The 115,343-nt window shown below is 37.4% G+C and carries 109 protein-coding genes, 2 tRNA genes, 2 pseudogenes, 1 riboswitch and 3 other annotated features (2 of these 117 running past the window's edge); of the genes and pseudogenes, 18 read left to right on the plus strand and 95 right to left on the minus strand.

Annotated elements, in window-relative coordinates:
- The 14 genes from rpoB to OCV53_RS01215 form a co-directional block, all read right to left on the minus strand.
- Positions 1-1,890, minus strand: the start of a protein-coding gene (rpoB, locus tag OCV53_RS01150) for a DNA-directed RNA polymerase subunit beta (protein WP_055196326.1). It extends 1,908 nt beyond the left edge of the window; 1,890 of the gene's 3,798 nt are visible here — the first part of the coding sequence; it begins with the start codon at positions 1,888-1,890; the stop codon falls past the left edge of the window.
- Positions 1,891-2,129: 239 nt separating this feature from the next.
- Positions 2,130-2,215: transfer RNA gene (locus tag OCV53_RS01155), tRNA-Leu, on the minus strand.
- 4 nt (positions 2,216-2,219) lie between these two features.
- Positions 2,220-2,301: transfer RNA gene (locus tag OCV53_RS01160), tRNA-Tyr, on the minus strand.
- A gap of 79 nt (positions 2,302-2,380) precedes the next feature.
- The gene (ftsH, locus tag OCV53_RS01165) at positions 2,381-4,228 is read right to left on the minus strand and encodes an ATP-dependent zinc metalloprotease FtsH (RefSeq protein WP_022374589.1); all 1,848 of its coding nucleotides are present in this window, start codon (positions 4,226-4,228) and stop codon (positions 2,381-2,383) included.
- A gap of 15 nt (positions 4,229-4,243) precedes the next feature.
- Complete coding sequence (hpt, locus tag OCV53_RS01170) at positions 4,244-4,765, minus strand: hypoxanthine phosphoribosyltransferase (protein WP_022374588.1); 522 nt, start codon at positions 4,763-4,765, stop codon at positions 4,244-4,246.
- On the minus strand, positions 4,710-6,131 hold the full coding sequence (tilS, locus tag OCV53_RS01175; RefSeq protein WP_022374587.1) for a tRNA lysidine(34) synthetase TilS: 1,422 nt from the start codon (positions 6,129-6,131) through the stop codon (positions 4,710-4,712). Before tilS ends, hpt begins: the two co-directional genes overlap by 56 nt.
- Complete coding sequence (locus tag OCV53_RS01180) at positions 6,128-7,534, minus strand: SpoIIE family protein phosphatase (protein ID WP_022374586.1); 1,407 nt, start codon at positions 7,532-7,534, stop codon at positions 6,128-6,130. The genes tilS and OCV53_RS01180 overlap by 4 nt, the downstream gene beginning before the upstream one ends.
- A gap of 129 nt (positions 7,535-7,663) precedes the next feature.
- Positions 7,664-8,656 (minus strand): helix-turn-helix transcriptional regulator, encoded by a 993-nt coding sequence (locus tag OCV53_RS01185; protein ID WP_022374585.1) that lies wholly within the window; start codon positions 8,654-8,656, stop codon positions 7,664-7,666.
- 88 nt (positions 8,657-8,744) lie between these two features.
- Positions 8,745-9,155, minus strand: coding sequence for an HIRAN domain-containing protein (locus OCV53_RS01190; protein WP_022374584.1), 411 nt, complete (start codon positions 9,153-9,155; stop codon positions 8,745-8,747).
- Between the two features lie 94 nt (positions 9,156-9,249).
- Positions 9,250-9,915, minus strand: coding sequence for a 3'-5' exonuclease (locus OCV53_RS01195; protein WP_022374583.1), 666 nt, complete (start codon positions 9,913-9,915; stop codon positions 9,250-9,252).
- 125 nt (positions 9,916-10,040) lie between these two features.
- Complete coding sequence (locus OCV53_RS01200) at positions 10,041-10,256, minus strand: hypothetical protein (RefSeq protein WP_022374582.1); 216 nt, start codon at positions 10,254-10,256, stop codon at positions 10,041-10,043.
- A 244-nt stretch (positions 10,257-10,500) separates the two neighbouring features.
- Positions 10,501-11,904 (minus strand): alanine/glycine:cation symporter family protein, encoded by a 1,404-nt coding sequence (locus tag OCV53_RS01205; protein ID WP_055196327.1) that lies wholly within the window; start codon positions 11,902-11,904, stop codon positions 10,501-10,503.
- A 305-nt stretch (positions 11,905-12,209) separates the two neighbouring features.
- Positions 12,210-13,571, minus strand: coding sequence for an MATE family efflux transporter (locus tag OCV53_RS01210; protein ID WP_172674536.1), 1,362 nt, complete (start codon positions 13,569-13,571; stop codon positions 12,210-12,212).
- Between the two features lie 29 nt (positions 13,572-13,600).
- Positions 13,601-14,275, minus strand: a complete 675-nt coding sequence (locus OCV53_RS01215) for a Crp/Fnr family transcriptional regulator (RefSeq protein WP_055196329.1) — start codon at positions 14,273-14,275, stop codon at positions 13,601-13,603.
- A gap of 137 nt (positions 14,276-14,412) precedes the next feature.
- Here OCV53_RS01215 and hcp point away from each other — a divergent pair, with 137 nt between their 5' ends.
- Together hcp and OCV53_RS01225 are read left to right on the plus strand one after the other, a co-directional pair.
- Complete coding sequence (gene hcp, locus OCV53_RS01220) at positions 14,413-16,020, plus strand: hydroxylamine reductase (protein ID WP_055196330.1); 1,608 nt, start codon at positions 14,413-14,415, stop codon at positions 16,018-16,020.
- Positions 16,021-16,202: 182 nt separating this feature from the next.
- Positions 16,203-16,718 carry a helix-turn-helix domain-containing protein gene (locus OCV53_RS01225; protein ID WP_008393860.1) on the plus strand — a complete coding sequence of 172 codons (516 nt, stop codon included), beginning with the start codon at positions 16,203-16,205 and terminating at the stop codon, positions 16,716-16,718.
- Between the two features lie 53 nt (positions 16,719-16,771).
- On the opposite strand, the gene OCV53_RS01230 is transcribed toward OCV53_RS01225, so the two are convergent.
- The 20 genes and pseudogenes from OCV53_RS01230 to OCV53_RS01325 all read right to left on the minus strand — a co-directional run bounded on the left by OCV53_RS01230 (position 16,772) and on the right by OCV53_RS01325 (position 36,863).
- Positions 16,772-17,188, minus strand: a complete 417-nt coding sequence (locus tag OCV53_RS01230) for a hypothetical protein (RefSeq protein ID WP_009202751.1) — start codon at positions 17,186-17,188, stop codon at positions 16,772-16,774.
- A gap of 21 nt (positions 17,189-17,209) precedes the next feature.
- Positions 17,210-17,425 carry a hypothetical protein gene (locus OCV53_RS01235; protein WP_055073234.1) on the minus strand — a complete coding sequence of 72 codons (216 nt, stop codon included), beginning with the start codon at positions 17,423-17,425 and terminating at the stop codon, positions 17,210-17,212.
- Between the two features lie 221 nt (positions 17,426-17,646).
- Positions 17,647-17,781: pseudogene (locus OCV53_RS01240) on the minus strand (MobA/MobL family protein); the annotation flags it as partial.
- A gap of 12 nt (positions 17,782-17,793) precedes the next feature.
- On the minus strand, positions 17,794-18,078 hold the full coding sequence (locus tag OCV53_RS01245) for a LysE family translocator (protein WP_070097206.1): 285 nt from the start codon (positions 18,076-18,078) through the stop codon (positions 17,794-17,796).
- 247 nt (positions 18,079-18,325) lie between these two features.
- A complete protein-coding gene (locus OCV53_RS01250; RefSeq protein WP_242852080.1) occupies positions 18,326-20,251 on the minus strand; it encodes an ATP-binding protein in 1,926 nt (641 codons plus the stop codon).
- Positions 20,252-20,550: 299 nt separating this feature from the next.
- A complete protein-coding gene (gene lysS / locus OCV53_RS01255; RefSeq protein ID WP_055196332.1) occupies positions 20,551-22,458 on the minus strand; it encodes a lysine--tRNA ligase in 1,908 nt (635 codons plus the stop codon).
- Positions 22,459-22,473: 15 nt separating this feature from the next.
- Positions 22,474-22,953, minus strand: coding sequence for a transcription elongation factor GreA (gene greA / locus OCV53_RS01260; protein ID WP_022374501.1), 480 nt, complete (start codon positions 22,951-22,953; stop codon positions 22,474-22,476).
- Positions 22,954-23,022: 69 nt separating this feature from the next.
- The gene (dusB, locus tag OCV53_RS01265; RefSeq protein WP_022374502.1) at positions 23,023-24,021 is read right to left on the minus strand and encodes a tRNA dihydrouridine synthase DusB; all 999 of its coding nucleotides are present in this window, start codon (positions 24,019-24,021) and stop codon (positions 23,023-23,025) included.
- Positions 24,008-24,772, minus strand: coding sequence for a type III pantothenate kinase (locus OCV53_RS01270; protein ID WP_055196333.1), 765 nt, complete (start codon positions 24,770-24,772; stop codon positions 24,008-24,010). Before OCV53_RS01270 ends, dusB begins: the two co-directional genes overlap by 14 nt.
- Positions 24,773-24,775: 3 nt before the next feature.
- Entirely contained in the window at positions 24,776-25,108 is a 333-nt protein-coding gene (locus OCV53_RS01275; protein WP_055196334.1) for a DUF6145 family protein, read from the minus strand.
- Positions 25,109-25,153: 45 nt separating this feature from the next.
- Complete coding sequence (locus tag OCV53_RS01280) at positions 25,154-26,134, minus strand: biotin--[acetyl-CoA-carboxylase] ligase (protein WP_055196335.1); 981 nt, start codon at positions 26,132-26,134, stop codon at positions 25,154-25,156.
- A gap of 16 nt (positions 26,135-26,150) precedes the next feature.
- The gene (gene argF / locus OCV53_RS01285; protein WP_022374506.1) at positions 26,151-27,104 is read right to left on the minus strand and encodes an ornithine carbamoyltransferase; all 954 of its coding nucleotides are present in this window, start codon (positions 27,102-27,104) and stop codon (positions 26,151-26,153) included.
- 112 nt (positions 27,105-27,216) lie between these two features.
- Positions 27,217-27,867, minus strand: coding sequence for an SGNH/GDSL hydrolase family protein (locus OCV53_RS01290; RefSeq protein ID WP_022374507.1), 651 nt, complete (start codon positions 27,865-27,867; stop codon positions 27,217-27,219).
- Positions 27,868-27,972: 105 nt separating this feature from the next.
- Positions 27,973-28,953: an SPFH domain-containing protein gene (locus OCV53_RS01295; RefSeq protein ID WP_022374508.1), complete on the minus strand. Its 981-nt coding sequence runs from the start codon at positions 28,951-28,953 to the stop codon at positions 27,973-27,975.
- 4 nt (positions 28,954-28,957) lie between these two features.
- The gene (locus OCV53_RS01300; protein WP_022374509.1) at positions 28,958-29,389 is read right to left on the minus strand and encodes an NfeD family protein; all 432 of its coding nucleotides are present in this window, start codon (positions 29,387-29,389) and stop codon (positions 28,958-28,960) included.
- Entirely contained in the window at positions 29,390-30,163 is a 774-nt protein-coding gene (locus tag OCV53_RS01305; RefSeq protein WP_055196337.1) for a TrmH family RNA methyltransferase, read from the minus strand.
- 18 nt (positions 30,164-30,181) lie between these two features.
- The gene (locus OCV53_RS01310; RefSeq protein WP_022374511.1) at positions 30,182-30,829 is read right to left on the minus strand and encodes a potassium channel family protein; all 648 of its coding nucleotides are present in this window, start codon (positions 30,827-30,829) and stop codon (positions 30,182-30,184) included.
- Positions 30,830-30,860: 31 nt separating this feature from the next.
- The gene (locus OCV53_RS01315) at positions 30,861-32,213 is read right to left on the minus strand and encodes a TrkH family potassium uptake protein (RefSeq protein WP_022374512.1); all 1,353 of its coding nucleotides are present in this window, start codon (positions 32,211-32,213) and stop codon (positions 30,861-30,863) included.
- A gap of 117 nt (positions 32,214-32,330) precedes the next feature.
- Positions 32,331-33,320 (minus strand): 6-phosphofructokinase, encoded by a 990-nt coding sequence (gene pfkA / locus OCV53_RS01320; RefSeq protein ID WP_022374513.1) that lies wholly within the window; start codon positions 33,318-33,320, stop codon positions 32,331-32,333.
- Between the two features lie 87 nt (positions 33,321-33,407).
- Positions 33,408-36,863, minus strand: a complete 3,456-nt coding sequence (locus OCV53_RS01325; protein ID WP_055196338.1) for a DNA polymerase III subunit alpha — start codon at positions 36,861-36,863, stop codon at positions 33,408-33,410.
- A gap of 197 nt (positions 36,864-37,060) precedes the next feature.
- On the opposite strand from OCV53_RS01325, the gene OCV53_RS01330 reads away from it, so the two are divergent.
- Both OCV53_RS01330 and OCV53_RS01335 read left to right on the plus strand, forming a co-directional pair.
- The gene (locus OCV53_RS01330) at positions 37,061-38,419 is read left to right on the plus strand and encodes a UDP-N-acetylmuramoyl-tripeptide--D-alanyl-D-alanine ligase (protein ID WP_055196339.1); all 1,359 of its coding nucleotides are present in this window, start codon (positions 37,061-37,063) and stop codon (positions 38,417-38,419) included.
- 73 nt (positions 38,420-38,492) lie between these two features.
- Positions 38,493-38,734: a binding site (T-box leader), on the plus strand.
- Positions 38,735-38,909: 175 nt separating this feature from the next.
- The gene (locus OCV53_RS01335) at positions 38,910-40,613 is read left to right on the plus strand and encodes a carbon starvation CstA family protein (protein WP_055196340.1); all 1,704 of its coding nucleotides are present in this window, start codon (positions 38,910-38,912) and stop codon (positions 40,611-40,613) included.
- 126 nt (positions 40,614-40,739) lie between these two features.
- On the opposite strand, the gene OCV53_RS01340 is transcribed toward OCV53_RS01335, so the two are convergent.
- From OCV53_RS01340 to OCV53_RS01395, 12 genes are all read right to left on the minus strand, one after another.
- A complete protein-coding gene (locus tag OCV53_RS01340) occupies positions 40,740-41,684 on the minus strand; it encodes a 2-hydroxyacid dehydrogenase (protein ID WP_022374210.1) in 945 nt (314 codons plus the stop codon).
- A gap of 142 nt (positions 41,685-41,826) precedes the next feature.
- The gene (gene rplL / locus OCV53_RS01345; RefSeq protein ID WP_008393894.1) at positions 41,827-42,189 is read right to left on the minus strand and encodes a 50S ribosomal protein L7/L12; all 363 of its coding nucleotides are present in this window, start codon (positions 42,187-42,189) and stop codon (positions 41,827-41,829) included.
- A gap of 43 nt (positions 42,190-42,232) precedes the next feature.
- The gene (gene rplJ, locus OCV53_RS01350; protein ID WP_022374211.1) at positions 42,233-42,736 is read right to left on the minus strand and encodes a 50S ribosomal protein L10; all 504 of its coding nucleotides are present in this window, start codon (positions 42,734-42,736) and stop codon (positions 42,233-42,235) included.
- A 41-nt stretch (positions 42,737-42,777) separates the two neighbouring features.
- Positions 42,778-42,912 (minus strand) — a sequence feature (ribosomal protein L10 leader region).
- 156 nt (positions 42,913-43,068) lie between these two features.
- Positions 43,069-43,761 (minus strand): 50S ribosomal protein L1, encoded by a 693-nt coding sequence (rplA, locus tag OCV53_RS01355; RefSeq protein WP_055196342.1) that lies wholly within the window; start codon positions 43,759-43,761, stop codon positions 43,069-43,071.
- Positions 43,762-43,825: 64 nt separating this feature from the next.
- Entirely contained in the window at positions 43,826-44,251 is a 426-nt protein-coding gene (gene rplK, locus OCV53_RS01360; protein WP_008393891.1) for a 50S ribosomal protein L11, read from the minus strand.
- Positions 44,252-44,334: 83 nt separating this feature from the next.
- Positions 44,335-44,880 carry a transcription termination/antitermination protein NusG gene (gene nusG / locus OCV53_RS01365; RefSeq protein WP_055196343.1) on the minus strand — a complete coding sequence of 182 codons (546 nt, stop codon included), beginning with the start codon at positions 44,878-44,880 and terminating at the stop codon, positions 44,335-44,337.
- A gap of 15 nt (positions 44,881-44,895) precedes the next feature.
- The gene (gene secE / locus OCV53_RS01370; protein ID WP_055196344.1) at positions 44,896-45,093 is read right to left on the minus strand and encodes a preprotein translocase subunit SecE; all 198 of its coding nucleotides are present in this window, start codon (positions 45,091-45,093) and stop codon (positions 44,896-44,898) included.
- Between the two features lie 39 nt (positions 45,094-45,132).
- Complete coding sequence (gene rpmG, locus OCV53_RS01375; RefSeq protein WP_179976028.1) at positions 45,133-45,297, minus strand: 50S ribosomal protein L33; 165 nt, start codon at positions 45,295-45,297, stop codon at positions 45,133-45,135.
- Between the two features lie 144 nt (positions 45,298-45,441).
- A complete protein-coding gene (locus OCV53_RS01380) occupies positions 45,442-45,789 on the minus strand; it encodes a hypothetical protein (RefSeq protein WP_022375579.1) in 348 nt (115 codons plus the stop codon).
- Positions 45,790-46,019: 230 nt separating this feature from the next.
- Positions 46,020-47,186, minus strand: a complete 1,167-nt coding sequence (locus OCV53_RS01385) for a hypothetical protein (protein WP_022375578.1) — start codon at positions 47,184-47,186, stop codon at positions 46,020-46,022.
- A gap of 44 nt (positions 47,187-47,230) precedes the next feature.
- Entirely contained in the window at positions 47,231-47,728 is a 498-nt protein-coding gene (gene queF / locus OCV53_RS01390; protein ID WP_022375577.1) for a preQ(1) synthase, read from the minus strand.
- Positions 47,725-50,592 carry a bifunctional diguanylate cyclase/phosphodiesterase gene (locus tag OCV53_RS01395; RefSeq protein ID WP_055196345.1) on the minus strand — a complete coding sequence of 956 codons (2,868 nt, stop codon included), beginning with the start codon at positions 50,590-50,592 and terminating at the stop codon, positions 47,725-47,727. The genes queF and OCV53_RS01395 overlap by 4 nt, the downstream gene beginning before the upstream one ends.
- Before the next feature lie 193 nt (positions 50,593-50,785).
- Between OCV53_RS01395 and OCV53_RS01400 the strand changes: the two genes are divergently transcribed.
- Entirely contained in the window at positions 50,786-51,379 is a 594-nt protein-coding gene (locus OCV53_RS01400; protein ID WP_022375575.1) for an NUDIX hydrolase, read from the plus strand.
- 58 nt (positions 51,380-51,437) lie between these two features.
- Here the strand turns inward: OCV53_RS01400 and OCV53_RS01405 are convergent, their stop codons facing one another.
- Positions 51,438-53,978 carry a heavy metal translocating P-type ATPase gene (locus OCV53_RS01405; protein ID WP_055196346.1) on the minus strand — a complete coding sequence of 847 codons (2,541 nt, stop codon included), beginning with the start codon at positions 53,976-53,978 and terminating at the stop codon, positions 51,438-51,440.
- Positions 53,962-54,354: an ArsR/SmtB family transcription factor gene (locus tag OCV53_RS01410; protein ID WP_022375573.1), complete on the minus strand. Its 393-nt coding sequence runs from the start codon at positions 54,352-54,354 to the stop codon at positions 53,962-53,964. The genes OCV53_RS01405 and OCV53_RS01410 overlap by 17 nt, the downstream gene beginning before the upstream one ends.
- A gap of 280 nt (positions 54,355-54,634) precedes the next feature.
- Between OCV53_RS01410 and OCV53_RS01415 the strand changes: the two genes are divergently transcribed.
- A complete protein-coding gene (locus OCV53_RS01415) occupies positions 54,635-55,921 on the plus strand; it encodes a homoserine dehydrogenase (protein ID WP_022375572.1) in 1,287 nt (428 codons plus the stop codon).
- Between the two features lie 364 nt (positions 55,922-56,285).
- Here OCV53_RS01415 and OCV53_RS01420 read toward each other — a convergent pair whose 3' ends face one another.
- From OCV53_RS01420 to OCV53_RS01435, 4 genes are all read right to left on the minus strand, one after another.
- A complete protein-coding gene (locus tag OCV53_RS01420) occupies positions 56,286-56,783 on the minus strand; it encodes a tRNA (cytidine(34)-2'-O)-methyltransferase (protein ID WP_022374384.1) in 498 nt (165 codons plus the stop codon).
- Positions 56,784-56,801: 18 nt separating this feature from the next.
- Positions 56,802-57,800 carry an AIR synthase family protein gene (locus OCV53_RS01425; RefSeq protein WP_022374385.1) on the minus strand — a complete coding sequence of 333 codons (999 nt, stop codon included), beginning with the start codon at positions 57,798-57,800 and terminating at the stop codon, positions 56,802-56,804.
- Positions 57,801-57,802: 2 nt separating this feature from the next.
- The gene (locus tag OCV53_RS01430) at positions 57,803-59,278 is read right to left on the minus strand and encodes a VanW family protein (protein WP_055196347.1); all 1,476 of its coding nucleotides are present in this window, start codon (positions 59,276-59,278) and stop codon (positions 57,803-57,805) included.
- 120 nt (positions 59,279-59,398) lie between these two features.
- Positions 59,399-60,106: a 3'-5' exonuclease gene (locus OCV53_RS01435; RefSeq protein WP_022374388.1), complete on the minus strand. Its 708-nt coding sequence runs from the start codon at positions 60,104-60,106 to the stop codon at positions 59,399-59,401.
- Positions 60,107-60,286: 180 nt separating this feature from the next.
- On the opposite strand from OCV53_RS01435, the gene OCV53_RS01440 reads away from it, so the two are divergent.
- The 3 genes from OCV53_RS01440 to OCV53_RS01450 all read left to right on the plus strand — a co-directional run bounded on the left by OCV53_RS01440 (position 60,287) and on the right by OCV53_RS01450 (position 63,401).
- The gene (locus OCV53_RS01440) at positions 60,287-61,159 is read left to right on the plus strand and encodes an HAD-IIB family hydrolase (RefSeq protein ID WP_022374389.1); all 873 of its coding nucleotides are present in this window, start codon (positions 60,287-60,289) and stop codon (positions 61,157-61,159) included.
- A gap of 105 nt (positions 61,160-61,264) precedes the next feature.
- Positions 61,265-62,146: a Cof-type HAD-IIB family hydrolase gene (locus tag OCV53_RS01445; protein WP_055196348.1), complete on the plus strand. Its 882-nt coding sequence runs from the start codon at positions 61,265-61,267 to the stop codon at positions 62,144-62,146.
- Between the two features lie 157 nt (positions 62,147-62,303).
- Entirely contained in the window at positions 62,304-63,401 is a 1,098-nt protein-coding gene (locus OCV53_RS01450; protein WP_055196349.1) for an iron-containing alcohol dehydrogenase family protein, read from the plus strand.
- 184 nt (positions 63,402-63,585) lie between these two features.
- Here the strand turns inward: OCV53_RS01450 and OCV53_RS01455 are convergent, their stop codons facing one another.
- The 13 genes from OCV53_RS01455 to OCV53_RS01515 all read right to left on the minus strand — a co-directional run bounded on the left by OCV53_RS01455 (position 63,586) and on the right by OCV53_RS01515 (position 76,270).
- Positions 63,586-64,275, minus strand: a complete 690-nt coding sequence (locus OCV53_RS01455; RefSeq protein WP_055196350.1) for a triose-phosphate isomerase — start codon at positions 64,273-64,275, stop codon at positions 63,586-63,588.
- 15 nt (positions 64,276-64,290) lie between these two features.
- A complete protein-coding gene (locus OCV53_RS01460; RefSeq protein WP_022374393.1) occupies positions 64,291-64,812 on the minus strand; it encodes a YjbQ family protein in 522 nt (173 codons plus the stop codon).
- A 22-nt stretch (positions 64,813-64,834) separates the two neighbouring features.
- Positions 64,835-65,710, minus strand: a complete 876-nt coding sequence (locus tag OCV53_RS01465; protein WP_055196351.1) for a class II fructose-bisphosphate aldolase — start codon at positions 65,708-65,710, stop codon at positions 64,835-64,837.
- Between the two features lie 15 nt (positions 65,711-65,725).
- Positions 65,726-66,223 carry a hypothetical protein gene (locus OCV53_RS01470; RefSeq protein ID WP_022374395.1) on the minus strand — a complete coding sequence of 166 codons (498 nt, stop codon included), beginning with the start codon at positions 66,221-66,223 and terminating at the stop codon, positions 65,726-65,728.
- Positions 66,224-66,256: 33 nt separating this feature from the next.
- Positions 66,257-67,612, minus strand: a complete 1,356-nt coding sequence (locus OCV53_RS01475) for a PTS galactitol transporter subunit IIC (protein ID WP_055196352.1) — start codon at positions 67,610-67,612, stop codon at positions 66,257-66,259.
- A gap of 42 nt (positions 67,613-67,654) precedes the next feature.
- Positions 67,655-67,939, minus strand: a complete 285-nt coding sequence (locus OCV53_RS01480; RefSeq protein ID WP_022374397.1) for a PTS sugar transporter subunit IIB — start codon at positions 67,937-67,939, stop codon at positions 67,655-67,657.
- A 56-nt stretch (positions 67,940-67,995) separates the two neighbouring features.
- The gene (locus OCV53_RS01485; RefSeq protein WP_022374398.1) at positions 67,996-68,463 is read right to left on the minus strand and encodes a PTS sugar transporter subunit IIA; all 468 of its coding nucleotides are present in this window, start codon (positions 68,461-68,463) and stop codon (positions 67,996-67,998) included.
- Between the two features lie 19 nt (positions 68,464-68,482).
- Positions 68,483-70,519 (minus strand): BglG family transcription antiterminator, encoded by a 2,037-nt coding sequence (locus OCV53_RS01490; RefSeq protein WP_055196465.1) that lies wholly within the window; start codon positions 70,517-70,519, stop codon positions 68,483-68,485.
- 331 nt (positions 70,520-70,850) lie between these two features.
- Positions 70,851-72,485 (minus strand): putative manganese-dependent inorganic diphosphatase, encoded by a 1,635-nt coding sequence (locus OCV53_RS01495; RefSeq protein ID WP_022374400.1) that lies wholly within the window; start codon positions 72,483-72,485, stop codon positions 70,851-70,853.
- A complete protein-coding gene (locus OCV53_RS01500) occupies positions 72,482-73,615 on the minus strand; it encodes a sensor histidine kinase (protein WP_055196353.1) in 1,134 nt (377 codons plus the stop codon). The genes OCV53_RS01495 and OCV53_RS01500 overlap by 4 nt, the downstream gene beginning before the upstream one ends.
- Complete coding sequence (gene vanR, locus OCV53_RS01505) at positions 73,605-74,306, minus strand: VanR-ABDEGLN family response regulator transcription factor (RefSeq protein ID WP_022374402.1); 702 nt, start codon at positions 74,304-74,306, stop codon at positions 73,605-73,607. The genes OCV53_RS01500 and vanR overlap by 11 nt, the downstream gene beginning before the upstream one ends.
- Positions 74,307-74,321: 15 nt before the next feature.
- Positions 74,322-75,350, minus strand: a complete 1,029-nt coding sequence (locus tag OCV53_RS01510; protein ID WP_055196354.1) for a hypothetical protein — start codon at positions 75,348-75,350, stop codon at positions 74,322-74,324.
- Positions 75,351-75,436: 86 nt separating this feature from the next.
- Entirely contained in the window at positions 75,437-76,270 is an 834-nt protein-coding gene (locus tag OCV53_RS01515; protein ID WP_022374404.1) for a patatin-like phospholipase family protein, read from the minus strand.
- A 202-nt stretch (positions 76,271-76,472) separates the two neighbouring features.
- Positions 76,473-76,584: riboswitch (TPP riboswitch) on the plus strand.
- A gap of 146 nt (positions 76,585-76,730) precedes the next feature.
- On the opposite strand from OCV53_RS01515, the gene thiC reads away from it, so the two are divergent.
- Positions 76,731-78,032: a phosphomethylpyrimidine synthase ThiC gene (gene thiC / locus OCV53_RS01520; RefSeq protein WP_022374405.1), complete on the plus strand. Its 1,302-nt coding sequence runs from the start codon at positions 76,731-76,733 to the stop codon at positions 78,030-78,032.
- A 101-nt stretch (positions 78,033-78,133) separates the two neighbouring features.
- Complete coding sequence (locus OCV53_RS01525) at positions 78,134-79,489, plus strand: sodium-dependent transporter (RefSeq protein WP_022374406.1); 1,356 nt, start codon at positions 78,134-78,136, stop codon at positions 79,487-79,489.
- A gap of 109 nt (positions 79,490-79,598) precedes the next feature.
- Here the strand turns inward: OCV53_RS01525 and OCV53_RS12500 are convergent, their stop codons facing one another.
- Genes OCV53_RS12500 through nadA form a run of 4 tightly spaced genes read right to left on the minus strand, consistent with a single transcriptional unit; the run spans position 79,599 to position 82,803 of the window.
- Positions 79,599-79,733 (minus strand): AAA family ATPase, encoded by a 135-nt coding sequence (locus OCV53_RS12500; protein ID WP_117944070.1) that lies wholly within the window; start codon positions 79,731-79,733, stop codon positions 79,599-79,601.
- A gap of 6 nt (positions 79,734-79,739) precedes the next feature.
- The gene (gene nadC, locus OCV53_RS01535; protein WP_022374407.1) at positions 79,740-80,597 is read right to left on the minus strand and encodes a carboxylating nicotinate-nucleotide diphosphorylase; all 858 of its coding nucleotides are present in this window, start codon (positions 80,595-80,597) and stop codon (positions 79,740-79,742) included.
- On the minus strand, positions 80,569-81,870 hold the full coding sequence (locus OCV53_RS01540; protein ID WP_022374408.1) for an L-aspartate oxidase: 1,302 nt from the start codon (positions 81,868-81,870) through the stop codon (positions 80,569-80,571). The genes nadC and OCV53_RS01540 overlap by 29 nt, the downstream gene beginning before the upstream one ends.
- A 24-nt stretch (positions 81,871-81,894) precedes the next feature.
- Entirely contained in the window at positions 81,895-82,803 is a 909-nt protein-coding gene (gene nadA, locus OCV53_RS01545) for a quinolinate synthase NadA (RefSeq protein ID WP_022374409.1), read from the minus strand.
- Positions 82,804-82,848: 45 nt separating this feature from the next.
- Here nadA and OCV53_RS01550 point away from each other — a divergent pair, with 45 nt between their 5' ends.
- Positions 82,849-83,046, plus strand: a complete 198-nt coding sequence (locus OCV53_RS01550; RefSeq protein ID WP_148368895.1) for a hypothetical protein — start codon at positions 82,849-82,851, stop codon at positions 83,044-83,046.
- A gap of 355 nt (positions 83,047-83,401) precedes the next feature.
- Here OCV53_RS01550 and rbr read toward each other — a convergent pair whose 3' ends face one another.
- The 5 genes and pseudogenes from rbr to OCV53_RS01570 form a co-directional block, all read right to left on the minus strand.
- Positions 83,402-83,944, minus strand: a complete 543-nt coding sequence (rbr, locus tag OCV53_RS01555) for a rubrerythrin (protein WP_022374410.1) — start codon at positions 83,942-83,944, stop codon at positions 83,402-83,404.
- Positions 83,945-84,005: 61 nt separating this feature from the next.
- On the minus strand, positions 84,006-84,368 hold the full coding sequence (locus OCV53_RS01560; protein ID WP_022374411.1) for a desulfoferrodoxin family protein: 363 nt from the start codon (positions 84,366-84,368) through the stop codon (positions 84,006-84,008).
- Positions 84,369-84,406: 38 nt separating this feature from the next.
- The gene (locus tag OCV53_RS01565; protein ID WP_055196355.1) at positions 84,407-84,562 is read right to left on the minus strand and encodes a rubredoxin; all 156 of its coding nucleotides are present in this window, start codon (positions 84,560-84,562) and stop codon (positions 84,407-84,409) included.
- Between the two features lie 156 nt (positions 84,563-84,718).
- A pseudogene (locus tag OCV53_RS12390) lies at positions 84,719-84,790 on the minus strand (hypothetical protein); the annotation flags it as partial.
- A gap of 31 nt (positions 84,791-84,821) precedes the next feature.
- Positions 84,822-85,058, minus strand: coding sequence for a methyltransferase domain-containing protein (locus OCV53_RS01570; protein ID WP_022374412.1), 237 nt, complete (start codon positions 85,056-85,058; stop codon positions 84,822-84,824).
- 86 nt (positions 85,059-85,144) lie between these two features.
- Here OCV53_RS01570 and OCV53_RS01575 point away from each other — a divergent pair, with 86 nt between their 5' ends.
- Positions 85,145-85,504: a putative signal transducing protein gene (locus tag OCV53_RS01575; protein WP_022374413.1), complete on the plus strand. Its 360-nt coding sequence runs from the start codon at positions 85,145-85,147 to the stop codon at positions 85,502-85,504.
- 112 nt (positions 85,505-85,616) lie between these two features.
- Here the strand turns inward: OCV53_RS01575 and xylB are convergent, their stop codons facing one another.
- A complete protein-coding gene (xylB, locus tag OCV53_RS01580) occupies positions 85,617-87,086 on the minus strand; it encodes a xylulokinase (RefSeq protein WP_022374414.1) in 1,470 nt (489 codons plus the stop codon).
- Between the two features lie 187 nt (positions 87,087-87,273).
- On the opposite strand from xylB, the gene OCV53_RS01585 reads away from it, so the two are divergent.
- Positions 87,274-88,185, plus strand: coding sequence for a nucleotidyltransferase family protein (locus OCV53_RS01585; RefSeq protein WP_055196356.1), 912 nt, complete (start codon positions 87,274-87,276; stop codon positions 88,183-88,185).
- Positions 88,186-88,295: 110 nt separating this feature from the next.
- Here the strand turns inward: OCV53_RS01585 and OCV53_RS01590 are convergent, their stop codons facing one another.
- The 12 genes from OCV53_RS01590 to OCV53_RS01645 form a co-directional block, all read right to left on the minus strand.
- The gene (locus OCV53_RS01590; RefSeq protein WP_022374416.1) at positions 88,296-88,697 is read right to left on the minus strand and encodes a 3D domain-containing protein; all 402 of its coding nucleotides are present in this window, start codon (positions 88,695-88,697) and stop codon (positions 88,296-88,298) included.
- A 269-nt stretch (positions 88,698-88,966) separates the two neighbouring features.
- Positions 88,967-89,791, minus strand: a complete 825-nt coding sequence (locus OCV53_RS01595; protein WP_055196357.1) for an Mrp/NBP35 family ATP-binding protein — start codon at positions 89,789-89,791, stop codon at positions 88,967-88,969.
- 2 nt (positions 89,792-89,793) lie between these two features.
- The gene (gene rpe, locus OCV53_RS01600; protein WP_022374418.1) at positions 89,794-90,453 is read right to left on the minus strand and encodes a ribulose-phosphate 3-epimerase; all 660 of its coding nucleotides are present in this window, start codon (positions 90,451-90,453) and stop codon (positions 89,794-89,796) included.
- Positions 90,454-90,587: 134 nt separating this feature from the next.
- Positions 90,588-92,228, minus strand: a complete 1,641-nt coding sequence (locus tag OCV53_RS01605) for a Na/Pi cotransporter family protein (RefSeq protein ID WP_022374419.1) — start codon at positions 92,226-92,228, stop codon at positions 90,588-90,590.
- A 250-nt stretch (positions 92,229-92,478) separates the two neighbouring features.
- Positions 92,479-94,503 (minus strand): ATP-dependent zinc metalloprotease FtsH, encoded by a 2,025-nt coding sequence (gene ftsH, locus OCV53_RS01610; RefSeq protein ID WP_055196358.1) that lies wholly within the window; start codon positions 94,501-94,503, stop codon positions 92,479-92,481.
- An 87-nt stretch (positions 94,504-94,590) separates the two neighbouring features.
- The gene (locus tag OCV53_RS01615; protein WP_022374421.1) at positions 94,591-94,995 is read right to left on the minus strand and encodes a protease complex subunit PrcB family protein; all 405 of its coding nucleotides are present in this window, start codon (positions 94,993-94,995) and stop codon (positions 94,591-94,593) included.
- 37 nt (positions 94,996-95,032) lie between these two features.
- On the minus strand, positions 95,033-96,337 hold the full coding sequence (locus OCV53_RS01620) for a pyrimidine-nucleoside phosphorylase (protein ID WP_022374422.1): 1,305 nt from the start codon (positions 96,335-96,337) through the stop codon (positions 95,033-95,035).
- 561 nt (positions 96,338-96,898) lie between these two features.
- Entirely contained in the window at positions 96,899-97,051 is a 153-nt protein-coding gene (locus OCV53_RS01625) for a hypothetical protein (protein WP_242852081.1), read from the minus strand.
- 66 nt (positions 97,052-97,117) lie between these two features.
- Positions 97,118-97,660: a hypothetical protein gene (locus OCV53_RS01630; protein WP_242852082.1), complete on the minus strand. Its 543-nt coding sequence runs from the start codon at positions 97,658-97,660 to the stop codon at positions 97,118-97,120.
- The gene (locus OCV53_RS01635) at positions 97,654-98,388 is read right to left on the minus strand and encodes an ABC transporter ATP-binding protein (protein WP_022374424.1); all 735 of its coding nucleotides are present in this window, start codon (positions 98,386-98,388) and stop codon (positions 97,654-97,656) included. Before OCV53_RS01635 ends, OCV53_RS01630 begins: the two co-directional genes overlap by 7 nt.
- Entirely contained in the window at positions 98,385-98,747 is a 363-nt protein-coding gene (locus OCV53_RS01640) for a GntR family transcriptional regulator (RefSeq protein ID WP_022374425.1), read from the minus strand. Before OCV53_RS01640 ends, OCV53_RS01635 begins: the two co-directional genes overlap by 4 nt.
- 189 nt (positions 98,748-98,936) lie before the next feature.
- Positions 98,937-99,797 (minus strand): DUF4866 domain-containing protein, encoded by an 861-nt coding sequence (locus tag OCV53_RS01645; protein ID WP_022374426.1) that lies wholly within the window; start codon positions 99,795-99,797, stop codon positions 98,937-98,939.
- Positions 99,798-99,839: 42 nt separating this feature from the next.
- Between OCV53_RS01645 and OCV53_RS01650 the strand changes: the two genes are divergently transcribed.
- Both OCV53_RS01650 and OCV53_RS01655 read left to right on the plus strand, forming a co-directional pair.
- Complete coding sequence (locus tag OCV53_RS01650; RefSeq protein WP_022374427.1) at positions 99,840-100,727, plus strand: LysR family transcriptional regulator; 888 nt, start codon at positions 99,840-99,842, stop codon at positions 100,725-100,727.
- A gap of 6 nt (positions 100,728-100,733) precedes the next feature.
- A complete protein-coding gene (locus tag OCV53_RS01655) occupies positions 100,734-102,056 on the plus strand; it encodes a threonine/serine exporter family protein (RefSeq protein ID WP_055196360.1) in 1,323 nt (440 codons plus the stop codon).
- A 258-nt stretch (positions 102,057-102,314) separates the two neighbouring features.
- On the opposite strand, the gene nifJ is transcribed toward OCV53_RS01655, so the two are convergent.
- Positions 102,315-105,836 (minus strand): pyruvate:ferredoxin (flavodoxin) oxidoreductase, encoded by a 3,522-nt coding sequence (gene nifJ, locus OCV53_RS01660; protein WP_055196361.1) that lies wholly within the window; start codon positions 105,834-105,836, stop codon positions 102,315-102,317.
- 264 nt (positions 105,837-106,100) lie between these two features.
- Positions 106,101-107,063: an endolytic transglycosylase MltG gene (gene mltG / locus OCV53_RS01665; RefSeq protein ID WP_055196362.1), complete on the minus strand. Its 963-nt coding sequence runs from the start codon at positions 107,061-107,063 to the stop codon at positions 106,101-106,103.
- Positions 107,064-107,327: 264 nt separating this feature from the next.
- On the opposite strand from mltG, the gene OCV53_RS01670 reads away from it, so the two are divergent.
- Both OCV53_RS01670 and OCV53_RS01675 read left to right on the plus strand, forming a co-directional pair.
- Positions 107,328-107,813 carry a peptidylprolyl isomerase gene (locus OCV53_RS01670; protein WP_055196363.1) on the plus strand — a complete coding sequence of 162 codons (486 nt, stop codon included), beginning with the start codon at positions 107,328-107,330 and terminating at the stop codon, positions 107,811-107,813.
- Positions 107,814-107,906: 93 nt separating this feature from the next.
- Complete coding sequence (locus OCV53_RS01675; protein ID WP_070097201.1) at positions 107,907-108,716, plus strand: Cof-type HAD-IIB family hydrolase; 810 nt, start codon at positions 107,907-107,909, stop codon at positions 108,714-108,716.
- A gap of 973 nt (positions 108,717-109,689) precedes the next feature.
- Here the strand turns inward: OCV53_RS01675 and OCV53_RS01680 are convergent.
- The 6 genes from OCV53_RS01680 to OCV53_RS01705 all read right to left on the minus strand — a co-directional run.
- Positions 109,690-110,706, minus strand: coding sequence for a bile acid:sodium symporter family protein (locus OCV53_RS01680; protein WP_055196366.1), 1,017 nt, complete (start codon positions 110,704-110,706; stop codon positions 109,690-109,692).
- A 128-nt stretch (positions 110,707-110,834) separates the two neighbouring features.
- Positions 110,835-111,086, minus strand: a binding site (T-box leader).
- Between the two features lie 180 nt (positions 111,087-111,266).
- A complete protein-coding gene (locus OCV53_RS01685; RefSeq protein WP_022375224.1) occupies positions 111,267-111,998 on the minus strand; it encodes a copper homeostasis protein CutC in 732 nt (243 codons plus the stop codon).
- Positions 111,999-112,072: 74 nt separating this feature from the next.
- Positions 112,073-112,936, minus strand: a complete 864-nt coding sequence (gene sdaAA / locus OCV53_RS01690; RefSeq protein ID WP_055196367.1) for an L-serine ammonia-lyase, iron-sulfur-dependent, subunit alpha — start codon at positions 112,934-112,936, stop codon at positions 112,073-112,075.
- A gap of 3 nt (positions 112,937-112,939) precedes the next feature.
- On the minus strand, positions 112,940-113,608 hold the full coding sequence (gene sdaAB / locus OCV53_RS01695) for an L-serine ammonia-lyase, iron-sulfur-dependent subunit beta (RefSeq protein WP_022375222.1): 669 nt from the start codon (positions 113,606-113,608) through the stop codon (positions 112,940-112,942).
- Between the two features lie 175 nt (positions 113,609-113,783).
- Positions 113,784-115,034 (minus strand): diaminopimelate decarboxylase, encoded by a 1,251-nt coding sequence (locus OCV53_RS01700; RefSeq protein WP_055196368.1) that lies wholly within the window; start codon positions 115,032-115,034, stop codon positions 113,784-113,786.
- Positions 115,035-115,070: 36 nt separating this feature from the next.
- On the minus strand, positions 115,071-115,343 hold the end of the coding sequence (locus tag OCV53_RS01705; RefSeq protein ID WP_055196369.1) for a TrmB family transcriptional regulator. It continues 414 nt past the right edge of the window; the window shows 273 of its 687 coding nt (coding positions 415-687); the start codon falls outside the window, past its right edge; its stop codon occupies positions 115,071-115,073.

A 115,343-nucleotide genomic window follows, 5' to 3' on the forward strand; every position in this document is an offset into this window, starting at 1 on the left:
AAATTCGGATGTTTCTTCACGGAAACGTCCAGATACGTGAGCATTTACGAAATGTCCATCTTCATCGACTGGTTCGTTCGCCTGTGCTACTACATAATTATCTTCTTCATCAGCTGTTAAATAAACAACTTTATCTGTAACAACTGGATTCTCAGGATCTGTTTTATCCAGTACACGATATGGAGCTTCGATAAATCCATATTCATTGATTCTTGCATAAGTAGCAAGAGAGTTGATCAGACCGATGTTAGGTCCTTCAGGTGTCTCAATCGGACACATTCTTCCGTAATGTGTATAATGTACGTCACGGACTTCGAATCCGGCACGATCACGAGACAGACCACCTGGTCCTAATGCAGATAAACGTCTCTTATGTGTTAACTCAGATAATGGGTTGTTGTGATCCATGAACTGAGATAACTGAGAACTTCCGAAGAATTCTTTCACTGCAGCTGTTACTGGTTTGATATTGATCAGTGACTGTGGTGAAATAGATTCAATATCCTGAGTTGTCATTCTTTCACGAACAACTCTCTCTAATCTTGAAAGGCCAATACGATACTGGTTCTGAAGCAGTTCACCAACGGCACGGATACGACGATTACCTAAGTGGTCGATATCATCATCATGTCCAATTCCATACTCTAAATGGATATTGTAGTTGATAGATGCTAAAATATCTTCTTTTGTGATATGTTTTGGAATTAATTCATGAATGTTCTTCTTCAGAGCTTCTTTTAATTCTTCTCCTTCATATCCTTCCTCTAAGATCTTCTCTAATACAGGATAGAATACATCTTCATGAACTCCGATCTCTTCTGGGTTGAAATCCACATATTCAGCAAGATTTACTTCCATGTTAGAAAGTACTTTTGTAGCACCTTCTTCTGTCTGGATCATAACACTTGCTACTGCTGCATTCTGAATCTTATCTGCAAGTTTCATGTCTACATTCGTTCCAGCTTCCGCTAAAACTTCTCCAGTTGTTGGATCTAAGACATCTTCTGCTAAGATAAATCCGCTGATACGATTTCTTAATGCTAATTTCTTATTAAATTTGTAACGTCCTACTTTCGCAAGATCATATCTTCTTGAATCGAAGAACATACTGTTGATCAGGCTTTCTGCACTATCTACAGATAATGGTTCTCCTGGACGGATCTTCTTATATAATTCTAGCAGACCATCTTCATAGTTATCAGATGGATCTTTTTCGATACTTGCAAGAATCTTTGGTTCTTCACCAAATAATTCTTTGATCTCAGCATTTGTTCCGATACCTAATGCACGGATCAGTACTGTGATAGGTACCTTTCTTGTACGGTCTACACGTACGTTAAATACATCATTTGAATCTGTTTCATATTCAAGCCAAGCACCACGGTTTGGAATAACTGTGGAAGAGTATAACTCTTTACCGATCTTGTCATGAGCAATTCCATAATAAATTCCAGGGGAACGTACTAACTGGCTGACGATAACACGTTCAGCTCCGTTGATGATAAATGTTCCTGTTGCTGTCATTAAAGGAAGATCGCCCATAAAAATCTCATGCTGCTTGATTTCATCAGTCTCTTTATTATGAAGTCTTACTTTCACTTTTAAAGGTGCAGCGTATGTTGCATCTCTTTCTTTACATTCTTCAATTGAATATTTGACGTCATCTTTACATAATTGATAGTCAACAAATTCCAAGCTTAACTGATCGCTGTAATCTTCGATTGGGGAGATATCTTCGAATACCTCTGCTAATCCTTCTCTTAAGAACCAATCATAGGAATCCTTTTGAATTTCGATCAGATTTGGTACTTCAAGGACGTCATCCTGTCTGGCATAGCTGATTCGCATCCCTGTACCTGATTTTATTGGCTGTATTCTGTTCTTTTCCATGGACGTTTTTCACCTCTTGATCTAAACCTGGTTTATATACTACATCAACTGTAAGAAACCCTCTATCTTACTATATTTTTCTTACAATTTTACTCTTAATTTTTTACATAGTGTGGGCAGACAAACCCACATTAAGACATTTTCTTATATTATCATACAGGAATATGTATGTCAACCATTAAATAATAAATCTTTTTCTTAAAAAGAAAAAAGGACTTCAATTAATTGAAGTCCTTTTATGCCGCAGACCGGAATCGAACCGGTACTCGATTTAACTCGAACAGGATTTTAAGTCCTGCGCGTCTGCCAGTTCCGCCACTGCGGCTCAGTGGTGGGAGAAGGATTCGAACCTTCGAAGGCGGTGCCAACAGATTTACAGTCTGCCCCCTTTGGCCACTCGGGAATCCCACCAAGCATTTACCTGACAATTAAAGATTATACGGCATTGCCAGGTAAATTGCAAGTACTTTTTTTATTTTTTTTAAATTTTTTATGCTTCGGTTTCTGTTGCATTTTCTGCATCAAATAACGCTTCGAATTCTACACGGTTGATACGCTCTTTTTCTAACAATAATGCTGCACATTTATGGAGTACATCCATGTGTTCTTCGATCATTGCTTTCGCATCCTGATAGCATTTATTGACGATCTTCTTCACTTCCTGGTCGATCAGTGTCTGTGTGTCTTCACCATATGGGCGCTGCTGTCCGATTTCTTTACCTAAGAAGACTTCATCTCCTTCACCACTGTCATAGTTGATCAGTCCAAGTTCATCTGACATACCAAACTTCGTTACCATTGCTCTGGCATACTGTGTTACCTGTTTGATATCCTGAGATGCACCGGTTGTGATATCATCCAGAATCAGTTCTTCGGCAATTCGTCCTCCAAGACTTACCATAATATCCTGGATCAGCTTTCCTTTTGTCATGAATACATTATCATTCTCTGGAAGCGGCATTGTATATCCTGCTGCCCCTGTTCCTGTTGGAATGATAGATACTGTATATACTGGGCCTACATCTGGTAACAGATGGAAAAGAATCGCATGTCCAGATTCATGATATGCTGTGATCCTTCTCTCACTCTCTGGTACGACACGGCTCTTCTTCTCTGTTCCAATACCGACTTTAATAAATGATTTATCAATATCTTCCTTGATGATATATGCTCTGTCATCTCTTGCTGCCTGAATGGCTGCTTCATTCATAAGATTCTCAAGATCTGCACCAACAAATCCTGCAGTTGTTCTTGCGATCTCATGAAGATCCACATCATCTCCTAATGGTTTTTCGCGGCAATGAATCTTAAGAATCTCTTCACGTCCCTTAACATCTGGTCTTCCAACACCAACCTTACGATCAAATCGTCCTGGTCTTAAGATTGCTGGGTCAAGAATATCTACACGATTTGTTGCAGCGATCATAATGATTCCTTCATTCACTCCAAAACCATCCATCTCAACTAACATCTGGTTTAATGTCTGTTCACGTTCGTCATGACCACCACCAAGTCCTGATCCTCTTCGTCTTGCAACTGCATCGATCTCATCGATAAATACGATACATGGTGAGTGTTTCTTTGCTTCTGCAAATAAATCACGTACACGGGCTGCACCAACACCGACAAACATCTCTACGAAATCAGATCCTGAAATACTGAAAAATGGAACATTGGCTTCTCCAGCTACTGCTTTAGCAAGTAATGTCTTACCAGTTCCCGGAGGTCCTACAAGTAAAACACCTTTTGGTATTCTTGCTCCAATCTTTATAAAACGCCCTGGATTCTTTAAGAATTCTACAACTTCTTCTAACTCTTCTTTCTCTTCTGTAAGTCCAGCAACATCATTAAATGTTACTTTCTTCGCATTCGGATTTGCAAGCTTTGCACGACTCTTTCCAAAGTCCATCATCTTGCCTCCGCCGCCACCATTTTGACGCATCATAATTACCATAAAAAATATGACAACGCCGATTGGCAGTACAACACCAATCAGATTAGAAATCATATCTCCGCTGTGATCAATGCCCTTGATCTCGATCTTATTACCAAGAGATTTATTGGATGCCTTAATATCTTTGATCGTTTCATTGACATCTGTAACCTCACAACTCTTATAGTTATCTTTGCCCAACTCTGCTGTAACTGTACCTGTTGGTACTTCCTTGTTCTGTTTAATAGTTATTGCAGTGACATGGTTTGCTTTCACATCCCTCATCAACTGCTGATAAGAGTAATCCCCTGATCCCGGCTGGAATACACTGATAAAATAATATGCTGCCATAACCAGTATCAGCAGAATCACAAAAAATCCACTGTTACTTCTCTTCGGGTTCAACGTTTAGTCTCCTCTCTACTCTTCCTCTACTACTCCAATATAAGGAAGGTTACGATATTTCTGTGCATAATCTAGTCCATATCCGACAACAAATTCATCTGGTACCTCGAATCCTATATATTTCACTGGTACTTCAACTTCTCTTCTATCTGGCTTACTCAATAATGTACATAAATGAAGTGAAGCAGGATTTCTGCTCTCAAGCATAGGTTTTAAATGATTTAATGTCTTTCCTGAGTCAATGATATCCTCTACCACTAATACTTCTTTATCTAAAATCGGCTCATCTAAGTCTTTTGCGATCTTAACGATTCCTGAAGATTCTCTGGAATTTCCATAACTTGATACTGACATAAAATCAATCGTCACAGGCACTGTAATTCTCTTTGCTAATTCACATGCAAAAAATACACTACCTTTTAAAATTGCGATCAAATGTACTTCTTTTCCTGCATAATCCTTGCTGATCTGTGCTCCCATCTCAGCGATTCTCTTGTTTACATCTTCCTCTGAAATCATTACTCTGATATTCTCCATTGGAATCATCTCCTTCTCTTTTGAACTCAAGCTTTAAATAACGCTTGGTTGATCTTGTAATTTTATAATATTCGCTGACTCTTCGTCCAACGATCCATACAATATGGCTGCCATCTGCAACTAAAGGTATCTCATTCCGCAACTGCCTTGGAATCTTCTCATCTATAAAATACCTGCTTAGAGATTTTCGCTTATATTCTGCACCAAATATAAAAAAATCTCCGGGCTTTCGGCAACGTAGTTGTACATCTGTTTCTATTCTATCATAATCAATGATTTTGATACAATCATTTTCCACGATATTTGTTAAATCTGTAACCTCTTCGCAATAAAGTTTTCCTTCTATTTCTTGTTTATCTGACAGCTCATCTTTTTGTACCAGAATATACTGATAGCTTTTCTCAGCTTTCATCTTATAGGGCAATGATATCTTCTTTCCCGTTTCATTATGCAAAAGTCTCATCAGATCTTCTATATGTCTACGTTCAAGATCTTTTTTCTTTCCCGCAGTCTTCTCCAACACTTTCTTAAGAACCTGCTTTTGTATCCATGGATTTTCCTTACCAAGTTCATTACAACAAATCTTAAATCCATTTTCCATTACACTTATACACCTTGAAAATGCCATCTCGATCTGAATACTAAGATAAGAACTTACTTCCTGAATATCCTCACATAACCATCCAATATGCTCTACCGCCTGTTCATTTACACTTTCAAGGCGGGGAATGATCTGGTTACGGATCTGATTTCTTGCAAATGCATCATCCTGATTGCTTGCATCTTCCACCCATGTTTGTCCTATCTGTTGTAAATATTCTACGATTTCTTGTTTTTTTACACACAATAGAGGGCGAATCAACACTCCATCTTTCTCTTTCATTGCACCTGCTCCATAAACTCCAGTACCTCTTGCGCAGCGATATAAAAATGTCTCCGCCTGATCATTCTGATGATGAGCTACTGCAATCTTATCAGCGTGGTATTTTTTCATTATCTTGTAGAATACATCATATCTCGCTTTTCTTCCTGCTTCTTCCAAAGTTTTCTTCTCACGCTGTGCGATCATTTTTACATCAATCTTAAATGAAATACATGGGATTGAAAGCTTTCCACATAAATCTTCTACAAATTTCTCATCATCCACAGCTTCATCGCGGATCATGTGATTGATGTGGACAGCCGTGATCTTTAAATTCAGTTTATCTTTCATAGAATATAAGATTCTTAATAAACAGACAGAATCAGCTCCTCCTGAAACTCCTACTATTATATGTTCTCCAGAATTTATTAATTTTTTATCTTTGATAAATTTCTTTACTTTGTCCATAAATTCTACTTTATCATTCTTTGTTTTTTTGTTCAATACCTATCCCATATTCCAAGCACCAAGATTGTGATATCATCTTTCTTTTTATATTCTTCCATATTCGTAATCCTGTCAAACAATCGATCTGCGACTGCCTGTGGCCGCACCACATCCATTTCTTCAAGAAACGATGCTAATGTCTCAATGTTATTTTGTGGCATACAGTCTAATACTCCATCACTAAACATTACAAGAAGATCCTCACTTTCCATTTTTTTGCGGCAAAAAGGAATCCTACTTTGAAACAGATCCATTCCTACAACAGTTCTTTCCCCTACCAAAATCTCCACTTTATCTTTTCTTTTTAACAAACATGGACATGCTCCAATCTTAAAAAAAGATCCTATTCCTGCAAACAGATCAAGCTGAAAAAAATCCAGCGTTGCATATTTTTCTTTTTCTGTCTCAAATGCTATGATTGAATCCAAAAGTTGTATACACACTTCTTCCTCTATTCCTGCGCCAAGCATATCTTCCATTACTTCTATCATTTTCTTGCTTTCTTTATTCGCCTCATTTCCAGTCCCCATTCCATCCGAGATCATTGCCACGTATCTTCCTTCTCTGATTTTTCCTATTGAAAAACAATCCCCATTCTTCTCTTCATCCTTATAAGCAGCTGTACGTATGCCACTGATCACGTAAAATTTTTCTTCTGGCGTAAAACCATACATTTCATAACCATTTTTTACAAGCTTTTTCTGTTGTGGAAGCGGCATCATTTTTTTCTTTAATATTCTGCTTAATAATGCTGCTGCCTGCCTCGTGCTGATTTCACTTCCTCTTTTCTTCTTCAGATATAGATAAATTTGTCTTCCTTTTTGCGGATTTTCATAAAAACAAACATCCCATATTTTTAAATTATACTTTTCAAATTCTTTTTTGATCTTACTACATAGCTGATCATCTTTATGTATATAAGACATTTTCCCATCAAAAAAATCACCTAGAACTTGCCCAGCTTTCATATATTGATTTCCAATGATCTTCCGCATCTGTACCATATGATGTCTCATTCCTCTTATAAAAAGTTCTCTTTCATAAATCTGATTAGCCTCTTCAATAAAATCCTGCCCATTCTTGCACGGATGACATTGTTTAAGATCTGCATAACTTAAACCGCCCTGCTTTTCTATAATATTTCCAAGTTTGTCCTTATCTGCAATTGTAAATTTACAATTCTGATACTCCCGGCAGCCAACGCACTCTTTGAGGATCACACTTTCAAGTACATTCCTCCCACATCTTTTTGTTTCCTTTTTTTCTTCTTCCTCCTCACAAAACAATTTTCCTGCTGTAAGTAAACACTGTTGCATCTGTTTTATATGATAAACAACCATTTCCTGAAAATCCTCAAGAAAATCCTGTTCTTCCGGACGTATTTTCTTTAAAATATCCATACTTTTTCCTCCTGTTGCTTATCATATGACAGAAGTTAAAAAATATTTGTCGATATGTGCTTTCTAATACAAAAAAGAAACAGTCTTTTATAAAACTGTCTCTTCCGATCGCACACACTATTGATCTATTTAAATTTGATACTGTTGATTTAATCTTCTGATTTCTGCTTTCATTTCTTCCACCACTTCATCTGGTCCTAAAAGCTTTACCTTCTCCCCTAAAGAAAACACCCATCCCAAAAACTGACGACTTACATGAACATCTACATTCACTGTAAAATATTGTTCATCTATTGGGATCATCATAATATCTTTTCCGAATCTGTCGATAATAACTCCTGCTAGTGAATTATGTACTAATAATTTTATTGTTTGTTCCTTACCGCCAAACATTCCAAAGCTTTTCTTAGTATAATCTGCCATATCCAACTGCTGAAAATACTCTTTTCCTTCTCTTTCCTCGTTTGACATTCGAATCTTTAAAATCTTGTCTACCCTGTAATGCTTGATCTTCCCCGCTTCTGAATCAAATCCTACCAGATAATAATTCTCATCATCCCAGGATAATCCCCATGGACTAATGTGATACCATGCTCCGTTATGCCGAAGCTCCATTTCTTTTTTTACATTCCATTGATAATATTGGAATTTGATCTTCTTATTCTCTGTAATCGCATTATGGATCGCATCCACTGTATAATAGATGCTTTCATTCATTGTTTTAATACGTCCTGATACATAAACTTGTCTCTGTAACTTCTGGGCATCATATTTGCTGACCATCTTTTCTAACTTCCTGATCAATGCATTGGTTTTTCTCTCTGTGATAAACTTTGATGACTGAATTGCATCTACTAAAAGTTTTAATTCTGGTAATTCAAAATCTCTTCCGATCACATGATAATGATATCCGCTTCCAATTCGTTCCCCTTCTATCTCAATTCCTAGTTTCTCCAGATCTTTTAAATCTGCATATATACTCTTACGGTCAGCTGTAATCTCATATTCTTCTAATGCTGACATGATCTCTGGCATTGTAATATAATGATCTTCGTCTGTTTGTTCTGACATAATCTGTGCTAGGCGGTATAGTTTAAACTTTTGATTCTTTCCTTTTGGCATGACAACTATTCTCCTTGTTATCGTTCATTTTAAGATAATATAATTATAGCACACATCCTATTTCTCTTGTTGCTACCATGCCATTCTTTTATTCCTCAATCTGTCTTAATGCTTCCAGAATTTTTTCTTCTGTTACCATGTCTTGTTTTACTGTGACTTCTTTATGTTCTGATTCCAATTCTTTCAAAAGTTTTTTATTTTTCTTTTTCTTGCTTAATTTACATAGTACTCCTGATGATGTTACCATTACAACCTTAGCTTTCGCTTTATCATCAATTCTGTCATAAATCCTTCCTGCACTCATACTGTCTCCGATGATCGTATATGGACTGTTCGCCACATATCCGATCTTCCCCATTCCCTTCATCTTTACCTGGATCGCTTCTTTGTCATATTCGTTATCAGGTTCCTTTTCAAGTGTTATCTTCATCCCTTTCTCTAAAAAATCTGTACCATAATAATGTTTTGTTCCTGTTAATGTGAAGTATGTCTTTGCCATATAAAACTCTCCTTTTTTATACTTTATCTCTTTGATGGTTATAGTTTATAACATATGGTGGGACATAAAAACACCAGCACTTTTCTTTCTACCTTTATGTAGTCATAAACATAGACAGATCAATCAAATTCCCCAGTGTATTTTCAAGTGATGATGGTTTCATAACCTCTTCGATCTTACGAAGTGTCTGATCAAACAGTTCTTCATCTTTAAAAACACGCAAAAGTTTTGCTGTATTTCTTGCATCATCAAGAGCATCATGCTGTCTTCCGTTAAAGTCGATTCCTGCCATATCCAATGCAAGTTTCAATGAAATCTGGCGTTCAAATCCTAGATGGATATCAAATTCATTTTGAAAATCTGTCCATCCATGTTCCATCAGCTTATGTTCTTCTTCTGAAAGCTTATATTGTTTCAACTGAATTTCCTTCATGACCTGACTATGATCGGTATTGCTCCATGCATAGATCATCACATCATCTTTGATGTTCAAACACCAATCTGTAAATTGTTTAAAGGCTACCGAAAATGTTGGAGCGTTTGCTACCATTTCATTTGTGATTCCCGTCAATTTGCTGATCTTTGGCACGATCACATCGTTATATTCTGGCTTCACATAAATCTGGAATTTTCCGATCTCCCAAAGATTCTCATCAAGCATGGATGCACCAATTTCTATGATCTCATTAGTACAGATCTTTCTTGCTTCTGATCTGCGACGAATATTATTCATCTCTAAATCAACAACAATATGTTTCATAGCAATTTCTCCTCTTTCTATGTATTTATCAAATTTATTTCATTTATGTTTTTCTCTTTCTATAGAATAAAGGATGAGGTGTCCTATAAAAATACCTCATCCTTTCAAAACCTCTTATTTTGATTTTAGCGATCCATACCAAACATTGCGACTACTCCAAAGATGATCAGTAATGGAAATGCAAGTTTCACGAGTCCAATAACTAACATTCCAATTAAGATAACTGGGAAAAATACTAACATTAAAATAAATTTTGAAATCCCCCATGCTGCTCGTATTCCAAAGAAAAATAATTTTCCAAAAATTCCAAATAAAAAGATTAAAAATAGTATTGTTAACATTTCTTCTTCCTTCTTTCTTCCAGTTAAGCTTTCGCCTTCGGCTTTCTATTGCCGATTCATTATAGTTCTATTATAATGAATTGTAAATGAGAAATGCACTTCCTTTTAATAGAAGTGACATTCTCTCCCACTATAGAGGTGAAAGCTTCCCTAACCTTGGCAGGTTTTTGTCATAGGACTACAATCACAACACAATAGAAAACTCTCTAACATCCTAAACCTTCCATAAAATCCTTTCTAAAATTTATCCCCAGTAATCCGTCTCATATTCAAGCCCAATATCCCGAGCCCTAAATACCGGATTCCCTCCGTTTTTCTTCTGCTTCTCATAATCGGCAAGTGCCTTAAGTGCCGTATTCGACAAGATCAAGATTACCGGAATATTGATCAGTGCCATTACTCCCATCAACACATCCGAAATATTCCAAAGCATAGAAACTTCCATTCCAGCACCGATAAATACAACCAATGATGACACAATACGGAATCCTTTCATAAATCCCTTTGATGGTTGTCCTTTATGAATATAATTTAATAAGTTATCACAATAAAAGCAATTTCCAAGTAGTGTTGTAAATGCAAATAACACCATCGCTACTGTGATAAAGAGCGGTCCGAAGTTTCCTAAGGATTCATGGAGTGCTGCCTGTACCCATGGTGCTCCCTGCAGTTCTTGGGCTGGTGCGATTCCTGATGATAAACACATCATAGCTGTTGCTGTACATAATAGCAGTGTATCAATAAATACAGATAACATCTGTACTAATCCCTGTTTGATCGGATGGCTTACCTGTGCAGATGCGGAGGCGTTTGGTGCTGATCCGATTCCTGCTTCGTTTGAGTATAGCCCTCTCCTGATCCCCTGCATCATTGCGGAACCTGCAAATGCTCCAAAGATTGCCTGAAAGTCAAATGCTTCACTGATGATCTTTGAAAATACAACTGGCAGATATGCGTGGTTGATGATCATAACGATGACTGCGATCAGGATATATGCAACTCCCATGGCTGGAACTAATGTGGATGTTACTTTTACGATTCTTGATCCTCCACCTAAGAGGCACCATCCTGTAATTAATGCAAGAATTCCTCCGATGATCCATGGAGTCCATTTTGTATCATAGAATGAGAATCCTGAAAATGTAGACTGTAGGTTATAGGATGCAAGCATGTTAAACCCAAATGCATAAGTTGCGATCATGGAGATACAAAATACAATGGCTAATGGTCTGCAGTGAAGTGCTGCTTCAATGTAATACGCAGGTCCTCCGTAGCATTCTCCGTCTTTTCCTTTTTTCTTATAAATCTGTGCTAACGTACTTTCGATCAGTGCGGATGCACTTCCAATGATTGCGATCACCCACATCCAGAATACAGAACCAAATCCTCCAATACAGATAGCGGATGAGACTCCAATAATATTTCCGGTTCCAACTCGAGATGCAGTCGATACCATTAATGCCTGAAATGATGATACTCCATTTTCATCTTCTGGCTTTTCTACAACGGCTTTGCAGGCATCTTTAAATAATCTCATCTGTGGCAGTTTTGTACGGATCGTAAAATAGATTCCCGCTCCGATCAACAGTATTACTAGCAATTTACTGTACATAAAAGTACTGATGCTGTCAATGATGATTCCTAACATAAATTCTCTCCTTGTACGATATTCTCGTATAATAATCTGGATCAATAGTTACAATTTTTATTGCAGCTACTTTAATTCAACAGAAAAATAGACAGTCCCTGCCTGAGGGACTGCCCATTCATTTTAAAAGTATGCGATTTTACTGTCTGCGTCGTTTTTGTATCTTATGATATAATCGCGATTTTCAGAATTCTGATAAATGATGAATATCCCGTTTTCCTGCCGTCTGTCGGCAGAAAGGTCCGTTGAACCTTCTTCGTATGGCTTCAGAAGCTTTCGCTGCTGGTTTAAAAACCTATCTGTTATTATAATAACTCATTCGTATTGATTACGCAATTACAATTATCACTTGGCCATGATTTTCTAAGTGCCCCATAGGAGATCAGAAAGTTGGCAAACCAGCCAGCTGGTACAGCGAGCCAGACAAATGCAATACCAAAACGCGGTGCAAAAATCAAAGCAACTGACAAGCGGATCGCAAGATTTACCATATTAGCAACAAGAAATGGCCGCATGATTCCAAGACCGCGAAGGACTCCATCTGTTGCCATCTTGATTCCCATGAAGGTGAAGAAATAACCGAGCCATCTCATATAATTTCCAGACACCTGATATGCTAAAGCAGTTCCATCTTTCCCTAGGAACAGTGAAGAAATCTGGGTATGCACGGATTCGATGATCATGAACGCAAGGATTGCGAAACATATATCTAACACCAATGCAGCATGGTATCCCTTTTTGATACGTTCAATCTTCTTTGCACCAAGATTCTGAGAAACATACGGCGAAACTGCATTACCAATGGATACAAATATCAATGAAAAAACATTTTCTACTCTCATCGTTGCTGAATATCCTGCAAGTGCCTGTGTACCGAATGGATTCACGACTGCCTGTACGATCATCATGCCAATTGACACTGTGGACTGCTGAAGAACTGACGGTACAGCAATTTGAAGCATAGAATGTAACTCCTGTCTGTCAAACCAGTCAAAGCGACTTTCATATCGACGCATCCGGCACAAGAAGATCAAAAGTGACAACACTGCGGAAATCCCCTGTGCAATGAGAGTTGCGAGGGCTGCACCGAACACACCGAGTCCAAGTCCAGCTACCATCCAAAGATCCATCAATATATTTAACATCGATGAGAATATTAAAAGAGCCAACGGTATTTTCGATTCACCGATCGAAGTAAACATTGTTGAAAGAATATTATACATAAACAAAAATGGAAATCCCACAAAATAAACTCTTAGATACAATACCGCTTCATTCAGTATATCGGCAGGTGTTTGTAATACACTCATCATCAAATGAGAAAAACAAAAACCAAAGACACCCAAAAATATACTTAAGATTAGAAAACTGATCAATGATGTTGACACGATCGTTTTCATTTTGCCATAATCTCTAGCTCCAAAATAACGGCTGACAAGCACACCCGCACCTACACCAGCACCCAATGCTACACAAATGAAGACATTCGTAAGGGCAGCACAGGCACCAACAGCTGCAAGTGCAGAAGAGCCTACAAACTGACCGACTATGATCGAATCAGCCATATTATACACTTGTTGAAAGAAGCTGCCGAGGATCATGGGCATTGCAAAAACAGTCAGCGCTTTAAGGGGCGCATCTGTGATCAAATATTCATCTTTTGACATTATCATATTCCTCCATAAGTTTCTATTGGTTATCTGAAAGCACTAACGATCAACTCAAAATGCTTTCGATTCGTTTTTATAAAACCATCTTTTTGTAATTTTGATATCTCTGTAGACATTGCTGCACGATCTATACAAAGATAATCTGCCAGTTGCTGTCGGTCAAAAGGAATGTCAAAAGACAACGATGACTGTCTGATAGATTCTGCTGACAAATAAGACAACAGTTTATCTCTGGTCGTTCGCTTGCCGACATGTGTGATCTTGTCGTTCAGGATCAATATCTTATTTGCCAAGACACTGACCAGGTTACGGATCAACTTCTGATGATGTTCGCATGCAGTTGGACAGGAAACCAAAAGTCTCTGAACATTTAAAAAAATGATTTCACAATCCTCATCTGCTGCCACGCTGACATTCAAAACAGCTCCCGGACTTGCTGCATATGGCTCGCCAAAAAAATCACCGGCATGGCATTTTGACAGAATATTCCGGTGTCCCCACAGATCTTCCTGCATAACAAGAACGCAACCCGACACCACAAGTCCCATAACTTCGGTAGAGTCTCCAGCTCTGAAAATATAAGAAGCCCGTTTTCTGTAAATTGTCGTTGCATTTACGCAATGTAATATCGATAGTATCTCATTATCCGTAAGGCCTTTAAAAAAAGGACTGTTTTTTAAAATAGGCAAATATTTTTTCAAAATGATCCCTCCTGTTGGAAATCAAACATACATGTTGCAATTATTATACTATATTTTTTACAGAAACCCAAGTTGTATACTATTGACAGAGGATGGAAATGATAAAAAAGATCTTAGAATAAAAGGAGAATATAGTAATGGATAAGAATATGTTTTGTTTTCAGTGTGAACAGACGATCGGATGCAGTGGATGTACAGGAAATTCTGGTGTCTGTGGAAAAACGGCAGATACAGCAAAATTACAGGATGAACTGACAGGTGCGTTGATCGGTCTGGCAAGAGCTGTTGACAGCACAACAAATGTTTCCAAAAAAACTAGTCAAGTCATAATTGAAGGACTGTTTACTACAGTTACAAATGTCAATTTTGATAATGCTTCAATTGAAAATATGATACAAAAAGTCAGAGCAGAGAAAGAAAGACTGGCTCCTGATTGTAGCAAATGTCAGTCTCCGTGTGGTAAAACAGATGAATATGATATGCAGCAACTATGGAATGCAGATGAAGATACCCGATCTCTGAAGTCTCTCATTCTCTTTGGCATTCGCGGAATGGCTGCATACGCCTATCATGCAGCTGTTCTGGGTCATGAAGATGATGAAGTGAATCTGTTCTTCTGCGAAGCATTATTTAAGATCGGTTATGAAGAGAACACAGAAACACTGCTTTCTACAGTTCTCAAAGTAGGAGAGATCAATTTGAAGTGTATGGCACTTCTTGACAAGGCAAATACTGAAACCTATGGAACACCAGAACCGACAGAAGTTACACTTACCGTAGAAAAAGGGCCATTTATTGTAGTAACTGGTCATGATCTGAAGGATCTGCAGCTTTTACTTGAACAGACAAGCGGAAAAGGAATCAACATCTATACTCATGGTGAAATGCTCCCAGCCCATGCCTATCCATTCTTAAAGAAATTTCCTCATCTAAAAGGAAATTTCGGAACCGCATGGCAGAATCAACAGAAAGAGTTTGATCATCTTCCCGCTCCGATCCTTTACACTACCAACTGCCTGATGCCTCCAAAAAACAGCTATGCTGACAGAGTGTTTACAACAGAAGTTGTTGCTTTCCCAGGCACTGTTCATATCGATGAGAAGAAAGATTTTACACCGGTTATTGAAAAAGCACTGGAACTGGGTGGTTACAAAGAAGATCAAATCCTTACAGGTATCAACGGTGGTACGAAAGTAACAACTGGTTTTGGTCATGCAGCCATCCTGTCCCATGCAGATACTGTAATAAAAGCTGTAAAATCAGGCGATATCAGCCATTTCTTCCTGGTTGCCGGCTGTGATGGTGCTAAGCCAGGTCGAAATTATTATACAGAATTTGTAAAACAGGCACCTTCTGACAGTGTGATCCTCACTCTTGCATGTGGGAAATTCCGTTTCAATGATCTCGATCTGGGAGAAATCAGTGGCCTGCCACGACTGATGGATATTGGCCAGTGCAACGATGCTTATGGTGCGATCCAGGTTGCTGTCGCACTTGCGGATGCATTTGAATGCTCTGTTAATGAGCTTCCGCTTTCCTTCGTTCTTTCCTGGTATGAACAGAAAGCCGTCTGCATCCTGTTAACACTTTTGCATCTGGGTATCAAAAACATCCGTCTTGGTCCTTCTCTTCCAGCGTTCTTATCACCTAACATTCTGAACTTTCTGGTAGAAAATTATGGCATTGGACCTATTACTACCCCGGAAGAGGATATTAAGACACTTCAATCAGGTTGTGTGCAGTGACATCCACGCTCACTACAGCATCTATTTCGTGGCTTGTCTCCTTTCCACAATCCTTCCTGTTATCTCTTGTTGTTTCTTGATGCTTCCAGTATAATAAGATCCATAGAGAAAACACACGCACAGCATGTGGACTTAACACCTGATAATCCTCATGTTTTGCGATATACAGGGAGGAAATTCTCATGGGTAAACAATCTACCAGAGAAAACAAAACAATTTACCAGCTTTGCCGGGAAGCCGCAGGGCTTACAAGGGCAGAAGCAAGTGATAAAATGAAGGCTGTCTCGGATTCTAAAATCGAAAAATTCGAATACGAAACACAGGAGCCTACACCTTATGATATCATTCAAATGGCTGATGCTTATAAGAGACCGGATCTCTGCAATTATTATTGCTCACACAAATGTGAAATAGGCCACCGCTATGTTCCAGAAGTAGAAGTAACTGACTTGTCAAATATCATCCTAGAAACCATTGCCGGTCTAAATGAAATCAACCCTCTTACCGGTCGGCTGATCCAAATCGCTCGTGACGGCAAGATCAGTGATGATGAGATGAGGGATTTTGCTTTTATCAGTAAAAAACTGGATGCAATTTCTTTAGCCATAGACTCTCTGAATCTTTGGGTAGATAAGACGGCCAGTGAACAGGGTCTCAATCTTGAACTTCTAAATGCTGAAAAAGAAAAATTAAAATAATCCATAAATCGCACGAACGGCAACGAATCACTTCTGATTCATTGCCGTTCTCTTTACATACGCTGTAATTGATTGACGATACTTTCCGTTCTTCGAATAGCTTCTTCTACCTGTCTTTTTGCAGTATTGATTCGATCCTGGACCATCCAGTCCACCACAAATCCATCGAAAAAATAATCTGCAAATGAAAGAAAATCTCCGGTATCGATGTGTAGATCACATGCCATATTTACATCATTTAATTCCCTGCTGAAATTACGGAGGTCATACTTTGCCTGATCCATATTCTGCTTTGCATGATCCATTTTAGAATGTTTCAGCATCGTACTGAAAAACCCTCCACCAAACATATCTACCAGACCCCAGTTTTTTGCACTGTTCAGATTCTCTTTTGCTGCACTAAGACTATTTAAGGCTCTGCGTCCGGCTTCAATTGCTTCTCTTTTTTCTTTTTCAATATCATATCCCATCAAAAACACCTCTCTGACTTTTTATGAATGTGACGTTACAAGTCCGATAATCCCACCAATGATCAATAGCGGAAAAGCTATATACATTAATCCGCCTACTACCATTCCGATCAATATCACTGGAAAGAAAATAATCATACAAAGTAATTTCATGATTCCCCAGGATGCTTTTAAGCCAAATATAAAAAATTTTCCAACAAACCAAATCATACAAATAGTAAATAATACTGTTAACATCTTTTTCTCCTTCTAACACTCATCCAGTTGTGAGTGATTCATCTTTTCTGTTGATATTGTCAGTATAGCAAAATAATTTTTTACAATACACCTCCGTAGTAAAGAATTAAATCTTTATAATTCCCATTTTGGGTGGAATAACACAAAATAAGGCCCAAAAGGACACTTTCCCTTTTGAGCCTATACACTTTATCAACTAACGTATATCACTTTCATTTTTCCTCATAGACTGCCTGATCTACAATCATGCCATGTGCCACAAACTGCTCCTGGCAGCACTCCTTCGCCAATCTTATATTTTCCTCAAGTGTCAGTTCATTCTGCAGGGCAATGTTAAATGAATAAGCAAGCTGCGCTCAAAGCAACAATTATCTTAACATTCCCCAAATGCACTCCAGTAATGTTAGTGCAAGGATAATGTTAATAACACGGAAATGCCGCAGATAAAACTTCTGAATCAGTACGCCCAAGCCAATCCAAGTACAGGTTGCGATCGTTCCAATTGTTGCAATAACCAGCTCAAAAAACAGCGGCTTTCCTTTTTTATATCCATAGTTTGTTACGGTATTTAATGCCAGAATATTTCCCGGTCCCGGAGTAAAGGCATTTATAACGCAATAAATCAAAAAATTGCTCAGTACCACCTTAGGCATAATCATCAACCACCTTTCTGCTGTTATTATATCAGCAAACAGCGGTACATACATAACACCTATTTTATATGATTATCCATAGCCTATGACTATGGATTGGCTGGAGCATATTTCCGTAATTCTTCCAGATAGCTTTTTCCAAGCTCACTTAATTCCTGATTTTCATTCAGCACATATCCAATATGCATTGTTTCATTTTCTGCAAGCCCAGTGCAAACTTTTCATCAGAATTAACTTCTTTGTTTTCCTAATCGTGTTTAATGTATTTAGTGATAGTATCGATTAATTCCTCCATGTTAATTGGCTTGGAAATATGGTCATTCATGCCTGAATTCAAGGATTCCTGAATATCATCTATAAAAGCATTTGCAGACAAAGCTATAATTGGAATCGTAACTGCATCGGACCGCTCTATACCCAAGGCTCGAATGGCTTTTGCTGCTTGGTGTCCATCCATGTTTGGCATCATAATATCCATCAAAATAAGATCGTATGTGCCTCGTGGATGATTTTTAAACAAATTCACAACTTCTTTTCCGTCTGATGCGCGTGTTACGGTCATACCAGTATCTTCCAGCATTATCGTAGCAAGTTCAGCATTTAGATCATTATCCTCAGCCATAAGAACATGAATACCCGTCAAATCTCTATGCAGATGTTGTTTTTGTTCTGATTGAATAACCTGTTCTGGCAACTCCAGTGGGATCTCCACTGTGAATGTAGAACCTACACCTTTTTTGCTCTCAACAGCAATCGAACCGCCCATCATATCCACATATTTTTTTGTGATGGCCATACCAAGACCGGTTCCCTTATATTGAGTTCTGGCATTAGCATCATCTTCTTGTGAAAACGGATTGAATAATTTTTTCTGGAACTCTTCGCTCATGCCAATACCGTTATCTCGAACAACATAACGAGTTATGATATGTTTCTCATCCGCTCCTGGGTAACTGCTGATATCCAAAGTAATCTTTCCGCCGTCCTTTGTGAATTTCACAGCATTGCCAAGAAGATTCACCAAAACTTCCCGGATACGCACAACATCCGCAAGGACATATGGGTTCTTTGGGATTTCTCGATGTACTTCAAACTTAAGATCTCGAGTATAAAGAAGTCCATTCATAATCGCCTGGACGTTATCTGTCAATTGAGTAATGTCCACTGGCTCGGGCGAAATAGTAACTTTTCCGCTTTCAATGCGAGTAAAATCCAGAACGTCATTCAACAAAGAGAGAAGATGATTCGAACTTTTTTGAACTTTCTCCAAGCTATCATGAATATCTGAAACCGTGTTCTGGTGAAGCGCAATGTTTGTAAATCCAATAATGGCATTCATCGGCGTTCTGATGTCATGGCTAATACTAAGCAAAAACGCAGATTTTGCTTTGTTGGCAGCATCTGCTTCCTCAGCGGCGGTCATTAATAATTGTTTTTGCTCTTCTGCCTTGCTTTTCTGGTAAAAATAATAGGTATATAGACAAATTAAAAGCAATACAGCTCCTGCGACTAAACCGCAGATGATGGAAATATGATTCGTCTTTTCAACCATTCCATAAGCTGATTGCATATCCATTTCAATGCAAAATGCGCCAATGATTTCTCCTGTCCCATCATGATTTGCGCTTATAGGATAGCAAGCCGTAAAAATCGGACCCCATGTTGTATCAATGATATCCTGAGAGTACACATTCTCCCCAGAAATAGCCCTATCAATATACGGAACCATTTCTTCCTCAATATAATCTCCAGGGTGTCTTACATCATCCGCATCCGGATCCAAACCGTCTACCACATAAACGAGTTTTCCTTCTTCATTTTTTGTAGCGGTGTAAATATATCGAGTAGAATTCAGTGTTCTAATTTCATTGAAATATGAAGAAATATCCTTATATAATTGCTTCTTTTCATCAGATTGATCTTTGATTTGATCAAAATCTTCTTTGCCGATTTTTCCATTCACAAGTTTGTGTACTGCATCTGCACTCGCTGTGTCACGTGTGATTTCTGTTTCAAGGGCGGTCTTAGTGTAAGAACTTTGCAGAATATATGTGTACGACGCTATTACCAAAATCATCAAAAGCCCCGCAATCACAAAGATACTGCCTGTATTCTTCAGCCTGAGGAGTTTTTTCAAATTAACTCCTTCTTTTGTTTTCTTCATGCTGCTCATTCACATCCTCCAAATCCCGATTTGTATTTCTGTTTGTTTTAAAAATGGGCAACTCCGATTGGAATTGCCCACTCATTGCACTAATTATGCGTTTTTTTCTTGCTTGCACCGATTTCTGCATCAATTGATGTAAGTTTGATGTAAATCGCTGTTTTTTTAGTTTTTTATCAAATGAAGTACGTCCCGTCTATTTGGTAAAACGGTACATCTTTACATCACGTCGACTGGCGTCTCCGTGCGTTTTTCGCCTTATGTCGGTGTTCGCAAGCGCACACCGCCGCAAGGCTCAGTTTCTCATCTTAATAGAGCTTTGCACCTGCCGGAATGTGGTCATCTACCATCAGAAGATGAAGTTTTTCTTCTCCTTCTTCTTCGTGAACTGCACTTAAAAGCATTCCACAAGAATCAATTCCCATCATTGCTCTTGGTGGCAGGTTTGTGATGGCGATCAGTGTCTTTCCGACTAATTCTTCTGGCTCATAGTAAGCATGAATTCCACTTAAAATTGTACGGTCTTCTCCTGTTCCATCATCTAAAGTAAACTGTAATAATTTTTTAGATTTCTTCACTGCTTCGCAGGCTTTTACTTTAACTGCTCTGAAGTCAGATTTGCTGAATGTTTCAAAATCTACTTCTTCTTTGAATAATGGTTCGATCTCTACTTTAGAGAAATCGATCACTTCTTTTTTAGCTTCAGGAGCTTTCGCTGCTGGTTTAGACGCTTTCTTATCTGTTCCCAGTGATTTCATTGTTGGGAATAATAATACGTCTCTGATCGCTGTAGAATTTGTTAATAACATTACCATTCTGTCGATACCGAATCCGATACCACCTGTAGGTGGCATACCGATCTCTAATGCATTTAAGAAGTCTTCATCTGTTGTGTTGGCTTCTTCGTCACCCTGTGCAAGAAGTTCTTCCTGTGCTTTGAAACGTTCTCTCTGATCGATCGGATCATTTAACTCAGAGTATGCATTTGCCATCTCCCATCCATTCATAAAGAACTCAAAACGTTCTACATAATCTGGATCTTCTGGTTTTCTCTTTGTTAATGGAGAGATTTCTACTGGATGATCCATAACGAATGTTGGCTGGATCAGTTTATCTTCTACGAATTCTTCGAAGAATAAGTTTAAGATATCTCCTCGTTTATGGCGTTCTTCATATTCTACATGGTGTTCTTCGGCAGCTGCTCTTGCTTCCTCTAAAGTCTTGATCTCTTTAAAATCTACTCCAGAGTATTTCTTAACTGCGTCTACCATTGTGATTCTTTCAAATGGTTTTCCAAGATCGATCTCGAAATCTTTGTACTGGATCTTTGTTCCACCACATACTTCCTGTGCAAGGTAACGGTATAAGTTCTCAGTCAGATCCATCATTCCGTGATAATCTGTGTATGCCTGATATAATTCCATTAATGTAAACTCAGGGTTATGACGTGTGTCAACACCTTCGTTACGGAATACACGTCCGATCTCGTAAACTTTCTCAAGTCCACCAACGATCAGTCTCTTTAAGTATAACTCAAGAGAAATTCTTAATTTTACATCTTCACTTAATGCATTATAGTGAGTTTCAAATGGTCTTGCTGCTGCTCCACCTGCGTTTGATACTAACATTGGAGTTTCAACTTCCATGAATCCCTGTCCGTCTAAGTAAGAACGGATCTTGCTGATGATCTTAGAACGTTTGATAAATACTTCTTTAGATTCTTCGTTCATGATCAAATCAACATATCTCTGACGATATCTTGTATCTGTATCTGTTAATCCGTGGAATTTCTCTGGAAGTGGTTTTAAACTCTTAGATAATAAAATCACTTCTTCTGCATGGATAGATTTTTCTCCTGTCTTTGTAGCAAAGACTTTACCTTTGATACCTACGATATCTCCGATATCCATCTTCTTGAAATCCTGATAAGATTCTACACCGATCTCATCTCTTGCTACATATGCCTGAATTCCACCCTGAAGGTCCTGTACGTTACAGAAAGATGCTTTACCCATCACACGTTTGAACATTAAACGTCCTGCAACTGCTACTTCTTTTCCTTCTAATTCTTCAAAATTATCTTTGATCTCTTTTGAATGATGTGTTACATCATATTTCATGATCTCGAACGGATTCTTGCCAGCTGCCTGTAAATCAGCCAGTTTCTGTCTTCTAACTTTGATCAGTTCGTTTGTATCTTTATTCTGCTGTGCCACTTTTCTTACTTCCTCTTACTTTCTCTGTACATCAATAACTCTGAAATCGTTTACCTGATTGATTCCTTCTACGGATACGACATCTCCGATCTTCTTTCCAAGTAAAGCTCTACCAATTGGTGCTTCATTGGAAACCTTGTTCTGAAGGATATCTGCCTCTGTAGAACCTACGATATGATATGTTACTTCTTTTCCAAGAGAGATGTCTTCTAATAATACATAACATCCAAGGCTGATGACACCTTTTTCGAATTTCTCATCGATAACAACAGCGTTCTTTAAGATCTGTTCGATCTCTTCGATACGTGCTTCCATATCACGCTGTTCATCTTTGGCTGCATCATATTCTGCGTTCTCTGATAAGTCACCCTGTTCTCTTGCTTCTTTGATCTTCTGTGCGATCTCTTTACGTCTTACGACTTTTAATTCCTGTAATTCATCTTCTAATGCTTTTAAACCATCTGGGGTTAATATATTCTTCTTTGCCTCTGCCATAACACTATTCCTTTCGTTCTAAATGTTAACTGATTAATTATAGCTTACCTATGTTTCTTTTGTCAATTCCTAATCCCTTTCTGGATTAGCTTTGAGATAAGTTTGCAATAATTCTTCTAAGTCTTCGTATGTTTCTGTATGATTTACCTTCTCACGAAGTTTTGCTGCCCCCGGAAAACCGAATGTATACCATGCAACATGTTTTCTCATCTCCCGGACTCCAATGTATTCTCCTTTAAAGTCGATCATCATCTGTCCGTGTCTTAACATCATTGCTACGACTTCTTCTAAGGATGGTCTTGGAAGTTCTTCCCCTGTCTCAAAGAAATGTAAGATTTCTTTAAAAATCCATGGATTTCCTTTTGCTCTTCTTCCGATCATAAATCCATCACAGCCTGTTTCTTCCTGCATTCTTAATACATCCTTGGCACATGTGATATCACCATTTCCAATGACAGGAATATCAACAGCTTCTTTTACTTTGCGGATAATGGACCAGTCTGCAGTTCCTGAATAATACTGTTCTCTTGTTCTTCCATGAACTGCGATTGCTGCTGCTCCATTCTCCTGTGCAACCTGTGCCATCTCTGGTGCATTGACCAGATCATCATTAAATCCCTTACGAATCTTAACTGTAACTGGAATATCAACAGCATCAACAACTGCTTTGATCACTTTTCCTGCTAATTTCGGATTCTTCATCAATGCTGATCCATCACCGTTATTTACAATCTTTGGAACTGGGCAACCCATATTGATGTCGATCATCTGGAAGCGTCCATCATTGACTTTCGCTGCCATCTGTCCCATGATATCTGGATCAGAACCAAAAATCTGGATCGCTACTGGAATCTCCTTTGGATCTGTTGCCATCAATGGCTCAGATTTACGGTTTCCATAATATAATCCCTTAGCACTTACCATCTCAGTGCACATCATTCCAGCCCCCTGTTCCTTACATAACAGACGATATGGAAGATCTGTAACTCCTGCCATCGGTGCCAGTGCTAATGGATGTTTGATTGTAATATTTCCAATAACTAAAGGTTTTAATTTATTGTTTCTCATAAATGATCTGTAATCCCTTCAATGTTAATATTGGATCGTAGTAGTCGATTTCATCAACTGTCTGTGCGATCATCTTTCCAAGACCTCCTGTTGCGATAACTTTCATGTTATCAAAACCTGTCTCTTCTTTCATCTTCTGTACTATATATTTTGTTTCACCAACAACTCCATAATACAGACCTGCCTGCATACTGTCGATCGTACTATTTGCAAGGATTGTCTTTGGCTTTACGATCTCAATCTCTGGGAGACGTGCTGCATCTTTGTATAATACATTAGCTGAAGTACGGATTCCTGGTGCAATCACTCCTGCTAAGAATATGCCATTCTCTGTGACAATATCGTATGTTGTTGCAGTTCCATAATCAATAACGAGTGCTGGCCCACCATAAAGCTCATATCCTGCAACCAAATCCACGATTCTGTCTGCTCCAACTTCTCTTGGATTAAATCTTCCAAGATTGATTCCTGTCTTGATTCCTGGTCCTACAATAATTGGTTTTACATCAAAATATTTGATCAGCCCACTTGTCAGTGAATGCATGATATTCGGTACAACAGATCCAATGATCGCTGCTTTCACTTCGTGTTCGTCTAATCCTTTTTCTTTTAATAAATTTGAAATCAGAATTCCGAATTCATCGGATGTTCTTGGTAACTTTGTTGTAATACGAAATACTTCTATAATTTCTTTTCTTTTGAATACACCGATCGTTACATTTGTATTTCCAACATCGAGTGCTAATAACATAATTTATACCTCATCTTCCCCCAAAAGGAATATTCTATAATATAATTCCAAGGACTCCCAGAAATCCTGTTTTTCCTGTCTTAGTTTCTTGATCATCAGTTCGCTTCCGATCTCATCATAGAAGAAATCGTTCTCTTCCACATGAGTAACAAAATTTAATTTTCCATCTTCATCGAATTCCAGTGTCAAGATTCCGCCGACTTCTGCTGTAAATAATACACATGTGATCTGCAGTTCCTGTTTGATCTGTTCTGGTAATCCGTTAAAATCTGGATTCAGGTAATATTTTTTCTCATATGCATTAGAACCGCATAATGTAACTTTATCCTGATACATATTTTTGTATTTCTCCTTGTCTATCATTCTATATGCCTTGAGATATTATACATATCCCAAGATGCCTCTTACTGATACCTCTCCTGATGAAACTTCTGATACCTTTCCATCTTCATCCTCTACCAGTAGTTCTCCACGGTGATTGATGCCTCTTGATAAAAATGTCTCTTCTTTGGAACCTCTCACAACCTTGATCTTCTGATCTGTATGTACCAGAAGTTTATTGTATTCATCCTGTAACAGGCTTAAATCTTCTGTCTTTAAAAACAGTTCATAATATTTTTCAAAACATTCTAATACTTTGGCTACCAGTGGAGCTCTCTTGATCTTTCTTCCTCCTTCGACCTGGAGTGAAGTTGCCTTATCAATTAAATCTTCTGGAAAATGATCGATATTTACATTGATGCCAAGTCCTACCACAATGTAATTGATCTCATCCATCTGAAGGCTCATCTCTGTTAAGATTCCACAGATCTTCTTTCCATTCACAATGATATCATTCGGCCATTTTATCTTTGCACAGATTCCTGTTATCTCACAAATGGCTTTATTGACTGCTAATGCTGTCACTAATGTAAGCATTGATGAATTCTGTGCTTCGATCTGAGGTTTTAAAAGAAAACTCATTGCAATCCCTGTTCCGGCTTCTGCCATCCAGCTTCGTCCTCTTCTTCCTTTTCCCATCGTCTGCTCTTCTGTGATCGCAACAGTACCATGCTTAGCACCTGCTTCTGCCAGACGACGGATCTCGAGATTTGTGGAATCCATTGTCTCATAGCAGTGAAGATCTTTTCCAAGCCATCTCGTGTGTAGGCAAGATGAAACTTCTTCTTTTGTTAAGAGATCTGGTTCCATCACAAGTTTATAGCCTTTATTAGTCACAGAATCGATCTCATATCCTTCTGCTCTTAATGCTTTAATATGCTTCCAGATCGCAGTCCTTGAAACTCCCAACCGCTCGCAAAGCTGCTGCCCGGATACATAATCGTCTGCATTTTTTAATTCTTTCAGAATCTTGCTTTTCATTGAATATTTTTATCTCCTAATATTCTCCTAAAGTTGCTACCATCACAGCTTTGATCGTATGCATGCGGTTTTCTGCTTCATCAAAGATCACATCTGCAAAATGTTCAAAGACATCTTCTGTGATCTCATGTCCTTTGACTGCTGGAAGACAATGCATAACAATCGTTGAATCTTTTCCTGTCATCTCTAACATTTCTTTATTTACCTGATATGGTCTTAATAAAGCGATTCTTTCCGCTGCCTTATCTTCTTCACCCATAGATGCCCATACATCTGTGTAAATGCAGTCTGCACCTTCTACGGCTTCTTTCACGTCTTCTGTGAAACGAATCTTAGCTCCTGATTCTTTTGCATATTCTTCACACTGTTTTACCAGTTCTTCCTTTGGCCATAAGCTCTTTGGTGCTAAGCATGTGAAGTTTAATCCCATCTTGCTGCATCCGATCATTAAAGAATTGCTCATGTTATTTCTTCCATCTCCGGCAAATACGAAGTTTAATCCTTTGATCTCTCCGAACTGTTCTCTTAATGTTAAGAAGTCAGCTAAGATCTGTGTTGGATGGTAATCGTCTGTTAAACCATTCCATACTGGTACTCCACTGTATTTCGCTAATTTCTCTACATTCTCATGTAAGAATCCCCTAAATTCGATTCCATCAAACATTCTTCCAAGAACTCTTGCTGTATCTTCTACAGATTCTTTATGTCCTAACTGAATATCATCTTTTCCAAGATATTCTGGGTGAGCACCTTCATCAACACAACCGATCGTAAATGAACATCTTGTTCTTGTACTTGGTTTTTCAAATAAAAGAGCAATATTCTTTCCTTTTAAACTGTTTCCTGTGATTCCTTTTTTCTTATCTGCTTTTAATTTTGCTGCTAAATCTAAAAAATAACCAATTTCTTCTGGTGTAAAGTCTTTTAATGTTAAGAAACTTCTTCCCTTTAAGCTTGTCTTTGCGTCCATCTTTTGTTCCTCCATTTTCTTGTATCGTCAATGTCTCTGCCCTTTAACCCACGGCAGGCATCATATAGTTGTTATTATATAGGAATGCATCTTTGAAAACAACCCGAAACCGCTATATTTCAAGGATTTCCTTGCATTTTTTGGCAACCATTTTGCCAAGTTTTCTATGGCTTTCTCTTGTCAGGTGACAGGCATCGATTTCAGAGGGGTTTGCATACTTTGCTGCATCCAGAAATTCGATATTATGAAACTTGGCCCAGTCTTCATAAATCGGTGCCAGTCTCTTTGAATAACTGATTCCTCTTTCAAATCCCATTTCCTCTCCACTTGGGATGTCAACAAGATTATCTCCAAGATGTGGCGGTGACATTAAAAGAATCTTTGCTGACTGCCCATCTTGTCTCTTCTGCGGAGTGATTGATTTGATCATCTTGATCAGTCGGTCAATTCCTTTTCCGATGTCTGTTGGTGTCGCCTGAAAACGAATCTTTAGGTCATTGGTTCCAAGCATCAAAACTACCAGATCGATCGGTCCGTGGCTGTGTAAACATGGATCTAAATATGTTGCACCATTTCTTCCAGGTCTTAACTCATCTTCAAAACTTGTTGTTCTGCCATTTAATCCTTCTGGAATCACGATCGCTGAATCTTTTAGTTCCTTTTGTAAAATGGTTGTCCAACGTTCTTCGTATTCGTAACGAAAGCCATTTTCTGGATTATATCCGTATGTATTGGAATCTCCATAACAAACGATTGTTTTCATTTTCTTACCTCCTGTCAGTATCAAACGTTGCAAAAGCCGGAACACATTTTTGTGTTCCGGCATACCTGCCAATAGTTGTTATATTCTCGTAGGCATCCTTAAAATTTACTGTTCTTTTACATTTTCCTGAGCCTGTTCTTCGATCAGATCTGTAATATTTTTTTCATCGTCTTTTGCAACTTCTGTGATAGATTTTACAAGACCTGCCATTCCTTGAATCTCAGATGGAATAATGATCTTGGTTGCTTTTCCATCAGCTGCTTTGGCAAATGCTTCTAGACTCTTTAACTGGATGACTGCATCATCAGCTTTCGCTGCCTTGATTGATTCAATACCCTGTGCGTTTGCTTTCTGGATCGCACGGATTGCTTCTGCCTCACCTTCGGCTTCACGGATCGTTGCTTCTTTCTTAGCTTCTGCACGAAGGATTGCTGCTTCCTTATCACCTTCTGCCTGAAGAACCATAGATTCTTTCTGTCCTTCTGCACGTAAGATTGCAGATTTCTTTTCACCTTCTGCGATCAAGATTGCTTCTCTTCGTTCACGTTCAGCCTTCATCTGTTTCTCCATAGCATCTTGAATAGCTGCTGGTGGAATGATGTTCTTAAGTTCCACACGGTTTACCTTGATTCCCCATGGATCTGTTGCAACATCAAGAGTTGCTCTCATCTGAGTATTAATTGTCTCTCTGGAAGTTAATGTTTCGTCTAATTCCAGATCACCGATAACATTTCGAAGTGTTGTCGCTGTCAGATTCTCAATCGCCATGATCGGATTTTCTACACCATAGCTGTATAATTTTGGATCCGTGATCTGAAAATATACAACGGTATCGATCTGCATTGTAACGTTATCTTTTGTGATAACTGGCTGTGGTGGGAAGTCCACTACCTGTTCTTTTAAATTTACTTTCCTTGCAACACGATCGATAAATGGAACTTTCACATGAAGTCCAACAGACCATGTACCCTGATACGCTCCTAATCGTTCCACAACATAGGCATGTGCCTGTGGTACGATGCGTACAGTTGATGTAATGATCATGACAAGTAATACAACAACGATAAAAAATAAAATAATTGACATATTCCTATACCTCTCTTTCTACAATCAGTTTTACACCCTGAATCTCTTTGACAACAACTTCGCAGCCTGCTGGAATAATTTCTCCAGCTTCAGCACTTCTTGCTGTCCAATCCTGCCCATTTAGCTGAACATATCCTTTACTTTCCATGTTATTAATAGTTTCTTTTACAAGTGCTGTCTGCCCGATCAGTGCATCTGTATTGGTCTTTTGCACTCGATTATTTAAATATCTTTTTGCAACTGGTCTTGTTAAAGCAAACAATAAGCATGTTACAACGATAAATAATAACATCTGTACAAGAAATGGTACTCCAAATAATGCTGCAATTGCTGCAACAACTGCGCCACCTGCAAACCAGATACTTGTAAGTCCCAGTGTCAGAATCTCAATAAGTAAAAATACGGCTGATGCGATCAGCCAATAAACTGCATACATCTAATCCACCCCCTGTCGCTGGCGTCTTGCCTCATAAACCAAGAGTCCAGATGCCATAGCTGCATTTAATGATTCTACCCTGCCGCACATTGGAATCTTAATCTTCTTCTGTGCATTGTCTGTCAGTTCATCTGTTAATCCATTTCCTTCATTGCCTATCAAAAATGCCGTTCCTGATGTATACGATTCTCTCGTATAGTCTGTGCCATTTAAATGTGCTGCATACGTTGTGATATTCCTGTCTTTCATCATCTTTATCACTTCAAAAAGATCATCTACATAGACAAATGGGACTCTGAAGATCGATCCCATCGTAGAACGTGTTACTTTCGGATTATAAATATCTACTGTTTCACGACTCATAATGATTCCATTGATTCCGGCTCCCTCTCCTGTACGAAGGATAGTTCCAAGATTTCCTGGGTCTTGCAGATTCTCAAGAACCAGCAATAATGGATTTTCCTGCTGCAACAGATCTTCAAGTGAATATTCAAGCATTCGGACTAAAGCTAACACTCCCTGTGGTGTCATAGTGTCTGAAATTTCTTTCATTACCTGATCTGAAACAAGCTCAACCTCCATTCCTTCAAAAACAGCCTGATGTTCCTTATAGAAATCTTCTGATGCATATACTTTGTATAAATATTGTTCTGGAATCTCTGTAAACATACGGATTCCTTCTACAAGGAATAACTGCTGTTTTCTTCGTTCTCTTGCATTCTTCTTTAATTTCATGATCTGCTTGATCTGTTTATTCTGAATGGTCGTGATCATTTCTCATACACCTCCCATCTATTTTCTGAATCTTGCCAGATCACGTTTCTTACCGATCAGTACAAGATTATCTTGTTCATTGATTGGCTGTGTTGGATCTGGTGCTCCGTCAACACCTGCATTTCCTTCAATTGCAATAACATTGACATTATATTTTCCACGAAAATTAATATCTGCTAATGATTTATTGATCCATTCTTTTCTGGCTGGTACTTTCACAATACTTGTATCGGCTGAAAGATCAAATAAATCTGTCATACTTCCACCAAGAAGATTGTTGGCGATTCTTGCCCCCATCTCTTCTTCTGGATAGACAACTTCATCGGCTCCTACTCTCTTTAAGATTTCTCCTTTTAAAGTCCCATCTGCCTTTACAAGGACATAGGGAACTCCGATTTCCTTTACGATCATCAAAGCCATAACACTGGCATCAAGATGTTCTGCTGTTGCGATCACAACAGCATCCATTCCCTCCAGTCCAATATTATTCATCATCTCTTTATCTGATACGTCCACACAAACTGTACATGTCACTTCATCTGCAATCTCTCTGACAAGATCTTCATTCTTATCTACTGCCAACACTTCTGCTCCACCTTTGGTCAGTGCTCTTGCAACACTGCTTCCAAACTTCCCGAGTCCCAAAACTGCAACTGATTTCTTCATTCTATTCCTCCGCTGTGAAATAATATTCTTTCTATAAGATCAGATCCTGTTCTGGATACATGACCTGCTTTTTCCTATTCTTCTGTGAAAAACCGATTGCCATAGAGATCGGTCCTACACGTCCAAGATACATGGTAATGATGATAATCACTTTCCCTGCGATTGTCAAATTCGGTGTTAATCCCTTTGTAAGCCCAACCGTTCCGAGTGCTGAAACACACTCATAACAAGACTCCATAAAATTTCCATGGTCAAATACTAAGAGTAATAACACAGAAGTCATTAATACCATTAAATTGATCACAATGATCGCTAGTGCTTTTGACAAAAGATTACCTGGCACTCTTCGTTTAAACAGACTGATCGACTCTTCTTGCTTAGCTGCTGAGATCACACAGAATATAAGAATCGCAAAGGTCACTGTCTTAACACCTCCCGCAGTTCCAGCCGGTGATCCTCCAATGATCATCAAAAACATCGAAACTAAAGAAGAGGCATCTGTTAGTGCTCCCTGTGCAACTGTCTCAAACCCCGCAGTACGTGTCGTCACTGCCTGAAACAGTGATGCCATGACTTTACCTGGTAATGACAGATTTCCCATCGTTGCTGGATTATGATATTCAAACAAAAAGATCAAGACTGTTCCAAATAAAATAAGGAATGTTGATATTGATAACACGATCTTTGTTTGAAATTTCAACTGTTGCACAATTCTTTTTACTGGAATCTTCTCTTTTATAAGCTTTTTCATACTCTGCCAAAGATCTTTCCATACAATAAATCCAAGTCCTCCAAGAACGATCAATGCCATTGTTGTAAAATTAATAACCGGATTCGTCACATAACTTCGAAAACTATCCTCTTTTACGATATCCATTCCTGCATTACAAAATGCGGAAATGGAATTAAAAACTGCTGCCCAGATTCCATAACCAACTCCGAATTCCGGTATAAACTGTGTTGCATAAAGCACTGCACCGGCCCCTTCTACAATCGCCGTTCCAAGAATGATTTTCTTAACCAATGGCACTAGCCCTGTCAATGTATTAAGCCCCAAAGATTCCTGAATCAGCATCCTGTTTCCAAGTGTGATCCTTCTTCCTAGCACATAGAACATCCCAGTTGTGATCGTTACTACTCCAAGTCCTCCGATCTGGACTAGTAAAAGAATCACAACCTGCCCAAACAGACTCCAATGTGTCATTGTGGTTTCAACGACCAGCCCTGTTACACATACCGAAGTTGTCGCTGTAAATAACGCATCTATATATGAGGTTGCCTGCCCGCTTTTAGCTGCAATCGGCAATGTCAGCAAAATGGAACCTGCAAATATTGTAATAAAAAAGCCAAGCAATATGATCTGTATCGGCCGTAATTCATTCATAAAATACTCCTGTCATCTTGTTTATATAAGATCATCTCCAGATAATTTTTAAATATTTATAGAGAAAAAATAGAGCAATCCTAGATAAATAAGGATTGCTCTAAGATTAAGTTCTATTTATTTTCCTAATAAATGTGCGATCTGAAGCTGATAATCATCGATATCTTTATGCATTGCAAGTCCTTCTTCAATGTCCATATCCATAAATCTTCCGTTCTGATATCCTACAACACGATTTGTCTTTCCTGCACATAATAAATCTACTGCGTAAGCACCCATCATAGAAGCGTATACACGATCTTTCGCTGTTGGGCTACCACCACGCTGCATATGTCCAAGGATTGTTGCACGTGTTTCGATACCTGTTGCGGATTCGATTCTCTTCGCCATACTGTAAGAATGTCCAACACCTTCGGCATTGATTACCATATGATGTGTTTTACCTTTTGCTCTGTTACGAAGTAAATGTTCAATGATCTGCTGTTCTACTTTAGGAAGGTTTCCATCAAAGCTTTCTGGGATCAGAATATCTTCTGCTCCTGTTGCCATACCACACCATAATGCGATATATCCAGCTCCACGTCCCATAACCTCTACGATACTACATCTTTCATGAGATGTTGATGTATCACGGATCTTATCGATTGCTTCCATTGCTGTGTTAACAGCTGTATCGAAACCGATTGTATATTCTGTACAAGCGATATCTAAGTCGATTGTTCCAGGAACAGCGATTGTGTTGATTCCAAGTGCTGCTAACTTTCTAGCTCCCTGGAAAGAACCATCTCCACCGATAACTACTAATCCTTCGATTCCGTGTGCTTTACAAATCTCAGCTCCACGTTTCTGTCCTTCTTCTGTCTTGAATTCTTCACATCTTGCTGTGAAAAGGATTGTACCACCACGGAAAATAGTATCCGCTGTTTCTTTTGGTGTTAGGTCAATGATGTCTTCATTTAATAATCCATTATAACCTTTGCGGATTCCCTTAACGTTTAATCCTCTTTCTTTACCAATTCTGGCTACGGCACGTACTGCTGCGTTCATAGCAGGTGCGTCTCCACCACTTGTTAAAACTCCAATTGTTTTAATTTTTGGTTTTCCCATTTGCAATATCCTCCAATTATTAATCCATACAATTCTTAACTTGGCTTTTATTCTAATCCATTTAAAGAAATTTTTCAATAGTCTTTGTTATATTCCTAACGATCTGATGCGAATATTTTCTTTGCCATAACGTTTTTCAAGGTCAAAAATCAGATTTTCATCATCTGAAACCATAAAACTGCTTCCAAGTCGATTAACAGCGCGCTCCGCCTTACAATATATAATAACTGGATTTTTTCCAGGATATGAAGTCAGAATTGCTTTTAAATCATTTTCATCTGTAAAAAATGTTTCTTTATCTGCAAATTGTACCCATAACTCTTGTCTTTGATCATCAAAGCTTATGATCTGATCACATATCAATTTACTTTCTTCTTCTGAAATCTGTGTTTTCCCTTTAATAAATACTTTCGCATCTTCTCTTAAAAGAGACTGATATGCTGCATACTGTCTTGGAAATACAACAACTTCCACAGTTCCTCTTAAATCTTCCAGTGTGATAAATGCCATGTTCTGATTTTTCTTTGTGAGTTTTACATTCATCTCACTGATCAGCCCGCCAATGATACAGCTTTCCTGATCACGGATCTTTGTCTTTCCTGTTTCCTCATCAATCACAAAATCTGAAGTGTGTGCTGTAACACTTCTCTCTAACCGTTCCATATCATCTTCTAGCGGATGGCCGCTGACATAGATTCCAAGAACTTCTTTTTCCATCGCAAGTTTCTGTTCCTTTTCGTATTCCCCAACATCGGGATACGTGATCTTAAAAGATTGCTGATCTTCTTCTCCAAGAAGATCCATAAGGCTCATCTGTCCTGCAATCTCATTTTTACGTTCTTTCTGAATGCTGTCGATCACACTGGCATAGACGATCATCTGCTGTTTTCTTGTAACTCCAAAACAGTCAAGTGCTCCAGATTTAATCAGATTCTCTACTGTTCTCTTATTGATCTCTTTGCTTGAAAGACGTTCTACAAGATCTTTGAAATCTCTATATAGACCATTTGCTTTTCGTTCTTTGATGATTGCTTCGATCACCGGTTTTCCAAGGCTCTTGATCGCTGTCAGTCCATATCGGATATTGCCTCCATCAACTGAGAATGCCCCTTCTCCGTAGTTGATATCCGGGGGCAGAATCTTAATTCCAAGCTTCTTGCATGCATAACTATACTCTGAAATCTTATTTGTGTTTCCAAGCACTGATGTTAACAATGCTGCCATAAATTCTACTGGATAATGACATCTTAAATATGCTGTACGATAAGCAACCACCGCATAAGCAGCAGCGTGAGATTTATTAAATGCATATTTTGCAAAGTCTAGCATCTCATCCCAGATCTGGTTAGCTGTCTTTTCATCGATTCCATTATTGATACATCCTGGAATTCCTTCTTCTTCATTTCCATAAACAAAGTTCTGACGCTCCTTGATCATAACATCGCCTTTTTTCTTAGACATGGCACGACGCACAAGATCACTTCGTCCAAGAGTATATCCGGCAAGTTTCATAACGATCTGCATAACCTGTTCCTGATAAACAATACATCCATAGGTTGGTTCAAGGATTTCTTCCATCTGTTCACACTCATAATGAATACTTTCCTGATGATTTTTTCCTTCGATATATCTCGGAATAAAGTCCATTGGTCCCGGACGATACAAGGAAATCCCTGCGATAATATCTTCCATATTCGCTGGTTTTAATTCCTTCATAAAAGATTTCATTCCTGAACTTTCCAGCTGGAACACCCCTTCTGTATGGCCATTTCCGATCATCTCATAAACTTCTTTATCTGTCGGATCAATTTTTGTAATATCGAATTCTGGCACTTTTCTGCGCACCATTTTCTCTGCATCCTGAATTACTGTTAATGTACGTAATCCTAAGAAGTCCATTTTTAGTAGTCCAAGTTCCTCGATCGTTGTCATGGTAAATTGTGTAACCGCTGCATTATCTGCACCTGTCGCTAAAGGTACATATTCATCGATTGCTGTCTTACCGATCACAACTCCAGCTGCATGCATGGAAGCATGCCTTGGTAAACCTTCCAGTCTCTTTGACATATCGATCAAATAATGTGTCTCTTCATCCTGTTCATAAGCTGTTCTTAAATCTTTACTGATCTTTAATGCTTTGTCGATCGTAATATTATTTTCATTCGGCACCATCTTGGAAATGCTGTCAACTCTTGCATATGGAATATCCAAGACTCTTCCAACATCTCGGATCACAGCTCTTGCTGCCATTGTTCCAAATGTAATGATCTGTACAACCTGATCTTTGCCGTATTTTCTTACGACATAATCGATTACTTCCTGTCTTCTTTCATAGCAGAAATCCACGTCGATATCAGGCATGGATACACGCTCTGGATTCAGGAAACGCTCAAACAGAAGCTGGTACCTGATCGGATCGATGTCAGTGATCTCAAGACAATAAGAGACAATACTTCCGGCAGCAGAACCACGCCCCGGTCCAACAGCGATCCCATGTTCTTTTGCATAATGAATAAAGTCCCATACGATCAGAAAATAATCAACATATCCCATATTTTCAATCGTTTTTAATTCATAAGCTAATCGTTCTCTCAATTCATCTGTAACTTCTGGATATCGACGTTTTAATCCTTCCTCACATAAATGATGCAGATAAGTGACTGCCGTATATCCCTCTGGAACATCATATTCTGGTACTTTCTGTTCTCCAAATACGATTTCTACGTTACAGCGTTCTGCAATCTTTCCTGTATTCTCAATTGCCTCTCTCGCATATGGGAACAGTCTTTGCATTTCTTCTGGTGATTTTAAATAATACTGTCCGCCCTCATAACGCATACGGTCTTCGTCTTGTACTTTCTTCCCTGTCTGGATGCAAAGCAGGATATCGTGTGCCTCTGCATCTTCCTTAAATGTATAATGAATATCATTTGTGGCAACCAGATCGATCCCTGTCTCTTTCGACATCTTAAGAAGTGCCGTATTTATCTTTGTCTGATCTGGAATTCCATGATCCTGTAATTCTAAGAAAAAGTTATCTTTTCCAAATAAATCCTGCAATTTCAGTGCTGTATCTTTCGCTTTTTCATAGTTATTTTCACGAATATATGTTGCAACTTCCCCAGCAAGACATGCACTTAATGCGATCAGACCTTCGCTGTATTTTTCCAAAACTTCATAATCTACTCGCGGTTTATAATAAAACCCTTCAGTAAATCCTCTGGAAACGATCTTCATCAAATTGTGATATCCTGTATCATTCTTGGCAAGGAGGACCAAATGGTAATATCTTTTATCTCCCTGACTTGCTTCCTTATCAAATCTTGAACCAGTTGTTACATAAATCTCACATCCGATGATTGGTTTGATCCCTTCTGCTTTCGCTGCCTTATAAAAATCGATCACTCCATACATAGCTCCGTGATCGGTAATCGCAATACTGTCCATTCCAAGCTCTTTCGCCTGATGAACAAGTTCTTTTATTTTACTCGAACCATCCAGAAGACTGTATTCTGTATGGACATGTAAATGTGTAAAACTCATGAAACACCTCTTTTCTAATATCTTCTATATTCATATGTCAGTTTTGTACATCTTATGGATATTTTATGTTTTTTGTATTTTCTGGCTATCATTTTATCATACTATCGTATTTTGTGCTATAATCTGTAGATAACAGCATGATTTTTTATGATACCTGATCTTGCTGAAATATAAAAGCGAAAGAAACGAGGTTTTCTATGGAAAATATAACAATTCAAGACATTTTAGACGCAACTGGCGGAACACTTTTATGCGGTGATCCTTCCATGAAGATTGACCATTTAAGTACAAATTCTATGGAGGTAGGTCCAAACACTTTATTTGTACCGATCATCGGTGAACGCGTTGACGCACACATCTTTATTCCAAATGCATTAAAAGAAGGCGGTGCTTGTTTAACACAGGAACATAATGAAGCCGAAGGGGATGCCCCTTATATTAAAGTTCCTGATACTTTAACAGCAATGCAGCAGATTGCTTCTTATTATCGAAATAAAATGTCACTTCCAATCATTGGTGTAACTGGAAGTGTTGGAAAGACAACAACCCGTGAGATGATCGCTCACGTTTTAAAAGGAAAATATAAAGTATTCGAAACAATCGGTAATCAAAATAGTCAGGTTGGTGTGCCTTTAACTTTAGATCATCTGACATCAGAAGATGAGATTGGTGTTCTTGAGATGGGAATGAGTGAAAAAGGCCAGATCACAACTCTTGGCAACATTATTCATCCAAACGTTGGTGTTGTCACAAATGTTGGCGTTTCTCATATTGAAATGATGGGTTCCAGAGATAATATCTGCATCGAAAAATTAGATATTCAGAATGGACTTCCAGAAGATGGTGTTCTTTTCTTAAATGGGGACAATGACATGATCCGCAAACATATTGACTATGTAAAAAAACCATATGAATTTTATGGTTTTGCAGATGATTGTACATATCGTGCAGAAAAGATCCGTGAAAAGAATGGACAAACTTTATTTGAATTCCACTACGGTAATATGAAAGAAAATATCACATTAAATGTTCTTGGAAAACATAACGTATCCAATGCCCTGGCTGCAATTGCGATCGGTCTTCGCTATGATGTTCCAATGGATGCGATCAAGACACAATTATCCACATTTTCTGGTCAGAGACAGAATATTGTCCACGTAAATGACTATACTCTGATTGACGATGCATATAACGCAAGTCCTGATTCCATGAAAGCAAGCCTGAGCATTTTATCTGATTTTAAGACAAGAGGACGTAAGATCGCTGTCTTATCTGATATGCTGGAACTTGGACCGGATTCACCAGAATATCATAAAGAAGTTGGTCGTTTTATCGCTACAACGAAAGTAACAGACCTCTTTATCACAGGTGAACTTTCCAAGAATTATATTGAAGAAGCATGGAAAGAAAATCCTTCCCTTCATACACGTACATTTTCTTCCAACGACGAGCTGATTGCTTTCCTTGAAACTTACTTAAAAAAGAATGATGTCGTACTGATCAAAGGATCTAATGGTATGAATCTTAAAGAAGTAAGTAAAGCTTTGATGGCATAATTGTACAAAAAATAGAACATCATTTTTTCTTGACAATCTTTTTTTACAGGTCTATTATAAGTGCAACGAAATACAGAATGCAATGAGCAGGACACATTGATATTTGAATTCTTTTCAAGAGAGTTGTCGGAAGCTGCGAGACAATAAAGAACTTATATCAGTATCCCCTGCGAGCAGTCAGCTGAATGTGAATTTTCATTAGTAAGTGCGACCGGATTCCTTCCGTTATCGAGGAACACATTAAATGATGTGATTAAGGGATTACGATTTGAGTAATAAAAAGAAGTGGTACCGCGGAGAATATTCGTCTTCTGGAATGTTGATAAAACATTTCAGGAGACTTTTTTATTTTTAAATAATTTTATTATAAATGACCATAACCCCATGGATACACATCCTGTAATTTTATTTTTTTTACTAGTTTTTATTGTATCCTGTGTTTTGAATACATCATACTTTATAATAAAAATTTTAAGAGGAGTGATTAAGAATGAATAGCTTAACAATCGTAGCAATCGCAATCGTCGTATTAGTTGCTGGTTATGCTCTATACGGACGTTGGCTCGCCAAAACTTGGGGAATCGATCCTAATGCGAAAACCCCAGCTTACACACATGAGGATGGTGAAGATTACATTCCAACACCTAAAGCTGTTGTATTTTCCCATCAGTTTTCATCCATCGCAGGTGCAGGTCCTGTAACCGGACCAATCATCGCCGCAATGTTTGGATGGCTGCCAGTTCTTCTCTGGTTGTTAATTGGTGGTATCTTCTTCGGAGCCGTTCAGGATTTTACATCTCTTTATGCTTCTGTAAAGAATGAAGGAAAATCCATGGGTGTCCTGATTGAAAAATACATCGGTAAAACAGGAAGAAAATTATTCCTTCTGTTTTCTTGGTTATTTACTTTACTTGTAATCGCAGCTTTCACAGATATGGTTGCCGGAACATTTAACGGATTTACTGTAACCGGTGCTAAAAGCTCACCGAACGCTGCAGCTGCTTCTATCTCTATGTTATTTATCTTAGGAGCCGTTGTTTTTGGATTATTTACAAAATATTTTAAACCTAATCAGAAAGTAGAATTCGTTGCAGGAATCGTATTACTGCTCGTTATGTTAGCTGTTGGTATCGCTTTCCCATTGTATTTCAGCAAGAATGCATGGATTGGTGTAGTCATGGTTTACTTATTCCTTGCATCCGTTATGCCAATGTGGTTAATGATGCAGCCTCGTGACTATTTAAGTACTTTCCTATTAGTCGGAATGATCATCGGTGCTGTCCTTGGTGTATTCGTTGCACATCCAGCAATGAACTTACCTGCATTCAACGGATTTAATGTTGGTGGAAAGAGCTTATTCCCTACATTATTTATTACGATCGCCTGTGGTGCTGTTTCTGGATTCCACAGTCTGGTATCTTCAGGAACATCATCTAAGACAGTCAGCAATGAAAAAGATATGCTTTGCGTTGGATATGGATCTATGATGGTTGAATCTTTATTAGGTGTCATCGCCTTAGTTGTTGTCGGTGCAGCAGCTGTTGGTGGTAAAATGCCTGAAGGAACACCATTCCAGATCTTCTCAGGAAATGTCGCTGGATTCTTAACATTACTTGGAATTCCTAAACATGTTGCTACATGCTTTATGACAATGTGTGTTTCTGCATTAGCATTAACATCTCTTGACTCTGTAGCAAGAATCGGTCGTATGTCATTCCAGGAATTATTCATGGGAGAATCTGCTGACGGATCTGATCTTACAGGTGTAAGAAAATTATTTACAAATAAATATTTTGCAACTGTTATCACATTATTCTTCGGATTCTTATTATGCTTAGGTGGATACAACAACATCTGGCCATTATTCGGAGCAGCAAACCAGTTATTAGCATCCTTAGTACTGATCGCATTATCTGTCTTCTTATTAACAACAGGAAGAAAAGGATGGATGTTATACGCACCTATGTGCATCATGTTAGTCGTAACATTTACAGCTCTTGTACAATCTGTTATCGGAATCTTTACTAAGATCTTTGTAACAGGTGGATTCGTATTTATGATCGATGGATTACAGTTGATCGTAGCTTTACTTCTTATGGCACTTGGACTTATGGTCGCAATCTCTTGCTTTAAGAAACTGTTCCAGAAGAGTCATGAAGGATCTTCAAATAGCTCTACACATGCTACAGTTTAAATGCTGATTTGATAGTCTTTCGTATATGTGACAAAAATAAGATAAGCAACCGAAAGCGATGCGGTTGCTTATTTATTTTTTATCATATACTCGAATTCTACAGTTGGCCAACTACAAATTAAAATTTTAGTTCATTACATTCACTGGATTTCCTTCCATCCAGTATTTTACATTGTCAAAATCAATGATCGCACGTTTTACTAATGCTTCTTTTGTTGCAAATGCTACATGTGGTGTTGCGATCAGATTCTTTGCGTGTAAGAGAGGATGATCTTTTGCTACTGGAGGTTCATTTTCAAAAACGTCAACTGCTGCTCCTGCAATCTTTCCTTCATTTAATGCATCTGCTAATGCTTTACTGTCAACAACTGGTCCTCTTGATGTATTTATGAGAACTGCATTTGGCTTCATGAGTGCGATCTCTTTCTCACTGATCAGACCTTTTGTTGAGGCGTTTAATGGTACATGCAGTGAAATAATATCACAAGTAGATAAAAGCTCTTCTAAATCCACATACTGCACTCCTGTAAGGTCTTTGACTGTTCTTGAATATGCATAAACTTCGCAGCCAAAAGCCTGTGCGATATTTGCTACCCTGGTTCCGATTGCTCCTGTTCCTACCACTCCAAATTTCTTTCCTTCTAGTTCAAATCCAACGAGACCATCTTTAGTTCCTTCTTTTCTAACAACCTCGTTGCAGGAAATAATATTGCGATACAATGAGATCAGAAGTCCAAAAACAAGATCTGAGACTGCTGCATTTGAGTATCCTGCACAATTGCACACCATAATTCCCTGTTCTTTGCAGGCATCCATTGCAATATGATCGATTCCTGTAAATGCTACTGCAAGCATCTTAAGATTCTTACATCCTTTAATCACGTCTGCATTTAATGGCAGGTTTGCAACCATGATAATGTCTGCATCTTTTCCTCGTTCAATTAAGCTTTCTGTGTCAGTTACTTTGGTCTGGTAAGATATGATCTCAACGGAATCTGGCAATGCTTTGTGTGCGATTTCCATCAACTTATCTTCTTCTACACCTAATGGTTCAATAATCACTAATTTCATAATCGTTGAATACTCCTTTCAATTATCTTCTTTTCTATTCTATCATCAAAGTCTTTATAATACAAAAAACTGCCACACCAGTTTTCACCAATGTGACAGTTTTGTTTACTTTATAGAAAATCTACTGGAGTAAATCTCTTAATTATTTAAGAGTTACTTTAGCTCCCTGTTCTTCTAATTTAGCTTTGATGTCTTCAGCTTCTGCTTTAGATGCACCTTCTTTGATTACTTTAGGAGCTCCGTCAACTAATTCTTTAGCTTCTTTTAATCCTAATCCTGTTACTTCACGAACAGCTTTGATGACTTTAACTTTAGCTCCACCAACTTCTGTTAATTCTACGTCGAATTCGTCTTTTTCTTCTGCTCCACCTTCAGCTCCAGCTGCTGCTACTACAACACCTGCTGCTGCGGATACTCCAAATTCTTCTTCACAAGCTTTTACTAAATCATTTAATTCTAATACTGATAAACCTTTGATAACTTCAATAATTTCCTGAGTTGTCATTATAATTTCCTCCTAATATTTTAAATTTTACTGATAACTGATCTTACTCAGCTGCAGCCCCTTCTCCGTCTTTTTCAGCGATCTGCTTAATAACACGAGCAAAGTTTGTAATTGGGGACTGAATGCTTCCAAGGAATTTCGCAAGTAATTCGTCTCTTGATGGGATGCTTGCGATAACCTGGATACCATCTTTGTCATAGAATGTTCCTTCTACAACACCAGATTTCATTTCTAATACTTCAACGTTCTTAACGTGTTTTGCAAGGATTCTTGCAGGAGCTGTAGCATCTGTCTTAGAAACAGCGATTGCTGTAGGTCCTGTTAAATCATCAGCTAATGCTTCAAATTCTGTTCCCTGGATTGCAAAACGAATCATAGTATTCTTATATACTTTGTATTCTACGCCAGCTTCTCTTAATTCTTTACGCATTGCTGTATCCTGTTCTACAGTAATTCCACGGTAAGAAACTAATACTGCTGACTGAGCGTCTGTAAGCAATTCTTTAATTTCGTCTACGATTGGTTGTTTTAACTCAACTTTTGCCATTGAAATGGTGCACCTCCTTGATTTATTTTGTGTACCACCGCACATATAAAAAGAAAACTCTATATCTGCACAGACATAGAGTGTTAATTAGCATATTCACTAATACTCTCCTCGGCAGGTTGTTCTACGTTGCGCCTTGCGGCACCTGCTGTCTTCGGCAGTAATACTTTATATATATTACAATACATCTGATCATATGTCAAATGTTTTTTTGCTTTTTTTGTTATGTTTTTATTTTTATGCAATTTCTGTCTTAGCACCATATAGAATCTGCATAAATATGGGACCAGACTACATGAGACTGGCCCCTTTTCATTAATTACAGCTAAATATTAAGCAAATTTTGTTGTATCAACTTTTACTCCAGGTCCCATTGTAGAAGTGATTGTTACATTTCTAAAATACTGACCTTTTGCTGCTGCAGGTTTTGCTTTTACGATTGCATCGATTAACGTCTGGAAGTTGTCCGCTAACTGTTCTTCTGTGAAAGAAGCTTTTCCAACTGGTACATGAATGATGTTGGCTTTATCTAATCTATATTCGATTTTACCTGCTTTGATTTCTTTGATTGCATTAGCAACGTCCATTGTTACAGTTCCGGCTTTAGGGTTAGGCATTAAACCTTTAGGTCCTAAGTCACGTCCTAAACGACCTACTACACCCATCATGTCTGGAGTAGCTACTACTACGTCGAAGTCATACCAGTTTTCTTTCTGGATCTTAGGAATTAATTCTTCTGCTCCTACAAATTCTGCTCCTGCTGCTTTCGCTTCTTCAGCTTTTGCATCTTTAGCGAATACAAGAACTTTAACTTCTTTACCAGTTCCGTGTGGAAGTACAACTGCTCCACGGATCTGCTGGTCTGCCTGACGTCCATCTACACCAAGACGGATATGTGCTTCGATTGTTTCGTCGAATTTAGCGTTTGCTAATTTTTTTACTAAAGCAACTGCTTCCTGTGGATCATAATTGTTTGCTCTGTCCACTAATTTTGTAAGCTCTGCGTATCTCTTACCTTTTTTCATTCTAAAAATACCTCCTGTGGTAATATCGGGAGTTCACCCTCCCACTTTCGTTTCAAATTTGTGACTACTCTTCTACTGTGATTCCCATACTTCTTGCAGTACCGGCGATCATGCTCATTGCTGCTTCGATAGAAGCTGCGTTTAAGTCTTTCATCTTTGTTTCAGCGATCTGCTGAAGATCTGCTTTAGAAATAGTAGCTACTTTAGTTCTGTTAGGTTCTCCTGATCCAGACTGGATTTTACAAGCTTTCTTTAATAAAACTGCTGCTGGTGGAGTCTTTGTGATGAAGCTGAAGCTTCTATCCTGATATACAGTGATTACTACAGGGATGATCATGTCTCCCTGATCAGCTGTTCTTGCGTTAAATTCTTTTGTAAACTGTACAATGTTTACTCCGTGCTGTCCAAGTGCTGGTCCAACGGGTGGTGCTGGTGTTGCCTTTCCTGCTGGAATCTGAAGTTTGATATAACCTTCTACTTTCTTTGCCATAATCGTTAACCTCCTGATTATTGTGGTAATTACGGGATAGCCCTCCCACTTTGTTTCAAATAAGATTCTGTTCTTATTCTTCGTTACGCTTTCTTAATATCTAAGAAATCAATTTCTACTGAAGTTGCTCTTCCGAACATCTCTACTTCAATAGTAACTGTCTGCTTGCTTTCATTGATTGCAGTAACCGCACTTGTTGTTCCTTCCCAAGCACCGGAAGTTACAACGATCATATCACCAACTTCGATATCAAGTTCGACTTTCTCTCTTGCTGGTGTTTCTTGCTGTTCTCCTCCAATCTGGATTCCTAATGGTTTCATCTCTGCAGGAGTCAGCGGTACTGGTTTTGATCCAGGTCCTACGAATCCTGTAACACCTCTTGTGTTACGAACCACATACCATGTGTCGTCGTTCATGATCATATGGATCAGAACATAACCTGGGAACATTTTTCTTGAAACTTGTTTCTTCACACCATTTCTCATCTCTACCACATCTTCGAGTGGTACGCGGACTTCTAAGATCTCATCCTGAAGCTTACGGTTCTCGATGGTTTTCTCAATATCCACTTTTACTTTGTTTTCATAACCTGAGTAGGTGTGAACAACATACCAATTTGCCTCTGCCATAAAATCTCCTTACTTCTATCCAACCAATGCCTGAATTCCATACTGGATTCCAACATCAAGAACTGCAACAATGATTCCGATAATAATAGCACAGATCACTACAACTGCTGTTTCTTTTGCAATTCTTTCTTTCGTTGGCCAGATAATTCTGTTAAATTCAGCTTTTAACTCTTTAAACCAACTTGGTTTCTTTGCTTTGTTAGTTTTCTCCATGTTTTCACTTCCTTTTCTCTCAAAGGGAATTACCGGAAATTATTTTGTTTCTTTGTGTAATGTGTGAGTTTTACAGAATTTGCAGTATTTTTTTGTTTCCATGCGTTCAGGATGAGTTTTCTTATCCTTTGTCATGTTGTAATTACGCTGTTTACATTCTGTACATTCTAATGTTACTCTTGTGCGCACAACTTCCACCTCCATTTTGTTTGTTGTTCATTAAAATAAGGCATAAAAAAAAGACCTTCTTCCAACGCTAAAGTCTAGCGTGATTATCATAGCATGTGTGTTGTTGCTCGTCAATGGGTTTTTCATTATTTTTTGAAGAACAATTTATTTTTCGTTCGTTTATTTGTAAATATTATATTCTTTCATAAGCTTGTTTCTATATTCTTTATCATTGTATATTTTCTCTATTTCATTTATTTTATTTCCTGCTATTAGTATTTTTACTAATTTTAGTGTTGCATCTTCACCCATACTGATTCCTTGTGTAATTCCACGCTCGATTCCTTTGTTAATCGCATTATCTAATATTGTACACATCGTAACTTCTCCTTTCTCATCTTTCTTTATATCCAACTGCAGAAATCTTTCATCTTCTGCAAAAATCCTCATAAACTTTAACATTTCATCTACATGTTTAATTGGTTTATGATTTTTATACTTCTTACATGTATTGTATTCTATTAACATTTTATTTTCAATAGTTTAATTCCTAATTTTTCAGTTTTATATACTATTATAATACAAAAAACCAAAAATACCGCACCAGCAATTCGCTGATGCGGTATCTATTTTCAAAAAGAGAGGATTAAAAAATATATATGAAAAACTATGTCTTTATTATACCAGTATTCTCTCTTCATTCAATATTCTGTTTCTAAACATTTCTAAAGAAATTATAAACAAATGTGAAGGAATTATTATTTCACATATTTTACCTGATATGCTCCTGTTGTACTCTTGCTGTATCTCTTTACTCTGATATAATAAGTTCCTTTTGGTGCTTTAAGGTAATAACGTGTTCCATTCTTTATATTTTTTGTTTTAAATCTCGCTTTTCCTGATACAGTACAATAAATTGTTCCTGAACTTCCAAGACTCGTTACATCAATATAAGTTGTACGTTTCTTACTTACCTTAATCTTGTACCAATGTTCTTTCTTTACACTGTCTGTTGTTAAAAATGTCTGTTTTTTGTATTTCTTTCGACTAATTGTTTTAGCTTTCTTCTTTGATGTTCCATAAGAAGAATTTGCTGCAACCTGTCTATATGCTGCCCCAATAACACCACTTTGATATGTAGATTTCAGTACAACACGATAGCTTCCTGCTGGAAGTCCATAAACTGAATTATAATTTCTGCTTTCTGTTGTGTACTGTGAGGATGATACAGTTTTCCATGATGAACCTGATTTTTTCTGAACATAGTTTGTAATACCATATGTTTTACCGAAATTAGTTGGATTTACCCATACACCCTGTAGTCCTATAATCGCTATACCTCTTTTACTCACTTTAAAATACTGGTAGCTGTTTTTTCCTGTTCCACCAATCATGATTACCTTAGAGCCTAATGTACGATTATTCTGATTTGGATATAAGGACAAAGAAATGTTTGCTGTTCCTTTTACTACATCCTTCGTATATAAATGATATGTTCCTGGTTTCATATTTGCATTATATAATAACCCATTTGTTGATCCCATAATATATTGATAGTTAGCATCACGTACTACAAAATCAACTCCAAATGCTGCAACAAGTGTACCTGCATTTTTAATAGTGATCGTTCCTATATCATTCCCATTCTCCAAAGTTACACTTTTAACTGCTGATTTTACTGATGTGTTCCATATTGTTGGCACTGTCACATTATTCAGTTGAACTGCTGTTCTCGCCTGTGCTTTGCTTTTTGTATTTTCACTAGTTTTTGTCTGCTGTAAATTTACAATCTTTGAATTCTGGACTGACTGGATTTTTGTTGTCACTTCCGCCTGTTTTGGTGCCGCACTGACAAACACTCCACCTGTTGCCATTACAATCGAAAGTGCGCTGCAAAACACTCCCTTTAAAATTTTCTTCCTCATAACTTTTCCTCCTTGATCTTGACCGTTAGTTCGTTTACATGTTCCTAGCGATTATCGATCTTCTCCGGATACAGATCATGGTTAGATAATCTGTTCCATGCAACTTCCTCCCATTTTGTTCCTGGTTTTCCATAGTTGCAGTATGGATCGATAGAAATACCTCCTCTCGGTGTAAATTTTCCCCATACTTCAATATATTTTGGATCCATCAGTTTGATCAGATCCTTCATGATGATATTCATGCAGTCTTCATGAAAATCTCCATGATTTCTGAAACTATATAAATACAATTTCAGTGATTTACTCTCTACCATGCGTTCCCCTGGTACATAAGAGATGTAAATTGTTGCAAAATCCGGCTGCCCTGTGATCGGACACAGACTTGTAAACTCTGGTGCATTAAATTTTACAAAATAATCATTATCTGGATGTTTGTTCTCAAATGTTTCTAATACTTCTGGTGCATAATCATCCGGATATTTTGTTTTCTGGTTTCCTAACAGTGTGATTCCCTCTAATTCCTGGCCTTCTCTGCCGCTCATATTGTTATTCCTCGCTTTCGTTTTTCATTATCTAAGGTATCTCTTAGGATTTTTTGTCTGTTTGGAGGTATTGCCCCCCCCTTGGAAATATTTTCCGTTTGCAAAAGTTTATCATAATCTTCTTCTTTCAATGGTTTTGAATACCAATATCCCTGTATCTCATCACATCCGATCTGTTTTAAGATCTCAATCTGCTGGTCTGTCTCCACACCTTCGCAGATTATCTGATAGCCGAGGTTCCTTATCATATCAATCAAATGTTTCAAGAAATAAATTCCCCTGTCTGATTCCAGACAGCTTGTGATAAAGCCACGATCGATCTTAATGACATCAACCGGAATATCTACGATCGTATTTAAAATAGAATACCCACTTCCAAAATCATCCATTGCTGTCTTAATACCATGCAATTGGAATTCATCAAATAATTCTCTGACACTTTCATATTCTGAAACAACTGCCGTCTCTGTAAGTTCAATCTCTACCAATGATGGATCAACGTCATACTTCTTAAGTATATCCATATAAAGCGTAATCGTCTGCGAATCCATAGCATGCAAGCTTGATGCATTGATTGAGATCGGTACCTGATTTCTGCCTTCTTTCTGATTCTTCGCAAGATATTTGACAACTGTTTCAAATACATAAAAATCAAGTTCTACGATCTTACCATTATTCTCGTATACTGAAATAAAAGAATCTGGACTTAACACTTCTCCATTCTCCCTTTCCCAGCGGATCAGAGCTTCTGCTCCTGTGATCTCACGATTCTTAATCGAATATTTCGGTTGGAAGTATACCTTAAACTGATGTTGTTCTATTGCTTCTTTCATCTCATTAACGATCTGATTCTCCAGCGTTCTTCGTTTCTGCATCTCATCATCATAAAATCTAACACTGCATTTACTGTCGTTATCTACCTTCTGCCTTGCATAGTTTGCTACATCAATTGCATATGATGCACTCATGCATTCTGGTGTCACATAGTATACACCAGTTCTTAATGTAACATTAGATTGTGGAAAACGTTCTTTCTGCCTGAGCATAAAATCTATATTCTTCTGTTCAATTTCTTCAATAAGTTTCTCATATTCATCTTTTTCATATCTGGCTGGACGAAACATCAAAAACTGATCCGATACAACTCTTGTAAAATAAAGGTTATGCTTATCTACTATCTTACTGATGATCGAACTACAAAAATCCTTAAGTAGCTGATCTCCAACTGTATATCCGTATTTATAATTAAAGTATTTAAAATTCTCGAAATCTGTATAGATCATAAGATAATTATTGGTCTTATTTGAAAGAATGATACGTTCGATTTCTTCATGAAATCTTTCAAAAGAGATCAATCCCGTCAAAGTGTCATGTTCCATTCTGGTAACAGCACCTTGATATGCATGATTCATAATCTCATTCTTGGCAAAATGAGTAGAAATGATCTTGGTCACTTCTGATATCTGCTTTAACATCTCATTGGACCAGTTTCTCTTTTCCTTGCACACAACATAGGAAATAGCTCCTGTATAACGTCCTTCACAATACATTGCGGCATATATTACGGTCTTTGCATCTCCCTGCATCAAAAGTTTCTGTGCCCCCGGTGAATATTCTTCCATATCATCATATTGAAGAACAATGATCCCATTCTCTCCATAATTATTAAATAATGTAAGAAAATCTTTCTTATCAAACTTATTAATTTCTTTTAATACTTTTGGTATTCCTTTCTTATTCCATTGATAATCTGAATAAACTTCCTGATTCTTAATATCAGCCCGTATAACTGTAATACGATCAAGTCCAACCCTTGTTCCGATCACTCTCATCAATAGATTCACTGCCGCATCGAAATTGCTGGTCTTCTCAAAGATTTCAAATGCTGTTGCTACGATATCATTTTGAAAATATCTTGCATCCAATTCTTCTTCATATTCTTCATGTTCTGTCGACATCATAGTAAAATGCTGCAGGCTATCACAATAGACATAACAATTCCTTCCTCGTTCTTTTGCCTTATATAAAGCTATATCTGCATTCTCAAATAACTGATCATAACTATATCCTGATATATTCTCTGGAAGATAACAAACACCTGCACTGCATGTAAACCTACAATCATTATCCTCAAAGCTTATATTTCTAATGTTCTGCATCAGTTGAACATTCTTTCTTACAAGTTCAATATTTGAAATATTTGCAATAAATATAACAAATTCGTCACCACCTGCTCTTACAAGCACACTGTTTTTATCACTAAATAATTTCTTTAACAGATCAGTTAAACTAAGTATGATTTTATCTCCAAACAAATGCCCATAATGATCATTCACTGCTTTAAAATAGTCGATATCTAATAAGATCATCCCGCACGCTTCAAATGGATTCTTACTATTTAAATACCTATTGATCAGCATCTTTCCATATATCTGATTATAAATACCTGTCAGAGGATCTTTCATTGCTTGTTCTTTAAGCATCTTCTCATGTTCTTTCTGTTCTGTAATATCCTTTGCGTTTCCTACCAGGATTGTCTTGCCTGTTGCTTCATCTACAAACTTTGTTAATTCTAATAATGTATGAGAGATTGTCCCATCTTTTTCAATCTCACGAATCTCGACTGGGTCTTCTTTCACTTCCATATATAACTGTTTTACTTTTTCTCGGTCATCTGGATGAATCTTACTCTTATGGTCGATGTACTCCATATAATCTGTTACTGTTCTCTTAATATGAAACTTATCATCATAAACTACAAGCTTATCTTCATCTACAATATATTCGAACAATTGAATCCGAAAATTCTTCAAAACTGTTGCCAATTTCTTCTGCTGATCTTCATTGACTTGTAATATCTCCATCTTGTATCTCTCCCATTTTATAGTCTGGTAATGACATTTTCTTTATAATAAAAATATACAATGAATCCCATTGAAAGACAAGCTTATTTGTCTGCTTTTTTCTTTAATTGACTTTTTCCCTCATTTCCATATAATAAAATATATTAAAAATATTCATGAAGGAAAACGTGATTTTAGATTCTAGGAGGTTTTTATGTTCGATCATTTAAACACTCGAATTCCTAAAAGAATCGAGCAAGAAAAAGAAAAAGTATCCGTTGTCTTGATCCCTCTGATCAAAAAAGACGGTAAATATCATATCCTGTTCGAGATCCGTTCAAATAATCTCTCACACCAGCCCGGAGAGATCTGTTTTCCAGGCGGCAAGAGAGAATCTCTGGAAACTTCCTTACAGACAGCCGTTCGTGAAACATGTGAAGAACTTCTGGTTTCTGAATCTGACATTCAAGTCTATGGTTCTTTAGATTATTTTCTTTCTCCTGCTGGTATGCGTATTGATGTATATCTTGGAGAGTTAAGAAATTATAATGGGCAGTACAGTATTGATGAAGTTTCAGATATATTTATGGTGCCTTTAGAATTCTTTCAAAATACACTACCAAAACGATATTATAATAATGTACAAATGCAGCCAGAACATGATTTTCCATTTGACAAAATTCCTGGAGGCCGAAATTATCCTTGGGCAAAAGGTAAATATGAAGTATTGTTTTATGAATATGAAAATCACATAATCTGGGGTATCACAGCAAAAATATTATTCCATAATATAAAATTAATCCAGTAAGACATTTTGTTATCCTGTCTTACTGGATTATTATTTTTGATTGATTTTATTTCATTTCTTAAGATTGTATTTTTAAAGCTCTGATCGAATTCAATACACAAAGCATTGCTACTCCGGTATCCGCAAATACTGCCATCCACATATTAGCAAATCCAAGTAGTCCAAGTATCATGACAAGAGCTTTCACAACTAGTGCAAATACGACATTCTGCCATGCAATACGACTTGCTTTCTTGCCAATGGCAATCGCCTGTGGAATTGCTTCTACACTTGATGTCATAAATACAACATCAGCAGCTTCAATTGCTGCATCAGCTCCACTTCCCATAGCTACTCCACAATCTGCTCCTGCAAGGACTGGAGCATCATTGATGCCATCTCCAACAAACATAACAGCTCCATGTTTTGTTCTCTGTTCCTGAAGTTTTAAAAGCTTTTCATCTGGTAAAAGTTTGGAGTAAACTTCATCAATTCCCGTTTCCTCTGCAATTGCATTTGCAGCTGATTCAGAATCTCCAGTCAGCATAACCGTGTGGAGTTTCTGTGCTTTTAAAGATGCAATTGCGGATTTTGCATCATCTTTTAGTGTATCAGCGATCACAACAGCTCCGATCAGCACTCCGTCTTTTGCCAGAAATACTTCTGTTCCATAAGATGTTGTTTCTTTATATTCTCCTGCAATGTGATACTGATTCATTAATTTTTTATTACCTGCTAAGACTTCAGATCCATCAAGTTTGATCACAGAACCATGTCCTGCAATTTCTTTTGCGCTTTCTGCTGTTTTATAAGATATATTTTCTTCTTTTGCAGCTTCCATAATACTCTTTGCGATTGGATGAGTTGAAGATTCTTCACAGGAAGCAGCCAAGGATAACAATTCATTTCTTGTAACATCTCCAAAAGTAACAACATCTTGTACCTTAAAGTTTCCTTTTGTGATCGTTCCTGTTTTATCCATAACCACAGAAGTAATATCTTTCAATGTTTCTAAAGCCGCTCCTCCTTTAAATAAGATACCGATCTTAGATCCTGCTCCAATTCCTGAGAAGAATGCAAGCGGTACACTTAAAACAAGTGCACATGGACAACTGATCACAAGAAATGTGAGTGCTGTATACACCCAGTGTGTCCAGTTACCTGTTATGATAGAAGGAATGATTGCTGTCGCCAATGCCATAAATACGACAAATGGTGTATATACACGGGAAAAACGTGTAATAAAGCGATCCATTTTCGGCTTGCTGGCTGCTGCATTTTCAACTGAATCCATGATTCTTGTAACCATAGATTCTTCCAACACTTTTTCAACTCTGATCTTGATAACTCCAGAAGTATTTAGACATCCAGAAGTTACTTCCGTTCCTTCAAAACCAGATATCGGCACTGGTTCTCCTGTTACAGGTGATGTATCAATCATTGTTTCACCATCGGTGATCACTCCGTCCAAAGGAATACGATCTCCCGGACGTACTAATAGAATATCTCCTATCTCTGCTTCTTCTGCATCGATCACTGAAACATCTCCGTGTTCATTCACAAGATTTACGACTTCAGGACGCATATCGATCACATCCATGATCTGTGAGCGGCTTCTCTCTACTGCTTTCTCTTCGAATAATTCTCCAATCCGGTAAAATAACATAACTCCTACCGCTTCGGCATACTCTCCAATACCGAACGCCCCGATCGTTGCGATACTCATCAAAAAGTTTTCGTCAAAAACTTGCCCTTTTGAAATGTTTCTTAACGCTGTCCATACGATTTTAATACCTAGGATTAAATATGCCAATAAAAAACATGCTGTACTGTATACTGGCTTAGACGATTCAAAGATTTTTCCAGCAATAAATAAAACAATTCCTATTCCAAGTTCCAAGTATTCTCTATTATCTTCAGAGTTATTTTTCGCTTTTTTTGCTTCCTTTTGTGCACGTACTGTGTCCTCACGAATAACAACTTTAACATCTGGTTCAATGGATGTACAGATCTCCTGAATCTGTGGAAGTAATGCCTTTGCATCATCAGACCATACACGTAACTGTTTCGTTGCAAATGTCAGGTTTACTGCCTCAACTCCTGGCAAATGTGAAATCTGTTCTTCCATTTTACCTGCACAATGTGCACAGCCAAGTTTCTCAACAATAAATACCGTTGCCTTTCCATTTCCCTGGCGTTTTGTTGCTGCAGCAATTGTCCCCTCGTCATCATCATCGTCATCACAACAGCCGCAATCACAGTGATCTTTGTCATGATGATGGTGATGTTCATGATCATGGTGATGTTGGTGATGGTGATGTTCATGACCTTCATGTTGACTTTCGCAACCACATCCACAGTGCTCTTCATGAACTTCTTCATCTTTTCTTTTCTTAGAAGATTTCTTTAAAACTTCCGTTACAATAACGTCTGGTTCAATATCCGTACAAATCTTCTGGATCACTGGAAGAAGATCTTCACTGGAAGTTTCAACATACATCTTCTTCATTGGAAATGAGAGATTTACACTTTCAACTTCTGGAAGTTTCCCGATCTTTTCTTCCATCTTGCCAGCACAATGAGCACAACCAAGATTTTCAAACTCATATGTCCTCTTCATACATTCCCTTCCTTTCAAATACTGTCTTCAACAGATCAGAAACTAACGCCCCGTCTGCCGTATCAGCAATTGTATAATGTACTTCTTTCCCGATTCTTCGACTTGTGATAACACCCAACTGCTTTAATGAACGCAGATGATGTGAAACAGCTGGCGGACTCATCTCAATCGCTTCAGCAATATTTCTGACACATACCTCGCGATGATATAAAAGATATAAAATACGAAGTCTTGTGCTGTCACTTAAAAGCCCAAATAAACTAGCCGTTTCTATTGCAAATTCTTCTGGCGGGAGAACATGTTTTAATTCTGTAACATCACAACCATGACCATGAATATCTATGGATTGAATGTTATATTTCTCCGTTTTATTCATAAAAATTCCTCCTTCAATTAAACGTTTGCTTAATTGTTTATGTCTTTAATATAATACAGATCTATAAGGAAATCAACTATTTTGAAAAAAATTTTCAACTATTTTTTCAAAACAGATTTTCTGAGAAATATGGTAGTTTTTCCTAACCAATAAACAAAAAAATATAGGATAATCAAGTGAATTATGATATACTAAAAATTACTTATACAAATTTATTCGATCAAAAAGATCAAATTTAGATAAAATAATCACAAAAACAAATCAGAAAAGGAAGTGTATCATGGAAGAGTTTAAGAATATCAAAATAGCCCTTTTAGGTTCTGGAACAGTAGGAACCGGAGTGTACAAACTGATCGAACGCCAGAAAGACGAATTACCTCATAAGATCGGTGCTAATCTTTCTGTAAGCAAAGTTCTAGTAAGAGATAAGAATAAAAAAAGAGAGGGTATTAATCCAGAACATCTGACTGATCAGTGGGAAGATATTATTACTGACGATGACATTCAGATCGTCGTAGAAGTCATGGGTGGAATCGAACCAGCTCGTACCTATATCACACAGGCCTTACAAGCAGGCAAGAATGTAGTCACAGCCAATAAAGATTTAATGGCAGTTCATGGTGGCGAATTATTGGATATCGCAACAGAGAATGGATGTGACTTATTATTTGAAGCATCTGTAGCCGGAGGAATTCCAATTATTCGTCCTTTAAAACAGTGTCTTGCTGGCAACTATATTTCAGAAGTCATGGGTATTGTAAATGGAACAACAAACTTTATCCTTACAAAAATGACTCATGAAGGAATGGAATTTGACGAAGCATTAGCTCTGGCAACAGAACTTGGTTATGCTGAAGCTGATCCAACAGCTGATATTGAAGGATATGACGCAGGACGTAAGATGGCGATCATGGCATCTATCGCATTCAACTCCCGCGTTACCTTTAACGATGTATACACAGAAGGTATTACTAACATTACAGCAAAAGATATCAAATATGCTGAAGCAATGGGATGCACAATCAAACTTCTTGGTGTAGCTAAGAATACAGATACTGGAATCGAAGTTCGTGTTCACCCAATGCTGATCCCTAGCGATCATCCATTAGCAACAGTTAATGACTCTTTCAATGCCGTATTCGTACATGGAGATGCCGTAGATGACGCAATGTTCTACGGAAGAGGTGCTGGAGAACTTCCTACAGCAAGTGCTGTCATGGGAGATATCATTGATGTTGCACGCAATATCCAGTTTTACTGCAACGGAAGAATTCATTGTACATGCTACAAGAATCTTCCGATCAAGAAGATCACAGAAATTGAAAGTAAATATTTCATGAGACTTCTTGTAGATGACAAACCAGGTGTACTTGCTCAGATTGCATCTACATTAGGTAAGAACAATGTAAGTATTGCACAGGTTATTCAGAAGAATAAGATTGAAGATCAAGCTGAATTAGTTGTAATCACAGATCTCGTTCTTGAGCAGAATTTTGCAGATGCTTTAGTTGAGATTAAGGGAATGGATCATACTCGTGAAATTTCTACTGTGATTCGAGTATACTAAATTCTGATTTGATAGGCTTTCGTATATGTGACAAAAATAAGATAAGAATCAATATTTAAAACAACTGGTGGCAACACGCAGATTTTAAGAGCATTTTTTACAAATCGCCGATCCGCGCCTGTTCCTTTGATAACTCACTGGCTGCGAACCAAAATGTCCGCAGCTACGTTCAAACAATCAACCACAGGGCGCTGCGAATTTGTAAAAAACGCACTTAAAATCTGCTAATCGTTGCCACCAGTTGTTTTAAATATTGATTCTTATCTTATTTTTGTCACATAAAACAGAAGATCAAAGAAATATCATCTGTCTTAAAAAATTCTAATTTATAACCAATACCATTCTCCAACCACAACTTAAAATTCTACCAATGATAATGATGCAGCTGTCCTTCCATCTGGAATGCTTCAAATCCTTGATGTCTCAGCACTTCATAGGCTACAATTGCAACTGAATTGGACAGATTTAATGATCTGATATGTGGCAGCATTGGAATTCTGATTGAGGTTTCTTCATAGTCTAATAGAATCTCTTCTGGAATTCCTGCACTCTCTTTTCCGAACATGATGTATACATCTTCATCTTCTTCATATGCGGGTGCTGAATACACATGTTTAGCTTTTGTTGTTGCCATATAAATCTTTGGATTATCATTCTTTTCCAGGAAATCTTCAAAATTAATATATGTGCGGACATCTAATTTGTCCCAATAATCAAGACCTGCTCTCTTGATCATCTTTTCATTTAAACGGAAGCCAAGTGGCTCGATCAAGTGCAGGACTGCACCGCATGCCACGCAGGTTCTTCCGATATTTCCAGTGTTTGCCGGCATTTCCGGCTCATGTAATACTATATGAAGCATTATTAACTCTCCAATCTTTTAATTTCTATTATTCTCAGAATATATTTTGTATAACTCGTCCTGTCTAGGTGCTTCTAAGTTGGCTGCCTTTCCCTGGCGATAGATCACTTTATCTCTGGAATCTGTTGTATGACCAATAATCGTTGCTTTGATACCTGCCTGTTCCAATTCATTTACTAATGTTCTTCCATGATCTGTTGTGATCAGCATAGAACCACTTGAGATCAACTGGTACGGATTCAGATCGTATCTTTCACAAAATTCGATTGTATGCTGTCTTAATGGAATATCTTCAATACAAACTTCGACTCCGACACCAGATGCCTTAGATATCTCCCATAGTGCACCATATATGCCGCCTTCTGTGATATCATGCATGCAAGATGCATATTTTCGTGCGATCAGTCCCTCTGGCACCACAGAAATATCATTCAAAAATGCTTTTGCATCTTCAATGAATGTATCAGAAAACCATTCTTTTAATTCATCTTCTTTTTCATTTGCAATGATCCCTGTTCCTTCCATTCCAAGATATTTTGTCACAACAATATCCTGACCTGGTTTTGCACCTCCCGATAAGATCAGTTCATCTTCTCTGACCTTTCCGATTCCTGTCACAGATAATACAGGCTGTGTTACCGCAGCTGTGATCTCTGTATGACCTCCAAGTACCATAATATTTAACTTTTCACATTCTGTATTGATCTGCTGCATCATCTTCTTAATCTGTACTTCTTTGATCATCGGAGGTAGAAGTGCTGTCACCATAAGACCGATCGTCTCTGCTCCTGCAGATACAAGATCATTGGCAGTTACATGAACTGCTAGATTCCCAATCTCTTTCACCGCTCCTGTGATCGGATCTGTTGATGTAACAAAAACTTCTCCTTCCTGAAGTTTTAATGCTGCACAATCTTCTCCGATCCCTGGTCCGACAAGAACTTCTTCTCTTCTTGTATGCAATTGTTCAAATACTACTTTCTGCAATGCAGATTCTGATAATTTTCCTATCTTCATATTTAGTTTCCTGTACTTTCTCCAGATTTTGCAGTAGAAGATTTTTTCGTTGTTGTTTTCTGTGCTGTCGTTGATTTTGCAGCAGTTGTCGTTTTACTCTTTGAATCGTTCTTCTTATCTTTCTTGTCGTTTTTCTCTTCTATTTTTTCTGCTTTTTTTGTTCCAACACGATACACTGTTGGTGTTGACATATATGTGGATGTATTGAACACTTTCTTTGATACCTGTTTTCCATTGACCTTTACGATCTTCCATAATCTTGCACTGTATCCTGTATGTCCATAACTTTGCACAACCTTCTGTCCTGCTGGAAGTGTCGCATCTTCTACTGTACTTTCTGTACTTTCTTTGATATTCGTTGTCTCAGATAAAAATTCAACTGTACGCTTTGGATCTTTCTTCTTTCCATATATTGTGAATGTGATCGTTGATCCATTAGCTTTACCTTCAATATAAATTGGTGTATCAAATGTATTCTTGAATTTCATATCTTTATGTGTTCCTGCGATCGCAGCATCTGCTGATCTTGGTACATAATGAACAGTCATGGAATGTGGAAATCTCTCTACGATCTTTAATTCTGCACGGATTACCGCATTATATAATGTTGTAGAAACCTGACAGATTCCACCACCATATGTCTGAACTGTCTGTCCATTCTCGTAAGAACCAGCAAGTGCATATCCATTTTCTTTTGTAAATGGTGATACAGTCTTATATACAGATAATGTTTCTCCAGGATACACAATGCTTCCGTTAATCTTTGATGCACCATTCGCAACATTCACTTTACGTCCATATGGAGAACCTCCATATTCTGTTGTGTACGTGCCTAATACATCTTTGATCTGTGCCATATCTTTTGATGTGTATTTTGCTTTTTGCTTAACAACATCTAATTTGGCTTTTGATTTACCAGATTCTACAGATTTCTTAAAATTTGCAAATGTTTCATCCATATTCAGTGTATAGCCTGTCTTTTCTTTCACTACGACAAACTTTCCATTCTTATGTTTAACACTCGCATTTCTTGGCTCTGTGATAATCTTTTTTGTTGCCTTCTTGACATTCTTCTTAAACTTGGCTTTGTCATATTGACGATATACTCTAAGTTTATGTTCTTTTTTCTTGGAATCTGAGTACTGCTCAAAGATTGTTCCTGTTCTTCCAAGTGCATATGCCTCTTCCACTGTCTTATCGGCATCTGCCATAGCTCCTAATGATTCGATTTTCACATCTGTCTTCTCCTCGTCTACATATAACGTGATATTCTCTTTGTGAATCTCTTTCATATGGGATTCAATTAATTTCTTTGCCTCAGCTTTCGTCATTCCTCCAACAGACATTCCATCGCATGTAACACCATTTAAGATTTTTCCATCTTTTACTGCACTGTTTACCTTATGATTCATATAGAAAAATCCGCCCGCTGCCAAAATAACGATCACAGCAATTGCAATAATTATCTTTTTCTTCATTATGTCTTACTTCCTCTCAAAAATTCTACAGTTACATCATCAGGTATCCGGCTACCATTGTTCCAACCATAACGATGATCAGAAGAATCGCAACTACAGATACAAAAAATCTTTTCTTCTTCATTTCTTCATCACTCCATAATTAAATATAATATGATCAATCTTCTTTGATGCTTCTCTTTGTGTCATCTGATCAACATCAATCTTCTCCACTATCGCATGATATGCTATCAACTGCGCTAAATATTTCTTTTGTTTTGCTGTGGCAGGTCGTTCTTTCTTGACCTTGTATTGAAGCTGTCTTGGCATAAATATATCTTTCTCTTCTGGAAATTCTTTCTTCATCTGCTCAAATACAACTGCCGTTGCCAGTGCATCATCATAAGCCCTGTGTGCTGCCTGATTCACATAATGGTAATGTGCACACAGTGTTTCCAGTTTCTTGTTCTCAAGCTCACCTAACAGTTTTCTGGCCACTTTCAGCGTGTCAACTCCCTCTCTCTCAAAGTTATGCTTAAATGAAGCTGCTGCCTTCTTCATAAATTTGTAATCAAACATTACATTATGACCAAGAACCGGAAAATTCCTGCTAAATTCCAAAAATCCCTCAACACCTTCTTTCAGTGAAATTCCTTTCTTCAGCATATTCCTGTCGATTCCTGTTAAATTGATAATAAAATCACTGACCTCGATCTCTGGATGAATGATACAGTTATATTTTCCACTGATCTTCCCATCTCTGACCTTAACAGCCCCTATTTCAATGATCTGATCTCTCTCCAATGACAAACCAGTGGTCTCAAGATCAAATGCAACATAATCCTTCATTCGTAGTTACCTCTGAGAATATTTATACAATATTTCTGTTCAATATTATATATTTAGTTTTCATGCTATTTCCTTATTATACACAAATCAACTTTTAGCCTCAACCCTGTTTTTTACTATATTTTTGTCCTTTTTTATGATACGATGATTTTAAATATTAAAATAAAGGAGGACAGCAAGATGATTCAATTGATCGTTTCTGATCTTGACGGAACACTGCTTAACAGTGACCAGCAAATAACCAAACGCACAATCCGTGCGATCAAACAACTTCAAAGAAAGGGTGTTCGTCTTTTGATCAACACGGAGATGAATTATTTTGACACCCAGCAGATTCTTGAAACATACGATCTTCAATGTGATATCGCTTGTTTCGGAGGTTCCTGTATCTTTGATTCCTATGGAAAACAATTGCATGCTTCTTACATTCCTTCTGAGCGAATTCCAGAAATGCTTCGTATCTTTGGATCTTGCCGTACATTTTATGAAATCCACAGTGCGAATGGATTATGTATTCTTGGTTCCAAGACTGGATATAAAAATTATCTTAAAAATGAAGTGATTCCTTCTATTAAAAAAGAATTTCCTTCTTTGAAGATTGAATCTGATACTTATATTCAAAATCGTATCATTCATGCACATTTTTATGATAACAGCAGACTTCTTCTTGATGAAAATCCTCAGATCATTAAGATCTCCACACAATCACCAGATGTTGAGAAATTGAACACCCTTACAAATACTCTTCACACTCAGGTTCCTGACTTTGCAGTATCATCCCATAGCCCATATCGTCTGGATGTCACTGCAGTCAATGCTTTAAAAGGTGCTGCAGTCAATTTCTATACATCTCTTTATGATATTTCTCTTAGAAATACCATGATCATTGGCTACAGTGAAAATGACTATTCCATGCTTGGACTACCTTATATAGAAAGCATTGCAATGGGAAATTCTGCTGATATCATCAAAGATATCTGTCTCCATCACACTGCAAGCAATGATGATGATGGTGCTGCGATCGTATTCGAGCAGGTTCTTTCACAGCAGTAATTTTATCTCTCATTTATATTTTACAAAATTTAAATGCTATATAAGTTCTAGTTATGATACTATAAAACCATACAAAATTTTTACCCAATATTAGGAGGCTATCACATGATTAAATTAATTTCATCCGATATGGATGGTACTCTTCTTAACAGCTATCGACAGATTACCCCAATAAATATCGAAGCGATCAAAAAAGCACAAGAAAATGGTATCAATTTTATTATCAATACAGGCCGTGAATATCCAAATGCTCGTGCTCTCATTGAAGCTGCCGGATTAAAATGCGACTTGATCTGCAGCAATGGTTCCTGTGCATTTGATAAAGATGGAAATCTTTTATTTGAACACGAAATTGACAAAGAAACAATCCACAAGATTTTTGATGCATTTAATAAATACTCTATGGAACCATCTTTGTATACAACCGAAGGACGTATTTCTCTGCTTCCATTAGAAGAACGTAAAATCTACACAAGAGATGTATTTATCCCTGCAATTCAGATCAATCATCCTGATATGAAATATACCCTTGATGATTTCCGTGAACTTGTAGACAATGTTATCTTTGTTGATGGACAAGAAGCTTTATTAAACAGCGATCATCGAATTTTAAAGATCTCATCAAACTCCACAGACCATGAAGCATTAAAGAAATTGAGAGTCGAACTTGAAAAAATTCCTGGACTTGCTGTTGTTTCAACTGTTCCGACAGATATCGAAATTACTTCTATACATGCCCAGAAAGGAAGTACCTTGTTAGACTATGCAAAAAGAGACGGATTAACTCCTGATGAGATCGTTGCGATCGGTGACAGTGAAAACGATTATTCTATGCTATCCATTCCTGGTATCCATTCTGTAGCTATGGAAAATGCCTGCGATATGATTCGCAATATCTGTGTCTATCAGACTCGTGCTAATACTCGTGACGGAATTGCTTATATTATTAATTGTATTTTAGCAGACCGAGAAAATTTTACTCTATGATTTCATAAAGATTATTAAGTTGCATAGAAATCAACTTCGATTCATCCATGTTTAAACTTCTTCATGAATCAGAAAAAGAACAGCAATTCTTTTGCTTTTCTAAAAACAGAAGACTATAATAAAGACAATATAAATGAAAGGAAGGCCACGAAACATAATGAATTATTACAGTGTAAATTTACCAAGCTATACAATCGGAGAAGGATGTTATAAGGAAATTCCTCATACAACCAGATTTTATGGAAAGACAGCGGTTGTGATTGGTGGAAAGATTGCCATGTCTAAAGCAAAGGATAAGATTTTGGAGGGAATTAAGGGTTCTGATGTAGAGATTCTTGATTTTATCTGGTATGGCGGTGATTCCACATATGAGAATGGTAATGCACTAATCGATATGGATGTTGTCAAGAAGGCTGATATGATCTTTGCAGTCGGTGGGGGTCGTGCCTGCGATACTTGTAAATATGTTGCAAATGAAATGGATAAACCTCTATTTTGCTTTCCAACAGTGGCTTCTAACTGTGCATCTGTTACAGCAATTTCTGTTATTTATAATCCTGATGGATCATTTAGAGAATATTATTATCCAAAGAATGCAAACCATACATTTATCGAATCGTCTATTATCGCAGACTCCCCAGAAGAACTGTTATGGGCTGGTATTGGAGACGCGCTAAGCAAAGAATGCGAAGCTGTTTTTGCATCAAAAGAAGATGAATTATCTCATACTCCAATGATGGGTGTTCAGTTAAGTAAAATCTGTACTACTCCTTTAGTTGAGTATGGAAAAAAAGCTTTAGATGATCTGAAAGCAAATAAAGTATCTTACGAATTAGAACAGGTTGCTTTAGATATCATTATCAGCACAGGTTTAGTATCTAATATGGTAAGTGCTGCACCAAAATACTACTATAATTCAAGTCTTGCACACTGCGTATATTACGGATCAACTGTAACAAAAGGCGGTGAAAAACATTTACATGGTGAGATCGTATCACTTGGAGTTCTTTGTCTGCTTACATTTGAAAAAGCTTATGAAGAAAGAGAACGTATTGCGAAGTTTAATAAAAGTATGGGATTGCCTGTATGTTTTGAAGATATTGAGATCACAGAAGACGATTTCGATGCTATGGCAGAGAAAGTCATGACTACAACAGAATGGGAATTTCGACCTAAGAATGCTGGGGTTACGAAAGAAAGTTTTATTGAATGTATGAAAGAAACTGATGATTTTGGGAAGGCATTAAAATTGTGATTTATGATTGTAGGCTTTCGTATATGTGACAAAAATAAATAAACGATCGGAAGAGCAGCATTAGAATTTTGCCACGTTTTTTGCGAATTCGCAAAAAACGTGAGTAAAATTCTCTAGCTGCTCTTCCGATCGTTTATTTATTTTTTATCATATACTCAAAATCTACAGTTGGCCAATTACAAAATTAAAATTTCTCATTCTTCGCTTTAACAATAGCCTCTGCCATTTCCTGTATTCTCTGTGCTGGAGATGGTGCGTTTAAGATTCCAGAAGTTGCTCCTGTTCCGTCTGCTCCAAGTTTTACAACATTGTAGCAGTCTTCTGCTGTGCTGACTCCTGATGCGATCATAACTAAAACATCTGGATTGACTTCGTGAAGTCCTTTGACTGTTTCAATTGTATAAGAATCGTCTGCTACCTTACCTGTACCGATCAGATCTGTTGGCTCTGCTAATACGATATCTGGATCCATACATGCAACTGCTTTTGCTTCTACTGTTGAATCTGCACAAACGATCGTGATCATTCCAAGTTCTTTTGCTCTTTTGATCGTTGCATATAATTCAGATACTGTTTTCTGGTTTTCTGCATGATTTAAGAATACAGCTTCTGCTCCTGCTTCTTTTAAAGATTCTGGAAGTACATGTCCCATTCCTCGTCCTGGTGTTAATGAATCCATAGACTGTGCACATACAATCAGGTTTTCTGTATTTTCTTTGATCAGTCTGATATCTGCATATGGGCATGTAAAATAAATCTGAAGTCCTGTTTCTTTTGCTGTCTTGTCTGCTGCTTTTGCTAATTCTAAGCTTTTTTCACCATATAAATAAGATTTAGGATTAACAATTAAAAATGGAGATTCTGCTTTTGCCATTTTATCTTTTTCCCCCTATTCTCCGATTACGATGATCTTACATTTTCTTGTTCTTTCTCTTGTTCTGTCAAAGTCTACAAAATATACATATCCTGTAGCTCCAACTCCTAATTTTCCTTCGTCAACTTCTAATGTTGCACTGGAACCGATCAGTGTTGATCTTAAGTGGGCATCACCATTAAATAAAGCTGTTCTATCTCCGTTTGGAAGATATGTATCTGCATCTGGCCATGATTCTACAGCCTTATAATGTTCTTCTCCTGGATAATTATACTGATCTGCACTTACATGATCAGGAATAATCTTCTTTAACACATCGTTCAAATCTTCCTGTAAGAACTCATCTCCTGCTTCATTATAATCATGTACAAATTCTTCAAAAAATACAGAACATGTTGTATGTGGAGAAATGACTGTACAGATTCCATTCTGGATTCCACTTTTTTCGATTGCTTCTCGAACCTGTGGTGTGATATTTACATATGTTGGAGTTTTACCATGTGATTTTAATAAGATCGTTTCTTTATAAACTGCCATTTTTACGCCTTCTTTCTTTGAACTATTTGATTTTCTGGAATACTTTGATCGCACGTTTTACATCTTCTTTGATTGCTTCTGTCGCAACTAATGACATAGAATCATAGAATAATGGTTTGCTGTCGTCAGCCCAGTATTCTTTTGATGCTTTTCCACCTGCTGTATTCATGTATGTATAATAGTTCACTTTACAAATACCATTTTCAATTGCTACTGCATAGTCTTCATCTGATACACCAGAACCACCATGCATAACAAGTGGAATATTTGTTGCTTCACGAAGTCTTGCGACTCTTGGAAGATCTAATTTAGGCTCTGTAAGATATACACCATGTGTTGTTCCAAATGCAACGGCAAGGCAATCTACATTTGTCATTTCTACAAATTTCTTTGCAACTTCAGGATCTGTATAGATGTTATCTAAATCTTCATAATCATCTGTACTATCAGCTCCTGCACCTTCACCCTGTACGACTTTTGATGTAAAGATATGACCGAGTTCAGCTTCTACGCTTGCTCCTACTGCATGTGCGATCTTAACGATCTCTGCTGTTTCTGCTGCGTTTTCTTCGAAAGATTTTGCTGATGCATCATACATTACAGAAGTAAATCCCAGTCTTAATGCCTGTACGCATCTTTCAAAACTTGAACCATGATCTAAATGTAATGCCACAGGAACTTTCGCTCTCTCGGCATAATATTTCATAACAGGTCCAATTTCTTCTAAATCGATCAGATCATCATGACTCTGTGCATGCTGTAAAATAACAGGTGCATTTAATTCCTCTGCTGCCTGTATGATTCCTCTGATCGCTTCTAATGTTGTTCCGTTAAAAGCACCAACTGCTTTATGTTCAACCTTTGCCTGGTCAAGTAATTCTTTTAATGTTACCAACATCTATCTTAATTCCTCCTAAACTCGTTTCGCTTTCTGAGCCAATCTCGCTCTGCCTGCTTTTCTTGCTTTTGTGATAACAGAGTGTGGATTTACTCGTTCATCCAAATCATAAAAATAATCTATAATATCTTTATCATCATCAAATTCAGATACTCTAAGCCAGTATCTGCCTTTTAATAGTCCACCTTTGTCGATGTTCATATAGATCTTTGTGTTTCCTGCTACCATTCTCATAGAGAAAGCTGTCATTTCACTGATCTTATATGTATGTTCCTTGTTGTATCCACGAAAAGTTATAGTTTCTTCGCCAAGATCAAATTCGTACGGATTACTCAAGGATACAAACTCATTCCAAACATTATATACGCAAATAATTAATACAAACATCAGCAAACCATCAAATCCGGTCATCACCTGTCTGATCAGGCAATAAAGCCCGATCAGAAGTGTGAATATTCCTGGTATGGTATGCTGAATGAGATAATGCGATTTTTTATATATATAACTTTTCATAAATACATTTACCTCTTTCTGCTGTTTTATATCTTAGTTTTGTTCAGCATGTGCTGCTTTGATAATACGTTTTCTGTTTAAGAAAGCTAATGCAAGTGCGATAACACCAACAACTGCTAATGCAACGATACTTAAGTTACCTGCTCTGTAGATTACCCATGTTAAAGGGTTAGCTCCATCACAGATAGAAGAAATCTGTGTTACACCATTGTATGTAGCGGCATCTACTGTATGAGCTACAGATGTTGTAACTGCTGCAAGGTCAGTTGAAATATATAAACCACCTGCTAATACAATGATACCTGTGATGATCGCACGGAATCCGTTACCACCAACTAATGGAACGATCAGTACTAACATATATGGGATGCAAGATAAGTCAGCCATTGGTAATACTGTGTTTCCTGGAAGGATTACTGCTAAGAATACTGCTACTGGTACAAGGATTAATGCTACTGTTAATGTGATAGGATGTCCTACACCTACAGCTGAATCAAGTCCAATGTAGATTTTTCCTCTGTCAGAAAATCTCTTAGAAATGAATGCCTGTGCTGCTTCTGAAATAGGCATAAGTCCTTCCATAAGTAATGATGCCATTTTTGGAATCAGTACTAAAGCTGCTCCTAAATATATACCACTTGTTAAAATATTTTTAAGATCATATCCTGCTAAAGCTCCGATTACAATACCTAATACTGTACCAATTAAGATTGGTTCTCCGAATACACCAAATTTCTTCTGTAATTTTTCAATGTTGATGTCAATTTTGTTTACACCTGGAATTCTGTCCATAACCCAGTTGATCACGATTGCAAATGGTACATAAGCTGCTGAGAATCCGTGAGGAATAGATACTCCAGGCATTCCTAATACTTCTTCTGCTTTTGGTGCTGTGTAGTCAGCAATTACAAATACGATAATGATGTTGATGATCGCTGCAATGATTCCATATGTAAGGTTATCTGTAACGATTGCTACTAAAGAACCTGTAAAAGCGAAATGCCAGTAGTTCCAGATATCAACGTCGATTGTCTGTGTTGTGTTTGTAAGTAACATGATAATGTTAATAATCAATCCGATTGGGATGATCAACAGACCTACTGTTGTTCCCATAGCGATAGCTGCTGCAGCTGGCCATCCTACGTCTACTGTTGTAAGTGATAAATGGAATCTTGTTGCCATCTGCTGTACAGCTGGTGCAAGATATGTACCGATCAATCCTACTGCAAGGTTTAATCCGATGAAACCTACACCTACTGTAAGACCACCTCTTAAAGCTTTACCAAATTTAGCCCCTAAAATAACTCCGAAAATTGTTAAAATGATTGGCATCATGACGCTTGCGCCTAAGCCATTAATATAACTGAAAAAATCAATAACTGCCTGCATGATTTTTCTCCCTTCTTATCTCTCTTTTTCTGATAGTTTTTCTTATTTATTCATCTGTTCTTCAACGTCACTGAATAATTTATCTGCTCCAACACCAGTTAATAATGGAAGTCCTGGTAATACTGGGCAAGGCATGTTTGCTCCAACTACTGTTGTTGCGATCGCGAAGTCAGCACTCTTACCTTTTTCAGCAAGTTCTGATACCTGACACTGTTCGATCTGATATTTTCCTGAATATCCATGTTCATCCAGATATGCTGATACCTTCTGATTTGCCACTGTTGATGTTGCTACTCCTGATCCACACGCAATAATAATTCTTTTCATATTAATTTCTCCTTTCTATGTATGCGTTTTCTCATTTTTCTCTATCAATAAAGTCATTATTTCTCTACCAGAGCTGTCATAACCTCATTAATCTTGTCCTGATCTTTTGCCAGAATTTCTTTCAATGTATTCTGATCCTGACAAAGACTTATTAATTTCTGCAGCATTCCCATCTGATCTTCTTTATGTTTGATGGAAAGCATAAATAATAATGAAACTTCTGTTGTCTCTCCTTCCATTCCCATAACATTAAATGTTACTGGTTTGTCTAAGATTCCCAGACAAACTGCTGCATTGTTTACATGTTCTGGATCAGTATGCGGAATTGCTACATTGATCTCTCCTACAGGAAGTCCTGTTGGATAAATACTTTCTCTTTTTACAATTGCATCTGCAAAAGTATCTTTTACATACCCTTCTTCTTCCAGTGCAGATGCCATCTGCTTAATTACTTCCTTGTCGTTGTCTCCTGATAAAGTAACTGCCAAATAACTTTTTTCTTTGTTACTTATTATCTTGTCCATTTTAAGCTCTCCTTTTTATTTATATTTTTTGTTTCTGAAAACTGTTGATCATGTCTAAAACTGCCTGCTCATCTGGGAGCGAGTCAAATTTATTCATGTTGTTTTCATCTCCAAAAATTTTCATCATATCATAAATGGCCTGATTGATACTTTCTGCACTTTTAATGCTCATTCCTATGACGTATCTGACCGGGTCATTATAAACACTTCCAAATTCAATCGGTGTCTTCAATCTGACAAGTGAAGCCGCCTCCTTGATCGCACCTTTGCTGCAATCTGCATGAGGAAGTGCCATTCCCTTACAAACAACAATGTATGGTCCATGTTTTTTTACACTGCTTACCATTTCTTCAACGTATTGTTCTGTTACTGTGTTTGTATCATAAAGAAGTTTTCCCGCACATCTTATGGCATCTTCCCAGTCTTTTGCCGGATAATCCATTTCAATGCGTTCCTTGGATAACAGATTGTAAAAAGCTCCTTGAATATCTTTTTGAGGATTTTGTTTTATCACTCTGTTTTCCTGTTCTTCTATCTCTTCCTGCTCTTTTTCTTTCAATTCAAATACTTTTTGCTGTATTGTAAGAATATCCTGATCATCAAGCATTGGGCTTCTCACTGCCACATTTGGCAGTTTCGAATTCGGTAATGGAATAGTTGAAATTATCATCCTCGCGCCAGACTGCTCGATCTCATTCATATTGTGATGAGATGATACACTGACAATATCTATGATATTTTCTAATATCTTAAGTTTTGCCAACATAAACTGAACAGTTCCTCTTCCTGTCGCACAAACAAGTGCTACCGGAATTTTCTTATTTTTATTACTTTGTATCTTTTCTTTTTCTATCACTGATGCAAAATACAAAACAAGAAACATCACTTCATCTTCTCTAAATTTCTTTCCGATAAAGTTCTCTAAATTTTCAAGTTCTTTATGTACAATCTGAAGGATTTCAGGATAATCATTGATAATCTCATCTTTAAATGGATTTACAAGAACTTCTCCATTCATAACTCTGTAAACTGCAGATTTCATATGTGCAACCATCAGATCATACAGTCCAAAATCCAGATAAAAATCGATTCCTAACTGACCTGAGATCAAATGAATTGCTTCTGCGATCATCACATTGATATCTAATGAGGTTGCACTGTTTCGCTCACCTTTTAAATATCTTTTTCCTCTAAGATGTTTTGTGAACATCAAAATTTCTTCTTCTGTTATCTTTACATCATATTTTCTTCCAATTTTATTTAAAACAGATTTGCTGAAAGGATATTTTGAACTGATCTCTATTTCTTCTTTTAATTCATCATTAAAACTTATAAGATATTTACCCTGATCTAATCGATTCAAAATGATCATCAATTCAATGCCTGCTTCATAAAACGAATAGTCTTCCAGGATAACACCTGTCTCTTCTTCCTCTTCCAGCAGAATATTCTTAAGATTTTCAAAAGAGTTCATTGTATCGAGTTGCTTTAAAAGCAACCACCAATATACATTCAACGTATATCCGTTTTGATAATATTCTTCACTGTTAACTTCCATAAGTTTCAGAATATTTTCACGGATCTGTGTCTCTGTTGCATCGATCACATATCCAACATGTGGTTTTGCTTTTAAAGTCATTTCCCTGTCTTCAAACCAGCTTTTCAACTCCTGAAGATCATTTAAAATTGTATTTCTGCTGACTCCAATTTCATTTTTAAGCATATCCACTGTGATGTATTCTCTGCCGTTTAAAAGTATCAAGGCTAAAATTGTATGTCTCTCATTTTTTGTCATGGTGTAAGAATAGAAATTATAATTTTGAATAAATTTTTCAAACTCTTTCACAGCGATTTGGTCTTTATCTTCGATACTCAGTTCTCCTTCGCTATTCTCAAAGATTGTTGGTAATCCAGCTTCCATAAGATCATCATTGATACTCTTAATTGCTAATCTTATAGAGCGCTCCTGAACATTATATTTATCTTTAAATGCTGCTACCGTTGATTTATCATTCCAAATCAGCTCGCTGAATATTTTATTCTCTCTTCGGTTCATCTTATCACCCATTTCCCTTCGACTTGTTTTTATTATAATTTCTGATTGGATCTATTTGAAGTCCAAGTTAACGTCAAACGTTTTTATCAATTTGTACTAATTCTACGATTTATTATCTTATTTTTTGTATCTTTCTACCAACAAACGTCCAATTTACGTGGTTTGTGTTTTATTTTTTATTGTTTTAAATAGTACAAAACGATAAAATATATTGATTTTTTTGCAAAAAATAATTGCCAGATTTTGAAAAAAATCTGACAATTATCATACTTTATAATTTAATTTTCTTCATATATCAACAGCTTTAGCTGCTCAATTAATCTTTTGTAAATTACTGCTGAAATGCATTCAGTAAGTTAGGGATCATCTGTTTCTTACGTGACATAACTCCTGGTAATACTGCAATCTTATCTTCTGGTGTTACATCAAATCCACGCTCGATCACACCTTCTGCATCTGGTCCGCAGATTAATAGATGTGTTGTCTCTTCTAAGATATTTGTTAACATAAAGAATACATAGTCAAGTCCCTGTTCTTCTTTTACGGAATCCATATACTCAAGGATTGGTGCTTTGATATCATCTAATTCACCCTGATCCATAGATGTAATCTGTCCAACACCGAAGTTAATTGTATCAGCGTTGAATTTCTTGTAATCCATATAGAAAATTTCGTTTGGAGTCTTACCACTTAAATCACTTCCTGCACGGAACATAGCTTTTGCATGCTCTTCTACATCAACACCTGCGATAGCAGCTAACTCTCTTGCGATCTGCTCATCAACTGGTGTGCAAGTTGGTGAACGGAACATTAATGTATCAGAAAGGATTGCTGAACACATTAATCCAGCCATCTCTTTTGTGATCTCGATTCCCTGTTCACGATACATCTGAGCAATAATTGTTCCTGTACATCCAACTGGCTGGTTTCTGAAGTATACAGGTGAAACTGTTTCCACACTTCCGATTCTGTGATGATCGATGATCTCCATGATCTCGCATTCTTCTAATCCTTCGACAGCCTGGGATACTTCGTTGTGGTCAACTAAGATTACCTGTTTCTTGCTGAATTCTAAAATACGACGTCTGGAAATAAATCCTACGAATTCATTATCTGAATTCAATACAGGGAAATAACGGAAACGTTTCTTTGTCATCTCTTCTTTGACATCATCGATATAATCTGTTTCATTAAATGATACAATCGTATCTGTTGCCATAATGTAAGATACTGGCATAGCCTGGCAGATTAAACGGCTTGCTGTAAATGTATCGTATGGTGTTGTGATGATTCTGCAATTTTTTTCTTTGGCAAGTTCTAATACTTTATCACTTACTTCTGTTCCCATACATACAACGATACACTGTACTCCTGTCTGAAGTGCACCGATCTGTGCATCTTCACGGTTTGCAACGATCACTGTATCTTTCGCTGTTACAAACTCTTCCATTGTGTCAACACTTGCTGCAGATACTGTTAATTTACCTTCTGTGATATATCCTTCAATATCTCCTGTCTGAAGTGTTCCATCTAATGTTTCAACTACATTCTTGTATGGTGTTTTTGATTTCGCAAGAATCTCATTATCATAAACATCCATGTCTGCTTTTAAAACATCACTGATAGATACAAGTCCGATCATTTTCTTTCCATCTAATACTGGAAGAGATACAATCTTCTCTGTCTGCATCATCTCTCGTACAGATTTCAGTGAATCTGTTGGTTTTGCCCCTTTAACAGAATTTAGGTTAACATCTGTAAGTCTTGGTCTTACATCACTAACATATTTAGGATCTTTGATTCCAAATGTATCGAGAACATATCTTGTTTCACCATTGATATTTCCGGCACGATATGCTTCGTATCCATTCCCTTCCACCTGATTTTTAAGATTTGCATATGCGATCGCAGAACAGATAGAATCTGTATCTGGATTGCGATGTCCAATTACATATACTTTTTTCATTGTTCCTCCTTCTTTCTTGGCAGCCTTATTGTGAATGTCGTATACTCATTCTGGCTGGTTGCTTTAATAGTTCCATCATGAAGCTCGATGATCTCTTTGGCAATAGCAAGTCCAAGACCTGCACCACCTGTTTCGGATGATCTCGCTTCATCTAATCTGTAAAATTTCTCAAACAGGTTGTTTAATTGATGTTCTGGTATCGTCTTGCCCTGATTCCTTACAATAACATCTGCCTCATCTCCATCGATCATCCCATAAACCTCGATCAGAGAATTTGGATAGCAGTATGAAACTGCATTCCGAAGCAGATTCTCAAAAACCCTGGCAAGTCTGTCCGGATCACCATAAATTAAAATTTTATCATCTACCTCTATCTTCCACTCTAATCCTTTCTGCTTAAATACCGCAGCAAAAGAATCCATCACTTGTTCAAGTAGAACATAAAGATAAAATTCCTTCTTATCCAATGTGATATTCTGAAGATTATATCTTGTAATCTCAAAAAATTCATTGATCAGTTCGCCCAGTCGTTTCGCTTTCTCAAGTGAAATTCCGGTATATTTTGCTCTCTGTTCCACCGGCATATCCGGTGCTTCATTGAGCAAGGATAAATATGCAATAATTGAAGTCAGCGGTGTCTTAAGATCATGAGCAAGATATACGATAATATCATTCTTCCTTTGCTCACTTTCCTCTGCGATCCGTCGCTGCTCTTTCAATGTTCCTTTGATCTCATTTAACTTATTCTCCAGTGGATTCAATTCTGGAGGGAGTAAAATATGATCTTTGGACTCATTTAAGATCATCTGAATACCGCTTTCAACCTGTTTTAGATAAGTTGTAAATTTTGACATACCCAGATAAAAGCTTAACAAAAGTAACAGAAAAAATCCAGCACCAATGATCATTGTTTTATTCTGCATAAAGATCAGACGATATATACGGATTGCTTCTATCTCATCCATGCCAAGCCGTTCAAATATATAAACAACCGTTTTGGCAAACGGATCCTGAAACACCCCATCTACAAAAATATCAAGTATAAAATATCCGATAAATGCAACAATAAGGCTGATTCCCAGTGTCTGCAATATAATCCTTATCTTTAAACTTCTGTATTTACTCCTCAACTTTGTATCCAACTCCCCAAACTGTCTTGATCAGCTCTTTGTGTCCCATGACATCTCCAAGTTTCTCCCTGAGATGTCTGATATGTACCATAACTGTGTTGTTATTGTTCTTAAAATATTTTTCTTTCCACACCTGCTCAAACAGATTCTCGGAGCTTATTACTTTGCCTCTGTTCTGAGTCAGGATCCAAAGTATAGAAAATTCCAATGGAGTTAGTGTAATTTCTTCTTCTCCATAAGTGCACTGATGTGTCGCACGATTCAGAATAAGTCCTGAAATCTCCAAAGTATCTTCCTGATCAGATCCAGAACCATCGTTATATCTTGTAAATCTTCGTAGCTGTGCTTTTACTCTCGCCATAAGTTCAAGAGGTTCAAATGGCTTCTCAATATAATCATCAGCTCCTAATGTCAATCCATTGATCTTATCCATGGATGATACTCTTGCAGTCAGCATAATAACTGGAAAATTGTGCTTTAATCGGATCTGTTTTAAGATTTCAAATCCATCAATATCCGGCAACATCACATCAAGGATCGCCAGATCAATATTCTCGTGCTCTACACATGCAAGTGCATCTTTTCCATTGTAAAATTTAAATACATTATAATCTTCATTCTTTAAATATAATTCAATAAAGTCAGCAATTTCTTTTTCGTCATCTACTACTAATACTGTTGACTGTCTCATCTGCTTCCTCCTTGTTTACTCTTTACCCCCAGGGATCACCTGAAATCTGTGGCCTGTTTCTTCCTCTTCCAGTTCTTCTCTTGTATGACCTTTTAGTGCATATACAGGAACTGTCTTATAAAGTTTAAGAATCAGGTCACAAAGGGTTCTCTGTTCTTCTCTTGCATTATCTTCTAACAAGCCTGTATACGCCTCTGTAATTTCCGTATATGTTACTCCGTTTTGAATCTTTACAACCAGTGATTTTACGATCATCATAGCCTGATACTGATCATCCTCTATATTCTGCATGACAAAATCAAATAACTCTGGAATACCACTCCAATTTCCAACTCCATTTGACAAGGCTAATTCTTTGTACTGATCTTCACTGTAAATCTTCCAGGAAATATCTTTGTTAATGGTCCATTTGATAAACACATCATTCCTGTCATCCACCTCTCTGCTTGCATAGATCAGTCTTAAATTCGTCTGATTTCTCAATAAGATACCAGACTGCCAGAATACAACTCTGTGCATCACAAATTCTTCCAACTCATCATATGTCATATCTTCTATCATGTTATCCCTGATGATCTCACAACATTCATAAATATCCAGAATACCATATAAAAATAACATTCCAAATAAAATATTCTCAAGTCTTGTGTATTCTTCCATCTGAGCCTGTGTCCGATGACTCTTAAGCGAAAAGAAAAATTTGTCTTTTGCCTCCATATTAATATAGATCGTATCATCTTCATAAGAGAGAAATCCAAGAAAATGCAACTGTTCCAGTTCTCTTAAATACATCTGCGCGATCAGGCTTTCTCCTTCCATCTCCCAGCACTGTAATAAAAATTCAATTGCTTCCTGTTGCAGCATCTTCATCACAAGCTGTGGTCTATCATAAAGTTTCTCTGCAACTTTAGCTGCCAGAGATATCTCTGCTTCTCCATCATTAAAAGGGGCACCGAGTCTCTCGCACACAACCATAAGGTTCACCTGCGGATTCGTTGCGAGTTCTTCTACAAATGTTCTTCCTGATGCTTTTATCAATGACATATCTATCCTGCCCTCCTTCGTTTCAATCTTATAAAGTATATCTTATCAGACCCCTCCCGTCCAGTGGGACATTTAAAAAGATTTCTTTAAAATAACTCTCTGATCTTATCAATCTTTTCTTTCGTCATGCGATATCCCATATCATATGTCTGCTTCAATACATCAATATCCTTTTCCAGACTTTCAATTGGATATTCTGGCCTTAAGATTACTGCTTTTCCTTCTTGTTCGAGTTTCTCACAATATCTTACTGTTTTGTTATATTCGATATGTCTCTTCATTAAAAGTTCCGGCAAATGTGGATATTTTCTCTTCAGTAGTTTCGCTGTGATCTTATGGCTTCTGCTTAGTTCTTTTCTATATCCTTCAGGTCTAGTTAATACGATCAGATTCTTCTCATTGCCATCTTTGATTGACTTTCTGATCGGGATCGGATCTGCCAGTCCTCCATCATAATATGGCTTTCCATCAACATAAATCGCTGGAAATACAAGTGGTATCGCACATGTTGCACGAAGCATCATACACTTTTTGTCTAATTTCATTCCATCTTTATATTCTACTTTTCCTGTCCATGCATTGGTCACTCCAACTCGGATTCTTCCTTCGTATTCATAAAATGTCTTCCAGTCAAATGGATATAACTTATTCGGAATCGTATCATATACAAAATCAAGTCCAAATAGACTTTTATCTTTTAATAAATTTCCTGCTCCTAAATATCGTTTATCATTTCTATGATTCATAAGAATCTTTAAATTACGTTCTTTTTGTTTTGAAATATATGAAAATCCATCACAAATCCCCGCTGATACACCGATCATATATGGAAACATGATATCTTCATCTAACAATGCATCCATCACTCCGGCACTGAAGATTGGACGGAATGTTCCGCCTTCTAAAATAATACCTGGCATGTTATGTCCTCCCATCAAGTAAAAAATATCACTTTATCTCTCCTAAATTTTATAATAAGTGACACTTGTTAAATATTATATCACGTTTTCATAATAGAATGTTACATTTACTCAAAGAAATTATGAAAAGAATTCGAATTTTGTGTGAACAAAAAATAACCTTTTTTGTTGATATATCGTGCCCTCGATGGTACAATGTTGATGTAACTGAAATGGGAGCTTAAAAGGTGATACCTTAGCTGAGAGGAAACTTACGTTTCGACCATGGACCTGATACGGGTAATGCCGTCGTAGGGATTTGGATGCTATGAATACAAGACGAACTGTAAACGGGCATCAGAATGTACCTTTAGTTTGTCTTTTTTTATCTCAACATATCTATTTTAGATTTTGACGATAAAATTATAATTTAAACCGAATAAAGTCTCCCAAAATTTTATATTTTGGAGGTATACATTTTATGAATTACACAACTCAGATGAATGCAGCAAGGCAGGGAATTATAACAAAAGAAATGGAGGCTGTTGCTACTTATGAAGGAATTGATGTGAAAGATCTTATGGCTGAAGTTGCAGCTGGCACGATCGTTATTCCTGCCAACAAGAACCATAAGTGTTTAAAACCTTTTGGTATCGGAAATTCCTTAAAGACAAAGATCAATGTAAACCTTGGTACATCCAGAGACTGTTTAAACTTAGATGTTGAGATGGAAAAAGTAAATAAAGCTGTTGAGATGGGTGCTGAAGCGATCATGGATCTTTCTTCTTTTGGACATACTCACGTATTTCGTAAAAAACTTGTCAATGAATGTCCTGCGATTCTTGGTACAGTTCCTATCTATGATGCGATCGTTTATTACAATAAAGCACTCAAAGACATCACATCTCGTGAATGGATCGACGTTTTCAAGATGCATGCCGAAGATGGCGTTGATTTTATGACGATCCACTGTGGAATCAATCGTAACACTGCAGATCGTTTCAAAGCGATGAAGCGTAAGATGAACATTGTTTCCCGTGGTGGTTCCTTAATCTTCGCATGGATGGAAGCAACTGGTAATGAAAACCCATTCTTCGAATATTATGACGAAATCCTCGATATCTGTAATGAATATGACGTAACTTTAAGCCTTGGTGATGCATGCCGTCCTGGATGCCTTGCTGATGCGAGTGATATTTCACAGATCGAGGAACTGGTAACACTTGGTGAATTGACTGCACGTGCATGGAAAAAGGATGTTCAGGTTATGATCGAAGGTCCTGGACATATGCCAATGGATCAGATTCAGGCGAATATGAAGATTCAGCAGACGATCTGTCATGGAGCTCCATTTTATGTACTCGGACCTCTTGTTACAGATATCGCTCCTGGATATGACCATATTACTTCTGCAATCGGTGGTGCGATCGCCGCTGCATCTGGAGCAAGCTTTTTATGCTATGTAACTCCTGCAGAACATTTACGTCTGCCTAATGTTGACGATGTAAAAGAAGGAATCATGGCTTCTAAGATCGCAGCTCATGCAGCAGATATCGCCAAAGGTGTAAAAGGTGCCATGGACTGGGATAACCAGATGGCAGCTGCCAGACAGAAACTTGACTGGGAAAAACAGTTCGAACTTGCTCTTGACCCTGAAAAGGCAAGAAGATATCGTGCAGAATCTACTCCTGAAAGAGAGGATACCTGTACAATGTGCGGAAAGATGTGTTCCGTACGTAACATGAATGCCGTCCTTGCCGGAGAAGATGTGGACGTCATCTAATACTTTTAAGCATCCAGACTGTTTTTATTTTAGACCTCCGGCACATGTCAGATTCTATTTTTCGTATCTGAATATATATATGAAAGAAGGTACTTTATATTATGAGTAATGAAAGAAATGGCTTCTCCAGCCGCTTAGGATTCGTCCTCGCAACGGCCGGATCTGCCGTAGGTCTTGGAAACATCTGGAGATTTCCATACCTCGCTGCCAAATATGGTGGAGGAACTTTTTTATTGACTTATTTAATCCTTACTTTAACGTTTGGATTTTCATTAATGATCACTGAAGTTGCATTAGGAAGAAGAGCTGGAACCAGTGCGATCCGTGCATTCGGACATTTCAATAAGAAATACACATTTATCGGTTATCTTACAACACTGATCCCATTTATCATTTTCCCTTATTATTGTGTGATCGGTGGATGGGTAACAAAATATGCACTTGTTTCTATTCAAGGTGGTATCCACGATGCTGCTTCTGATACATTTTTTACAGGATTTATCAGTAAATCTGCAGAGCCTATGATCTATGTTCTTGTATTTTTGATCGTTACTACTTTAGTTGTTGCTGGTGGTGTCAAAGGTGGTATTGAACGTGTCAGCACGATTATGATGCCGGTACTGATCGTCTTACTGATCGGTGTATCCGTATTCTGTATTACAAGACCAGGTGCTATGACCGGAGTTGCATATTATATCAAACCAAACTTAAAAGATTTCAGTCCAACAACGATCTTAGCGGCACTTGGACAGCTGTTTTACTCTATGTCACTTGCCATGGGTATCATGGTAACCTTTGGTTCTTACATGCCAAAGAAATCCAATCTTGAAAAATCTGTAACACAGGTTGAGATCTTTGATACCGGAGTTGCTTTCCTTGCAGGACTTATGATCGTTCCAGCTGTATTTATATTCTCTAACGGAGATTCTTCTATGCTTGCGAAAGGACCATCTTTAATGTTCGTTATGCTTCCTAAAGTATTTAACAGCATGGCATTTTCAAGCATTATCGCAGCTGTATTCTTTATTTTAGTGTTACTTGCAGCACTTACTTCTTCCATTTCGCTGCTTGAGACACTCGTCGCAGTACTGATGGATAAGTTCCATATGAAACGTGGTACTGCCTGCATTACGATGTTTATTGTTGCTCTGTTACTAGCAGTTCCATCTTCTTTAGGATTTGGAGCATGGAGCAATATTACGATCCTTGGATTTGATTTCCTTGATTTCTTTGATTTTATCAGTAATAGTGTATTAATGCCGATCGCTGCATTCTTAACATGTATCTTTGTTGGTTATATCATCAAACCAAAAGAGATCATTGATGAAGTTGAAAGTTCTGGAGAATTTAAGAGAAAACCTTTATTCCTTGTTATGGTTAAGTATATCGCACCTATTTGCATTGTTGCTATTTTGGTGTTCTCTGTACTTGAAGGACTTGGATTTATCACAGTCTAAAAAAATAAATACCTCATGGAAACGCGCTCATACGGTTTCCATGAGGTATTTATTTTTTCCTGGAGGTCACTGGCGAAATTTATGTGTTGTTTGATAAGATTTTTACTTCTTAAAAATTATTTATGCTTTTTCCATCCATTTCATCGCAACATCTTTCCAGAAATTCCTGTATCATCAATGTTTTATCCACAAAGTAATAGTTTTCTTGTATTAATTTAGGAAAACTATTGGTCCCTATAGGTATGGCTTTTTATTCTACCGGATGTAAATTCTTCAATGAAATGTCCATAATAGGCGCTGAATGTGTTAACGCTCCACAAGATACATAGTCAACCCCAATCTCACGGATCGTCTTTAAACGTTCTTTTGTAACGTTTCCGGAACACTCTGTCTCGGCTCTTCCGTCGATCAGTTTGACTGCTTCTTTCATTGTGTCATCATCCATGTTATCTAACATGATGATATCTGCTCCTGCTTCTACGGCTTCTTTTACCATGTCAAGATTCTCTGTCTCTACTTCGATCTTTCTGACAAATGGTGCATAGTCTTTCGCCATAGCAACCGCTTCTTTGATTCCACCTGCTGCTCCGATATGGTTATCTTTCAGCATAACTCCATCAGATAAGTTATAGCGGTGATTATGTCCTCCACCAACTGTGACTGCGTATTTTTCAAATGGACGCATATTTGGTGTTGTCTTTCTTGTATCTAATAACTTTGTTTTATATCCTTCTAATTCTTTAGCTAATTCACTTGTCATTGTTGCGATACCACTCATTCTCTGTAAGTAGTTTAATGCAACACGTTCTCCAGATAAAAGGGCACGGATATCTCCTTTGACAACTCCCATCAGCTGTCCTTTGGTTACTTGATCTCCGTCTTTTAATTCTGTCTCAAAAACAACAGTATCATCTAAAAGTTTAAAAACTCTCTCAAATACTTCTAATCCACAGATGATCCCATCCTGCTTACAGATTAAATTCACTTCTCCCTGTTTTGGTTCTGGCATCACTGCGTTTGTGCTGACATCTTCCTGTGTGATATCTTCTTTTAATGCATTCATCAGATATTCATCGATGTTAATTTTCATCGTTACACCACTGATCATAAAAACTTCTGTCCTTTCGTTTGATTTCATCAAGAACAAGCTGTTCATTCTCTTTTTCACGCTGTTCTTCATTCTTATACTGACTTAAATCTACTTCGACTGTCTCGGCTTTTGATGGATGTTCTGTGATGTCTTTCGCTGCTGCCTTGGCAAATACAAGTGATTCCAGTAAAGAGTTACTTGCCAGACGGTTTCTTCCATGAACTCCATTACAACTTGTCTCACCAACTGCATATAAATGATCCATAGATGTCTTACTGTCTAAATTAACCTTAATTCCACCCATAAAATAATGTTGTGCTGGTGTTACTGGAATTGGTTCTTTCGTCATATCATATCCTTCATCTAAACACTGTTTGTAGATATTAGGAAATCTATGTTTGATCCTCTCTCCGTCTAAATGTGTCACTGTAAGATACACATGATCGCTTCCGTCTTTCTTCATCTGTTTACAGATCTCACCTGTTACAACATCTCTTGGCTGTAATTCATCTGTAAAACGTTCTCCATCTTTATTTAACAGGTAAGCCCCTTCTCCTCTGACTGATTCAGAGATTAAGAATCTTCTTCCTGGCTTCTTTGAATAAAATGTTGTTGGATGGATCTGGATATAGTTAATATTCTCCAGTGTCACATTATGACGCAGACAAATAGCCAGACTGTCTGCTGTCAGATGTCTGAAGTTTGTGGAATGTTTAAATAATCCTCCCAGTCCTCCAGTTGCAAGAACTGTATCTGGAGCTTCGATCGTATCGAAATTACCATCTTGATCTTTATATACGATACCTTTACATTCTCCATCTTTCTCAATGATATCGATCATCATACAGTTTTCCATGATCGTGATATTATCGCGTTTCTTTGCCTCTTCGTATAAATGGCTTGTGATCTCTTTTCCTGTCAGGTCTTCGTGATGAAGTATGCGGAATGTAGAATGTCCACCTTCTCTTGTAAATTCGATCTCTCCATCTTTCAGGTCAAATCTTACACCAAAATCTTTCAGATCCTGAATGATCTGTGGTGATTCTTTGATCATCTTCTCGACGGCACCTTTGTCGTTCTCATAATGTCCGGCCTTCATAGTGTCTTCGAAATAAGAATCATAGTCTTCTGGATTCTTCAATGCAGAGATTCCACCCTGCGCTAAGAAGGAGTCACTCTCCTCAACTGTCTTCTTAGTAATAACGATTACTTTGTAATCCTGTGGAAGAAATAATGCATTAAATAGTCCTGCCGCACCGCTTCCTACAATGATCACATCTGCTGTTTTCATAATTCTCTTTGTCCCTTTCTTGTCTTACTGTGCGATTCTTAACATCTCGTCTAATGCTTTCTTAGCATTTAATCGCAGATCTTCTGGTAATTCTACCTGATTCTTCATGTCTCTTAATGTGTCTCTTACATTCTCTAAACTGATACGCTTCATATTTGGGCAGAACTGACGATGTCCTACAGAGTAGAATGTCTTTCCTGGATTCTTCTGTTTTAATTCATATAAAACACCCATCTCTGTACAAATGATAAATACGTCCTTATCAGATGCTGTTGCGTAATCAATGATTCCTGATGTACTTCCTACATAATCTCCTAAAGCAACAACGTCTGGTGTACATTCTGGATGTACTAAAACTTCTGCTTCTGGATGTACTTCTTTGGCTTTCTTGACATTCTCAGCTGTGATACTTCTATGTACATGGCAGAATCCATCATTGTAAATGAAGTTCTTCTCTGGAAGTTTGCTTCCGATATAACGTCCAAGATTCTCATCTGGTACGAAGAAAATATTCTTCTGTGGAAGTGCTGTTACAACTTTCAGTGCATTGGATGAAGTTACACAGACATCAGAATGTGCTTTGATCTCTGCTGTAGAGTTAATATAACAGACAACAGCAAGATCCTCATATTTTTTACGCATCTCTTCAATCTTCTCTACATCAACCATATGAGCCATTGGACAATCTGCCTTCTGGTCTGGCATGATAACTGTTCGGTCTGGATTTAAGATCTTGGCACTCTCACCCATGAAATTTACTCCTGCAAAACAGATCACATCTTTAGATTCTTTTAATGCAACCTTTGCAAGGTAGTAAGAATCACCAACATAATCAGCAATCTCCTGAACCGCATCGTCTACATAATAATGTGCTAGTAAAACAGCATTTCTTTCTTTTTTTAATTGTTCAATCTCTTTTTTTAAATTTTCCATCTTTCTCTCCTTGTTATTAAACTTAAATATACCACGAGAAATACGTTGATTCAAGTATTTATCGCAAAGTACGAGCAGAACATTTGTAAAATTGTGATTGAACTAAATCGCTGTGATCGGTGGACACTCCTTTCAGAACGTGCTCTGGAATTATTGAAAGAATACTGGAAAAGTTATCCGATAAAAAGAGACCATCTGTTTGTTTCTTTGGATGTTCCTCATGATCCATTAAAAATAAGATAAGAATATAACAAATACCAGCCCTGAAATTACTTCTGTTGAAGTTGTTTCATGACTGGTATTTTAGATTCTTTTTAATGAATTTTCCTTAATTGCCTATTAGAACCTTTTTCCCTTCAAATGCAAATCCGTAATGTCTGATATTTACCTTTGATATTTCCATGTAACATTGCTTTGATAAATGCATTATAGTTTGATCCTGTATACTGAAACCATCCAGCAAACATCTCTGAGAACATACCATTTAACATACACACTGTATAGTGGTTTCGATAGACTTCTGTTTTATGTGACTGAAATAAGATAACAAGAAATATTTCAGTTACATATACGAAAGACTACCGTCGCAAATCATAATTTAGTAATTTTCTTCATGTACCTCAAAATAGCTCTGTGGATGTGCACATACAGGACATACTTCTGGAGCTTTCGTTCCAACTACGATATGTCCGCAATTGCGACATTCCCATACTTTTACTTCACTCTTTTCAAATACCTGTGAAGTCTCAATATTCTTAAGAAGCGCACGATATCTTTCTTCATGATGTTTCTCAATCTCTCCAACTGCTCTGAATTTGGCAGCTAATTCAGGGAATCCTTCTTCTTCTGCAGTTTTTGCAAATCCTTCATACATATCTGTCCACTCGTAATTTTCCCCTTCTGCAGCTGAGGCAAGATTTTCTTTTGTATCTCCGATTCCTGCTAATTCTTTAAACCACATCTTGGCATGTTCTTTTTCGTTATTCGCTGTCTTAAGAAATAGTGCAGACATCTGCTCATATCCTTCTTTCTTTGCAACAGATGCGAAATAAGTATACTTATTTCTTGCCTGTGATTCTCCTGAAAATGCTTCTAATAAATTCTTCTCTGTCTGTGTTCCTGCATATTTATTAACTCCCATGCTTGTTTCCTCCTTAATGGTTCATTTAAATTACTCTATATTTCCCCAAAATTTATGATTTCTATTCATTAGATTTCCATAATCCATGCAGATTACAATATTCATATGCGGCTACAAATTCATCCCCGTCAGCTAAAGTAAATACTGCCTCTGGTTTATCTCCTGGTGCAAATTTATGCAACTGCCCACCATTCTTTGTTTCAATATATACACCCATAATATAATGCTCTGGAAGCATTGGGTGCTCTACGGAAGATACAGCTACTGTGATCTTATTTCCATCCTGTGTAACGACTGGTACATGTTTTTCAACTGCTGCATCGGTTGTATTTGCCTTTAAACTTCTTAAATTCTCTACGGAGCTTCCTGCTCCAAATAATTCTAATAATACAGTTCTGTCTTCTGAACGATAAAATTTAGCCATAACTTCTTCCCCCTTCTATTACAATATATCTATAAAAACTATTCTTCTGAAAACTGATCTTTCCCTACAAAACATAATGGACATTCAAAATCTTCTGGGACATCTTCCCATTTTGTTCCTGGAGCGATTCCTCCTTCTGGATATCCTTTTTCTTCATCATATTCCCATCCACATACATCACATACGTATTTCATAGATTTGTCCTCCTTGTTTATAAATTAGTAATGATTACTGTTATTATGTTTATATAATAATATATGCGAGAAAAAATGTCAATAAAAATTTTAATTTTGTGTGTATGGAGAATAGTATTGGATAGGAATTAAGGTTTTCTTGTTATCTTATTTCAGTCACATATACGAAAGACTACCATCGCAAATCAAAATTTCACCTTTTCTTAATACTCGATACGCATTATCAAAAAAGTCTTGTGGATTAGGGTAATGATGAAAACTATTTGTAGATCATTTCTGGTGTTAGATCTAATCCTGTATATAGTTTATCTGGATATTTTTCGCATAGGATTTCAATCATTGGTCCTGTTCCACAGCCACAGTCAAGGACATCATTGAATTTTTTGTTTTTTAATTCTTTTAAAACTTTTGGATAATCATATTTACACATTTCATAAATTCCTGATTTACCAGAATCGTAGATTTTTGCTGCTTTTGTGAATTCCTTAATGGACATTTAATAGTAACCTCTTGTATAATACTAATATATAATTATCAATATACAAAGTTACTGAACATTCAAACAATAAGGAGGTAACAATTATGGCAGGTAAGATTACAAAAGTATTTAACGCAGCCGATCAGATTCAAGCCGAGGTGATTCATGATCATTTAAAGCAAAATGGAATTGAAAGCATCTCCAAACAGCCTGGAACAGGAGAATATATGAACATTGCGATGGGGTATTCTGTTTATGGAACGGATATTTATGTCCGGGAAGATCAGAAAGCGAAAGCTGAAGCTTTGATCAATGAATTATTGTATGATAGTGACTACGACACATCAACTGATGAAGAAATTAAATTGCCTTGGTGGCAGAATAAAGCGATCGTTGCAAAATGTATTTTAGGATTTTTTGTACTTGTCATTATTGTTATGATTGCAAATCAGATTTTACAATAAAATGATAGATTTAAAAAAGAACAGATATGTTTTAGAATTTATTGAAATCCTTATGCATATCTGTTCTTTCTTATGATTCATTATTTATATTTCGTTAATTGTTGCCTTATGATCAGTCAAATTTCTGAAATACACCCTTAAGTGCCGGATATATCTTTCTAAATTGCTGATACTTTGCCTCATACTTCGCAACAAGCTCCTCGTCAGGTTCCACCGTATCCACAACTTTCACAAGCTTGTCAGCTGCTTCCTGTACGCTTTCGTATTCTCCGCATCCAACGGCTGCAAGCATTGCTCCTCCATATCCTGGACCTTCTTCGCTTTCAATCACGTCAACTTTCAGGTTCATTACATTCGCAATAATCTTCTTCCATAATGGACTCTTGGCTCCGCCGCCACAGATCTTTGTACGTTCAATCTTGATTCCAAGGCTTCTTGCAACTTCTAGAGAATCACGCAATCCAAATGCAACTCCTTCTAACACTGCCTGTGTCATTTCTTCTCTTGTTGTATCCATGGACATTCCAATAAATGTTGCTCTGGCTTTTGGATCGTTGTGTGGGGACCTTTCTCCCATAAGGTATGGAAGATAGAATACATGGTTTTCTCCAAGCTTTGTAATGCCTTCTTGTTCTTTGCTGTATTCTTTTGTCTTTAAGATTTCATCCATCCACCATTTGTTGCAGGACGCTGCGCTTAACATACATCCCATCAGGTGATAATATCCGTCTGCATGATCAAAGGAATGCAGGGCATTATTGGAATCTACGCCAAATGTCTTGCTGGAAATGAAGATCGTTCCAGATGTTCCAAGAGAAATGTTGCACATTCCATCTCCGACGGTTCCTGTTCCTACCGCTGCTGCCGCATTGTCTCCAGCTCCTGCGATGATCTTGACTTCTTTGGATAGCCCAAGTTCATTTGCAATATCTTCTTTTAACGTTCCGACTACTTCATAACTTTCAAATAATTTTGGAAGTTGTTCTTCACTGACTCCACAGATTTCCAGCATCTGTTTTGACCAGCATTTATTTTTGACATCTAATAATAACATTCCTGATGCATCCGAATAGTCCGTACAAAATGTTCCAGATAATTTATATGCCAGATAGTCTTTTGGCAACATGATCTTTTGGATCTTATTAAAATTGTCTGGTTCATTTTCACGCATCCACAGGATTTTTGGTGCTGTAAATCCTGCGAAAGCAATATTGGCTGTGCATTCGGATAATTTGTCTTTTCCGATCTCATTATTTAAATAATCTGTCTGTTTCTGTGTACGTCCGTCATTCCATAGGATCGCAGGACGGATCACATTATCATTTTCATCTAGGACTACGAGTCCATGCATCTGTCCTCCAAAACTGATTCCTGAAACCTGTGACTTATCGCATTCACTGATCAGTTCTTTGATTCCTTCCATTGACTGTGTGTACCAGTCTTCTGGTTTCTGCTCGGACCATCCTGGATGTGGAAAATACAAGTCATATTCTTTGGAAACGATTTTCTTGATTCCGCCTTTTTCATCCATTAATAATAATTTGACTGCAGATGTCCCGAGGTCTACACCAATATACAACATAAAAGTCCTCCTATTTTATACCCAAAATTTTTTTCATGCATTATCTTATAACAAAATTATACAATAAATTCTGCATATCTGAAATATGTATTTGTCCATTCTATCTCATTATTTTTTCTTTCTCTTTCCATCTATTACATCTTGCGTTATACTTATTTTAGTTTAAAAATTAGAAGGGAGTTTTTTCATGAAAAAACCAGCATTAGTAATTCTGGCTGCCGGTATGGGAAGCCGTTATGGAGGATTAAAACAGATGGACCCTATGGATCCGATGGGACATGCGATCATTGATTATTCAATCTATGATGCAAAACGTGCAGGATTCGGTAAGGTTGTCTTTGTCATAAAGAAAGCAATTGAGAAAGACTTTAAAGAAACTATCGGAGCACGAGTTCCAGAAGGAATGGAAGTATGTTATGCATATCAGGAAGTTGATGCATTACCAAAAGGTTACAATGTACCAGAAGGACGTGTAAAGCCTTGGGGAACTGCACATGCTGTTTTATGTGCGAAGCCATTTATCAATGAACCTTTTGCCGTGATCAATGCAGATGACTATTATGGAGTGGATGGATATAAAGTAATGGCTGATTTCCTTACAAGCCACGAAGAGGAAGACGGAAAAGCACCATTTGCAATGGTGGGATATCATCTTGGAAATACTGTGACAGAGAATGGTTATGTATCAAGAGGTGTCTGTGAAGTCGATGACAACCACCAGTTAGTTTCTATTACAGAACGAACACATATTGAAAAACGTGAGGATCACGCAGAATTTACAGAAGATGATGGAGCGACTCGGACATCACTACCATTTAATACTTTAGTATCTATGAACTTCTTTGGATTCCAGCCTATGATCATGGATGAGTTGGAAAAAGGATTTCCTGCTTTTCTTGATAAAGCGATCAAAGAAAATCCATTAAAGGGTGAATATTTTATTCCTAGTGTCGCAAGCGATTTGCTTCATAGTGGAAAAGCATCCTTAGAAGTTCTTGTATCGAAAGATCAGTGGTATGGTGTTACATATCCTGAAGATAAGCAAAGTGTCATTGATGCTTTAGCAAAATTGAGAGATGATGGGGTTTATAAGTTTTAATTTATCTTCCGTTAACGAATATAAAAATATCAGCCAGCTTCGTGTGGAATTATCTTTCCTGCCAAGCTGGCTGATATTTTAACGCTATATATTTTATTATCATTCGTATATTATTTTACCTTATAAACTTTAACACCTTTTTTCTTACCGAACTTCATTGTCTGTTTATGTGAACTAAAGAATACATCAATATGTTTTCCTTTTACTCCACCACCAACGTCTTCGGCTACATATGTTTTTCCTTTGATTTTTACTTTTGTTCCTAATTTAATCTTTCTTCTATCTACAGCAATGGTTCTTCCCTGTTTTGCTTTCTTTCCGGAAGCTGTTCTTGTTCCCCATTTTCCACTGCATTTCTTACATCCGCAGTAGGCTGTTAATTTATATTTTCCTAAATACTGTACTTTGTTACTTTTTGCTTCTGTTGAAGTTGATCCTGTAAAGATAAATCCTGATGCTACTACCAGCATTGTGATTACTACTAACAATTTCTTCTTCATGACTTTCAGCATATAAACCTCTTTCTGTGCTCAATAGTTTCTTAAACTTCGAAACATTTTTGTAACAATTTCGAAATCTATGTTTCATACTTTACTGCATATATGTAAAAATGTCAACCTTTGCATTAAAAAAAGAACAATATATTTACAATATTTGTAAGTTAGTTGTTACGAATATATTGAGGTACTTATGAACTCTATATATAATAGAGTATAGAAGCAATACAAAAAAGAAGGCATAAATTACATAAATCTATGCCTTCTCTGTATTCACATACTTCTTATAAAATGACGTCCATGACGCCATCAAGATAGATATTCTCTACATCTTCGATCAGCCCTGCATCGCATGCTTCTGTTAGTTTTGGATCGATTGGCAGTTTGCCTAGCACTGGGATATCAAATTTCTCTGAAATCTCTTCAATATGGCTGTCCCCAAATACTTTGATCTCTTTGCCACAATCTGGACATTTGATGTAACTCATATTCTCAACAAGTCCCAACACTGGTACATTCATCATATTGGCCATATTCACAGCTTTCTCTACGATCATTCCTACCAGCTCCTGTGGTGTTGCAACTACAACGATTCCATCTAATGGAATAGACTGGAACACTGTTAGCGGAACTTCTCCTGTTCCTGGTGGCATGTCTACAAACATAACGTCAATATCTTTCCATAATGTCTTACCCCAGAACTGTTTGACAACATCTGCTACAACGGGTCCTCTCCAGATAACTGGCTGTGTCTCTTCTTCTAACATCAGATTCAGAGATACAACTTCAATTCCAAAATTAGTCATTGCTGGAAGAATGATTCCTTCTGCATTACCTAGTAATCTTTCATGAAGTCCAAATGCCTGTGGGATTGATGGTCCTGTTACGTCTGCATCAAGAATTGCTGTGTGCAATCCCTTTCTCATTGCTGCTACTCCTAAAAGAGAAGTTGTCATTGATTTACCTACGCCACCTTTTCCACTGACGATACCAATAACTTTCTTTACTTTACTTTCTCTATATAATGGTTCAAGAAAATCTGTCTTCTCCTGTGTTCTGCTTGAACAGTTTGAACTACAACTGCTGCAGTCATGACTACATTCACTCATTTTTATTGTGCCTCCATAGCTTTTAAAATTTCTTTTGTGCTGGATGCGATGTCTCCGTTAAATACGGCTGATCCTGCAACGAAAACATTTGCTCCACATTCTTTTACATGTGCAATATTCTTCGCTGAAATTCCACCATCTACTTCAATATCAATATCCAGACCTTTTTCTGTGATGATTTTTCTTAATTCTTTAATCTTATCATCCATTTTATTGATATAAGACTGTCCGCCATAACCTGGGTTAACTGTCATGATCAGGACCATGTCAATATCTTCTAATACATAATCTAATGCAGATAATGGTGTTGCTGGATTTAAGGATACTCCTACCTTCAATCCTTTTGCTTTTACCTGCTGAATTGCTCTGTGAAGATGTTTTGTTGCTTCTGCATGAAGCGTGATCACATCTGCTCCAACTGCTGCAAATTCATCAATATATCTCCCTGGCTCTTCAATCATTAAATGCACATCAAATACAGCATCTGTAACTTTGCGAAGAGACTTGATCACAGGAAATCCTAATGAAATATTAGGTACAAACATTCCATCCATAACATCAATGTGTACCCATTTTGCACCTGCTTCTACAGCTTCTTTCACATCAGCTCCAAGATTTGCAAAATCTGCTGACAAAATTGATGGGGCTAAAATATAATCCATAACTCTTTTCTCCTTTACACACCTGTTTTCAACGCTCTTTTTAGTATAACGTATTGTTTGAAACAAGTCTAGTTACTATGAAAAAAAGAACCTTCTTAATTTAATAAGAAGGTCCTTTTTTATGAATTTGCTTTCTATCCTCGTTCGATGATCTTAGCCATCTGTTTCGCAACATTCCATGCATGATCTCCGATACGTTCAAAGTCTGTTAACATCTCTGAGAAAATAATACATGCCTCGTCGTTACATTCTCCTTTATTGATACGTTCCAAATGACTTTCATAGAACTCTTCTGTCTTCTGATCAATAAAGTTTTCTGAATCATGAACTTTCTGAAGCCATGCCTGTGTATCATCCGGTTTCTTGGAAATATTATGGAACATCTTTTCACAGATCATTTTCATTTCTTTCATCTGTTGTTTTGCTGAATCTGAAAAGACGATCTGTTTTTCTTCAATCAGCTTTGTGTAATCGCAAATATTAACTGCATGATCTCCAATTCGTTCAATATTGCTTGTCATATCAAGATAAGATCCAATATTTTTTGAAGCTTTTACATTCGCCTCATGTGCCATCATTTTTGCTGCCGCTCTTGAAATTTCTTTATTCAGATAATCAATATAATCTTCTCTCTTATCTACATCATCTAACGATTTGCTGCTTCCTGCTAAAAATGCATCAAAACTTTCATCTACATTAACTCTTGCCATCTCAAGCATTCTCTGAATCTCATTTCTTAGGTTCTGTAAGTTGATCGCTGATGTACCGAACGTTGCATCAACTCTTGTATCAACAGATTTGATGTATTTTAAATGTTTGTGATGTTCTTTTTCTTCCTCTTTCTCTGGAAGGATCTTTGTTGCAAGTTTTGCAAGATAATTTCCAAATGGAATCAGAAGGATTGTTGTACTGATATTAAATAATGTATGCATATTCGCAATCTGTTTTGTAATACTGCTTCCACTAAATGCTGCCACATAATCTGTGATTGGTGTGATCAGACATAGCACTGTAAAGATTGCTGTTCCAATGATATTGAAACTTAAATGGATGATCGTTGCTCTCTTTGCACTTCTCTCTGTTCCAATGGATGCTAATATTGCTGTGATACATGTACCAATATTCTGTCCAAATAATACAAATGCTGCATCATGGAAGCTGATAATTCCACTTAATGCCAGTGCCTGTAAGATACCTACAGATGCAGAAGATGACTGGATCACTGCTGTAAAGATCATACCTGCAATGATTCCGATCAATGGATTTGAGAATCTTGTCATAAGGTTGATAAATGGTGGATACTCACGAAGTGGTACCATTGCATCTCCCATCATATTCATTCCGACAAATAAGATACCAAGTCCTGCGATGATTTCCCCAACAAACTGTACTTTTTCATTCTTTGAAAATACAACAAGTGCTACACCAATAAACGCGATCAATGGTGCTAAAGCCCCAACGTCTAAAGCAATTAACTGTCCTGTAATTGTTGTACCAATATTAGCTCCCATGATGATCCATACTGCCTGATTTAATGTCATCATTCCAGAATTTACAAATCCTACGACCATAACTGTTGTCGCTGAAGATGACTGGATCACAGCTGTGATCAGAGCTCCTACGATAATTCCTAAAAATCTGTTAGATGTCAGTTTTTCCAAAATGTCTTTCATTTTATTTCCAGCAACGGATTCCAGTCCATTACTCATCATCTGCATACCATAAAGGAATAATGCTAATCCTCCTAGCAGACCTAAAATGTTTGTACTGCTCACTTTTCTTTCTCCTTTTGTTGTTTTACATTTTTTTCACTTATTTTTTACAACAGTTTTATTTTAACTTATTTTCAAGTTGAGTAGTGTTAAATCTATGTAAAATTTTAATTGCATGGACTGCGCAGCTTGAAAACTTTACCTTTGGCATCCTTTTATATCAGCTATATGGAAAAAATGCGGAGACATTCTATTGATCGTCTCCGCATTTTCTTATTGTATTTGCATTTTGTTTTCTATGAATTCTGACGAATTATTCTTCATCGTCATCATCTTCAACCCATTGAGCATATCCTGTGTTAAATGTTGATGTATTCACTTCGTCTGTCTTAGTCTCAGAAACTTCAACATTTTCCTGAGTATTTTTTTCAGTTTCTACATCTTTTTCCATTGTCTCTGATACATTTTTCTCAGACTCTTTTTCCGGATTCTTGTATTTATTGAAGATTTCCATAAATTCTTTTCCTGTGATCGTTTCACGCTTGATCAAAAACTGCGCTGCTTCGTCAAGAATGTCCATATTTTCACGAATATATGTGACTGCTTTAGCGTAAGCTTCTTTTAACATCTTCATGACAACTTCGTCAACCTTGGCTGCTGTTGTCTCTGCACAGTTCATAACGGCACGTCCGTCAAGATATCGGTTTGTGATAGATTCCAGTCCAATCAGACCAAATTCTTCTGACATACCGTACTGTGTAACCATTGCTCTCGCGATCGCTGTTGCACGTTCGATATCATTGGAAGCTCCAGTTGTGATCGTGTTGAATTTCACTTCTTCTGCAGCACGTCCACCGAAAAATGCTACAAGATCTGCTAACATCTCGTCTTTCTTATTCAGATATTTTTCTTCTTCTGGACGCTGCATTGTATATCCAAGTGCTCCCATTGTACGAGGCACGATCGTGATCTTCTGTACTGGCTCTGATTCTTTCTGTAATGCCATAACCAATGCATGTCCAACCTCATGGTATGCAACGATCTGTTTCTCTTCATCACCAAGGATTCTATCTTTCTTCTCTTTACCAGCGATGACAACTTCAACCGCCTCAAATAAATCCTTCTGTGAAACAGCTTTTCTTCCGGCTTTGACAGCTCCTAGGGCTGCTTCGTTGATCATATTTGCAAGATCAGATCCTACAGCTCCGCTTGTTGCTAATGCGATTTCTTCAAAGTCAACAGTCTCATCCATCTTAACGTCTTTGGCATGTACTTTTAATGTCTCAATTCTTCCCTTTAAGTCTGGACGTTCTACGATAACTCGACGGTCAAAACGTCCTGGACGAAGAAGGGCTTTATCCAAAACTTCTGGACGGTTTGTAGCTGCAAGGATAATGATACCTTTGGATGTATCAAAACCATCCATCTCTGCTAATAAGGCATTCAGTGTCTGTTCACGTTCGTCATTTCCTCCACCATGCATACCGTTGTCACGGCTCTTACCGATCGCATCGATCTCGTCGATGAAAATGATACATGGTGCCATCTGCTGTGCCTGTTTAAATAAATCACGGACTCTTGATGCACCAACTCCGACGAACATCTCTACGAAATCAGATCCGGAAAGTGAAAAGAATGGTACTCCTGCCTCACCAGCTACAGCTTTGGCAAGCAATGTCTTACCAGTTCCCGGAGGTCCTACAAGCAATGCACCTTTTGGAAGCTTCGCACCAATCTCTGTATACCGTTCTGGGTGATGGAGAAAATCAACCATCTCTGTCAGTGTTTCCTTCGCTTCACCCTGACCTGCAACATCTGCAAATGTCACGCCCGTCTTCTTCTCAACATATACTTTTGCATTGGACTTTCCAACTCCCATCATACCGCTGCTTCTGCGCATCATCATAACAAGGAATCCAAAGATCAGTAAAGTAGGGATCAAACTGATCGCTACGGATAAGAATGTATCCATCGGATCTTCTGGTTCCTGCTCAAATGCGATCTTACTCTTGATCAGACGATTAACCAGTTCATAATCACCACTGATTCTCTGTACTGTGTAAGTTGTTTTGTAAAAAGGATTTCCCTCTTTCTTTGGTGTCACTTTTAACTGAGTGTCTGTTACTTTTACACTCTTTACTTGATCCTTGTCAACCATTGTGACAAATTTATTGTATGAAATCGTTGTCTCGGTTCCATTTCTCCATTTTGTTATGATGGAATTGAAAAAGATTGTTCCAAGAATAGAAACTACAAGAAAAACAGCTAAATACTTGGCATTTCTCTTCTTGTTATCTTTGTCATTCTTATCATTTTTATTATTCTGTTGATTATTCAAATGTCAGCTCCTCCTTTGATTCATAAGCACCATTATATGTTTTCTGATTTTATAAATCAATAAAACTATTCTAAACTTTTTATAATTTTAGTGAAAAATTACATCTTTTTCGTAAAATTGGCTTTTTAATATGATATATGGATAAGATATTCCCTTTCTCTGGTGCTCTTTTGTAACCCCGATCAGCGTTGTATCAATATAAATATGTGACTGATCCTGTGTAAATTCTTTTACTTTGATCTTATATCCACTCCCTGGCTGTCTTCCGTAACCTATGACATAATAAGTAAAGTCTCCTGTTGTATATGTAAAATGAAAAGTTTTCTTCTTCTCCTGGTCGATCAACTTTCCAAGTTCCTCCGGAACTACATTTCTTGTGCATACTACATACGTGACTTTCTCCTGTTCTCCATTTTCTTTTTTTCTAAGACAACCTGTCTGTATGATTGATAACATGCAAAATAAAATGATGCAAAGTCTCCATTTGTTCACAGATATTTTCCTTTTTAATCATTTTATGCAATTTGATTTAAGATAATACTTGTTTGATCATCTGTGGTTTCTCTAGCTGATCCTTTGCTATATGGAAATTTTCTTTAAAATGTTTCACTGCCTGTCTGACTTTCTCCTCTTCATTTCCATAAATCGTTGCCAGCAAATCTCCTTTCTTCACTGGATCTGCAACTTTCTTTGAAAATACTAATCCAACTGACGGATCGATCTGACTGTCTTTCGTCTCTCTTCCACCACCAAGGATCAATGAACAGATTCCTATCTCCTGTGCGTTAATATGTTCAACAAATCCTTCTTGTTCTGAGCGTATTTCTTCTATTACATGTGCCTGTTCAAACAGTTCTGGATGATCTATATATCTTGTATCACCGCCCTGTGCAGCCACAAACTGTTTAAATTTTGCAAGTGCCTTTCCATCTCTGATCGTAGTTCTTACCATGGATACTGCGTCATCAAATTTCTCTGCAACACCTCCAAGCATCAGCATATGAGAGGCTAGTGTTTCTACCAGTTCCGTGAAATCTCCTGGTCCATTTCCTTTCAGCGTATCAATCGCTTCCTTAACCTCCAGAATATTTCCAACTGCCATTCCAAGTGGTTCATCCATATTCGTGATCACTGCTGTCATCTTTCTTCCAGCACTTTTCCCGATATCAACCATCTCCTGTGCTAATTTCACAGCTTCTGATTTTTCTTTCATAAATGCCCCACTGCCAGTTTTCACATCTAACAAGATTGCATCTGCACCAGCTGCCAGTTTCTTACTCATAATACTGCTCGCAATCAAAGAAATCTGATCCACTGTCGCTGTCACATCTCTCAATGCATACAAAAGCTTATCCGCAGGTGCCAGATTCTTTGTCTGTCCCATAATGGAAACACCTATAGAGTTTACTTGTTCTTCAAATTGTTCATCTGTCAACTGCGTTGAAAATCCTGGAATACTTTCAAGTTTATCAATCGTGCCGCCCGTATGTCCAAGTCCACGTCCAGACATCTTCGCCACAGGAATTCCAAGAGATGCAACGATCGGAGTCAATGCAAGAGAAGTCTTATCTCCAACTCCTCCAGTACTATGTTTATCTACCTTAATGCCTTTAATTCCTGACAGATCTAACATCTCACCACTTTGTGCCATTGCCATCGTAAGCTCATAAGTTTCTTCCTTATCAAGCCCCTGAAAACAAATCGCCATCATCATCGCAGACATCTGATAATCTGGGATCCTCCCATCTGTATATTCACGGATCATCCAATCTATTTCATCTTTTGTCAAGACATTGCCCTGTCGTTTTTTTAATATGAGATCGTACATTCGCATAGGTTGTTCCTCCTTTTCTTTCTATTATATTTAGTATATCACAAGATGAACAGTTGTATGACAATGACTTCATAAAGAACAGGTATGTTTTGGAATTCATTAAATTTCTTATGCATACCTGTTCTTTGTTGTTATCCATTATTTTTATTTCGTCACAACTGTTTTCTTTCCACTCCAGCTAGAATAATAGTTTACTTTTGATACCGTTTTATAAGTACGAACCTGAACATAATATTTTTTCTTCTTGCTAAGACTTGAAAAGTTGCCTGTGTTAATACTTTCACTGCTGGATTCTTTACTTTTCCATCGTAAATATAAGAAGTCTGTGTAAGAAGCCTGCTTTTTCCTCTGCCCTGACGCCGATTGTTCACGTATCAATTTATTATTTTTCTTGATGCCAAGACAGAAAAAGACCGCCCTACTCTGAGAAAGTAAGCGGTCTATAAAACTTATATTAATCAGCTAAACCGTCATCGGTAGCACCTTTTTATATTATTATATTAATATTTGATCAACTTTCTTAACATATGTTCCCATCTTCTCATTGTATTTTCTCTTTTTCTACTCTAAGTTCAATTTCTTTGTTAATATCACTTCTGTAATGATATGATAAATAACAATGATCACAATATTCTCTACAAGATAGATCCACAGATCACTGTCAAATCCAAATGCGTTCTGCAGGTTTGAACCCATATTTCCTAAACTTTCCATTGTTGGAATTCCAATAAGTGATACAATGATTGATAATGCTGCATATGCCACAAATGCAAACAGGAATCAATTGCCGTTGCTCAGCTGTCCGATCACCATTGCTGCGTATACATGATAAATACTGCTTAGCAGACTTACCACCGCTATGATTGCTCCATATCCGATCCATGGTCCTGCGTGTACTTTGATGACCCAATTTCCAAAATACGTTGCGGTATCCATAAGTTTTACTGGACTGATCGCTATGATCTCTACCCCTAATAAAGAGATCACAAAAGCAGTTCCACAACTGATGATCAATGCACTGATCACTTTCGATAAGATCAGGCTTCTTGTTGTAACTGGCAATGTAAACATTAAATATCCTTCTTCTTGAAGCAATCCTTTCCAGAACCGCTGGATCACAATGATCACGTTCACGACAAAAATCGCAACGATCACTGCAACAATAACAACAAGACTGAATACGATCATCGTATTTCCAATTCCCTCAAGGTTGGAACGAATGCTAATTCCAAAGATGATTCCCATCACTAAAAGTACACCCCATAATGGTGCTAAAATCTTTGCTAATGCTTTCAGATCATACTTAATTAATTTGCCTAACATACTTCGTCCCCTCCTCTGTATACATCCGTATGAAATATCTCACGAAACAGGGCATCGATAGATTTGCCGCTTTCTTCTCTTAAGTCATCGGCTGATTTGTATGTAACGATGCTTCCTTCTTTGATAAAAATAACCTCGTCCATGATCTTCTCGATATCTGCGATCAGATGTGTGGAAATGATCACTGTTCCTTCCTCATTGTAATTGTTTAAGATCGTATCTAAGATAAAATCCCTGGCTGCAGGATCAACTCCTGCGATTGGTTCATCCAGTAAATAGAGTTCTGCTTTTCTACACATTACCAGAACTAACTGAACTTTCTCTTTATTTCCTTTGGATAAGCTTTTGATCTTGGCTTCTGGATTGATCTTTAATGTCTCACACATTGCCTCTGCTTTCTTACGGTCAAAATCTTCATAGAAATCTTCAAAGAAATTCATTAAATCTGAAATCTTCATCCAGTCTGCAAAATACATCTTATCTGGCAGATAACTGATGATCTTCTTGCTATCCACACCTGGTGCTTTGCCGTTCACTTTGATCTCACCTGACGTTGGCTGTAACAACCCATTTAATAACTTGATCAGTGTTGTCTTCCCAGATCCATTCGGTCCTAGAAGTCCGATGATCTTTCCTCGCCCTATTGTTAAATTCACCCCATTCAGGGCTTCTTTCTTTCCGTACCTTTTCTCTAAATTGGTTAATTCTATTAAATTCAAATCCTTCATTCTTCCTCTTCCTTTCCGATCAATGCAACTGCATCTTCCTTATTGTATCCAAGTTCCTCTAAATCCCTGATATATTGTTTTACGATTCTGTGTGCGATGTCTTTTCGGCATTCTTCTACCTTCGCTATATCTTCTGTGACACATCGTCCGCTTGTTCGGTTGGTGATCGTTAAACCATCCTGATCAAGGGCTGATAATGCTCGTTGCATCGTATTGGGATTCACCCCTGCTTCTCCTGCTAGATCCCTAACACTTGGCAGTTTCTCTCCACTTGAATAGATTCCTGATACGATTCTCTTGATCATCTGTTCCTTGAGCTGTGTCCAGATTGGCCGTCCATCATCTATCTTCCAACTCATACTACTCCTTCCTTCTCATTGTATTATTGTATTACTTCCTTAATACAATAATATTGTATGTCACTTTTTTTAAAATGTCAATATGCTTTATTATTTTTATCCAATAACATAAAAGACACCGCACGATAATTTCATGCGATGTCTTTTATGACTACTACTATTGGTAACTATGAATGAGATAGTTCCTTTCTATTTGATCATTGACAGGATTCGTTCTCTGCATCCCAGTCCAATACCATTGGCCTGTTCGATGTTTTTCTCTAGTTGGTGTTCAAAGTGACGGAAAGGAAGAAAAATACCGATTTCGCTGCTTGGTTGTTCAAATTTGTTTTCATCCATTATACCATAATACATGAACGCTCTTGGTAATTGTTCTTCCAGTCTCATCATAAAATCCCATACAATGCTGTAGACTTCATTGTCTTTAATATTTTCTTCTACTTCTTTTGGAAGTTTAAATAATAAAAGAATTCCAATATGTTCTCCGATCTTCATGGTATTGATCTCATTTCTTTGTCTATAATCATGTTTTTCACGGAATCCATATGCAAGACAAATCTCATAATCAGGAATATCATCTGCCTGATTTAAAATTTGCTTATACATTTTGTATTGTTTTGATGAAATCTGTTTGTTTACTTTTATCTGTTTGATCAATTCTCCTTCTGAATCTGTTAATCTTACCGGATTTATCACTCCTTTGTCATTAAATCTTATTGGAATCAAAAAAGCATTTCTCAGCAGATCAAACATACTATTTCCGCAGATTTCCATCAAGAAAGCGGACAAATCTCTGTTTTGATATGCATCAAACAGGGCTTTCACAAATTGTTTTTCCGAAAGATTACGATTTCCACTGTTGGCAAACTCTTCATAAAATAACTCTCGTAGTCGTTCGCAAGCATCTTCGTTTTCCAAAATCTTTTCAAATATGTGCTCTGCGTTTTCTTCTCTTGGAAAAATTGTTTCCACGCTGATCATCCCTTTCTTGACTTTTTCATCAACTGTATTATACTTTAGTAAGAAAGATATGTAAAATATATATATCATATCATCAACATACAAATTTTATATAACAAGGAGATTGAAATCATGCCTTTTGATTATTATCGTATATTTTATTTTGTTGCGAAATATAAAAGCTTTTCAAAAGCTGCAAAAATCTTACACAATAACCAACCGAATATCACTCGCTGCATGAATATTATGGAAAGTGAATTAGGCTGTACTTTATTTATTCGTTCCCATCGTGGAATCAAACTTACGCCAGAAGGAGAACAGCTTTATGCACATGTAGCAATTGCAATTCAACAGATTTCCTCTGGAAATGATGAATTGAATCGAACAAAGAATTTAAAATCTGGAACAGTAACGATAGGAGTAAGTGAAACCGCTCTTCACTTGCTTTTATTGCCAAAATTAGAGAAATTTCATAAACTTTATCCACATATTAAGTTAAAAATTTCCAACCATTCAACACCACAGGCAATTAAAGCTTTACGAAAGGGATTTGTTGATTTCAGCATTGTAACAACTCCATTATATTGTGAACATCCACTACAGTCTCAACAACTTTGTTCTTTTCGCGATATTTTGATTGGTGGTCCTTCTTACAAGGATATTGGATTTTCTCCAAAAAGGCTTCGTGATCTGCAGGATTTTCCATTTATTTCATTGAATGAAGGAACTGCAACCAGAAACTTTTATGAAAAATATTTTTACCAGAATCAATTGGTATTTTCTCCAGATATGGAGACTGCTACGACAAACCAGATCTTATCACTAGTGCAGCACGATCTTGGAATTGGTTTTTGTCCAGAAACTCTTGCTAAGGATTCTATAAAGCGCGGAGAAGTCGTGGAAATATCTGTGAAAGAACATGCAAATCCTCGAGATATCTGCCTTATTACCGATTCCACCAGACCTATCGGAACTGCTGGAAAGAAATTGTTGGAAATTCTTATGGACTCGGAGGTGTAATATTATATGGAAGAAGAATTTCATAATCATATGCGGATACCATGGCATGATTATACGAGAAAAAGCCTCGGACATCCGATCACAGAAGCCTCATTAAGTGAAAAAGCCTCGATCATCGGCCGTACCGGAATTATGCTTTTGTCATGTGGAACCGGAGCCTGGAGAGTACGCAGTTCTATGAACACACTTGCCAGAGAGCTTGGAATTACATGTACTGCCGATATTGGTTTATTATCAATTGAATATACCTGCATTGATGGTGGTGATTGTTATACAGAATCTTTATGTCTGTTTAATACAGGTGTCAATACATCAAAACTTTATCGGATGGAACTATTTGTTAACAAATTTGCTACAAACTGCAAGAAAATGTCTGGAGATGAGCTTCACACCCTTCTTGATCAGATTCATGAAATCCATGGATTTTATTCCCCACCATTTCTTGGATTAGCTGCGGCAGTTGCATGTTGCGCATTTACCTTTTTGCTTGGTGGTGGTCCGACTGAGATGTTTTGTGCATTCTTAGGTGCCGGTGCCGGAAATTATCTTCGGGCGAAAATGAATCAGCATCATTTGACTTTATTCCTATGCACCGCTGCAAGCGTTGCTTTGGCATGTGTTGTATACACAATTTCATTCATGGCATTAAAATCTGGATTTGATGTTTCGATACACCATCAAGCTGGATATATCTGTTCCATGCTTTTTATTATTCCAGGATTCCCATTTATCACAAGTGGCATTGACCTTGCGAAACTAGATATGCGATCTGGAATGGAACGTTTAACTTATGCGATCATCATTATCGCTGTAGCAACTTTAACTGCCTGGATGCTTGCTTTGGTACTTCATTTGAAACCAATGGATTTCCTTCCACTTGGTCTTAATAAATTTCAGTATCTGATCTTCCGTTTGATCGCAAGCTTTTTTGGAGTGTTAGGATTCTCTGTGATGTTTAACAGCCCGTTACGACTTGCCGCTACCGCAGGTTTGATCGGAGCGATTGCCAATACTACTCGTCTGGAACTTGTGGATCTTGCTTCTTTTCCACCAGCTGCGGCTGCATTCCTTGGTGCTTTGCTTGCCGGACTTCTGGCATCTATGATCAAGACTTCGATTGGTTATCCTCGAATCTCTCTGACGGTTCCTTCAATTGTTATTATGGTCCCTGGATTATATTTGTATCTGGCAATTTACAATATTGGTATTACCTCGATCAATACTGGTGCTTATTGGTTTACAGAAGCTTTTCTTATTATTATGGCGTTGCCTCTTGGATTGATCTTTGCAAGGATTATTACAGATAAGACATTTCGTCAGTGTTCTTAGAAATGAATATAGAGTCGGGCTTAAAAAGTCTGGCTCTTATTTTTATGTCTCTACATAGAACAAACACAAAAACTTTACCCCTGGTTTTATCATGGTCCTGCATACTTTCCTTCCTATAAATCAAAAAAATCCCTCTTTGCAATTTCTCACAAAGAGGGATTTGATTTATTAGATTAAGATTATCTAAGGGACACATCCTCTCAACTAAGTTCATCTTTCGCCTGTGGCTCGGATTCACTAAGGTTCTGGATGGAATTCCTATTTATCAGACATATCTTTTAATCTGTTGTATTTAGCTTCTGCGTTTGCTTTAGCTTCTGCGAACAGTGCTTTAGCTCTTTCAGGATTCTGACGAGATAATGCATTGTAACGAACTTCTCCCATGATGAAGTCTTCGTATTCTGTTGTAGGAGCTTTAGAATCTAAGTGGAATGGATTCTTTCCTTCAGCAGCTAATGTTGGGTTGAATCTGAACAGATTCCAGTATCCAGAAGTAACAGCTTTCTTTTCTTCTGTCTGAGCAATCTTCATTCCACCCTTGATACCGTGGTTGATACATGGAGCGTATCCAATAACTAATGATGGTCCTGGATAAGCTTCAGCTTCTGCGATTGCTTTAACTGTCTGGTTGTAATCAGCACCCATAGCGATCTGTGCTACATATACATATCCGTAGCTCATTGCGATTGCTGCAAGGTCTTTCTTCTTAGTTCCTTTACCAGCTGCCTGGAACTGAGCGATTGCACCTAAGTTAGTAGATTTAGATGCCTGTCCACCTGTGTTAGAGTAAACTTCTGTATCGAATACGAATACGTTTACGTCTTCTCCAGATGCTAATACATGGTCAACACCACCGAATCCGATGTCGTATGCCCATCCGTCACCACCGAAGATCCACTGAGATTTCTTAGATAAGAATTCTTTCTTAGCAAGGATTTCTTTGGCAGCGTCGCATCCACAAGCTTCTAATGCTGCTACTAATTTATCTGTAGCTGCTCCGTTCTTGCTTCCGTCTGTATATGTGTCTAAGTATTCAGCTGCTGCTGCTTTAACATCTGCGTTATCTGTAGATTCAGCTAATGCAACAACTTTTTCTTTTGTCTGTTCTCTTAATGTGTTCTGTCCTGTGAACATACCTAAACCAAACTCTGCGTTATCTTCGAACAGTGAGTTAGCCCAAGCTGGTCCCTGTCCTTTAGCGTTTGTTGTGTATGGTGTAGCAGGTGCAGATCCACCCCAGATAGAAGAACATCCTGTTGCGTTTGCGATGTACATTCTTTCACCGAATAACTGAGTGATCAGTTTAGCATAAGGTGTTTCACCACAACCAGCACATGCTCCTGAGAACTCAAGCATTGGCTGTCTGAACTGACTTCCTTTAACGGAATCAGCTTTGAATTTAGCAAGTACTTCTTCTTTTGCTGGTAATTTCTGACCATAGTCATAAACTTCCTGCTGATCTCTCTGAGAATCTAATCCCTGCATTGTAAGAGCTTTTTCACCCTTCTTACCTGGACAGATGTTTACACAAGATCCGCATCCTAAACAGTCAAGAACTGTAACTGTCATAGCGAATTTGTATCCTGGCATTCCAGTCATATCAGCTGTCTTAGTAGCTGCTGGAGCTGCTTTAGCTTCTTCTTCTGTCATAGCTACTGGACGGATTGTTGCATGAGGACATACATAAGCACAGAAGTTACACTGGATACAGTTATCTGGATTCCAAGAAGGAACGTCTACTGCTACTCCACGTTTTTCATATGCAGATGCACCTAAAGGCATATGTCCATCTACGTAAGGTACTAAATCGCTAACTTTAAGAGCATTACCTTCCTGTCCGTTAACGTAGTTCTGTACGTTGTTGATGTAATCAACAAGAGGTTTGTTATCTCCCTTAGCTTCAACGAATAAGCTTTCTGTTTCAGCGTCAGCCCATTCAGCTGGAACTGGTACTTCAACGATAGCTTTTGCACCAGCATCGATAGCATCGTGGTTCATCTTAACGATAGCTTCACCCTTCTTGCTGTAAGAAGCTGTTGCAGCGTCTTTCATATATTTGATAGCATCTTCTTCAGGGATGATTCCTGATAATTTGAAGAATGCAGACTGTAATACAGTATTGATACGTCCACCAAGTCCGATTTCTTTACCGATCTTGATACCATCAATGATATAGAACTTAATGTTGTGTTTAGCTAAGTAAGCTTTTACCTGTCCTGGAAGATGTTCTCCAACTTCTTCTGGAGTCCAGCTGCAGTTTAACAGGAATGTTCCACCGTCTTTTAAGTCCTGAACCATGTTATATTTTGTTAAATATGGTGCACAATGGCAAGCAACAAAGTCAGCTTTGTTGATCAGGTATGTTGATTTGATTGGGTCATCTCCGAAACGTAAGTGGGACATTGTAACACCACCGGATTTCTTAGAATCATAATCAAAGTATGCCTGAGCATATTTGTCTGTATGGTCACCAATGATCTTGATAGAGTTCTTGTTAGCACCAACAGTACCGTCGGCTCCAAGTCCCCAGAATTTACAAGCTACGATGCTGTCTGGAGCTGTAACTGGAGTTTCTCCTCTTTCAAGAGATAAGTTTGTAACATCATCCACGATAGATAATGTGAATTCGTTTTTATCAACGTTTTCGAATGTAGCGATGATATCAGCTGGTGTAGTATCTTTAGAACCTAATCCATAACGTCCACCATTGATTGTGCAGCTTTCGAATTTTGTTCCTCTTAATGCGTTAACAACATCAAGGTATAATGGTTCTCTTGCTCCAGGCTCTTTAGATCTGTCTAATACGTTGATAACTTTTGCTGTTTCAGGGATTGCTTCAACTAATTTTTCAGCAACGAATGGTCTGTAAAGACGAACTTTAACAACACCGACTTTTTTACCCTGTTTCATTAAGTAATCGATTGTTTCGTCGATTGTTTCACAAACAGATCCCATAGCGATGATAACGCTTTCAGCGTCTTCAGCACCATAGTAGTTGAATAATTTATAGTTTGTTCCGATCTTAGCGTTAACTTTATCCATATATTCTTCAACGATTGCAGGGAAAGCATTGTATGTTGAGTTAGCTGCTTCTCTTGCCTGGAAGAAGATGTCAGGGTTCTGAGCAGATCCACGAAGAACTGGATGTTCTGGGTTTAAGCACTCAGCTCTGAATTTGTCGATTGCATCATAGTCAACCATTTCTGCAAGATCATCATAATCCCACATTTCGATCTTCTGAATTTCATGAGATGTTCTAAATCCATCGAAGAAATGTAATACAGGAACACGTCCTTTAATTGTTGCTAAATGAGCTACTGCTCCTAAGTCCATAACTTCCTGAACACTAGAGCTGCAAAGCATTGCGAAACCTGTCTGACGACAAGCGTAAACATCAGAATGGTCACCGAAGATGTTCAGTGCGTGAGATGCAAGTGCACGAGCAGATACATCAAATACGCAAGGCATCTGTTCACCAGCGATCTTATACATGTTAGGGATCATTAATAACAGACCCTGAGATGCTGTATAAGTAGTTGTTAATGCACCAGCTGCTAAAGAACCATGTACTGTTCCTGCTGCTCCTCCTTCAGACTGCATTTCAACTAATTTTACAGGATGTCCGAAAATATTTTTCTTTCCCTGTGTTGCCCACTGGTCAGTTGACTCTGCCATTGGTGAGGATGGTGTAATAGGATAAATTGCTGCTGTTTCTGTAAACGCATATGATACGTGTGCAGCGGCTGTGTTACCATCCATGGTTTTCATTTTTCTTGCCATGTTCTCTTCCTCCTAAAAAATCTCGTGTGAATATATTCACACATTGTTAATCTCTACGTCCACCTAGCATATGAGCGTAGAAAATATCACTACAACTTTCACAAGTTGCTTAAAACATAAACAAAGCTGTATACATATAACTTTTGTATACAGCTTTATTCTACATTATTTGCACAAGTTTTTAAAGAGATTTTTATGTATTTTTAGGTATTTTTTTTTGTACGTCACAAAAATAACAATGTTTTTAAATCCTTAGTAAAATACTCAAGATTTTGAATTTGTTGTATTTGTGCTATTTGTACTATTTTTATCTTTTGTACTTGTACTCTTCGCCTTCTTATGTTCATCAAATGTTTTTGTGAAAACATGGGTTCCTTTTTTGCTTCCATCTGTGCGATAATACAGATATTTATGTTTCTTAGGATTCATTGCCGCCTTGATCGCTGTATCTGACGGATTACAGATTGGTCCAGCAGGTAATCCTTTGATCACATAAGTATTATAAACCGTTTTCACTTTCAAATCTTTATAATATACCTTCTTCGCATTATATAACCCATTTGTTGTTGTATATAATACGGTTGGATCGATCTGAAGTTGCATTTTCTTTGCAAGACGATTCTCGATCACTCCTGCGATCACCGGACGTTCAGATTCTACTTTCGCCTCGCGCTCGATCATGGAAGCGATCGTCATGATCTCTGCCATAGAATGTTTTCCCTTATAATCCTTGGCAAGTACAGAATATTTCTTTTCAAAATTATCAAGCATCTTCTGAATCAGATCTTTTGGCTTTGAACTTTTATAAATCTTATAAGTATCTGGATAAAGGTATCCTTCTAATTGATATTTTACTTCCTTCTTGGATGGGATGTCTTTGATAAATTTGTTGCTGTACTGGCTTGTATCTTTTACCGCTGCAATAAATTCATCTGCTTTAAATACTCCCTGATCTTCCAGTCGTTTTGCCATCATATCAATGGAATATCCCTCTGGTATCATAACCGTTACGATCTTTCTTGCTTCTGCAAGCCGTCTCGCTTTTTCCTGCTGTGCCTTTCGATATGCCATATATTTTCTTCCACCAAAAAACACACCAATGATCACAACCAGCACAATGATGATTCCTATGATCCAAGGTTTTCTAGAACGATTTCTTCTTCCATATCCACGGCGCCCCCTTCTGTGTCGTTTGGAATGATCATCAAAATCTAAATATAAATCCATAATTTCCTCCCAAATGTAAATCTTATGTATTTTGTATGTTATTATACTCGTATTTTGCAGAAAAAAAAGGTTTTTTATTAAATTTTGTTCATAATCTTAACTTTTTTGTAACTTTTGTGATGATTTTGCATTTCATTGCACTAAAATATCTTCAATCTCTCACCTCGTCTATCTGTACTTTTCTTATGTTATCCATTATAATCAAACCATAGTCAGATATGATCTGATCTAAGTATTAAATAATATAGAAAGGAATTTTGTATTATGGCAAATCCAATTGTAACGATCACTATGGAAAATGGTGATGTAATGAAAGCAGAATTATATCCGGACGTTGCTCCGATCACTGTTGAAAATTTCGTAAATCTTGTAAAAGATGGTTTCTATGATGGTTTAACTTTCCATCGTGTCATCAACGGATTTATGATCCAGGGTGGATGCCCATTAGGAACAGGTACAGGTGGTCCTGGACATACTATTAAAGGAGAATTCAGCCAGAATGGTGTGATCAATAATTTAAAACACACACCAGGTGTTCTTTCCATGGCACGTTCTATGATGCCTGATTCTGCCGGATCACAGTTCTTTATCATGCACAAAGCTGCTCCACATTTAGATGGACAGTACGCAGCATTCGGTAAGATCATCGAAGGAATGGATGTTGTAAATAAGATCGCTGAAGTTGCAACAGATTATTCCGATAAACCATTAGAACCACAAGTTATGAAGACTGTAACTGTGGAAGAATAGTCAACTATATCCTTACAGCACAGAGCCGGACCATCAATCTTCATTTGTATCCGGCTCTTAATTTTTATAAATATTTAGATGGGGAATGATAATATGAGTGAAAACAACAAACTAATCTTTCTGGATGTTGATGCGACTTTGTACAGCAAAGAACAGCGTCTGGTTCCAGAATCTGCAATCACAGCAATCCATGCTGCACAAAAAAATGGTCATAAAGTACTGATCAACACCGGACGGCCTCTTGTTTATTTTGAAAAAGAAATCCTTGATATTGGATGCGATGGTTATCTTTGTTCTAACGGAGTTCACATCCTTCTCGATGGTGAAACGATCTATCACAAGATAATCCCTGATACAGTGGTTGAACAGATTAAACGGATTTGTGAAGAAAACAATATCTACGGAACATTTGAAGGGGAAAAATGTTCTTATTTCCGTGATCATAATGTTGACTTTCATCCACATTATGGATTTATGATCACTGCTTTTGAACTTGCCCCTTATATGGCACATGAATTTACATGGGATCATGTTGAAGATCCTGACAAAGCCATTGTATTTACAGGACCTGGAAGTAACGCTTCTGGTTTTGTAGCTGCTCTTGACAGCATTTCTGATACAATGGATTATATTCGAATTGACGATACCCAGTATGAGATCCTGTTAAAAGATCATGATAAGGGAACTGGTCTTAAATATGTAGCTGATCATCTCGATATCTCTACAGATGACTGCTATGCATTTGGAGACAGTAATAACGATATCTCTATGTTCAAAGCCGCTGGTCATAGCATTGCTATGGGAAATGCCTGTGATGAGTTAAAAGAGATTGCGGAATATGTTACGGATTCTGTAAATGATGACGGGCTTTATAATGCATTTGAACATTATCATTTGATTTAATTGGTTAAATTGTATATCTCCCTCTCAAATTTATATCTTTTATCTTTTTGTATACATTGATATATTGTATAATAAATGTATCAATTACTGGATAATCTGACTTTATTTGAGAGGGGAATTTTTTATGATCGCAAGTTTTTCTTACTACATGTTGAATATATTCGTCCCTCCATCCGCCGCAAGTAAATACAGTATGCTGCTGATCTATCCGTTTACTGCGTTTAGTTTTTTCTTTTTTCTTGGTGGTACAAAATCTTTCAAGTTTATTTTAATCTGTCTATTGCTTTCTAAGGCTAAGGTGTTTACAATACTCCTAAAGGTCTCCTTTGTTGGTATTTATTTTGATTAGACACCTTAATTTTACCACAATTGGACGCTCTTTTTTTATTCACTTAATAACTAAAAAGCAATATTCAGTTAAAATATAGAAACTATGTGGCTTTCAGCCACTTTCACGGTATTGCCGTGAATAATTTAGGCTTATTATTTTATATAAAAATCATCCTAAATATACAATTGTATTGAAACAATTTTCTATATTTTTTTCATATTGCATAAGTGCCAATACATAACATTATTGAATCTGTTCTTATCTTTGTTAATATCATAACATATAGATTGTATTTGTGGAAATACTTAAAGCGTATGCAGGTATTCAGATTCTAAATAGTTTATTTTTAAAAATGAATAATTCGGAAAATGGATATTAGAATTCAAATTTTAATTTTATAATTGGCCAACTGTAGATTTTGAGTGCGTTTTTTACAAATTCGCAGCGTCCTGTGGTTGATTGTCTGAACGCAGCTGCGGACATTTTAGTTCGCAGCCAGTGAGTTATCAAAGGAACAGACGCGAATAAGTGATTTGTAAAAAACGCTCTTAAAATCTGCGTGTTGCCACCGGTTTCTTATAAATATTTCTTGTTATCTTATTTCCGTCACATATACGAAAGCCTACCATCGCAAATCAGAATTTATGCTTCCACTGTTTTATGATCTCTGTCTTTCATCTTATCATACTGCGCAAACATTCCCGCTAATAATGTTCCAGAGATTGAATGCCATACGCAAGATACTGCACAAATGATCGCAGATTCTGGTGTTGATGCAAACTGTGCTGTTGTTGTTGCTAAGTTTGTTGCAAGTCCAGCATTCTGCATTCCAACTTCGATAGAGATTGTTCTTTTCTTTGCTGTATTCATTCCAGTTAATCGTCCTGCACAATATCCAAGGAAGTATCCTAAACTGTTGTGGAGTAATACTGCGACAAAGATTACAATTCCTGACTGGAAGAATTTTGATCCCTGTGATGAGATAACCCCTCCAACTACACATGCAAGTCCTAAAACTGCAACACCAGGCATGACTTTCTGAACTTCTTTGAATGTTTCATTTTTTCCTAATGCATGGTTTAATACAAAACCAATTGCTACTGGTACAATAACTGTTTCAATAATAGATACGAACATTGGCAGTCCGTTGATTGTGATTTTTGCTCCGCTTGCCAAGAATGATACCATAAGTGGTGTCATGACTGGTGAAAGTATTGTTGATACTGTTGTCATTCCTACAGAAAATGCAACGTCTCCACCACAAAGGTAAGACATAATGTTGGATGATACACCTCCTGGACAGCATCCTACAAGGATTAGTCCAAGTCCGATTCCATCTGGAAGATTTAATACTTTTGTAATTCCAAATGCTAAAAATGGCATGATCAGATATTGAGCGATTGCTCCGATACAGATGTCAAATGGTCTTTGTGCAAGGATTTTGAAATCTTCTGTTGTCAGTGTCAATCCCATGCTGAACATGATAATTCCGATAATAATAGACTGGCTTGTGAATTTATTTGCTACTGGATCTGTAAATAACTGAAAATTTACCCACCCCATTAATGATGGTAAGAAAAATGTAATGACTGCGATTGCGATTACGACGATTGATGTGTAATCTGATAAAAATTTGCTTAGTTTTTGTAGTTGTTTCATATGTATATTACCTCCTGATATTCCTCACCGCCTTTCGTTTATCCGTTATTTCTGAAATTTTTTTATTTCATAGAGGATTTCATCGAAATTTCCTATGAAATAAAAAAGCCCCTTCTCAGAAAAATCTGAAAAGGGACGAATATTCCGCGTTACCACCCAATTTCTGCAATAAAATTACAGCTCTTAACGTACTAACATACGCTTTCCTTTTAACGGAGGATTCCGGCGAGACTTACTGGTTAGAAATATCAATGTCAAGTAATGTTCAGTCCGCATCTTAGAGATGATATCTGTTCATGAAAATGTATCTGCTCACACCAACCGCAGACTCTCTGAAACACTTGATTCAAAAACAGCGTTGTTCTCTTCAACGAATTTCGGTGAAATGTATTTATTTAAAATATATTATAGTCCTATCATTTTATTTGTCAAGTTTTAATTTCCGTCATCGAAACCACTACCGGATGTGTATGGAGAATATTACTGACTGTAAACTGGGTTTTTCTCAGACAGAAGATATGAAGTTTAAATGTATCTTAAACATTTCGCCCAATCACAATTTATCCACAGATTTCTACAAATTTCTTAATTCTATCTACAGATACACTACGATACCTATCTCCGTCTTCATCGGATACCTGGAAGGATACTCTTTCTCCCATTCCTGTCGCATCAACTCCCCAGCCTCTGCATGTGCTGTGTAACTGTTTGATTCCTGTTTTTTTCATGATCTTTTCGGCATTGTTTTCATTGACTCCACAGCCTGCAATGATCTCGATCTGATTTCCATATTTTTTTTGAAGATCTGCCAATAATGAAATTCCTTCTTCTGCTGTTGCTTCCTGTCCACTTGTTAACAGACGGTCAAAGCCTAGATCGATCAATGTTTCGATTGCTTCATATGGGTCTCTTGTGCAATCAAATGCTCTGTGAAACGTTGCCTTACGTCCTTCATTTTTTACATTTTCTAAAAATTCCTGACAGCGATTTTTATCAACTGTACGATCTTCATTTAAAAATCCAAAGGCAACTCCATCTGTTCCATAAGCCAATAATAATTTGAGATTTTCAAGCATCTGTTCATATTGATAGTTTGTATAGCAAAATCCGCCGGCTCTGGCTCTTACCATAGATACGACTTCGATATCACTGTATTGTTTGATCATGATCAGACTTCCTAAGGATGGTGTTAATCCTCCTAAACTTAATGCACTATTTAATTCTACTCTTTTTACTCCACATTCACTTGCCATCATGGCATCTTCGAAACTTCCACAACATACTTCTATCATTTTTGTTTCCTTCCTTTACTCACAAATATTTTATCTTTATAGCATAGATCATTAATAAATTTATTTAGAATATCTTATGATTCTGGCATATATTTTTTCCCTGTTTCCGTCTGAGCAAGTCCTGCCTGACTCGTTTCTTTTAACGAACATGGTAATAGATCACCGACTTCCGCCATTGCATCAATAACCTCATCTAATGGAACTTTGCTTTCAATTTCCGCCATTGCCATATCCGAAGCTGTGATCGCATTGACGGATCCAATGACATTTCTTTTGATACATGGAACTTCTACCAGTCCGCCTAGTGGATCGCATACCAGTCCTAACAGAGATTTTAATGCAAATGCACCTGCATCAAACACCTGCTTTGTGCTGCCACCACGGATATAAGTGATCGCTGCCGCTGCCATACAGGAAGCGGAACCGATTTCAGCCTGACATCCGCCTTGCGCTCCTGCAATGCAGGCACGTTCGGCAATAACTTGTCCAACTCCAGCTGCAATATACATTCCTTCTAACATCTTCGCTTCTGGAATCTTATAAAACTGTTCGTATGTGATCAGTACCGCTGGCAGTACTCCGCAGGCTCCGGCTGTTGGTGCTGCTACGATTCGTTTCATACAGGCATTGGATTCTCCCATTTTTAAGGCATTTGCCATAACAGTTCCGACAAATTCACCGGTTAAGTTCTGCATTTTTCTGACTTCTTCCATCATTTTTTCACCGTCACCGCCGGATAATCCGCTTCTGGATCTTAAATCTTTGTCATAATTTTCATTGGCTTCTTTCATTGCCAGATACATGCTACTCATCTTGCCAATGGACTCTAGGCGATCTACTTGTCGTTCTGTCATATCATCATGTAAAATTGCTTCCCATAACTGACAATCCTCTGCTTTTGCTCTTGTTTTAATTTCTTCTACTGATGTAAATCCCATACTCTAGTCCTCCTTCATCTTTGCAAGATAGGTAACTTTCTGAATTCCTTCCAGACGTTCCAAAAAGTTCAGACCTTCTTCTGGTATTTCTTTGTCGCATTCAATGACCATAACTGCACTTCCGCCTCGATGATCTCTGTATAGCTGCATCGTTGCGATATTGACAGATTTGTGAGCGAGCATAGATGTCACTTCTGCTACATGACCCGGCTGATCATCATTGTGTACAACTAACGTTGTATATTCCCCACTAAAGTTTGCTTCCAGTCCGTCAATCGTACAGATCTTGATTCTTCCGCCACCTAAGGAACAGGCTATGATCTCAAGATTTCTTCCTGACTCCCCGACTAATAATAATTTTACACTGTTTGGATGTGCATTTTTTAACTGAATCTTTCCAATCTCAAATTTCATTCCAGATTCTTCTGCAATCTCAAAACTATCCGGAATACGGATATCATCGGCCGTCATTCCAAGCAGTCCTGCAACTAATGCCTTATCTGTACCATGTCCTTTTCCTGTTGCTAGAAATGAACCATGTAATAGTATTTTTGCTTCTTTTACCGATTCTCCGAGCAGATGTCTTGATACCTGTCCAATTCTTACAGCACCTGCTGTGTGAGAGCTCGACGGTCCGACCATCACTGGTCCTACGATGTCAAATAAATTCATATATCTTCTCCTGTCTGTGTATGCCTTTCGTCTTTGAAATGCTGTGTTTTGTACTTATTTCCTCTTTTTATATAATTTACTCGTAAAGCATGAAAAAGGCAAGTATAGAATTTCCTATACTTGCCCTACTTTGGAACATCTTTGATCAATCTTCTGATCATTTCCAAAAAATCTCTTAGAAATTAAATCCTTTGATTGTTGCAAAGTAATCGTCTGGTGTTTCTGCACGACGGATCATTTCTGTTGTTCCATCTTCTTTTAATAAGATCTCTGCAGATTTTAATTTACCATTGTAGTTGTATCCCATTGCAAATCCATGTGCTCCTGTATCGTGGAGCACTAACAGGTCTCCCATGTCGATCTTAGGTAATTTACGGTCGATCGCGAATTTGTCGTTATTCTCGCAAAGTGATCCTGTGATGTCATATACATGATCTGCTGGTTCATTTTCTTTACCCATAACTGTGATGTGATGATATGCACCATACATTGCAGGTCTCATTAAGTTTACTGCACACGCATCAACACCGATATATTCTTTATGTGTATGTTTTTCGTGAATTGCTTTTGTTACTAATACTCCGTTTGGTGCAAGCATATAACGTCCAAGCTCTGTAAAGATCTTCACATCTCCCATTCCGGCTGGCACTAGAATTTCATCATATACTTTGTGTACTCCTTCACCAATGACTGCGATATCATTTCCTTTCTGATCTGGAAGATAAGGGATTCCGACTCCACCAGATAAGTTGATAAATCCGATATGAACTCCAACTTCTTCTTTTAATTTCACTGCTAATTCAAATAACTGTTTAGCAAGCGTTGGGTAGTATTCATTAGAAACTGTGTTACTTGCAAGGAAAGAGTGGATTCCAAATTCTTTGACACCAAGTTCTTTTAACTGTTTGAATGCTTCAAAAATCTGTTCTGTTGTCATTCCGTATTTTGCATCCCCAGGGTTATCCATGATATCTGTTCCTAATGCGAAAACTCCACCCGGATTATAACGGCAGGAAATCTTTTCTGGGATTCCAGCACATTCTTTTAAGAATTCGATATGTGTAATGTCATCTAAGTTGATCGTTGCACCTAACTGTTTTGCAAGGATGAATTCTTCTGCTGGTGTGTCGTTAGAAGAGAACATGATTTCGCTTCCATCGAATCCACAACGATCTGACATCATAAGTTCTGTTAAAGATGAGCAGTCTGTTCCGCATCCTTCTTCTCTTAAGATCTTTAAGATTGTTGGGTTTGGTGTTGCTTTTACTGCAAAATATTCTTTAAATCCTTTATTCCATGAAAATGCTTTGTATAATCCTCTTGCTGTTTCACGGATTCCTTTTTCATCATATAAATGAAATGGAGTTGGGTATTTCTTTACGATCTCATCTAACTGTTCTTTTGTTACAAATGGTACTTTTGCCATGGTGTTTTGTTCCTTTCTTTTATACTTTTTGTATATTTATTGCATTTTTAATAGTTGTATTTCATTAGCCAGTGCATCTTTAAATACTTCCACCAGATTGTTGTTGCTGGAATACAGACTGGTTGCCTCGTAGCAGTTCGTGATCGCTCCTGTTAAAACATCTTTGGAATCTGTGATCAGCCGGATCTGTTCCTTCTTACATTGCGTCAGATAAACAGTTGCTCCTTTTAATTCGAATGGTTCATTCGTTATGATCACAACTTTCTTGCCTTCACTTACCATCTTCTCTAAGTATTCCCGGAACATCTC

The sequence above is a fragment of the Anaerostipes amylophilus genome (assembly GCF_025567365.1).
GTDB classification, from domain to species: domain Bacteria; phylum Bacillota; class Clostridia; order Lachnospirales; family Lachnospiraceae; genus Anaerostipes; species Anaerostipes amylophilus.

What these genes read in the sequence shown, in the direction of transcription:
- OCV53_RS01480 (WP_022374397.1), bottom strand. Translation starts at nt 67,939, where the DNA reads ATGAAAAGAATTATTATTGCGTGTGGATCAGGAGTAGCAACATCAACA.
- dusB (WP_022374502.1), bottom strand. Translation starts at nt 24,021, where the DNA reads ATGAGAAACAATAAATTAAAACCTTTAGTTATTGGAAATATTACAATC.
- OCV53_RS01525 (WP_022374406.1), top strand. Translation starts at nt 78,134, where the DNA reads ATGAGTAATGAAAGAAATGGCTTCTCCAGCCGCTTAGGATTCGTCCTC.
- rplJ (WP_022374211.1), bottom strand. Translation starts at nt 42,736, where the DNA reads ATGGCAAAAGTTGAGTTAAAACAACCAATCGTAGACGAAATTAAAGAA.
- OCV53_RS01275 (WP_055196334.1), bottom strand. Translation starts at nt 25,108, where the DNA reads ATGTATCAGGATAAAGTTACATTATGCGGTTCTAATGCATATGAGAAA.
- mltG (WP_055196362.1), bottom strand. Translation starts at nt 107,063, where the DNA reads ATGGATTTATATTTAGATTTTGATGATCATTCCAAACGACACAGAAGG.
- nusG (WP_055196343.1), bottom strand. Translation starts at nt 44,880, where the DNA reads ATGGCAGAGGCAAATTGGTATGTTGTTCACACCTACTCAGGTTATGAA.
- sdaAB (WP_022375222.1), bottom strand. Translation starts at nt 113,608, where the DNA reads ATGAATTTATTTGACATCGTAGGACCAGTGATGGTCGGACCGTCGAGC.
- OCV53_RS01645 (WP_022374426.1), bottom strand. Translation starts at nt 99,797, where the DNA reads ATGATATATATATTTTACATATCTTTCTTACTAAAGTATAATACAGTT.
- rplK (WP_008393891.1), bottom strand. Translation starts at nt 44,251, where the DNA reads ATGGCAAAGAAAGTAGAAGGTTATATCAAACTTCAGATTCCAGCAGGA.
- OCV53_RS01310 (WP_022374511.1), bottom strand. Translation starts at nt 30,829, where the DNA reads ATGAAGAAATCAGTTGCAGTTTTGGGACTCGGGAAGTTTGGAAGCAGT.
- OCV53_RS01280 (WP_055196335.1), bottom strand. Translation starts at nt 26,134, where the DNA reads ATGAAAAGCAAGATTCTGAAAGAATTAAAAAATGCAGACGATTATGTA.
- OCV53_RS01440 (WP_022374389.1), top strand. Translation starts at nt 60,287, where the DNA reads ATGATTCAATTGATCGTTTCTGATCTTGACGGAACACTGCTTAACAGT.
- OCV53_RS01650 (WP_022374427.1), top strand. Translation starts at nt 99,840, where the DNA reads ATGCCTTTTGATTATTATCGTATATTTTATTTTGTTGCGAAATATAAA.
- OCV53_RS01205 (WP_055196327.1), bottom strand. Translation starts at nt 11,904, where the DNA reads ATGTTAGGAATCATCATTGACAGCATCAGTACTTTTATGTACAGTAAA.
- OCV53_RS01405 (WP_055196346.1), bottom strand. Translation starts at nt 53,978, where the DNA reads ATGAAGAGGACATATGAGTTTGAAAATCTTGGTTGTGCTCATTGTGCT.
- OCV53_RS01630 (WP_242852082.1), bottom strand. Translation starts at nt 97,660, where the DNA reads ATGTTAGGCAAATTAATTAAGTATGATCTGAAAGCATTAGCAAAGATT.
- OCV53_RS01635 (WP_022374424.1), bottom strand. Translation starts at nt 98,388, where the DNA reads ATGAAGGATTTGAATTTAATAGAATTAACCAATTTAGAGAAAAGGTAC.
- hcp (WP_055196330.1), top strand. Translation starts at nt 14,413, where the DNA reads ATGGATAAGAATATGTTTTGTTTTCAGTGTGAACAGACGATCGGATGC.
- OCV53_RS01325 (WP_055196338.1), bottom strand. Translation starts at nt 36,863, where the DNA reads ATGAGTTTTACACATTTACATGTCCATACAGAATACAGTCTTCTGGAT.
- OCV53_RS01245 (WP_070097206.1), bottom strand. Translation starts at nt 18,078, where the DNA reads ATGCCTAAGGTGGTACTGAGCAATTTTTTGATTTATTGCGTTATAAAT.
- OCV53_RS01675 (WP_070097201.1), top strand. Translation starts at nt 107,907, where the DNA reads ATGAGTGAAAACAACAAACTAATCTTTCTGGATGTTGATGCGACTTTG.
- OCV53_RS01230 (WP_009202751.1), bottom strand. Translation starts at nt 17,188, where the DNA reads ATGGGATATGATATTGAAAAAGAAAAAAGAGAAGCAATTGAAGCCGGA.
- OCV53_RS01270 (WP_055196333.1), bottom strand. Translation starts at nt 24,772, where the DNA reads ATGTTATTAGCACTCGATGTTGGAAATACAAATGTAACGATCGGTGTA.
- sdaAA (WP_055196367.1), bottom strand. Translation starts at nt 112,936, where the DNA reads ATGGGATTTACATCAGTAGAAGAAATTAAAACAAGAGCAAAAGCAGAG.
- OCV53_RS01515 (WP_022374404.1), bottom strand. Translation starts at nt 76,270, where the DNA reads ATGCCAGGTATTATTTTAGAAGGCGGAACATTCCGTCCAATCTTCAGT.
- thiC (WP_022374405.1), top strand. Translation starts at nt 76,731, where the DNA reads ATGAATTACACAACTCAGATGAATGCAGCAAGGCAGGGAATTATAACA.
- OCV53_RS01445 (WP_055196348.1), top strand. Translation starts at nt 61,265, where the DNA reads ATGATTAAATTAATTTCATCCGATATGGATGGTACTCTTCTTAACAGC.
- OCV53_RS01620 (WP_022374422.1), bottom strand. Translation starts at nt 96,337, where the DNA reads ATGCGAATGTACGATCTCATATTAAAAAAACGACAGGGCAATGTCTTG.
- OCV53_RS01385 (WP_022375578.1), bottom strand. Translation starts at nt 47,186, where the DNA reads ATGAGGAAGAAAATTTTAAAGGGAGTGTTTTGCAGCGCACTTTCGATT.
- OCV53_RS01250 (WP_242852080.1), bottom strand. Translation starts at nt 20,251, where the DNA reads ATGAGCAGCATGAAGAAAACAAAAGAAGGAGTTAATTTGAAAAAACTC.
- OCV53_RS01470 (WP_022374395.1), bottom strand. Translation starts at nt 66,223, where the DNA reads ATGAAAAGTTATATATATAAAAAATCGCATTATCTCATTCAGCATACC.
- nifJ (WP_055196361.1), bottom strand. Translation starts at nt 105,836, where the DNA reads ATGGCAAGAAAAATGAAAACCATGGATGGTAACACAGCCGCTGCACAC.
- pfkA (WP_022374513.1), bottom strand. Translation starts at nt 33,320, where the DNA reads ATGGGAAAACCAAAAATTAAAACAATTGGAGTTTTAACAAGTGGTGGA.
- OCV53_RS01450 (WP_055196349.1), top strand. Translation starts at nt 62,304, where the DNA reads ATGAATTATTACAGTGTAAATTTACCAAGCTATACAATCGGAGAAGGA.
- OCV53_RS01410 (WP_022375573.1), bottom strand. Translation starts at nt 54,354, where the DNA reads ATGAATAAAACGGAGAAATATAACATTCAATCCATAGATATTCATGGT.
- OCV53_RS01340 (WP_022374210.1), bottom strand. Translation starts at nt 41,684, where the DNA reads ATGAAATTAGTGATTATTGAACCATTAGGTGTAGAAGAAGATAAGTTG.
- OCV53_RS01335 (WP_055196340.1), top strand. Translation starts at nt 38,910, where the DNA reads ATGAATAGCTTAACAATCGTAGCAATCGCAATCGTCGTATTAGTTGCT.
- argF (WP_022374506.1), bottom strand. Translation starts at nt 27,104, where the DNA reads ATGGACGCAAAGACAAGCTTAAAGGGAAGAAGTTTCTTAACATTAAAA.
- OCV53_RS01415 (WP_022375572.1), top strand. Translation starts at nt 54,635, where the DNA reads ATGGAAGAGTTTAAGAATATCAAAATAGCCCTTTTAGGTTCTGGAACA.
- OCV53_RS01640 (WP_022374425.1), bottom strand. Translation starts at nt 98,747, where the DNA reads ATGAGTTGGAAGATAGATGATGGACGGCCAATCTGGACACAGCTCAAG.
- OCV53_RS01590 (WP_022374416.1), bottom strand. Translation starts at nt 88,697, where the DNA reads ATGCTGAAAGTCATGAAGAAGAAATTGTTAGTAGTAATCACAATGCTG.
- OCV53_RS01235 (WP_055073234.1), bottom strand. Translation starts at nt 17,425, where the DNA reads ATGTTAACAGTATTATTTACTATTTGTATGATTTGGTTTGTTGGAAAA.
- nadA (WP_022374409.1), bottom strand. Translation starts at nt 82,803, where the DNA reads ATGGAAAATTTAAAAAAAGAGATTGAACAATTAAAAAAAGAAAGAAAT.
- rpe (WP_022374418.1), bottom strand. Translation starts at nt 90,453, where the DNA reads ATGGATTATATTTTAGCCCCATCAATTTTGTCAGCAGATTTTGCAAAT.
- OCV53_RS01435 (WP_022374388.1), bottom strand. Translation starts at nt 60,106, where the DNA reads ATGAAGGATTATGTTGCATTTGATCTTGAGACCACTGGTTTGTCATTG.
- OCV53_RS01225 (WP_008393860.1), top strand. Translation starts at nt 16,203, where the DNA reads ATGGGTAAACAATCTACCAGAGAAAACAAAACAATTTACCAGCTTTGC.
- OCV53_RS01425 (WP_022374385.1), bottom strand. Translation starts at nt 57,800, where the DNA reads ATGAAGATAGGAAAATTATCAGAATCTGCATTGCAGAAAGTAGTATTT.
- OCV53_RS01495 (WP_022374400.1), bottom strand. Translation starts at nt 72,485, where the DNA reads ATGAAAAAAGTATATGTAATTGGACATCGCAATCCAGATACAGATTCT.
- OCV53_RS01595 (WP_055196357.1), bottom strand. Translation starts at nt 89,791, where the DNA reads ATGAGTGAATGTAGTCATGACTGCAGCAGTTGTAGTTCAAACTGTTCA.
- OCV53_RS01295 (WP_022374508.1), bottom strand. Translation starts at nt 28,953, where the DNA reads ATGTCAATTATTTTATTTTTTATCGTTGTTGTATTACTTGTCATGATC.
- OCV53_RS01540 (WP_022374408.1), bottom strand. Translation starts at nt 81,870, where the DNA reads ATGAAAACAGCAGATGTGATCATTGTAGGAAGCGGTGCGGCAGGACTA.
- OCV53_RS01195 (WP_022374583.1), bottom strand. Translation starts at nt 9,915, where the DNA reads ATGAAACATATTGTTGTTGATTTAGAGATGAATAATATTCGTCGCAGA.
- OCV53_RS01380 (WP_022375579.1), bottom strand. Translation starts at nt 45,789, where the DNA reads ATGTTAATAGAATACAATACATGTAAGAAGTATAAAAATCATAAACCA.
- OCV53_RS01200 (WP_022374582.1), bottom strand. Translation starts at nt 10,256, where the DNA reads ATGTTAACAATACTATTTTTAATCTTTTTATTTGGAATTTTTGGAAAA.
- rplL (WP_008393894.1), bottom strand. Translation starts at nt 42,189, where the DNA reads ATGACAACTCAGGAAATTATTGAAGTTATCAAAGGTTTATCAGTATTA.
- rpmG (WP_179976028.1), bottom strand. Translation starts at nt 45,297, where the DNA reads ATGGAGGTGGAAGTTGTGCGCACAAGAGTAACATTAGAATGTACAGAA.
- OCV53_RS01395 (WP_055196345.1), bottom strand. Translation starts at nt 50,592, where the DNA reads ATGGAGATATTACAAGTCAATGAAGATCAGCAGAAGAAATTGGCAACA.
- nadC (WP_022374407.1), bottom strand. Translation starts at nt 80,597, where the DNA reads ATGATCAGTGGTGTAACGATGAAAATTAACATCGATGAATATCTGATG.
- OCV53_RS01290 (WP_022374507.1), bottom strand. Translation starts at nt 27,867, where the DNA reads ATGAAAACAATCGTTTGTTATGGAGATTCCAATACATACGGATATAAT.
- rplA (WP_055196342.1), bottom strand. Translation starts at nt 43,761, where the DNA reads ATGAAAAAAGGTAAGAGATACGCAGAGCTTACAAAATTAGTGGACAGA.
- OCV53_RS01585 (WP_055196356.1), top strand. Translation starts at nt 87,274, where the DNA reads ATGAAAAAACCAGCATTAGTAATTCTGGCTGCCGGTATGGGAAGCCGT.
- rbr (WP_022374410.1), bottom strand. Translation starts at nt 83,944, where the DNA reads ATGGGAGTTAATAAATATGCAGGAACACAGACAGAGAAGAATTTATTA.
- OCV53_RS01510 (WP_055196354.1), bottom strand. Translation starts at nt 75,350, where the DNA reads ATGTCATTGATAAAAGCATCAGGAAGAACATTTGTAGAAGAACTCGCA.
- greA (WP_022374501.1), bottom strand. Translation starts at nt 22,953, where the DNA reads ATGGCAGAGGCAAAGAAGAATATATTAACCCCAGATGGTTTAAAAGCA.
- OCV53_RS01315 (WP_022374512.1), bottom strand. Translation starts at nt 32,213, where the DNA reads ATGAATGAATTACGGCCGATACAGATCATATTGCTTGGCTTTTTTATT.
- OCV53_RS01330 (WP_055196339.1), top strand. Translation starts at nt 37,061, where the DNA reads ATGGAAAATATAACAATTCAAGACATTTTAGACGCAACTGGCGGAACA.
- OCV53_RS01460 (WP_022374393.1), bottom strand. Translation starts at nt 64,812, where the DNA reads ATGGCAGTTTATAAAGAAACGATCTTATTAAAATCACATGGTAAAACT.
- OCV53_RS01475 (WP_055196352.1), bottom strand. Translation starts at nt 67,612, where the DNA reads ATGCAGGCAGTTATTGATTTTTTCAGTTATATTAATGGCTTAGGCGCA.
- OCV53_RS01575 (WP_022374413.1), top strand. Translation starts at nt 85,145, where the DNA reads ATGGCAGGTAAGATTACAAAAGTATTTAACGCAGCCGATCAGATTCAA.
- vanR (WP_022374402.1), bottom strand. Translation starts at nt 74,306, where the DNA reads ATGAGACAGTCAACAGTATTAGTAGTAGATGACGAAAAAGAAATTGCT.
- OCV53_RS01565 (WP_055196355.1), bottom strand. Translation starts at nt 84,562, where the DNA reads ATGAAATACGTATGTGATGTATGTGGATGGGAATATGATGAAGAAAAA.
- OCV53_RS01560 (WP_022374411.1), bottom strand. Translation starts at nt 84,368, where the DNA reads ATGGCTAAATTTTATCGTTCAGAAGACAGAACTGTATTATTAGAATTA.
- OCV53_RS01180 (WP_022374586.1), bottom strand. Translation starts at nt 7,534, where the DNA reads ATGGATATTTTAAAGAAAATACGTCCGGAAGAACAGGATTTTCTTGAG.
- OCV53_RS01190 (WP_022374584.1), bottom strand. Translation starts at nt 9,155, where the DNA reads ATGGCAAAGACATACTTCACATTAACAGGAACAAAACATTATTATGGT.
- OCV53_RS01670 (WP_055196363.1), top strand. Translation starts at nt 107,328, where the DNA reads ATGGCAAATCCAATTGTAACGATCACTATGGAAAATGGTGATGTAATG.
- OCV53_RS01400 (WP_022375575.1), top strand. Translation starts at nt 50,786, where the DNA reads ATGTTCGATCATTTAAACACTCGAATTCCTAAAAGAATCGAGCAAGAA.
- OCV53_RS01700 (WP_055196368.1), bottom strand. Translation starts at nt 115,034, where the DNA reads ATGGCAAAAGTACCATTTGTAACAAAAGAACAGTTAGATGAGATCGTA.
- OCV53_RS01490 (WP_055196465.1), bottom strand. Translation starts at nt 70,519, where the DNA reads ATGAACCGAAGAGAGAATAAAATATTCAGCGAGCTGATTTGGAATGAT.
- OCV53_RS01625 (WP_242852081.1), bottom strand. Translation starts at nt 97,051, where the DNA reads ATGGAAAGTTTAGGAAATATGGGTTCAAACCTGCAGAACGCATTTGGA.
- OCV53_RS01300 (WP_022374509.1), bottom strand. Translation starts at nt 29,389, where the DNA reads ATGTATGCAGTTTATTGGCTGATCGCATCAGCCGTATTTTTACTTATT.
- OCV53_RS01455 (WP_055196350.1), bottom strand. Translation starts at nt 64,275, where the DNA reads ATGGCAAAAGCAGAATCTCCATTTTTAATTGTTAATCCTAAATCTTAT.
- OCV53_RS01655 (WP_055196360.1), top strand. Translation starts at nt 100,734, where the DNA reads ATGGAAGAAGAATTTCATAATCATATGCGGATACCATGGCATGATTAT.
- queF (WP_022375577.1), bottom strand. Translation starts at nt 47,728, where the DNA reads ATGAGCGGCAGAGAAGGCCAGGAATTAGAGGGAATCACACTGTTAGGA.
- OCV53_RS01185 (WP_022374585.1), bottom strand. Translation starts at nt 8,656, where the DNA reads ATGCCAAAAGGAAAGAATCAAAAGTTTAAACTATACCGCCTAGCACAG.
- OCV53_RS01685 (WP_022375224.1), bottom strand. Translation starts at nt 111,998, where the DNA reads ATGATAGAAGTATGTTGTGGAAGTTTCGAAGATGCCATGATGGCAAGT.
- OCV53_RS01485 (WP_022374398.1), bottom strand. Translation starts at nt 68,463, where the DNA reads ATGGACAAGATAATAAGTAACAAAGAAAAAAGTTATTTGGCAGTTACT.
- secE (WP_055196344.1), bottom strand. Translation starts at nt 45,093, where the DNA reads ATGGAGAAAACTAACAAAGCAAAGAAACCAAGTTGGTTTAAAGAGTTA.
- OCV53_RS01430 (WP_055196347.1), bottom strand. Translation starts at nt 59,278, where the DNA reads ATGAAGAAAAAGATAATTATTGCAATTGCTGTGATCGTTATTTTGGCA.
- OCV53_RS01465 (WP_055196351.1), bottom strand. Translation starts at nt 65,710, where the DNA reads ATGTTGGTAACATTAAAAGAATTACTTGACCAGGCAAAGGTTGAACAT.
- OCV53_RS01680 (WP_055196366.1), bottom strand. Translation starts at nt 110,706, where the DNA reads ATGAAACAACTACAAAAACTAAGCAAATTTTTATCAGATTACACATCA.
- OCV53_RS01570 (WP_022374412.1), bottom strand. Translation starts at nt 85,058, where the DNA reads ATGTCCATTAAGGAATTCACAAAAGCAGCAAAAATCTACGATTCTGGT.
- hpt (WP_022374588.1), bottom strand. Translation starts at nt 4,765, where the DNA reads ATGGAGAATATCAGAGTAATGATTTCAGAGGAAGATGTAAACAAGAGA.
- OCV53_RS01305 (WP_055196337.1), bottom strand. Translation starts at nt 30,163, where the DNA reads ATGATCACGACCATTCAGAATAAACAGATCAAGCAGATCATGAAATTA.
- OCV53_RS01420 (WP_022374384.1), bottom strand. Translation starts at nt 56,783, where the DNA reads ATGCTTCATATAGTATTACATGAGCCGGAAATGCCGGCAAACACTGGA.
- xylB (WP_022374414.1), bottom strand. Translation starts at nt 87,086, where the DNA reads ATGTTGTATATTGGTGTAGACCTCGGGACATCTGCAGTCAAATTATTA.
- OCV53_RS01210 (WP_172674536.1), bottom strand. Translation starts at nt 13,571, where the DNA reads ATGTCAAAAGATGAATATTTGATCACAGATGCGCCCCTTAAAGCGCTG.